Origin of the sequence: Sphingobacterium sp. UBA1498 (genome assembly GCF_002325125.1) — a bacterium.
Lineage (GTDB): Bacteria > Bacteroidota > Bacteroidia > Sphingobacteriales > Sphingobacteriaceae > Sphingobacterium.
Window position 1 is genome coordinate 1 of record NZ_DCRG01000016.1, and the last position, 98,440, is coordinate 98,440.

Consider the following 98,440-nt stretch of genomic DNA (forward strand, 5'->3'; position numbering starts at 1 on the left):
AACGAATTGAAGAGGTGATTTTGTTAAATCGAAATCTTCATCCGCTGGAGAGATAACAACTTTGATATCCGCGAATTTACCACGACCACCTGATTGTTTTTTGAATACTTCACGGTGCTCAGTAGTACCATTGATAGACTCTTTGTAAGATACTTGAGGAGCACCTTGGTTAACCTCAACTTTAAATTCACGTTTCAAACGGTCGATCAAGATCTCTAAGTGGAGCTCTCCCATACCAGAGATTACTGTTTGACCAGTTTCTTCATCAGTTTTTACAACGAATGTTGGATCCTCTTCAGCCAATTTACCAAGACCAATACCTAATCTATCAACGTCAGCCTGAGTTTTAGGCTCAATTGCCAAACCAATTACTGGCTCAGGGAAAGTCATAGACTCCAATACGATAGGAGCTTTTTCGTCACAAAGTGTATCACCAGTTTTGATGTCTTTGAAACCTACAACAGCGCCGATATCACCTGCCTCAATGAAAGGGATAGGGTTTTGTTTGTTCGCGTGCATCTGGAAGATACGAGAGATACGCTCTTTGTTTCCTGAACGTGTGTTCAATACATAAGAACCTGCATCTAACTTACCAGAATAAGCACGGATAAAACATAAACGACCTACAAATGGGTCAGTCGCGATTTTGAAACCTAAAGCAGCGAATGGTTCGTTTACAGATGGTTTACGTAATATTTCTTCGCCTGTATCAGGGTTAGTTCCTTTTACAGCCTCTACATCAAGAGGAGAAGGCAATAATTCCATCACCAAATCCAACATGGTTTGAACACCTTTGTTTTTGAAAGATGAACCACAAACCATAGGAACGATAGAGTTATCCAATACAGCAGCGCGTAACGCATTTAAGATCTCACGCTCAGTCAATGAATCTGGATCTTCGAAGAATTTCTCCATCAAAGTCTCATCATAACCAGCAACAGCTTCTAATAATTTCTCACGGTATTCGGCAACTTCTTCCACCATATCATCAGGAATAGGAACTTCAGTGAAAGTCATTCCTTTATCATGCTCATTCCAAACGATACCACGGTTGTTGATTAAGTCAACTACACCTTTAAAACTATCTTCCGCACCGATAGGCAATTGCAAAGCAACTGCATCAGAACCTAACATATCTTTAACTTGTTTTACAACTTTCAAGAAGTCAGCTCCTGAACGGTCCATTTTGTTAACGAAACCGATACGAGGTACTTTATAACCATCCGCTAAACGCCAGTTTGTTTCAGATTGAGGCTCAACACCATCAACAGCTGAGAACAAGAATACTAATCCGTCTAATACACGTAATGAACGGTTTACTTCAACCGTGAAATCCACGTGTCCTGGAGTATCGATTACGTTTACTTGGTATTTGCTACCACGGTAGTTCCAGAATACAGTTGTAGCAGCAGAAGTAATTGTGATACCACGCTCAGCTTCTTGCTCCATCCAGTCCATTGTTGAAGCACCTTCGTGAACTTCACCAATTTTGTGGTTTACACCTGAGTAATAAAGGATACGCTCAGTTGTTGTAGTTTTACCAGCATCGATGTGAGCAGCGATACCGATATTTCTAGTGAATTTTAAATCTCTTGCCATAATATTTTTAAGCAACTGGCCATACAAGGGCCTTATGTGTTTAAATGTAATGTTAAATAAGTACACCGACCTTGATAAAGGATTGTTCTTTTATCGGAGGTCGGTGTAATCATATTTTTTTGAATGTCTTCAAAATTAGAATCTGAAGTGTGAGAACGCTTTGTTAGCTTCCGCCATTTTGTGCGTATCTTCTTTCTTCTTAACAGCAGCACCTTCACCTTTAGAAGCTGAAATGATTTCTCCTGCTAATTTCTCGAACATTGTTTTTTCACCACGTTTNNACTTCAACAGCAGGCATAACGTTGTTTAAAGCTTTTTTCCAAGCTTCTAAACCGCTTTCTTGTGTTTTTTGTTCTACTAATTCTACTGCATCGTAAAAAATAGAATAAGCGATGGATTTTTTACCATCTACCATCATATTGTTTACGAAACGTGTTACCTGAACGTCGTTAAACTTTGGATCAGGTAAAATGATTCTCTTTTTCGGTTTTGATTTTCTCATTTTTCTTTCCTCCGTTTAATTATTTCTTTTTACCTTTTGCTGGAGCTGCAGCTGCTTGTCCTGGTTTAGGACGCTTAGTTCCGTATTTTGAACGACGTTGGTTACGACCTGCTACACCTGAAGTATCTAATGCACCACGGATGATGTGGTAACGCACACCTGGTAAATCCTTAACACGACCACCACGGATCAAAACGATCGAGTGCTCTTGTAAGTTGTGACCTTCTCCAGGGATGTAAGCGTTGACCTCTTTACCGTTTGTTAAACGTACACGAGCTACTTTACGCATTGCTGAGTTTGGTTTTTTAGGGGTAGTAGTATATACACGTGTACATACACCTCTTCGCTGTGGACATGAGTCCAACGCTGGTGACTTACTCTTATCAACCAGAGCTACTCTACCTTTTCTAACTAATTGTTGAATAGTAGGCATTTACCTGTTTTTGTTTATAAATTTTGTACCTAAATTATTTTAAGTTCGCAAAGATACTGATTCCCTTTTGAATATGAAATAGTTACTGTATAATAATTAGATTATTTTTTCGAAATAGGACCTCTAATTCGTCATTACGCTCTCCTATCCCTATGCGAACCTCTTTTGTCCTGAAATATAGACAGTCATATGCTAGTAATTGGTATATCCTGAATCAACAATAATTTTGGAATAATAGCTGCTGCGGATCTGTTTTCCCTTGGTATTACACTTAATAACAGTGTTTTGTCAAAAATTAGTTTTCTACTTGTTTCCAAGTATATTGCTAAGTCTGCATTTTTTTGCGTGCTGTTTGGCAAAGCATTTGATAAACACGGATAAAATTATTTAGTAAAAACAGATAAAGTATTCAAGTTATGAAAATGAAATTAATGTATGCGGTTGTATTGGCTTTGGTAACCTTCGCTTTTGTTGGATGTTCGAAAGATGATGATAATACTATACCATCAGAGAACAAAGGGGCTCTTAAAGTTACAGTTACAGCTCAAGGTTATACAGGAGAAGACGGAAGCACTATGTCTGCACAGGTAATTGGTTCAAATGGGCAAAACCCAACATTATGGAAAGTAAATGGTGTAGCAGGTACTTCTGGTCAGTCTATATATGACTTAAACAAAGAATATTTTGCAGGTGGCAAAACGGCTATATTCGAAAGTTCGTCGTCATATTTGGCTGCTACTGTTACTATTTCTGCTGCTGCTTATTCAAAACCATTCACATTGGTCTATAAAATTGAACAAGGTGGAAAAGTAATTGTCGATCAAACCAAAGAGATTCTACCAAACACTACACCTACAGTGCTTAGTTTTCAATATTAAATAAAAAAAGCCGCATCAAAACCATTGATGCGGCTTCTTTTATTAACTCAACAACGTAAAATCAATCTGCCTTTTATCCAGATCGACTTTCTTTACGCGGATCTGAACCTCATCACCCAACTGAAATTTCTTTTTCTTCCGTTGTCCAATGATTGCATAGTTTTTCTCGTCAAGCACGTAAAAGTCATCGGTAATATCACGCAAGCGCACCATACCTTCACATTTGTTCTCCTCAATCTCTACATACATACCCCATTCGGTCACGCCCGACACAATACCGGTATATTCAGTGCCAATCTGGTCCTGCAAATATTCCGCTTGTTTGTACTTGATTGATGCACGCTCGGCCTCAGCTGCCTTTTTCTCCATTTGCGAAGAATGTTCGGCCATCTTTTCATAATGCTCTGCATTAATCTTGGTGCCGCCATCCAGGTAGAACTGTAAAAGACGGTGTACCATCACATCCGGATAGCGGCGGATAGGAGAGGTGAAGTGTGTATAATAATCGAATGCCAATCCATAGTGGCTTGTTTTCTTCGTCGTATAGATTGCTTTGGCCATCGAGCGCACAGCCAATGAAGTCAGCATATTCTGCTCTTTGCTACCTTCGATCTTGGTCATTAGTGCATTCAAAGATTTTGCCGTTTCCTTATCTGTTTTGATGGTCAATTTATGGCCAAACCGCGCAGCAAATTGAGAGAAGGTAGTGAGTGTTTCTGGATTAGGTACATCGTGAAAACGGTAAACAAACGTAAGCTTGTTTTTTCCGCGCCCTTGTTTACCGATAAACTCAGCAACCTTACGATTGGCCAATAACATAAAATCTTCAATCAGTTTATGGGCATCTTTACGGACTTTGGTGTATACCCCCGTAGGTTTGCCATTTTCATCCAACGTGAATTTTACTTCTTCACTTTCAAAGGCTATTGCTCCATTTTTAAACTTCCGCTCCCGAAGGATATAAGCGAGTTCATTTAGTTTCAAAATCTCCTCGTTGAAATCACCCGATCTCGTCTCGATCACCTCCTGCGCCTCTTCATAGCTAAACCGTCTATCCGAGTGAATCACTGTGCGCCCAAACCATTGATCGTGTACATTAGCTTTCTCATCCAGTTCGAAAACAGCTGAAAAACACAGCTTATCTTCATGCGGACGTAAGGAACATACACCATTGGAAAGGCGCTCCGGAAGCATAGGAATAACACGGTCCACCAAATAAACCGATGTGCCGCGACTGAAGGCTTCTTTATCTAATTCTGTATCTGGCACCACAAAATGGGAAACATCAGCAATATGAACACCAATTTCATAATTGCCATTCTCCAGTTTCTGAAATGAAATTGCATCATCGAAATCTTTTGCATCTGCCGGGTCAATGGTAAAGGTCGTCACGCTTCTAAAGTCACGTCTTTTCGCAATTTCCTCGTTGCTTATTTCTTCCGAAATCTTATTGGCTTCAGCTTCCACTTTTTTCGGGAATTCCAATGGAAAACCAAAGTCGGCCAAAATCGCATTCATCTCGGTATTGTTTTCTCCTTTGGTTCCCAAAACGTGTTTTACTGTCCCCACAGGGTTTTTGCTTCCGCTCGGCCAGTCAATAATCGAAACCACTACTTTTTCTTTATCCTTAGCACCATTCAGGTTATCCAAGGGAATGAAGATGTCGTGCAACATCTTGCGATCGTCCGCAATGAAAAATGCAAAATTATTGGAGATACTGATGGTTCCCGTAAAATCGGTCTTGGCCCTTTGCAGGATTTCAACCACTTCACCTTCTTTTTTACGGCCGCCTTTTCGTTTTTCAAAAGTATGTACCTTAACGATATCGCCGTGTAGCGCCTGCCTCAGCTTACGTGGGGCAATATAAATGTCATTTTCAAATTCGTCATCAGGAATGACATAGGCAGAACCATCGGCGGTCATATCGACCTTCCCTGTGACATAAACTTTGAGTTGCTTCAAATTAAACTTGCCTCGCTCGACCTCAACAAAAAGTCCATTTCTAACATTATCATGTAAGATATCGGCAATAGCGACTTTGGAATCGTTATCCGTAAGGTTCAATTTTGAAGATACTTGTTTATAGTTGAGCGGTTTGTTATCTGATTTTTCGAAAATATCGACGATCAGTTGTGTCAAGACCTCTTTATATGGATTTTCTTTTCTTGTTTTCATCCAATTTTTTTCTTAATTATTATTTATTCAGTTGTATCGATCCTATACAGCCTTCGGCTTTCCGCTAACTGACTGCGCGGTAATGGATCGCGCAAAGCCAGTCCTTGGAACGCAGCATGAGAGTGTCGGATAGCAAGATCGATGTTACTACAAGGTACAAAAAAAACAGCAGTTGGCACGACAATAACGAGCTAAACGGAGCATCTTCCGATAGCTGATGTATAGACACTTGAACCGACAAATAGTTTTTGATTCGTATAGCCTGATTTATTTTTTGCAATGATTGCACACGCCAAGGGCATTAACCGCTATGGCTTCGAGACTAAAGCCTTCAGGGATAGATACCTTCGGTAAAGTCATATCTTCCAGACAGTACACAGAATTGCACACCCGGCAAATAAAATGTACGTGTTGGTCGTGGTGATCATGTTCTGAACAGTTTGTCGAGCACATGGCATAAGTGGCCGTACCATGTAGGTCAAAGATTTTATGGATAATCCCTTTCTCTTCAAAACTGGCCAGTACGCGGTATAATGTAACACGGTCAATATCCTTGCCCAGTAATTTTTCCAGCTCCGGCTGAGAAATCGCCGAATCTTTACGGGAGATAATTTCAAGTACCTTCAACCGTGGCTGGGTAACTTTTAAACTATTTCGTTTGAGAATTTCTGGATATACAGTGTTGGAATCTTCCATGGATTTTCTTCGTTAAGCCTTAGATCAGATACAAACTAAGAGAAATTTATGGTCATTTACAAGTTTTAAAAACTGTCTGACGAATTTATTCATCGCACTTTTGCCCTTTTACCCTTCCCTAGATGAAACAAAAATTAAATCTTTTTCACTAGTCAGCTGAAGCTTTGATAAGACAAAAATACGGAATCTGATGAAATAAAGAAAACCGATAAGTTTAAGATTCGTGTCATCTTACTTATCGGTTTTAACGCTATATGGAACTATAGATGCCTTATTTTCCTGCAGCTTTAGCGTGATCAGCTAAAAATGTTGCCAAACCGCTATCTGTCAATGGGTGTTTCAGTAGGGAAAGGATCGCCGACAATGGACCTGTCATCACATCAGCGCCAATTTTAGCACATCCTAGAATGTGCGCACTGTGACGTACAGAAGCCGCTAATATTTGCGTTGGATAGTTGTAGTTATCGTAGATCAAACGGATATCTTCAATCAGCGCCAATCCATCTGTAGAGATATCATCCAAACGACCAATGAAAGGAGATACATAGGTTGCACCAGCTTTAGCAGCCAATAACGCCTGACCCGCTGTGAACACTAATGTACAATTTGTTTTAATGCCTTTTTTGCTGAAATATTTAATTGCTTTTACGCCATCTTTGATCATAGGAACTTTAACAACAATCTTATTATCAAGAGCTGCCAACGCTTCTCCTTCTTTGATCATTTCCTCATAAGTAGTAGAAATAACTTCTGCACTTACGTCGCCATCAACGATCGCACAGATCGCTTTATAATGGTTGATTACGTTTTCATCACCGCTAATACCTTCTTTAGCCATTAAACTCGGATTGGTCGTTACACCGTCTAATACGCCTAAATCTTGAGCTTCTTTGATTTGTTCTAGGTTTGCTGTGTCAATAAAAAATTTCATTGTGTATTGTGTTGAATGATAATTATTTGATTATTCTATTGTTGAAAATAACAGTACAAAGTTATCGATTATATTCCACTATTGAAGCATCGATTTTCACCTATTGCATCATAATCTTTGCAAAAAAAGAATCTCTTCGGCTAATTTTTTGTTATACTTTATTATAGTATTATTTTTAACGTATGCAGGTTTTTCGTTCGCTCCATTATAGAAATTTTCGTTTACATGTTATTGGACAGGCAATTTCCCTGATGGGAACATGGATGCAGCGTATCGCTATTAGCTGGTTGGTCTATGAAATTACGGGCTCTGTATTCTGGCTTGGTTTTGTCCAGTTCATCTCTTTATTGCCTTCGCTCATCCTTTCGCCATTTATTGGGAGTTTTGTTGATAAGCACAAAAAGTATAAATTGGTTTTGATGACCCAAATTGGTCTCATGATTCAGGCGGGTATTTTGACTTTGGTGGTGTATCTGAAGTGGGAAAGTGTGTTATGGCTTTCCGCATTGGGACTTATACAAGGGATCATTAACTCCTTTGACGTTTTGGGACGACAGTCCCTTATGATGCATTTGATTGGAGATCGTAAAGATCTGCCGAATGCTATCGCCCTGAACTCAACGATTTTCAATGGCGCACGCATGGTGGGCCCTGCAATAGGGGGGATTTTATTAAGTACTTACGGCGAACTCGCCTGCTTTGCACTTAACTTTATTAGTTTTGTTCCTGTCATTATTACGCTATTGATGATGCGGGTCGACGAAACTCATGCTCAGCTTAGCAAGGGGAGCAATTGGGAAGGCTTGGTCGAAGGTTTTCGCTATCTCAAACGGTCACCACATATCTCTTCGCTGATTATCATCATGACCTTTTCCAGCCTGATTGTCATTCCCTACACGTCGTTGCTACCGGCCATAGCCAAAGAAATGTTTCACGGTGATGAACGCACCTTTTCCTGGTTTGAAAGTGCAGCCGGATTGGGAGCTATGATTGGTGCCTTTAATATGGCTCGTTTAAAATCTGGTACCAATTTGCGGTATCAGGTGATGGGAGCTGCCGCACTGATGGGGATGGCATTGTTGTTTCTGGCGCATTCCAGCATGCTTCAGATGGCACTCGTTTATGTCATGTTGGTGTCTTTTGCCATGATGATGCAAACGTCAAGTATCAATACCTATATTCAGACCCACGCCATACCGATTTATCGTGCCCGCGCGATCTCCTATTACGTGATGGCCTTTCAGGGGATTTTCCCGATCGGCACATTGATGATCGGTTCTCTGGCCAGCTATTGTGGCCTGAGAATAACATTATATGCGATGGGCGGGCTAGGTATTATGATAGCAGTCGTTTATTACGGTTATCTCCGATTCCACATCCAAAAACGTTTATTTAAGTTTTAGTTTTCGGGTGCGCAATTTTAGCGTGCGCTTGGCATAATCGATGACAGCACCATAGTCTGCAAAAATATCTCCACCCAATACGCCAATCACAGGATCTAGATGCATTTGTTCGTAGGCATAATTAATGGAACTTAAGTCCAATACCGCAGTATGTAGTTTGTTGATCTCCCATTCGCCAATTTTCAGGCTCGGAATTGCCAGGTTAAAGCTTTCCATTGAATTGGTACCAAGTCCTGTTGATAGTGTTTCAGATGGTTCAAGCTCCAATTGATCCTCTAAAAGATGGCCCAATTGTGTTTTATCAAATACAGTTTTAGAAGCACCTGTATCAATCACCATCTTGAATGAACGACTATAAATTTCTACATCAACCAAAATGTGTGTGCCTTGGCCTTGTAAATCCAATAATTGAAATGGTACTGTTGTCATACCTCCAAACATAGCCAAAAAATCCATCAAAAAAGAAACTTTCCGCCGCTGGAAGCTTAAAATTGAGCTTGATGCTGCATGGTGTATCTGCACTTTCCCGCTTTTCAACGTTTTCAGGTAGGGAAGCAGGTTTACTGCATGCAAAAACAATACACGAAAGATAATAGATTCTGAAGGAGAGGGGAGAGGGCAGAAAGAAATAGGCTGTTATTCGCGTACAACAGCCTATTGTTTTGTCGCCTATAAGGCTTTTATTTCTTTTAATACATTATTCATATTACGGACTGCTTCCGCACTTTTGCGGAATTTTTCTTCGTCCTCTTCATCCAGATGAAGTGGTACGATCCGATCCCATCCTTTTTTATTGATGATAACGGGTACGCCAAGCGTAATATCTTCTTGGCCAAATTCACCTTCCAAATAAACGGAAGCAGTAAATAATTTCCCTTGATCACGGACAATGCTTTCAACTACTGCAGCAGTTGCCGCACCCGGCGCATACCATGCGGATGTTCCGATTAGGCTGGTTAATGTAGCTCCTCCAACCATGGTTTTGTGGATTATTTCATTCTGCTCTTCCGCTGTAAGAAAATCCGTCACAGGAATACTGTTCCACGTGGAGTGCTTAATAAGCGGAATCATCGTCGTATCGCCATGACCACCAATGACTATCGCATTGAGATCCGCAGCCGAAGCATTCAGTTTATCACTTAATTGATATTTAAATCGGGCCGAATCCAAGGTTCCACCCATACCTATAATCCTATTCTTTGGTAAACAACTTGACTTTAGTGCCAAATAAGTCATGGTATCCATTGGATTGGAAACGATGACAATGATAATATCAGGAGAATGCTTCACTAAGTTCTCCACAACCGACTTGACAATATTCGCGTTTGTACCAATTAATTCTTCACGTGTCATTCCAGGTTTACGTGGAATGCCCGACGTAATCACAGCAACAGTAGAACCTGCAGTTGAAAGATAGTCATTCGTGACCCCTTTAATTTTTGATTCAAAACCCAATAAGGCTGCGGTTTGTGCCATATCTTGCGCTTTGCCTTCTGCAAAACCTTCTTTAATATCCAATAATACAATCTCCTCTGCGACATTCCGACGGATTAAATTGTCCGCTGTAGTAGCTCCTACAGCTCCAGCACCAACAATAGTTACTTTCATATGTACTTTATTTGTTTATTTATGCGCTAATTATCCGACTAAGTCCAGGTTGCCTTTGGCAGCTTTATGCCATATAGAATATCCAGCCTATCCTCATCAGTGCTTGTCTCTTAATGCTGCATGGATATTTCCTGAACATTTATGTGGATCAAAAAATAATGCTTGAATTTAATCAATTATTGTCAGTAAACCAATGCCGGCCGTGGGAATAACTCGTTTTTTGACATAATAATATGCCAGGAATTCGTCCTGAGCAAAGAATACCCGATAACATCGTTCCAAGTGTATGACCTAGGTAAGACGACCCGAAAAAACAACAGGCTTGAAATTCATTCAAGCCTGTTGTTACTAGTTCATAAGCCGGATCGGTCGCCTAGAACGGATAACCGATGGCTAAGTTGAACATCAGGTTGTCTTTACGCCATTTAGAACTTCCAAAGTCAATATCGCTAAATACCCAACGTTCTCCTTTTGGGAGATAGGGAATACGGAATGGTATGGACATGTCGGTACGGACGATCAGGAAGGTGAAGTCGAAACGTAATCCCGCTCCACCACCAACTGCTAATTCATTTAAAAAATCCTTACTAAATTTGCCGCCCGGCTTGTTCACATCCTCTCGCTGCAACCAGACGTTTCCCGCATCAATAAATGCTGCCCAATGCACAAACCCCGCTAATTTTGCTCTATATTCTGTATTTAGTTCCAATTTAATGTCACCGGTTTGATCCGCAAAGAAAAGTCCATTGCTTAGCTTTTCAGGGGCAACTGTTCCCGGACCAATAGCGCGCGCACCGAAAGCACGGATACTATTAGGCCCCCCCACATAATACTGTTTTAAATAGGGAAGGGAGCGGGAGTTGCCATAAGAATAACTCAAACCCAAACTTACCCGCGATGCAAGTTGTGAATTCTCCGATAACTTTAAATAATGTCGACCATCGCCACTGATCTTGATATATTGTGAAAAATAAGCATCAAACAATTTGAACGTTTTCCCTTTATTAAAATCTGCTCCTTTTATCAGTCCAAGTATGTTTCCCGACAGGTCCAAGTTGCCTTTGAAATAAAATGTATTTTTCAAATGTTGCTTCATGGTGTTTTGAAACGTAAAGTTGTAGTTTGGACCAATGGTAAACTGAGGGTCTATGGCATGTCGCAACGCAGGGATGGTATCCATTTGTTTTTGGTAGTTTTCCGAAATACCTTTAGGCTGAACATAAGTAATCTCCATTAAAGCGAGATCATGCTGTTTCTCTTCAGACTCTTGCCAGATATAGCCGTAATCCAACGCAATCGAATTTAGCGTATAAGCTTTGCGGCGATTTAAAAACTCATAGCGGCCTTTGATATAAGTCTTCGGAATAAAGCGCCTTGAGGGCGAAACTCTTCCAAAGGGAGACAATATGCGAGGAAAAGTCAAGGTCGCCTCCATACCGTAGCGGTAATAACTCGAATTAAGGTCGGCCGATCCTCCCGTCTGAGTTTCATATCCACCAAATACGTTAAAGCTCAGTTGCTCAGCACCTTTAAATGCATTTCGTAAAGTCCAGTTGACATTCACTTCAGTACCGTTGTATACCGAAGCCATTTTTCCTAAAAGCTCCACCCGAAGGGACTTTTTTGGTAATGGGGTCAAGTAATAGTAGACATCCAGTGCGTTGGGTACTTCTTTGCTGTCGACAAAATTGTTCTTTACAAATTTCCAGCTATTGAGGTTTACCAAATGACTGATGGTCTGATTGTGGGCATTACGGTTGTATATATCGCCCGGATGAAAGAAGATATGGTTCGCAATAACAGGCTTCCGGTAAAGATGCTGACGGTCTATAAAATAATAGCTGCTATCGTACAATTCTGCATTCCGTGTGGATCGCTGATAACCAGAGCTTGTTTCTGTATAGTTCGGAAAAATGTAAATTTTATTGATCTTGGATGGGATTTTCGCCTGCGCCGGTGTCTCTTTTTTAACTGTAACATACATATCCACCTTGTTATTCCGGTTCGAACTGTCTACCTGAACCAAGATGTAATCCGGGCTGAAATAATAATAACCTTTATTTTTTAGATCATTATCGATGCGGTCACGTTCGTTTAAGATAACATCTAAACTGTAGTTCTTTCCTACCTGGAGAAGACTTTGATCAGAACTCGAACGAATATCTTTCCCCAACTGACTGTTGCTGTCAACATCAAATTTAACAGACTGTATGCGGTAAATCAGGTTGGGCTTGGCGGTATAATTAATCGTTGCTTTTTTGTTTTCTACTAACGTATCGGATCTCACTTCCGCATTAAAGAAACCAAAATTTTCCAGACGATTGCGCAATAGATTTTCATTATATTCTCGATTAACATCCCGCAGCAACACGGGCTCTTCACCAATTTTTTTAAAGAATTTTTTTATGATGTTGTTCCCGGCTGAATCTCCAGCCATATTATTAAAATATAGCTTAAAAGGTACCCCCGCCAGTCGTTTATTCGGTTTGGGCATAAGGGCCTCTTCGAGGCGGGTTGATATCTTTTCCTTGTTTTCCTTAGAAATGGTGTCCGACTCGACGATGACATTCCCCTTCACATATAAGCTTTCTCCTTCTTTCAGATTTTTGGTTGACGAACAGGAGGCGATGAATGCAGCGAATGTTACTATTCCAACACTATACTTTAATCTAACCTGCATGATAACTCCTTTCCTCATCTTCATTTTTTATAGCTGTTGTTTTGATGGTATCTAAATTTGATTTTGGACCATTGCTTTTTGGTGATTTTTTGCTAGAGTCCAATTGCTGTTTACGTTTCTCTTGTTCTCTTTCCTCCATACGTTTTCTGTATGCTGGACTATGTAGCATCAAACTGTCACGGATGACCGTGCGCACGCTATCACGATAGATTGAGTCGGTTTCCATGCGCTCCACATCGAACCGTTTTCTGAAACCTTTGCTATTCGTATCATAGTACTCTTTGAGTTTTTTTGAACTCATCCAGATTTCCTTAAATCTGTTGTAATCCATATTGATGATAAATCCAATACCTGTTTCTACATATTGGCCTTGTAGTGTAACTTGATATTGATTCTTACGGTATACCCGCGCAAAATAACGACCGTCTTGTGAAAGCTGATAATCCAATTGGATATCTCCGGCAATATTATTGGCTGTCTCTCCAGGCCGTGTGTTTCCTTCCACTTCAAAATTAGAACCAATAGTAATTTTTAAACGATCATTTAAGAGCATTTTTGATACACCTATATTTAGATCCGTGCGAGTTTGTCCTGCTCCGGTAGCATAATCCTCTTCTGAAGTTAGATTAAAATCAAGTTCTACTCCTGTAATAAGTTCGGAAGCCAAGCGGTTCAATTGACCACTCAGGAAGGAACTGATACTATTTCTCACAATAGCTTCGGTACCACCGCCACCCGAAAGACTCTCAAATGGATTGGTCGACATAAAGCGCCCCAACACAATAAGTGAAAAGACCTGCTTGTTGAGTTCAGACGGATTTTCACGTAGCGTAGTCAATGCATTGTTCACCTTGCTGATTACATCTTGCGAAACAACCGAGTTGTTTTCGTCCAGGTCAATATCAAAATTCAGTTGCGGCTGGAACAATTTGTCTGTAATCTTTAGTAAGACATTGAACGGAATACGTTGCTTATACAAATTGGCATTTTCTGAACCGAGTTGCGTTGCAACAAGCTCTAAAGTCGGTGCTTTGGTCGTATATGCTGCCGTGATATTCAGCTGGGCATCCAATGGATCGCCATTCCAGGTAATGGTGCTTCCTTTTCGGAACGTAAAATCTTTCTTCACAGGGCCAAAACTAAATGAATAGCTTCCCTTGTCAACGGTAAACGTCCCAGACAAAGTTATTTTGCTACTGGCATCGATACCTGCGTTCAGCTCGGCTTCTCCCTGGATGTTCAGGGCATCCTGCGAACCGGCATCCAGCAGGATCTTAAATTTAGCATCCTTATCTGTTTGAAGGTTGAGGTCCACATCGATCCCCGTTAAACGGGTGACAGTCATGGAATCTAATTTGGCAAAAACATTTGCTCTTGTTGTATCCCTCTTATCAACAAATTCAACAACCCCTTTACGATCGGCCATTCCTGGATCATCGTTTGGCATGACAAAGGTGAAATCGGTATCATCTAACACTTTGATTGTACCGTCCACGATAGGTTTATCGAGATTTCCGCGAATGCGCAGATTCGAAGTAAGATACATTTTACCATAGAACATGTCATTATCGCTTTGTGTTGAATTGAGCACTTCAAAATTGTCCGTATTGACATTGAGATTAAAATCAAAATCAGTATACGTTGTCGTAGCTATGGATCCCGTCAGCTTAGCAATATTTCCCTTTTTGTCTTCTAATGCAAATTTGGGAAAAGTAATGCCTCTTTCATCCAAATGAATTGTTTCGTTTTTTGCTTTAAAGAGTGCATTCAGCATGGCAATATTAAATTGTGCATCTTTAAAATTAACATCGCCGTTAATGAGCGGTTTAGATGGTGATCCTGTTATTTTCAATTGGCCTTCAAGATTTCCTTTCGAATCTTTAAGATATCCGAGGCTAAATGCTTGCACGGTCTGCATCGAAAGCGGCGCAATATCTAAGGTAAAATCTAAGCTTGCTTCTCCCTGGGGGGGATTCACAAAATCACCATTTAAGACAACATTGTTGCCATTCTCACTAATACTAATATTGGCATTGTACGTGTTTTCTTTCTCATTATTAACCTTAATATTGACATTCCCAACGGTATCCTGTCCAATATAAAATTTATTGATAACAAGATCCGATACAAATACAGGGCTGCTCTCCAGGCGCGATATGGTCGCCTGACCATTAATTCCACCCCCGAGATCTACGGTTTCGCTTTCGAGCATTTTACTTAATGTCTCAATCCGGAAATTCTTGAATGCAATGTTTATCGGTGAATTGAGTACACTATCTTGTGAAGATATACTGAGCTCCTGTCCCTTATTGCTTAAGATAAATTCATTGGCCTGAATCCCTGTACGTCCAAATTTGAGCACATTGTTTGGATTTATTGTCCATTTGTCGTAATTCAGCATAAGGCCATCCTGCAGTAAACTGAAAACAAAGGCCCCATTATCAACACGCATATTTGCACCCAGATGATACTGCTCTTTCTCTTTCTTGTCTTTTATCCATAATCCAAAGTCTAAGTTGTTTTGAATGACTTTGCCACTGAATACCGTATTGACAAGTTCAATATTACTTATCTTGATCTTATTGATCAATGCGGAGTAATACAGTGTGCTATCCAGCGTATTGATGTCTAAAGTGACGTTATTGATTTCTGTACCATTATATATTATTTTGGGAGCATCCAACTTGGCGAGAATCGTTTTAGATTTACTGTTAAACATACCGTCCAAGGTGATGTCCGACATGGCTGTTAGTTCCGGTAAAAAATCCCTTATAAACTTCGTTCTGGTCAACTGAGCCGAAAACTCTATATTCTGTGGATCATATTTTGGTACTTCAACAGCTTTACCGGGTTGGTAGTATACCTGCAGAATGTCCTGTATGGCATTCTGCAATTCCAGAATTTTATATTTACCAACTAGATGAGCATTTAAAAAGTTTGATTTTAGAAGCAATAAATTACGGCTGGTATCGGCTTTTGCTATAAGCGAAATGCTGTCTAAAGAATAATATGCACCACTGTAAAAGATCGAGGAATTGGTAATATGTGCTTCACCGTTTAAAAAATTTGGATCCGCTGAACTAAACTTTCCAACGAGTTTACCCTGGTATTTGAACTCGTCATCCATTAACTTTAAATTCTTAAGATTGATGGTATCTACCTGAAGCTCGAAATCCACCTGTGGATATTTGGACTTCATATTCGCTGTTGCATTTAACGTCAATTGAATATTTGGATCAGGACTGACCACAGCCGCTTTGATATCTCCCTTGTCGGCGGTCAGGTTCATGTCGATATTCTGATACCGGTAACCCATGGCGTCCATTCGGTTTACTTTACCATCGAAGTTGGCTACAAGCTTCTTGGGGTCAGTACCATGGCCTTTAATCTTTCCTTCAAAAGAAAGAATGCCGAGGGTACTGTCCATTTTCATGATCTTACCAATGTCGAAATCACGAATACTGACAAAGGCATCATAGGTTGTATCGCGGCCGATCATGCCCACCTTACCATTAAACTTGGCCGTTCCCTTTTCTGTAACCAGCGAAAGATTGGTGTTAAAGGCTTTCATACCGCCTTTAAATGTTCCCGTAAGGCCAATCGTATTCGGTAGCTCAATACCGCTCGGAAGTATATTTTTAGAAATTAGTTTTTCGATATCCGAACGGCCTGTCGTCAATTTCTTTAAATTAAGATCCAGTGACATTTTATCCACTTCGGGGAGCCCCCTTAAACGTAGGCTCGCTATGACACGTGTATTGGACAGGGTTTGGAAATCAATTGCTGGAATATTCAGATCATTTACCTTACCCACAACACGTCCATCGATAGCAAATTTTTTGTCCATCAAGGGTTTCATCACCTGCATAGTATCCAAAAAAGGGGCAAAATAGTAAATGTCGCGCATATCGACTTGACTCTTTTTGATGTTTGCATTGACGTAGAGGAGTTCCGGTTTTTTTGCAACAATATCCAATGATGGATAGGTGACTTTTACGTAATCACGTAGGAGCGTACGTGGAGTTTCCGCATACAGATTTTTGATTTCAGCACCAGTATTTGTATACTTAAAATCTCCCTTTAATTGTTTGATCACAAAACCCGAACGATCAGAGGCTACCAGTTCGTTCAAAGATCCACTGATTGAATCGGCACTGTAGTAAAGATCACTTAAGCTGGTTTTCATACCCGGGATCTTAATGTTAAAATAATCAAAACCCTTCATCCGCGCCTGATTGTCATCGCGGTAAGCTAAACTTGTATTATTGATCTGAATATCTTTAGCCGATACAATCCAGTTTACTTTGGTCGTATCTACTGTAGGTTTAGCTATGCTGTTTGCTTTTTTTAGGACCTTTCCAAAGAGCACACTGTTGTCCGAACCGTCGAGGCTGATTGTTTGAATATCCACAACTTCTTTGTTGAGGTCGATCTTGTTAATGTCTGCGTGAAGATTTTTGACATAAAACTTGGTGTTCAAGAGGCTGGACTGATCTTCATAACGCACTAAGATATTGGTCAAGTCCGCGATCTGTATGCCAACATCGGGAAGCAATGTGGTTGTTTGAGCCGTTTCATCCGTAATGCCAAAGTCCTCAACAGAAGGCGCTGAGCCGTCAACCATCGGCCGCCATTGTTTGATGGTAGCACTCAGACCATCGATCTTCACTTTTGGAAGATTGAAAGCCATATTTTTTGTTAGATCAAACTTCTTAATGTTGGTATTTAGGCTGTTGAGATATACGTCAGCGCTGGTCCCAATTACATCATCGGCATAGACAATATGAAATTTATCAAATTTTACTTTATCGAGGTTGAATAGGAGTGCTGAACTGCTGTCGGCAGTTGGAGTGCTTTCTTTTTGCGATGCAAATGCTTTGACAATATAATCAAAGTTGAACGAACTGTCAGGTAATGTACGGCGAATTTTCGCGGTGATACCTTCTGCTTCTATACTTTGGATTTCAACCGTATTTTTTAGCAGTTTCAGCATATTGATATCCACAGCTATCGATTTTCCAGCAACCAATGTGTCCTTGCTTTGGTCCGCTAAATAGATGTCCTGTAAAACTAGTTTCTTAGGAAAATCGATATTGATGTAGCCGATTTTAACGGGCGTACCAATCTTGCCTTCAACATATTGAGTTACTTTTCCGGCAATATAATTCTGAACCGATGGTATTCGAATTAAAAATACAATTAGAATAGCAAGTGCAATTATTACTCCAATAATCCACAAAATTGTTTTGAAAGCAACTCGGGTAAATCTGTTCAACGTGTAATTTGATTTAAGTATCTATTAATAAAAATTAAAACGGGAAAAAGTTACATCAAATAATTGACCAAACCTGTATAGTCATATAAAGTTTTTTGTTTTTTAATTTTATGTTAATAAAAACATTAAATACCTATCAATTTGTCAAAAAATAGGTATTTAATAGGAATACATGCGCTATGCTGAACGAGCTCGTTTGTCTAACATTAAAGCAATTATTCAAGCAATTTTTTATATCTTCCCCAGTTTTCAAAAACTACCCATAGCCAGATAATGAAGAGTACAGCCCAAATAATTAATCCCTGCTGACTATAAAAAATCATGTTATGGGTAAAAATACCAATGAGGATCGGGAAGATGACCAATGCACCCAACGTTCTTGTCTTTGGAAAAATAAATAGTAAACCGCCAATGAGCTCGATAATTCCAACCAGTGGCATTAGCCATTTTATAGCGTTAAAAGCTTCAAATACCTTTTTCATGTCCATATCCATTGGTGGAGCTGGCATATAATGAAAAAGTTTATCCAGACCCGCGTTAATGAATAGCAAGGCAAATAGAATACAAAGTATATTTTTTAAGATTTTCATAGCAGGCAATCTGAGTTGATTAGTTTACTGTTATTGTGGTTGGTGGATCCGTACTGTTGTCTTCGTTGTCATTGTCTTCCTTTTGACTATTGCGTTCCACAGTAATGGTACACTCTGTAAGTAATGCTGCCACTGCTCCAATCGCTGCAAAAACAGGCGCTAAGATCAAGCCTATGGCCCCAACAGTCACTGGAAAGCTCATGATTTCCTTTCCATGTTTGTCAGAAATGCTAATTTTGTTCACGTTGCCCTCAGCAATAATTTCTTTGATTTTCTGCAAAAGGTTTTCACCGTTAATCTGAAATGTTTCTTTAAATCCCATAATCGTATAATTTAAGTTCGCTATTATAAAGTTATTCATTTTTTACAGAATTAGGATAAACTTTCCGGTATTGTTCCATTCGAAGTCAATTTTAAACTACACCAGACTCTCTCGCGAAACAACCATACCTTATTCATTAAGCGCTTTTTAGAAAATCCTTGAAATGAAATTTCCGATACTAAAAGGGGAATTGACGGGTGCATATCCTTAGTAAACCCTGGATACCTCCTCCAGTATTCACACGATCATTTGTCGTATATACTTCGGTACTTGTACGGTATTTCTTCGGTTACAACCGAAGAAGCACCGTACGAGTACCGAACAAGCACCGAACAAGCACCGAACAAGCACCGAACAAGCGCCGAAGAAAAGGCGAATTTGGTATTAATTTGTATTCGTATTAATGGAGCTTCGCTTTAGGCGGTAACACCTTAAAAAAGTATAATCTAACGGAGAATTCAAGAAGAATGTGGATGTTTCAATTGGGCGGTATGCAAAAAAAAGTCCCGTGCATTACACGGGACCTGATCAGCTGTATCGTTTAGGTGTTAACCTAATGTTATTAAACTTTCTTGCAGTATTTTAATCTTAGCTTCTGCGTCAGCTTTTTTGCTTTTCTCGTTTTCGACAATTTCAGGTTTTGCATTTTGTACAAATCGCTCATTGGAAAGCTTCTTGTCTACCGAAATTAGGAAACCCTTTAAGTATTCCAATTCTTTCTCAATGCGTTCACGCTCGGCATCCGCATCAACATTGTTTTCCAAAGTCACATAACATTCATCTTTGCCGGCAAGGAAACTGGCAGCACCTGCAATTTTCTCAGAGACAAAAGTCACGTCCTCCAAATTGGCAATCTTAGTGATGATAGCAATGTATTGTTTCAAGTTGATCTCAGATTGCTGATTGATCGCTAATGGCAACGCAATTTTAGGGGAGATACCTTTAGAATTACGGATATTACGAATCTCAGAAATGATCTGTTGTGCGACAGCGAAATCTTTAATAAGCTGCTCGTCAAAGGCATCTGCCGTCGGATAGGGAGCGACGATAATGCAATCTTTCTCCTCTTTTATTCCGAACAATTCGTCGTGCCATAATTCTTCCGTCAGGAAAGGCATGAAAGGGTGCACCAGCGTAAGTATACGTTGAAAAAATGATTTTACCGTGTCTAAGGTTTCGCCAGAAATCGGTGAGCCGTAAGCCGGTTTTACTAATTCAAGATACCAGGCGCAAAAGTCATCCCATACTAATTTATAGGTTGTCATCAGCGCATCTGATAAACGATAATGCTTAAAGTTTTCCTCGATATCGACCAAAGACTGATTTAATCTTGCCTCAAACCAGGCAGCCGCAATTTTATCGGACGCCGAAGCTGGTGCGGCGGTGATTTCCCAGCCTTTAACCAAGCGGAAAGCATTCCAGATTTTATTGGCAAAATTCCGTCCCTGTACACAGAGTTCAACATCGAAAGGTAGGTCATTACCCGCTGGAGCAGTTAATAACATCCCCATTCTCGTCGCATCGGCACCGTATTCGTTCATCAAATCAATCGGGTCAGGTGAGTTGCCCAGCGATTTGGACATTTTGCGGCCGAGTTTGTCCCGTACAATCCCAGTAAAATAAACATTTTCAAAAGGCAATTGTCCGCGGAATTCATATCCTGAAACGATCATACGTGCTACCCAGAAAAAGATGATATCGGGGGCAGTGACCAAATCTTGGGTTGGGTAATAATAATTTATTTCTGGATTTTCTGGTTCATTGATACCATTGAAGACTGAAATTGGCCATAACCACGCTGAGAACCACGTGTCAAGGACATCTTCGTCTTGACGGAGATCTTCTGCTTGAAGATTTGCATTGCCCGACTTTTCTTGCGCTAATACCAGTGCTTCTTCAACTGTTTGTGCAACCACAAAGTCTTCGTTGCCATCGCCATAGAAATATGCCGGTATTTGATGGCCCCACCACAATTGTCTTGAGATATTCCAGTCGGTCACATTCTCCATCCAATTGCGGTAAATATTTTTGAATTTTGTCGGATGAAATTTGATGGTATCATCCATGACATTATCCAAAGCCGGTTTCGCAAGGTCTTCCATTTTAAGGAACCACTGATTGGAGATTTTGGGCTCGATCACCGCACCGGTTCGCTCTGAAGTCCCCACATTATTGGTATAATTCTCAACTTTTTCCAATAACCCCTTTTCCTCAAGCTCTTTCTCAATTTCCTTCCGGACTTTAAAACGATCCATACCAGCATAGTGTAAGCCGTTGTCGTTCAGCTTTGCTTCGTCAGTGAAGATATCCAGAAACTCCAGATGGTGTTTTTTGCCGAGCGCATAGTCGTTTACATCGTGTGCTGGTGTAACTTTTAGACATCCGGTACCGAACTCCAAATCTACATATTCATCCTCAATGATGTTCACTTTTCTGCCTACGATCGGTACAATGACTTGCTTTCCTTTTAACCAGGTGTAGCGTTCGTCGTTGGGATTGATACAGACCGCTGTATCACCAAAAATTGTTTCGGGACGGGTCGTTGCAACAACAATATATTGATCAGTACCATCAACCTGATATTTCAGGTGATATAATTTACCATTTTTCTCTTTATAAATAACTTCTTCGTCGGAAATATTTGTTTTTGCTTCTGGATCCCAATTGACCATGCGGTAACCCCGATAAATCAATCCTTTGTTATACAGATCTACAAATACGCGGATAACAGATTGATACAACTCTGGGTCCATCGTAAAACGCGTGCGATCCCAGTCACAGGAAGCACCAAGTTTTTCCAATTGTTTCAGAATAATACCACCATATTTTTCTTTCCATTCCCAAGCATGCTTTAAGAAATCTTCGCGGGATAACGATCGTTTGTCAATTCCTTGTTCTTTCAACATAGCGACGACCTTGGCTTCAGTAGCAATGGAGGCGTGATCGGTCCCCGGTACCCAACAGGCGTTTTTCCCCTGCATACGTGCTCGGCGAATCAAAACATCTTGAATGGTATTATTTAGCATATGCCCCATGTGCAACACTCCAGTGACGTTTGGAGGAGGCATCACAATCGTGTAAGGTTCACGTTCGTCAGGGGTGGAACGGAAAAATCCGTTCGCTTTCCAATAGCTGTACCACTTTTCTTCAGCTTCTTTTGGATTATAAGTTTTCGCTATGCTCATTTTAAATTTTCTATTCAAACTTTTAAGGAACACAAAAGTAAGTATTTCTATGTTATTTTCCTTAGTTATCAGCTGATCTTGTGCTCAAACAAAAAGATGCTATCCATCACGTATCGGCAATTCATTCAAACACCATCCTGCTTTAGCAGAAGAGTTTGCTATTTACGCGGTATACTACCTCAGGGGTACTTTATAATTTTTTAATCTTTTATTCATATTACTAAGTAATTAGCCTGTATTTCATGTAAATTAATGTAAATTTGCCTGTTTTATTTTTACGCGAAAGAATGCAACGATTTGCTAAAGAGTTGAGAGCTTTAACACAGTATTTTCTATTCTGGTTAATTATCTGTTTTATAGATAGATTGATTTTTGTTACTGCTTTTTTTGAGAAAATTGGTTTTTCCAATATTACAGAGGTTTTCAGAATTTACTATCATGGCCTCAATCTGGATTTCTCTGCTGTTTCTTACATATGTGCACTACCCTTCCTTGTGTATTGTATATTAAGTTTTTTTCCAAAGCTCAAACCCAAAAGGCGGATCTTGGATGTCTATACCATTATTGTGCTGGTTTTATTTTTTGTGACAAGCTTTATCAATGTCAATATCTACCGGGAATGGGGCGACAAGATTTCCAAGCGTGCGATTGATTCTTTTTTGGCCTCACCTTCAGGAGCAGTAGCTTCGGCAGAAGCCACGCCGGTATTTCTTCCAATCGTCGGCATGGTGATCGGCATATTGTGTGGCTATTTTTTATACCGCTGGATGTTTAAAAAGGTATTCTTTTTCAATATCAAATCTCCGGTTGGTAATATCTTTAAACTGCTCGTCGGAATGTTTGTCCTTTTCACGTTTATTCGCGGCGGTTATGGGCGGGCAACATTAAACCCCAGTAAAGCTTATTATTCGGAAGATACATTTTATAATCATGCGGCAGTCAATACGCAATGGGCTTTTTTACGCGATTTCTTTGCTAAAAATACCAAACTGAAAAACCCATATAGTTACTATAGCGATCAGAAAGAGATCGCAGACAAACTACGGCCCGCCTTTCAGCATCAGCCCGATTCGGCGGTTCAGGTGCTTTCAACGACTCGTCCGAATGTGGTTTTTATTATGTTAGAAAGTTTTGTCGGAGACCTCATCCAGTCCCTCGGGGGGGAGAAGGGAATTACTCCACACATGGAAGAGTTGATCAAAGGGGGGATTTTGTTTGACCATATTTATTCTGCTGCTGATCGATCTGACAAAGGAATGGTTGCGATATTGAGTGGCTTTCCGGCGCAAGGCCCGGAAAGTATTATTAAATATATTGATAAACATGAAAATATGCCTGCAATTGGGCAAGAGCTTGATCATGCAGGTTACGAAACATCCTTTTACCACGGTGGACAAAGTGAGTTTTACAATTTTAAATCGTATATGCTGACACATGGGATAGCTAAGGTTGTGGACAATGCTAATTTTGGCTTGGATGCTGAACGTGCCTCGTGGGGGGTATATGACCATGTGGTTTTTAATCGGATGATCAACGACTTCAAAAAGGAAAAACAGCCTTTCTTTTCTACGATCTTTACCTTGGTCAATCACGAGCCATTCGATTTAAAAAACGGTTATAAATTTGGCAATGCTACCAATGCAGATAAGTTTAGAAGCACAGCATATTACACGGATTCAGTAGTGTATGACTTTATCTCAAAAGCCAAAAAAGAAGCTTGGTATAAGAATACTCTTTTTGTTATTGTAGCTGATCATGGACACCGCCTTCCTTCAGAAAAATGGGAGCTATTCCATCCTAATCGCTTTCATATTCCATTGATTTTTTTCGGAGATGTTATCAAGCCCGAGTTTCGGGGGAAAATTTTCAGCAGAATTGGCAATCAGACAGATTTGGCAGCAACGTTATTGACCCAATTGAAACTTCCAACCGAACGTTACCACTGGAGCCGGGATTTGTTTAATCCAACGACACCTCAAATTGCCTTTTATAATTCCAAAGATGCCTTTGGAGTGATTACTCCAGAACAAGCTGTTTCATTTGATAATGTGGGAAGGATAATCAACTATAGATCGAACAAGGAATATCCAGTGAGCAAAACAGATAGTTTGTTGAATATCGGTAAAGCGTATTATCAAGAGGTATATCGTGAATTTTTAAAATATTAGGACTATGAAATTAAAAGGAGTACTTGCACCGTATTTTGCTGTCGCAATTCGTTTTATCTTTCTTTTGGTCATTTATGCGTTGTTAAGATTGGGGTTTTATGGCATCAATGCCTCCTTATTTCCGCACGTCGATGCGGGTAAGCTCCTGGTGATGTTTGCCGGTGGTGTGCGTTTCGACATTGTAGCCCTGCTGTATTTAAATATTCTTTATATTGTGATGATGACTGTTCCGGGACCGTTTAAGGATAACCGGGTCTATCAGCAAGTCGCGAAATGGATCTTCGTTGTGGTCAATTCAATAGGAATAGCCTTGAACCTGATTGATTTTGCCTATTATCCCTTTACACTCAAAAGAACTACAGGTACAGTAATCGATCAATTTTCAAATGAATCAAACTTGATGAAACTGGCCTTTGATTTTTGTTTGGACTATTGGTATCTTATCGTACTATTGGCTCTTATCGTGTATGGCCTGATGAGATCCTATCAGCTTATTCAGCTGGAAAAGATCACGAAATATAACTGGAAGTCATTTTTGATCCAAGTACCTTTGTTTCTATTGACCGCCTTTCTTTTCATTGGTGGGGTACGTGGGGGCTGGGCCCATAGCACGCGTCCCATTACGTTAAGCAATGCCGGAGATTATGTAGAAACACCAGAAGAAATGAATATTGTACTGAACACACCATTCAGTATATTGAAAACATTAAAAGCTGTAAATCTGAAACCTGTTCATTATTATTCTGACCAAGAGCTTGAGCAGTTATACAATCCCATTCATATACCAAAAGCAGACCAGCCTTTTGCAAAGAAAAATGTCGTCGTTCTGATTTTGGAGAGTTTTGCAAAAGAACATTTTGGCGAATTGAATAAAGATATCCAAGGTGGAAAATACAAAGGTTATACGCCTTTTTTGGATTCATTGATCCGCCATGCTTACACTTTTACAGATACGTATGCCAATGGGCGTAAGTCAATTGATGCACTACCATCCGTGATTACCGGAATTCCTTCGATAGGTGAACCTTTTGTACTTTCCATATACTCGGGAAATGAAACCACGAGCTTAGCAAAGCTGTTGGGTAAGAAAGGGTATGAGACGGCCTTTTTCCACGGGGCACCTAATGGCAGTATGGGCTTTTCGGCTTATATGAAATTGGCAGGCATTCAGCATTATTTTGGTAAGAATGAATATAACAATGATGCGGACTTTGATGGCATATGGGGAATCTGGGATGAACCTTTTTTGCAATTTGTCGCAAACAAGATCAATACTTTTCATCAGCCATTTTTCGCCAGTTTCTTCTCATTATCCTCGCATCATCCGTTTAAAGTACCCGAAAAATATCAGGGGAAATTTCCAAAAGGACCTTTGCCAGTACAAGAGCCCATCGGATATACCGATAATGCGCTGCGCGAATTTTTTGCGACAGCATCTAAAATGCCCTGGTACAAGAACACCGTCTTCGTGATTTGTGCAGACCATGCTACTGTAAGCTACCTGCCAGAATATCAAACGGCAGCAGGGGGCTTCCAAATTCCTATTATATTTTATGCACCAGGCGATAACCTAGTTGGCAAAGCGGATAAACTGGTACAGCAAATAGATATTATGCCGACGATTTTAAATTATTTGCATTATGATGAACCTTATTTTGCCTTTGGTTCGGATGCCTTCAAACCGGGTAAGGACAATTTTGTGCTCAATAACAATGCAGGGAGCTATAACCTTTATTATAAAGATTATATGATGTCCTATGATGGACTGAAAGTGACATCATTTTATGACTTAAAGAAGGACCGCTTGATGAAACAGGATCTACTGAAACAGCATCCCGCCGTACTGGATACGATGGAGACCAAAATGAAAGCATTTATTCAACAGTATAACAACCGCATGATTGAAAATAAGCTAACCTACAAAAAGTAGGCTGTCGGTTTTCTAGGTGGAAAACCTTGATCGGATGCTTCTGTCTATAATCAATAGAACCAGGTCGTAAATGATGTAGATCAAGGGTAAGGTGAAGATGACTAGCAGTATAAAGCCCCGGGATTTCTCCTCAAATGAACCGTTGATCAGATAGTTGGCCAGACTGGACCAAAACCAGCAGAAGAAATAGAAGGAGCTTGGAATAATTAGGTTTCCAATAAGCAGTGCATAGCGGTATTTGCCACCTTTGTATTTTAGATAAATACATCGGATATGTAGGTATAACAAAAATAGCGATCCGATCAGCGCAAGCAGTTCCGGGTGTACCCAAAGAATTGCTTTTGCTAACGGGGAGGTCTTCAAGCCGACTTCTATATGGAAACTCTCTTTCTTTTCTACCTGATCAATGTCCCAGTGCATGATTGAATCCGTTTTTAATTTGGAGGTTCCCAAATCCTGTGCAAGGACTTCCATGTCACCGTTTAGGTGGAGATACAGGTCAATTGGGCCAAAGGAAGACCAGTATCTGGAAGGAAATAAGAGGTAGTCAATTTCGTATCTGGTTCGGATATCGCGCCGGTCATAGCCCATATAAGCGCTGTATTGAACCTGAATATTGTTTTCGCCTTTGTGTAGCTTAGCGGTAAAATAAAATGCATCATTCAGCGAGATGCGCTTCCATTCATCGCTGTCGTAGCTGATTTCATAATAGCCATCCTTTAAACGTAAAAAAGGGAACTTCGAATCGGGCTGATCCATCCTCTTTGCTTTAATTTCTTTCTGATTGACAATGACCCGGTCCAATCCATCCATATTTAGCGCGAGAAATACGAGCGGTAATTCGATCTCTTCTTCAGCATGGATATTATATACAATGCTGAAGTGACTACGATAGTCCGAATGATCATCAGTGCTGTCCAATAAAAGGCGGATGTCGATACGCTCATGGGTGACTTTTACCTTGCCGGCAGGGACGAGCTGTCCTGTTATGCTGTGCGGACTTCTTGGGTTTGCCATGTTGGCAAACAGTGTCGTTACAGTGAGTAATAGATATGCAGCTGTTATTAAAATTTTCATTTTGTTTGATAAGGTCTGCTTAATAATCAATTTCGCGTTTGTATAGGAGCTTTTATGTTATCAAGCCGGCTGTATATAGAGATATGCTTGATCTTTAACAAGATGAAAGTAAAAATTAAAAGGGAGAAATTAAAAAGGCGGTTTATATTCGGCTATCTCTGATTTATATTCGTTAAGTAGACCGTTTCTTTTTTGAAGGTTCTTTCTGGTCAATAAGATCAGACACTTTCAGAAAAAAAAGACCTATACCACAAAGGCATAGGTCTTTTTTATATTTCCAAACTTTATTGCGGTTTAAACACCCAACAATAAACGAGCTGGATCTTCTAATAATTGTTTTACACGTACCAAGAAGCTAACTGATTCACGACCATCAATGATGCGGTGGTCATAAGAAAGCGCGATATACATCATTGGACGGATCACCACCTGACCATTTTCAGCAATAGGACGTTGGATGATGTTGTGCATACCCAAGATTGCCGATTGTGGCGCGTTGATGATTGGCGTAGACATCATTGATCCGAATACACCACCATTGGTAATTGTAAATGTACCACCAGTCATTTCGTCGATCGTTAATTTGTTGTCACGTGCTTTACCTGCCAATGCGGCAATTGCTTTTTCGATCTGCTCCAATGACATGGCATCAGCGTTACGGATAACTGGAACTACCAATCCTTTAGGTGCAGAAACCGCGATTGAAACATCTGCGAAATCAGAATATACAATTTCGTTATCTTCAATACGTGCATTGACAGCAGGCCATTCAGCTAACGCAGTTGTTACTGCTTTTGTAAAGAATGACATAAAACCTAGACCGATACCAAATTTCTCTTTAAAAGTATCTTTATATTTGGCACGTAAATCCATGATCGGCTGCATATTGACTTCATTGAATGTTGTCAACATCGCTGTTTCGTTTTTAACGGCAACTAAGCGTTTTGCGATCGTTTTTCGTAAGGAAGATAATTTCTCACGACGTTCGTTTCTAGAACCCGCCACGGGAGCAACTGTCGCAGCTGGAGCCGCAGCAGGTTTTGCTGCTGGTGCTGCAGCTTTAGCAACGGGTTGAGCTTTTTCGGCATCTTCTTTTGTGATGCGACCTTCTTTCCCTGTTCCTTTTATTGTAGAAGGATCAATTCCTTTTTCTCTTAAGATTTTTGCAGCAGCAGGAGAAGCTGTACCAGCAGCATAGCTATCTGGATCTTCCTCTTTCGCGGCAGCCGCTGGAGCAGCAGTTGATGATGCCTCCTTAGCAGGTGCAGCAGCTGGAGCTGAATCGCCAGTAGGGGCAGCACCCTCTTCAATTGTACAAACAACAGCACCGATTTCTAAAGTATCACCTTCTTGTGCAATGATTCTTAAGATACCTGCTTTTTCAGCTGGTAATTCAAACGTTGCTTTGTCTGATTCCAGTTCGGCGATGTTTTCATCCATCTCCACATAATCGCCATCTTGTTTCAACCATTGTGATAAGGTTACCTCCGTGATTGATTCACCTACGGTTGGTACTTTAATTTCTAAGCTCATATATAATGTTCTTTATTGACAATTGCGTCCTATAGCTAGGACGCAATTGATTTTAAATTGTTTTTATTCGAATGATTTATTTAAGATTGCTGCCTGTTGAGCAACGTGTTGCTTCATATAACCTGTTGCTGTACTTCCACTTTCTTTGCGGGCAACAAAACCTGTAAATGCAATCTCAGTACCCATGAGTTTACGGCAATAATAAGACCAAGCCCCCATGTTTTCGTTTTCTTCCTGAACCCAGACAAACTCTTTTGCTTTTGTGTATTTTTTGCGGATTGCTTTCAATTGATCTGTAGGGATCGGAAACAATTGCTCGACACGAACGATAGCAACATCTTTGCGCTTATCCGCCTCTTGTTTTTCTAATAAGTCGTAGTACACTTTACCCGAACAGAACAATACGCGTTTAACATCTTTTGCTGAAACATTAACATCGTCGATTACCTCTTGGAAAACACCTTCTGTAAAGTCTTTTAAAGGCGACACCACTTTTGGATGACGCAACAATGATTTTGGTGTAAATACAATCAACGGTTTGCGGAACTCGCGTACCAGTTGACGACGCAACAAATGGAAGTAGTTTGCAGGTAAAGTACAGTTGGCTAAGATCATATTTTCATCTGCACACAGCTCCAAGAATCTTTCGATACGTGCTGAAGAGTGCTCAGGACCCTGACCTTCCATACCGTGAGGAAGCATCATAACCAATCCGTTGGAGCGTTTCCATTTCGTCTCTGCACTAGATAGATATTGATCCACAATAATTTGAGCACCATTATAAAAATCTCCGAATTGCGCTTCCCAAATGGTCAATGAATTGGGATTAGAGGATGCATAGCCATATTCAAAACCCAAAACAGCATACTCGGAAAGTAAGGAGTTATAGATGGAGAATTTATCGCCGCCTTTCACATGAGCTAAAGGAACATATTTTTCTTCTGAATCTTCAAGCGTTAATACGGCATGACGGTGTGAGAAGGTACCACGTTGCACATCTTGCCCCGAAATACGCACACGGTTACCTTGATCCAATAATGTCGCGTAAGCCATCAATTCACCCATTGCCCAATCGTATGAATCCGTATCGATCATTTTGGCACGGTCTTCAAATAAACGCGTAATCTTACGGAAGAATTTTTTGTCAGCAGGTAAGGTTGTAATTTCTTTTGCTAATTTCAAAAATAGATCCTTTGCAACTTTGGTTTTATCGGAGGTTGTTAATACTTCACCTTTTTTAGCAGGACGCAATCCTTCCCATGCCCCTTTAAACATCGGAATCTCTTCAGTCAATACCTCAACTGTTTTAGATTCCTCAAATTTAGTCTGTAGTGCAGCTTTAAATTCCTTCTCGATAGTTTTGGAATATGCTTCGTCAATACTTCCTTCGGTAATTAATTTTTTAGCATAAACTTCTTTCGGGTTGGGATGCTTATCGATAAGTTTGTACAACAATGGCTGCGTGAATTTTGGTTCATCGGCCTCATTATGTCCAAATCTTCTATAACATAATAGATCGATAAAGACGTCAGTTTTGTATTTCTGACGGTATTCTACAGCTAAATTGATGGCGTATACTACTGCTTCAGCATCATCACCGTTGACATGGAATACAGGTGAAGAAGTGATTTTTGCGACGTCGGTACAATATGTACCCGAACGGGCATCCTTATAGTTTGTTGTAAATCCGATCTGGTTGTTGATGACAATATGTACAGTACCACCAGTTTTGTAACCATCTAGTTTCGACATCTGGGTTACTTCATACACGACACCCTGGCCAGCAATTGCCGCATCACCATGGATGATGATCGGTGCGATTTTAGAAGAATCTCCTTCGTATTTAAAATCGATTTTCGAACGAACCATACCTTCTACGATTGGATCTACCGTTTCCAGATGTGAAGGGTTAGGAGCCAAACTTAGGTGGACAGATTTGCCATCGTTGGTTTTGACTTCAGAAGAGAAACCCAAGTGGTATTTTACGTCACCACCAAAGTTTACTTCGGGATCGTCGGCATAAGTCTTACCTTCAAATTCAGAAAATACTGACTTGTAAGATTTACCCATAATATTGGTCAATACATTGAGACGGCCACGGTGAGCCATACCGATAACAAATTCCTGAATACCGATTTCTGCTCCTTTTTCGATAACAGAATCTAGCGCAGGGATTAAACTTTCGGCACCTTCAAGCGAAAAACGTTTTTGACCTAAAAACTTAGTACCCAAAAAGTTTTCGAATACAACAGCATGGTTTAATTTGTTTAAGATTCTCTTTTTGGTATCTAAAGAGAATTTAGGCATGTTACGATCCGCTTCCATACGGTCCTGTAACCATTTAATTTTCTCTGGGTTACGGATATATTTGAATTCTGCACCAATGGAACGGCAGTAAGTATCCTCTACCAATTGACGGATGTCTTTTAATGTTGCTGGACCTAAGCCTACTTCAACACCGGCATTGAAAACGGTACTCATGTCTGCTTCAGCAAGACCAAACGTCTCCAATTCCTTGCCAGGATAGTATTTACGTCGCTCACGCACAGGATTTGTGTGTGTGAATAGGTGGCCACGATCGCGGTAGCCGTTAATCATGTTCAGCACGTTGATTTCTTTCAAAACGTGCTCAGGAGTAGCTTCACCTACTGAACTTGTTGTTCCACCAGCATTTTGACCGAAATCAAAACCTTCAAAGAATTTTTGCCATCCGAAATCTACCGATTGGGGATCTTGCTTGTACGATTGATATAAGCCATCGACATAAGCCGAATCAGCATTACTCAAATATGTCAGATTGTCCATTTACAATTAAAACTATGAAATTTGTCAAAGTTATGAATAAAAAAAGAGTTTCTAATACTGAAATTGAATAATTTAATCAATAAATCTATCCAATTCTTAACATTTTTAGCATGATTTTAAAGGGGATTCCGGCGTGCTAAAAAGACCTTTTCCCTCGGAATTATTTATTTCCGAAGAAGATTTATTTAACCATTATTTCATCCAGTTTTGGAAGTCCATTCGGGAAATGAATTTTGATCAATTTTTGCCAATCCAATGCCTTATTATCTTTTTCACTCGTCCCCACGCCAGCGACATGAGACCATTGTCCATATACGGTGGCAGGAGAATAGTCCAGCAGGTGCTCCTCATACCAGGAAGCTCCACGAAGCCAATTGACACCGTACTCATGCACCAAATAACTGGCGGCAATAAAGCGTGCCTGATAGGGAATGTAGCCCGTCTTCTGCAATTGAATCATCACACTGTTTACAAAATCATGCTCTGTACGGCCAGATTTCCATTTATCAAATCGTTCGTCATCGCCGTCTGTGGATGGAAAACCTTGCGGTGCACTAGTTGTAAAGCCCTGTGATTTAAAAAATATATTCGGATATTTTTTTAGCATAAACCTAAAATAATCACGCCAAAGAAGGATGTCAATAATCTTCTCAAAGCGTTTGTCCTTTCTGCCTTCACCCAATTTTTTGATATTTTGATATAAAAGGATAGGGGATAAGGCGCCTGAGGCAATAAAAGGACCGAGGATGAGCGGATCCTGATCCGTCTCTGGGTAGGTTGACAATAGCGCATGCATAATACTGAGTGCCGTGTCTTCGCCTCCGAGAATGTAAATGTCGTCGACAGATTTGATCTCCTCAGCTGAATAACCTAAGTCTTTCAGTGAGGGGATTTTGGTGTCCTCTAAATGGGGGGGCGTCAGGAAGTTGGTCGGTAATGGAATCGGTTGCCGGACTAAACTTTCCCGCTCAACTTTTTTCTTGAAAACAGAAAAACCATTGGGTATATCCTTGATCGGAAATGGAAGGTCTTCTTTGTGATAAAGGGTATGACCGATGAAATGCCGGAGATTTATTTTGCTGCTCCAAAGTCTACTTTCTACTTTTTCGGAAATGGAGGTCTCCCGAAGTGCTACTTCGCGGTGGTGATAAACTTCGTGAACTTGATACTTTTGTGCGATTCTAGGGATAATATCTTCAGGCTTTCCCACATAAGTCAACAAGTCGCTACCATGGCTTTTTAATTTTTCTTTTAAAGCCGTGACGGCTTCGATAACAAAGGCCGCTCGCAGAACACCAGTGTTCAAGTTGCCAAACTGATTTCGGTCGAAATATCGCGGGTCAAAACAATAAACGGGGATAATAAATGAACTTTTCTCAGAAGCTTGATAAAAAACCTCATTGTCATGAAGTCTTAAATCATTTCGAAACCAGATCATTGTAGCCCTTTTGTCCATAGAGGTGAAGATAAATACTTTTTAGTGCAGCCTATTTTCAGAAGATTTACAAATATATAAGGATATTGTGTTCTTGAAAGTATTAATTCATGAATTGACAAAAAAAGGACAATGACGGTCGCCACGAGGCTGGCTGAGTCTTTTTTATCGAAAAAAATAAAAATTAGTATTAAACTTATTTGACGTTTTTCTGTTCTAAAATCAGAGTAAACACAGCTTACTAACGGGGAAGGGTCATCTTTAATGTCCACTATAGTGAGAACGAATTATAAAATCGGGATGGTTTCATAGCCATAAAATAGAGCATTCGAATGAAAAAGGTTTTAATCAGCGGGCTAAATACCTATTTGGGACGACGGGCATCCTGTTATCTGCAATCCAGCGATTTTGATGTGACGGGATTAGTCCGCAATTTATCTCTATTTAATAGGATTGTGAAGGAAAAGGTTACGGCTAAGCTTTTTGAACTCGACCTCTTGCGGAAAGGCGAAGCTTTTGAGAATTTTGAAATCTCAGATCTTAATTTTGGAATTTATTTTACGCAAGTTCCTTCGCTGGATAATGATATACAGCTTCAGCTTGAATTGCTCGGTCTGCGCAATTTCGTGGAGCTTTGTAAGCGGGCAGGAAATAATCGTGTTATTTACGTCGCGCGGTTAATGGACGAACATTTCTTGGAGCCTGTGCGCAATCTTCTTGAAAATTTACGTGTACAATATACGATTGTGATTAAAAGCAGTGTGGTGGGAAAAGAGAGTGTACTGAACCGAATATTTGCTAAACTTGCGCGACGGCAAACTATATTTTATTGGAATTGGGTGGCTTCCCTAAAGTTTAGGCCACTTCCTCTGCTTGATGTATACCGTTGGCTGCGGGAAATGCCCTGGGAAAATAATTTTATATCTGAGGTCATCTACCTTGGCGGCAATGAGGAAATGACTTTTAGAGGCTTATTTTACCATTTTCTGAACTGCTCATCCGAACGTCCCAAAAAAGAGATCGGTGTGAATAAATTCTTTGCTAAACTTCTGTTAACAAGATTGAATGATATCAATAAAGAAGATATCGATGAGTTTAGAAGAGTGCTTTATTATGAAAAGAATGTCGATAATACTACTTGGCAGAAAATACAGGCATTTGAATTTACCCCTTTGAAAACCTATGTCTGCGTAGACACCTGATGTACCGTTCAGGGGGATATCGAAACAATAGTTTTTATAGCTGTTTTTTAGATAGGTGTTTTCGTATCTTATACCGGTTTTTATCCTGTATAATCAATAATTCTGTTAAATTTGTGGATTGACGTGGTGAAACAGATTTAATATATGGGATACAATAGTTTAGAAGCATGTGTTGCGGATCTTGAAAAGCATGGGCATTTGATCCGTATCAAAGAAGAGGTTGATCCTTATCTCGAAATGGCTGCAATTCATATGCGGGTATTTGATGTTGAGGGACCGGCCTTGTATTTTGAAAATATCAAAGGTACCACATTCCCTGCGGTGTCCAATTTGTTTGGTACGTTAGAACGTTCGAAATTTATGTTTCGCGATTCGCTGGATCACTTAAAGAAATTGGTGGACGTTAAAATGAATCCTGCTGCGGTGCTGAAAAACCCTTTCCAATATATTGGTTCGTCAATGACAGCTTTAGGGGCTCTACCCTGGAAAAGGAAATCGGGTGCTCCTATTCTTCATGGAAAGACATCCATTAGTAAACTTCCGCAGATTGTCAACTGGCCCATGGATGGTGGTGCTTTTGTGACTATGCCGCAAGTGTATACCGAAGATGTCAGCAAGCCTGGTATCATGCATGCTAATCTCGGAATGTACAGGATTCAGCTTTCTGGTAATGATTATCTACCGGATCAGGAAATTGGTTTGCATTATCAGTTGCATCGTGGCATAGGGATACATCAAACAAAGGCAAATGCACTGGGTAGACCTTTAAAGGTGAGTATTTTTGTCGGGGGACCTCCTGCACATCCTTTAGCTGCTGTAATGCCATTGCCGGAAGGACTTTCTGAGATGATTTTCGCGGGCGCATTGGGGAATAGAAGATTCCGTTATTTCTATGATGATGAAGGTTTTTGTATTTCGGCAGATGCTGACTTTGTAATTACAGGTACTGTTTATCCGAATGAAAATAAGCCAGAAGGTCCATTTGGTGACCATATTGGATATTATAGCCTGACCCATCCATTCCCATTGATGAAAGTGCACAATGTGTACCATAAGAAAAATCCGATTTGGTCTTTTACGGTTGTGGGGCGTCCACCGCAGGAAGATACCAGCTTTGGCGCTTTAATCCACGAAATTACGGGAGCAGCTATTCCACAGGAGATTTCAGGCCTTCATGCTGTTAATGCTGTGGATGCCGCTGGGGTACACCCCTTGCTTTTCGCCATAGGTTCTGAACGTTATACGCCTTACCAACGTGTGGATAGACCACAGGAAATTCTAACAATAGCGAATCAAATACTCGGGAAAAACCAGCTTAGTCTTGCTAAATATTTGTTTATTTCAGCGCATGAGGATAATCCGCAACTGGATATTTATGATATTCCAGCTTTTTTGGGGCATATTCTTGAGCGAATAGACCTGACCCGTGATGTTCACTTTCAAACCAATACGACAATTGATACTTTAGACTATTCTGGAGAAGGATTAAATGCGGGCTCAAAGGTCGTCTTTGCCGCTGCCGGATCGAAGAAAAGAACCCTCGGACGTGAATTGCCGTCTCACTTTGAACTGCCGCGGCCATTCAACCAGGCGAAATTTGTGATGCCCGGTGTGATAGCGATCGATGGTCAGGCATTCTCTAGTTATGACAATGAATTGAAGATTATGGAAGAATGGTGCCATGCTGCAGCAGGCAGTTTCTGGGAGGGGTTTCCGTTGGTTGTTTTATGCGATGATGCGAACTTTACCGCCGCTTCGGTCAATAACTTTGTTTGGACAACGTTTACCAAAAGTAATCCTGCATTTGATATTTACGGCATACACAGCTTTACGGATTTTAAACATTGGGGTTGTGAAGGTCCCTTGATTATTGATGCGCGAACAAAACCCCACCATGCTCCGGCTTTGATCAAAGACGAAGCAGTGGAAAAACGTGTTGATCAGCTTGGAGCAAGGGGAAAATCACTGCATGGAATTATTTAAGAACGCCTAATGCCTATTCATTTACAATAAAATTTACAAGGAGCAACCTTAAGATGAAGATAGAAGAATTATTGAATAAAGTAAAAGAAAATGAATTACCCTTTCAGGAAGTGCTGACGCATATTGCTGATCAGTATAGCTATACGCTCAGTGCATTTCAAAATGGGACGTTGAAAAATTCAAAAGAAGAAAATCAAGGGAGTGCAAAAGTGTTCTATTTCGCCAAGCTGAATAATCTGTCTCCCGAAGATACATTGTGTCTTTTTGCCGAACATTATCAGCATGTACTCGATGATCCAGCGGGAGATAGCCATCAGAATATTCGTCAATTTAGGACAAATGGTTGGGATGGGATCTCGTTTGAGCAAGAGGTATTGGTAAAGAAATAATAGCAATCTGAAGGGGGGGAAGCTCGAGATGAAATAGACGCTTCCTGTAGCGGCAGTTTCGATTGAGGTGCAAAGTCATAGAAAAAAGAAAGGGCGGTAAACTGTTGTTATCGCCCTTTTTCGCCAGATATATTGCTAACTGTTTGGCTTGCTTAAGGCTTACTTTCGCAATCTTCTTCTTTATTTCCACCAAAGTAAACCATCCAGCAAATGCCGAACTGGTCTTGAAAAGCGCTGTACAGTTCGGCGAAAAATGTTTCTCCGAGGGGCATTTCGACCAACTTTGCATCGGTAGTTAACGCATCATATAATGTCCTTGCCTCTGTCGTGCTTTCACACATGAGCATGACATAGCTGTTGTTTCCTTGAATATAGTGTTGTCCAAAAGCGGGGACAACATCAGCGCCCATCAGCATGCTATCTCCATTGATGGAAATTGCGGTATGACAGATTTTATTTTTTGCTTCGTCCGGAACTGGAGGCATTTGTGGATCAGCAGGAATATCTCCGTAGCGCATGTAACCTGGGTTCTTTGTGTTGAACACTTTTTCATAAAAATTGAAAGCTTCTTCGCAATTTCCGTTAAAATTTAAATAAGCGTGTAATTTTGCCATAATCTCTGATTTTGAATGTACATTACTTTTTTGGCTTCCTATATTCATCTTGCTATCCTATTGAAGCGATTACATGTAGCCAAGAAAGCTTTAGTAAAAATAACCTGAAACCTGCTTAAAAAACTTGCCTTAAGACAAGTTTGAAAAAAATAGCACGCTAATCAGGAAAAGGGCCAATTCCCTTGAGCAATTTCTTTGCGGATACGACTCAAAGAAGTATCAGTAATGCCCAGATAAGAGGCAATATGCTTGAGTGGTGCTTGCTGTATCAATAGGGGTTTTTCTTTCATGAGGTGAAGATAACGTGCCGTTGCCGGTTCGGTAATCATAGCGATAGCTCTATTTTTACTGTGAACAAGCTCTTTTGCCATCCAGGATCGGCCCCATTCCCTAAATCCAGGAATCTGATGAAAGAGTTCCTGAAAATCTTCGAATTTTATTTTCCAAAGACGGGTTTCCACGAGTGCCTGAATATTTTCAACCGTTGGACTGCGTTGAAAAAAGGAGGCCACTTCAATGACTATCTCCTTTTCAATGCAGAATCCGGTAGTTACTTCATTACCATTGAAATCATGTAAAAAAGAACGTGTGAGCCCGTGCTCAATCAGGTAGTAGGCATTTGAAACCTGCCCTTTGGTCAATATAAAGTCGCCCTTTTTGACGGTAATGGGCGCATGTTTTTCAATAATAGCAGTTAATTCCTCTGGTGTGAGCGCTAGCTCGCTGTAAAAGGTTCTGATTGGATCCATGTCCTGGTTATTTGATTATAAGCTCAATTTAATCATTAATGTCCATACCAAGTGCAGATCTGTTGTGTGATTATTTTAAACAAACAAGTGTTTCATTGATAATTTTGTTTGTTTTGAAAACTATTTTTAATAAAAATATAATAAAAATTAAAAATTATTATGAATTTAGTTTTTAATTGTTTTACTTTGTGTCAATAACATAATGTAAAAACGAAATCTTTAAAAAGTTCATAATATGTGTGGAATTATTGGCGCTTTTGAATTAAAGCAACCTGCAAGCTCATTGAGATCTCAAGTATTGGAAATGTCAAAACGTATTCGTCACCGTGGTCCTGACTGGTCGGGTATCTTCACTGGCGAAAAAGCTTTGTTGGCACACGAGCGATTAGCTATCGTTGATCCTAAATCGGGAAGTCAACCTTTGTACAGTCCAGATGGTCAAGTTGTACTGGCAGTTAATGGCGAGATCTATAACCACCATGAATTAAGAAATAGTCTTCCCGATTATGAATTTTCGACACAAAGTGATTCTGAGGTTGTGTTGGCTTTATACTTAGCCAAAGGGCCTTCATTTGTTGACGAATTGAATGGTATTTTTAGTTTTGCACTTTATGATTCGCGTGACGATTCCTTTTTTGTTGCTCGTGACCATATGGGGATTATTCCCTTATATTATGGTAAAGATAAAGAGGGGCAGTTGTTTGTTGCATCGGAATTAAAATCACTGGAAGGTTTCTGTGAGACGATCGAACAGTTTCCTCCGGGACATTACTTGTATAGTAAAACCGGAACAGTTCCGCAGCGCTGGTACGAACGCGATTGGGAAAGTTATGATACAGTAAAAGATAACGAAACTGATATCGCTGTTTTGCGCAAAGGATTGGAAGATGCGGTGCATCGTCAGTTAATGTCAGATGTGCCCTATGGTGTATTGCTTTCTGGAGGTTTGGATTCATCTGTTATTGCTGCTGTAACGAAGAAGTTTGCGTCTAAACGTATTGAGAGTGACGATCAGGAAGATGCTTGGTATCCTCAATTGCATTCATTTGCGGTAGGTTTGAAAGGTGCCCCAGATTTAATTGCGGCAAAAAAAGCTGCTGATCATATTGGCACGATACATCACGAAATTAATTTTACGATCCAGGAGGGGTTGGATGCTATCCGTGATGTAATCTATCACTTGGAAACGTATGACGTTACAACAGTCCGTGCTTCGACACCAATGTATCTATTGGCGCGTGTAATCAAATCGATGGGAATTAAAATGGTATTGTCAGGCGAAGGTTCGGATGAACTTTTTGGTGGGTATCTCTATTTTCATAAAGCACCCAATGCACAGGAATTTCACGAGGAAACTGTACGCAAGCTAAAAAAACTTTATCTATATGATTGTCTTCGCGCAAATAAATCACTCGCGGCTTGGGGGGTTGAGGGACGTGTGCCTTTCTTGGACAAAGAATTCATGGATATTGCCATGCGCATCAACCCTTCCGATAAAATGATCCGTGATGGAAGAATGGAAAAATGGGTGGTACGTAAAGCTTTTGAAGACTATCTGCCCGAGAGCATCGCTTGGCGCCAGAAAGAGCAATTTTCTGATGGTGTAGGCTACAGCTGGATCGATACATTGAAAGAGCAGGCTGAAAGTAAAGTTTCTGATCAGGAATTTGCCGAGGCTTCGACGCGCTTCCCGATAAACACACCGAAAAATAAAGAAGAGTTTTTATATCGGACAATTTTCGAATCACATTTTCCGTCAACAGCAGCAGCACAAACTGTTCCTTCAGTAAAATCTGTTGCATGTAGTACGCCCGAAGCGTTGGCATGGGATGCTTCTTTCCAGAACCTGAACGACCCTTCGGGTAGAGCGGTGGCTTCTGTGCACCAAGAGAGCTACGAAAAATCCAAAGTGGAAGCCGTGTAACTAATCAACCTTCATATCTATATTTTTAGTAAAGCCTGGAAAGTATCTTTTCAGGCTTTTTTTATTCTTTCTTTTGTCATTTCCGAGCCAAATAGAAAGATATCATTGAGCTGCTTGAAAATAATGTGTGTTTTTAAATATTCTTTAGTAATTTTCGGAAACACCAATGAGCGGAAGCTTTGGTTTTTCAAATTAATTACAGTTAACCAGAGTGCTTTCTTTTTTGGAAGATCCGATTGGAGCTAATGGAATGTACGCGAAGTGCATCACGCTTGCGGTGTCTGCTTGTCAACGGATAATTATAAAGTAACTAATAATAACATATGAAAATAGATGCAACGATACCACTCGGAATAAAATCTTTGGGATTAGCACTTCTTTTATGGAGTACTCCTCGGGTTTTTGCTCAGCAAAAGGAAGCGATGGTTTCGTCGATTGTACAGGAAGCAAATGCAAATTCGCAATTGGAAAAGTATGCATTTGAGCTGATCGACATGATTGGTCCTCGCCTTGTTGGGAGTCCGCAAATGCAACAGGCGCACGACTGGGTTGTTAGAAATTATAATTCGCTTGGAGCGCAGGCCCGTAATGAGCCTTATGGCGAATGGCGTTCTTGGGAGCGGGGCACCTCGCAAGTGACGATGACCTATCCGCGCGTAAAGTCTTTGGAAGGTACACAATTGGCTTTCAGTCCGATGACAAAGGGGAAAGGTGTCGAGGCGGAGGTGGTGACTATGCCTTTGTTTCAGTCCCAGTCCGACTTTCAGTCGTGGCTTAGAACAGTCAAAGGGAAAATTGTGCTTATTGGCATGAATCCACTGTCGGGACGTTCAGATGCCAACTGGAAGGAATCTGCTACTGCTCAAGGTTACGAAAAATACCAAACCTTAAAAAACGATCAGCTAAAAATGTGGGAGCGCAGTATGGTCTACACGGGAAGCACTCGTCGGACATTGCCTTTAGTATTGGAAGAAGCCGGTGCAGTTGGTGTCATAGATTCTTACTGGACAGAGTTGCCGGGTATCACGCGTATTTTTGATGCAAAGTCTAAACAGATTCCCGTATTTAATGTGGGATTGGAAGATTATGGTCTGTTACACCGCATGGCAGAACATGGCGTCAAACCTCGGGTGTTGCTTCAGGGAAATTCAAAAGAACTTGGAATATCAAAAACCTATAATAGTATCGCCGAGATCAAAGGTAAAGAAAAGCCCGATGAATATGTTGTACTGTCGGCACATTTAGATTCTTGGGACGGGGCCTCTGGCGCGACAGATAATGCTACCGGTGTGATTACCATGATGGAGGCCGTCCGTATTTTAAGGAAGGTTTATCCGGATAATAAAAGAACAATTTTGGTCGGGAACTGGGGGAGTGAAGAGCAGGGGCTGAACGGTTCTTCCGCATTTGTCGAGGACCATCCTGAGCTTGCAAAAAATATACAGGTGGTGTGGAACCAGGATAATGGAACCGGTCGAATCGTTCGTATCGGGGGCAGTGGTTTTGAAAAATCCTACGAATACATTAGTCGCTGGCTGCACTATCTACCTGAAGATTTTCGCAATGAAATTCAAACGAGTTTTCCCGGTATGCCAGGGACCGGCGGAAGTGATCACTCTTCTTTTGTTCAAAAAGGAATTCCGGCGTTTGGACTTTCCTCGACTTCTTGGGACTATGGTAAAGTGACCTGGCATACCAACCGTGATACTTACGATAAGATAGTATTTGATGAGGTGAAGCAAAATGCCATTATTGTTGCAATTTTGACTTACTTGGCCTGTGAAGAGCCGACATTGGTTGCACGCGACAAAATCACATTACCTATCGATAAAGATGGTAAGCCAGCAGCATGGCCAATGAATCTTCAGTCGAAAAGAACAAGCGGCAATTAGCTATGAAACAACTCATCTTAGTTTATCTATTTCTCGTATGCGGTCTTTTTTCTTTTGGACAGACTTCATTTGTCAATTTAGAAAACTACAGGACCGAGTGGCTGATCCTTCGCGAAAATGATCGATCTTTGGTGGGTATTCGAAGTTTCACATCGAATGCTGTAAAATATTACCTCACGGTAGATCCTACTACACTGCAAACGCGTGTAGTAGGCGGTCGATCGGTAAGCGTGCGCTATACTGATGCGAATCAGGTTAATAAAAGTTTAAAGGGTTCTGTATATGAAAGCTGTTTTTCCTTCGTTAGGAAAACGGAGAATAACTTACAGGATGCTGGTCTGAATTTTAGCCTTCCTAAAGAAGCGGGTATTAATTTGACAATCGATTTATGCCCTTCACATAAGCCCTTGGATAAAACTATTTTTGAAGATCTTCTATTGGCGTTTAAGGGTGTCGATGGTACTTTGCCATTGGCTGTTTCTGTTTCGGGTAAATGGATGCTGAATCATGGGGCTGATCTGGAATGGCTGAAGTCGCTGGCAGGAAAAGGTATCAAGATTACCTGGATCAATCATACGTATGACCATGTCTTTAACAATCATCCACTGTCGTCCAATTTTCTGCTTTCTAAAAATACGGATCTAAGATTTGAAGTGTTGGAAAATGAAAAATTGATGCTGAAGAATGGCCTTATGCCTTCGGTGTTTTTCCGTTGTCCGGGCTTAGTTTCAGATCGCCGAATTATTGAACACCTGATATCTTATGGTCTCCTTGCCGTTGGATCGGATGCCTGGCTGGCTAAGGGGCAACAGGCGAAGAATGGAAGTATTGTCCTGATTCACGGTAACGGAAACGAGGAGCTTGGGGTACATGACTTTATCAAATTACTCCAGACAGAATCGCAGGCAATAAAAACGAAGCATTGGACATTGTATAGTTTGTCTGAAGGCTTAGATCAAAATGAGCACTAGCCATTAAATAGCTTATTTTTTACGATCGTTTTACCTTGACGGAGTAAAATAGCATGATAAAAGCTGGGTATATCATTTGACCAGTTTTTAAGTATTAGGATGATTGCAACAATCTCCAGGCGGGTTATTAATCCTATCCAGATTGTTAATTGGAATAGGATGGTGGATTGGCCGCGGAGTAGCAATTCGATTAAAAATGCGAATAAAAAAAGTGTCCAGACCTTGGCTCCGATAGAGTGTGTTGCGATTTCTTTTTTGAACTTGATGAAGCTAATGATGTAGGTTAATGCTTCTGATCCGATCAGGGTCAAGATCAATGCGGCATTATCTTTAAAAAAATCGGGATTGCTCAGGTAGGCTGCCAGGCAGATACAGCAGAAAAATAACAGGTCCACACTTGAATCCCAGCGTCTTAACAAGGCGGTAGCGACGCCCAATCTTCGGGCAATGATACCGTCAAAAATATCACTCAATAATCCGATGATTAGGAAAGAAATAGCATACCAGTTGAAATGATCAATCTGGAGCCAGTACAAGAGGATAAGCAACGGTCCTAGAATAAGGCGAAGTAATATCAGGATAAATGGAATGTGTCTTTTCGATAGCAATGTTTACTTGGTTAAAGCAGTCTGTCTAAAGATAGTTATTGTTCGTTAAAATACAAAAAGGCCAATCAGTTGATTAGCCTTTTTGTTGTATTAAAAATCGTGACTCTTCTTGGCTTTTTTTAACTAAGAAGGGTTTTTAAGATGTTGATTAAAATAGTCAGCAATTTTTTCGTACATATGGATACGGTCTTTCCCCATCACATTGTGTTCGTGCGTAGGGTATAGAAAATAATCTACTTGCTTACCGGCTTTAATGCAGGCTTCTAAAAACTCCATGCTATTTTGCTGTACAACAACAGGGTCTTGTGCACCGTGAATAATCAATAGTCTTCCTTTCAGCTGATCGGCTTTATTGAGCAGTGATGTTAATTTATAGCCTTCTGGATTTTCCTTTGGAGTGTCCATGTAACGCTCTCCATACATCACTTCATAAAATTTCCAGTCGATGACTGGACCTCCTGCTACTGCAGCCTTGAAGATCTCGTTGTGGTGCAGCATGAAGGAAGTGGTCATGAATCCACCGAAGCTCCAGCCAAAAATACCCATCCGTTGTTGGTCAACAAAAGATTTTGATTTAAGGAATTCAATTCCTTTCATTTGATCGGCCATTTCATTTTGGCCGAGGTTGCGATGGGTAGCGGTGTAAAAATCCCGACCTCTGTAATTGGTGCCGCGATTGTCCATCGTGAAGACAATGTAACCTTGCTGGGCCATATACATGTCGAAGTAACCTGCTCCGCCTAACCATTTGTTAGACACCAACTGTGAGTGTGATCCGCCATATAAATAGTACATGACCGGGTATTTCTTGGCAGGGTCAAAATCGTTGGGATAAATGATACGTCCTGTCAACGGGTATTTTCCATCTGCAGAAGTTAACTGTACAAATTCGATTTTAGGATCATTTATTTTCCCGGTAAAAGGATTTTCAGCATTGACTAAGGTCGTTTCTTTAGCAGATTTGATGTTCTTGATCTGAACTTTATTAGGTGTTTTTAAATTGCTGTATTGATCGTAAATATATTTGCCGTCGTCACTTAAGGCAGCATGGTGCATACCAGATTCATGTGTTAACTGAATCGTCTTACCCGATTTTAGATCAACTTCGAATAACTGGCGATCCAAACCATTATTGGTTACGCCGGTATAACTTACTTTGTTGCCATCGGCCGAGAAATCGAGTAATGTTTCCATGACGATGTCTTTGTAGCCTAACTTTTTAATTAAATTACCGTTGGTATTGTATAAGTAAAGCTGATTGTAACCATCCTTGTCAGATTGATAAAGAAATTGATCTGGTTTGTTTGGTAAAAATGTTAATGGGTTTTCAGGTTCAACCCAGGTTGTTGCAGTTTCTTCAAATAATGTTTTGACCAAGGAACCGTTTTCAGCATTGTATTTGTTGACTTTAAGGTCATTTTGTCCGCGGTTAAGGAGTCCGACATAGATGTATTTTCCAGAAGGATCCCAGGTAACCATGGTTAGATACTGCTCTGAATGCTCACCGGTTTGAAGTGTCACTTTTTGTCCAGTGGTGATATTGTAAACCACCAAAGATACTTCTTCTGATTTTTGCCCTGCCATTGGGTATTTTATCCACTTGATGTCCGCAATTCTGGAGCTCCATTGTGGTAAAGGATAATTGGCTACCATAGTTTCATCTTTACGGTAGTAAAGTAGTTTGTCATTCTGATTGTTCCACCACATTCCTTTCTTGATACCAAATTCCTGACGGTGTGTGTAATCGCTTCCATTGACAATCCCTTTATTGCTGTCATCTGTTACAGCAGTAATTTTGCCATTCTTGTCAATAACTTCAATGTTGTTTTCGACTAAGTAAGCGATTTTAGAAAAGTCCGAACTTACTTCACGATTCGCACCTTTGTTGTCATTGCCGATAAAGCTTTCAATAGTTTTTGATTGAATGTTGTAAGTTACGGAGTACGTTTTATCTTTTCCTTCAACCTGAAGTAAGAGCGAATTTCCGTCATGCCATTTATATTCAAAAGGAAACATCCGAAGACTGAATGAGTCATTTGGAATAGCCGCCTTTAAAGCGGTTTCAAGGTCCGTTTTAGATGCCAGAGTTGTCTCACTCCAATTGTTTGTTGAGCTTTTCGATAATAGATTTTGGTATGATTTATCGAGATAGGAGATGGTGCTGGATTTTGGGATCCACGACGCACCAACGATCGATGTCGGTGCATAGGTGCGGGGACCAAAGACTGTTTCTTCTAAATTGAGGTTGCGTTGTGCAAAGCTGCCTAAGGAGCTTGCCAACAAGAAGAATAGCGCAATTCTTTTCATTAAACTGTAATATTTTGTGAAAGTTTATTCTCAACGGCATACGTGAACCCGTTCCGACGGTTATTTTGCGTTTTGCTCTACTCACTTCGAACGAAGAGGTCTGCTGCGGGCAAAAAAATAATGCAGAAAGAACGTATTATATTCCGTTTTATTTTAACATTTATAGGGCTAAAATTAGGGAAATAGCCCTATAAAACCTAATACAGAATTGTTGCTTTCGTAACTAAAATTGCTTGCTGCAAACCTCTACTTCTTGCTGGTTTGCTACAATTTACGTAACCATATGTTTCGGAATTGAACCAGATCACCATGATCCTGTAGCATGATCGGGCCTGGACCGTGGCTTACTTGTTTGGGCAGCCCTATATACTCTGTAGTACCCTCGATTTGGGTATTGTTTTGCACTAATACCCCATTATGTAGCACGGTTACAGTTCCTTTACAGATTAATATTCCATCTTTACTGAATTGGGGGGCTTTGTAAATAATATCATACACATGCCATTTGTCTGGCGCAATTACCTGTGCCAGTGGTGGACGCTGCTTGTAAAGACTGCCTGCTCCACCGTTCACATAAGTCGGATTGTTGTTGTTGTCCAGTACCTGAATCTCATATAGCCCTTGTAAAAAAATTCCACTATTGCCTCTTCCTTGACCCTCACCTTTGATAACTTCGGGGCTTTTCCATTCCACATGCAGTTGGAAATCGGTGAAATGTTCGTTTGTTTCAATGGCTCCAGCTCCGGGTTTTACTTCGAGTACATTATTATTCACCGTCCAGTTGGCTTGCCCTTTTTCACCTTTCCATTTACTGAGATCCTTGCCGTTAAAAAGGACAATGGCATCGCTCGGTATGCCATGATCGATTGTTATGGTTGGAGGGACAGGACTGTAATATTCCGTGTCAGTGGGTTTCATATTGGTCTGGGCATGTAGCCCTGTCGCGCCAAATAAGAGTGTTAATGCTATCGCTGAGGATAAAAAAGAGTTCATCTGTTGGGTTTTTGGTAATGGTTAAATATACAAATAATCCCTTTTGTATGGAACAATTTCCTTAGGTTTGTACATGGCAACCATTTTACAGACAGTATCACTAAAAGAAGCACGATTCTATGCACCGATAGGTTATTATGAAGAAGAACAGGTGTTAGGTAACGAATTTTTTGTCTCTATTGACGTATGTTTTCCATTTCTGAATTTGGAGACGGAGAATTTGAAAAATACGCTCAATTACGAGGAACTTTACCAAATTACCGCCAGCGTAATGCGACCTAAACGCAAATTGCTTGAATCTGCTGCGTCAGAAATATTGGATCAGATTCGAAATAGGGTATCCCATGCTGTAACGATCGAAGTCGTCATACGAAAATCAAATCCTCCCTTCGGCGGCGATCTTGCCTGCTCACAAGTCAGTCTTAACTATTTCAAGGATTAAAACCAAACTGGATCAGCCGTATGTCGCCTGAAAGATTTAGTTTTAGCAACCGTTATTTGAATGTCTTAAAAGTATACTATGAATATTTTTGATCTGGTCATTGCTGATAAAGAAAAGATCGCTTTGGAAGCGGTTTTCTTACAGGAAGAAAGTCGTCAGAAGCTTTTGCAGCTCATTAAAGAGCATCGTTATATCAAAGAGCTTGCACAATATGGTCTGCCGGTCAGCAATAAGATTTTACTGCATGGTTATTCTGGCTGTGGAAAAACCACAACGGCCAAAGCCCTGGCAACGGCGCTCGACAAACCCATTTATGTGTTGAATTTAAGCAATCTTATTTCGTCTCGTATTGGGGAGACTTCGCAACACTTGAAACAGGTCTTCGACAAAGCGGGGCGCGAAAAGGCCGTTTTGTTTTTAGACGAATTCGACCAGATTGGCAAGGCACGGATTAGTGAAGAAAAGGATGTGGGTGAAATGCGCCGCCTTGTAACTTCCATTATCCAGCTGATCGATTATTTTCCTGCTGAAGCGGTATTGGTTGCTGCTACGAATCATCCCGAGATTTTGGACACCGCCATCATTCGACGTTTTCAGCTTCGTCTGGCGTTTGAGTTACCGACCAACGGACAGTTAGATGCCTATTATGAAAATCTGTTTATGCCTTTTCCACAGTATGCTGAAGTCGTTCCTCGGCGCTATGGGATTTCTTATGCAGAGGCCAAAGATTATATTTACGATGCCGTCAAATCCTTGTTGATTGCTGCGCTAGAAAATCATGAAATTTAACGTTTTTTTTGAATACCTGTGTCGCTGTGCTTTTCTGTGTGAATGGGGAGCCTAAACCGTCATATCGTGTCTTAATGTAGACAAAATGACATTTATTTTTATTGATAAGTGTCATTTTGTCTCTAAACTAGCTGTGGTACGCAAATTGAATAATTCCTCTCAAATAGTTAGAACAAAAAAGCTTAATAATAAAACAAAAAATTAGGAGGACAAAAAAATGGCATTAATTAAATTCCCATCAAAAAGTTTAAATACTGACGCTGTAAATCCGTTTGTAAACACTGTATTTGATAATTTATTCAATGATAATTTTATTTCAGATCGTTTGGTATCTCGTGTCCCGGCGGTAAATATATCAGAAACCGAGAAATCTTTCAAAGTTGAAATGGCTGCGCCCGGATTGGATAAGTCTGATTTTAAGATCAATGTAGACAAAAATCTGATTACAATTTCGGCAGAGAAAAAGGAGGAAACTGTCAGTGAAGAAAAATTATACAGTAAAAAAGAATTCAATTATTCATCGTTCTCGCGCTCGTTTACTTTGCCGGATACGGTAGACTACAGCAGTATTGAGGCTGCGTATGAAGGAGGGATATTGATTTTGACTGTGGGCAAGAAAGAGGATGCAATTATCGCTAAGCGTTTAATTGAAGTGAAGTAATTGAGAAGAGTTGTACAGCATATCCGCTTTTGAGATGACCGAAAGAACGAGAGAAGAAGAATAAAGGAAAATAGTTTTTAGGTTTAGTTTATGTTTTAATCCCTTGGAACCTGATTTGTGTTCCAAGGGATTTTTTCTTTTGTATCAGTTTGCTGGTATTTTTACTATAGATTATTCTGTTTCCTCATATTTTTCAGCTCGAGGAATTTTGGCGAGAAAGGGCTCTAGTTCTGCTGGTAATTTTGTTAATTTCCGTTTTTGAAGGTCTAACCATGCTCCATCGACATGAACTGTGCAGCAGCGGGTTCCGTCAGAACGAAATACCTGATGCATAAATGAAAACCGGCTATTGTTTTTGTTGTATTTCGTCAATTCCACTCTGACTTGTACATATTCGTCCAGATGGATTTCTTTAAAATATAGGAGTTCTTCTCTGAATAGTATAGGGCCGATATGATATTCGGCAAATTTATCGAGAGAAAATCCCATCTTGTGCAGCATATTACTGCGGGCCTGTGCACAAATATCAGCGTAAGCAGAATGGCGCATATGTCTATTTGCATCGATCTGCGCCCAAATGATCTGACCTTCATAAAATATATTTTCCATAATCTCTAGCGATAAGTCTCTTTTTTAATAACAATTTACATATTTTTAAATAAAGCTGTAACATTTTGCATGTTTGCTATACTTATTACCTAAACTAAATTTAATAAAAAGTCGCTAGGTGAACCCATCGGAAATAGAATTTCTTAGATTAATTGATGAGAATAAAGGTATTCTCGTTAAGGTGAGCCGTATGTATATGGATGATCACGATGGGCGGCAGGACCTGTATCAGGAAATCGTATATCAATTGTGGAAATCCTACGGAACATTTAAGCGGGAGAGTAAATTTTCGACATGGATGTATCGTGTTGCTCTTAATACGGCCATGGTATTCTTAAAAAAGGAAAAGAAGCATCAGATTTACGATGCGTTGGACGAACGGCATGACGCTGCGGATGAAGGTTATGACGCTGATAAAGACGAGCAATTAAAAGTTTTCTATCAGGCAGTACAGGAACTCAATGCAATTGAAAAAGCGCTGATCTTTTTGTTTTTAGAGGGCCAAAGTCATCGGGAAATTGCAGAGAATTTGGGTATATCGGAGGTGAATGCCCGGGTGAAATTGAACCGCACAAAAGAGCGAATTCAACAGATCATTAAAAAATATAACTATGAATTTTGATGAGTTAAAGAAATCTTGGCAGGAACAGCCGACAGATGAAGATTTGCAGAATCCAAATCTCAAGTACTACAAGGAGGTGGGCAATATTATGGGCAAGCTGCGCAAGAACATCAAGCGCGAGTTTATTTCATGGTTGTGTTGTATGTGTTTTCTATTTTTGGTGCCTATATTACCCATTTATAAGATCGAAGGTTATGCAGCATTTGCCTATTATTTTTTTATCGTACAGATATCGTTATCGAGTCTTCTATATTACCGGAGGTTTTTTTACTTGGTAAAAAGTACAAAGCAGATCGAACTGTTAGCCTCTAAAGAACATTTGCTCAAAACGTATTACGATTTAAAGTATGCCGTTGAGACGTATCGTATTGCAGCCTATGTGATGATTCCACAAGCATTGTTTCTTTATCTGATCATGATCGCCCAGAACCGAACGAGTGTATGGTTTGATCGATTATATCACTTCAAGGAGACTTTTGCAGCGGATCCTAATTTTATTGTTTGGATGATCCTCTCGGCAATTGTGTCTATTGTTTTGGTTGTTGGTGTGACGGAAATTATGATTCGTTGCTATTATAGTCGTTACCTCATTCAGATCAAAGAGAAGCTGGATCAATTGGAGACGGAATAAAGACTGTCGGAGCTAAAACAGGTAAGGTTTTTGTTTGGTGTATTGGTAATAGTATTTTAAATCTATATGAAATATCAACGTCGTTTCACAGCTGGCTGTGTTTTTTGGGCATGGATATTTCGTATATTGTTATCGAAATCCAAGGTCCGTTATGTTTAATCCGACAAAGAAGTTACAGCGTAGTTCCCAGATCTTAAGTATATTGGCCAAATATGGTTTTAAAGACGCAATCGCTCGGTTGCCATGGAAAGGGTCTAGAGCGTCGGTAGATCATTCCATTGACGTTGATACAGTCAGTGTATATGCCCGTATACGTATGGCGCTTGAGGAGTTAGGTCCGGCTTTTATCAAGCTTGGACAATCTGCTTCGACTCGGGAGGGGCTGCTGCCGAAAGATTTGGTAGATGAACTTAAACGCCTGGAGGATAATGTTCCGCCTTTTGAAGTGGACATTAAATCTTATCTCGCAGAAGAACTGGCGTTGGATATTGACGCGTATTTTCAGGAGATTGTGGCCGAGCCGTTTGCTGCAGCTTCTATCGCTCAGGTGTACAGAGCAACCTTAATAGATGGTACCCAAACGGTGTTAAAGGTGCGACGCCCGGGTATCGATGAGATGATGCGCAGTGATCTGGCACTCATGCGTGATATTGCCAAAATCCTGACCATGTACAATGATGTACTGGAAAACCTTAATCTATCTTTGATTGTCGAATCTTTCTCCATGACTTTGCAGGAGGAGATGTCTTTGGCGATTGAACGACACAATATTGAGCGGTTCGCTAAAAATTTTAAGGGAAATAAAGATATAAAGGTGCCCAGGGTTTACCCCGAACTATCGTCTGATCGCGTGCTTTGCATGGAGTATCTGGATGGTTTTAAAGTTACGGATGTGGCAGAAATCAAGCGGCGGGGAATGGACGTTCAATCGCTTGTTAAGAATGGGATCAATTTGTATCTCGAACAGGTAATTATCCATGGATTCTTCCATGGCGATCCGCATCCAGGAAATATGATGGTAATGCCAGATGGGCGGATTGCCTTTTTGGATTTTGGAAATATGGGTAAATTATTGGGTATAGACCGTAGGCTGCTGGAAGAGTTTATTCAATCGGCAATATCGGAGGATGCTGTCCGGCTTGCTGACGTGATTGAAGATGTAGCTGTCGTTAGTCATATACCAGACCGCAATCAGTTTGAGCGCTCGCTTTATGAGATTTTCGATATGATCGATAATGTATCACTTGGTGATCTTAGCTTAGATTTATTGTTCAATAAATTATGGAAAATTATTGGCGACAATCGCCTGTATTTTCCGGAGTATATTTATCAGTTGATGCGGGGCATCTCCTTGATGGAGGGGATAGGCCGTCAATTATATCCTGATCTCAACATTATGGAAAGTATTAAACCTTTTGCGCGACGGATTATGATGGAAAGGCTCTCTCCGCAGGCAATGTTCAAAAAAGGAAAATATAAAGTGGAGTCGTTTGTTCGTGATGTGGAGAAACTACCGGAAGATATGCGTGCGCTAGTACGCTTATTCCGGACAGGAAATTTTACCCTCAACCATCGTTTGATCAGCGCCCGATCTTTCAATACGATCCTAAGAAAAGGGGTCAATCGTATCGTCATTGGCATTATGTTTATGTCGCTCAATTTGCTGGGCGGAATGATCATCGTGGCTCGAGTTGAACCGAAATGGTGGGGAATCCCCGTTTTTGCCTGGATATGCTTAGGTTCGGCTTGGGTTTTTGCAGTCTATTTATTTATTGCCATGATTCGGGCAAAGGACAATGATTAGTCGAATCGAATATAGCGTTTTAGTGAAGAGGACTAGTTAGGCATGTTTCTACAGAATAAGATAGGAAATAACAATATGGAAATTAATCTAAATGGGAAAAAGGCTTTGATTGGAGCGAGTTCAACGGGTATAGGTGCCGGGATTGCTCGAGTGCTTGCCTCTTGTGGCGTATCGGTAACTTTAGCCTCCCGAAATGAGCAAAAGCTACAGCATGCCTGTGAAAGTCTAGACAGGTCTAAAGGGCAGGTACATCAATATTTACTCGTGAATTACAACGATCACGAAGCCTATAAAAAACAGATAGCACATTATTTTGAGTCGAATAACGTCGATATTTTAATCAACAATTCGAATGGGCCCCAAGCAGGAACCATAGCACAAAAGCATCTTGCTGATTATCAGGATGCTTTTGAACTCTTGTTTCAAAATCACTGCTACACGACCGGATGTGCGTTGCCCTATATGCAAGCTAACGGATATGGTCGTATTATTAATGTTTCTTCTTCTACGGTAAAGGAGCCGGTTTCTAACTTGGTATTATCCAATACCATCCGTACGGCATTGGTTAGTTGGAGTAAATCGTTGGCGGAGGATGTTGCCAAAGATGGTGTGACAGTAAACAGCATCTTGACAGGATTATTTGATACTGACCGCATACAGTCGCTAACCAATCTGGATGCACAGCGTTTGGGCATATCCTATGATGACGCGCTGCAAATACGCTTAAAACAGGTTCCGGCACAACGTTTGGGTAAACCGGAGGAATATGGCTATCTTGTCGCTTTCCTTTGCTCAACTTACGCAAGCTATCTTACCGGTGCCAATATTCCGCTGGATGGCGGTCTGCTAAAAGGTCTGTAAAAAATGATGGCTATCTGATATCAAATCGGATAGCCACCAAGTTTGTGTGATTTATTATTTTCCAATTAATTTAACACCAATTCGGTGTTTACAATGATGTCAACATCCGAAGCAACAGCTTCTACACCCGAAGGTAGTTTATCGTTGTATTTTAATCCAAAATCGTGGCGGTTAATTGTTGTTTTGGCCGTGAAGCCTGCACGTGTTTTGCCCCAAGGATCAGTAATGATTCCTCCATTTTGAGTGACCTCGAAAGTTACCTTTTTCGTTACGTCACGGATTGTTAGATCCGCTACCATTACATATTTTCCTTTTACTTTTGCATTTTTAAAACTAACAGACTTCAAGGTCATTTTAGGGAATTTTTCTGCAGCAAAGAAATCGTCAGTTTTCAAGTGGTTGTCTCGGGCAGCGACACGTGTATCGATACTGTTGACATCAATAGAAAAATTGATTTTGGCATTGTTAAAACTTGTACCTGTTGCTGTTTCAACTGTACCTTCTACTTTTGTAAATTCACCATCAACAAAGCTGATACCTAAGTGTTTTACATCAAATCTTGCATTTGTATGCGCTGGGTCTGCAGACCATTTTACTTGTGCTACAGCAACATTAATCATTAATACTGCTCCTGCCAAAACTTGGAAAAATCTATTCATCTTGTTTTCTTTTTATTTAGATAACTGAAATATGTTCAAATTGTTTGTTTGAACAAACTTCTGCAAAGTTGGTATAAACTTGTAAAGAAAAAATTGATGTAGGTCAAGAATTTCGATTCGGCTTTAATAGCTGCCTTTTTAGGCGACTAAGAAACTCTTGTGTGACGCCGAGATAGGAAGCTAATTGCATATTTGAAATCCTAGGGTAGATTTTGGGATACCTCTTGATAAAATCAAGATATCTCTCCTGAGCAGTAAATCCGATACTCGAAATGATACGATGTTGGGATGCGATCTGTGCACGCTGTGCCATTATCCTCGAAAGTTTTTCAAAGATTGGATGATCTTTGTAGAGTTTGTCTTTATCTTTTTTTGACAGGGTAAGCACGACAGCGTTTTCTAGCGCCTGGATGTTTTGTAGTGCCGGCTCCTGATAGTTGAAGCTCGCAATATCACCAATCCACCAATCTTCAATCGCAAATTGTAGGATATGTTCTATCCCGTCGGCAGTGATATAGAATGATTTAAATAGACCGCTCACCACATATGCTTCATGATGGCAAACTTCACCGGCGCGTAGAAAATAGTCTTTTTTCTTTATTTTTTTGACTTGATAACGTGAAACGATGTCATTCAGCTCGTCCTCTGTGACATCAATACGTTGTTTTACAAATTCCCTAAATTGTTCCATTTGGCTGTAAAATACAAAATTTTGTAAAGCTAATTTAACATGCGCTAAGATTCCTGTCAATAGCCAATTCAGATTAGGCGTACGATTACACTGAGATTAGCTTCATGCTCGAATAAAATTTTTGTTAAGATCTACATTTCTGTGTAATATTTATCATGTTAGCCCCTTAATTTAGCTAGTTTCATCATTAATTGGTATATTCTATAGAAATTGAAATATTTTGATTACTAAACTAGCACTGTGTCGCATGAAGTTTGTCGCTCCCAACACGCTCGAAAATGATAATGTCTTATTAAGGATCATGGAACCATCGGATTTCGATGCGCTATATCAAGTTGCCAAGGATCCACTGATCTGGGAACAGCATCCCAATAAAGACCGTTGGAAAGAAGATGTTTTCCGCCAATTTTTTGAGTCTGCTTTAGCAAGCAAATCGGCTTATTTAATCTATGACAAGAAGAATGCTGCATGTATTGGCAGTACACGATACTATGGGCTTGACGAGGTTGGAAGATCAATTTTTGTTGGATTTACGTTTTATGCGCGCGCTTATTGGGGGGTGGGCATTAATCCTTTAGTCAAAGAGATGATGTTTGACTTTGCATTCAATTTTGTAGACAGCATTTTTATGCATGTTGGTGCGGAGAATTATCGCTCACAGAAGGCCGTGGAACGCTTGGGGGCACTTAAAGTCGCCGAGCGGATGGTGAGTTTTGTAAATGAACCTGAGAGGAAGAATTTTGAATATATGCTGGAGAAATCTTCTTGGCTGCGCGCCAAGAGATAAGGTGATTATTATCCCTTGACGCCGCTAAGTATGCTCCCTATAATGACTGCTAATACGATCAATGTAATGATGATATAAAGCTTGTCCTTTTCGATTACAAATCCAAATAGTGAACCAATTACCCGTACAATAGGAGTGCAAATCAGTAAAAGGACTCCAAGCTGTATGACTTGGGGGACATTTCGGCTTAATGCGCCAGTAATGATCCCAGTAATTGTAGTGTTGGCGTTTTCCTCACCGACAAAATCGCTGTAATTTGGTACAGTTTCCTGTCCATGAACAATCAGGTAGAGGATGCCGCCGAGGACGAGAATGGAAGAAGCGATGACAACTCCTGTTCGTAAAATTTGTCCGACGAGTAGCGAGATATCTTTGTCTCCCCAATAATGTTTGGAAAATACGTGTTTCATTTTGATTATTTATTTTCCTTCTTCGTATCGATGAAGGTTCTTACACAATTAATTATGCCATTGCGTAACGTATGTTTTTTAAAATTTATGTTGGAATCCATTGAAAATCATCTCTAAGGCCACGAATGTTATGGCGACAGCGAAAATGATCCGTAAAGTCTTTGGATTCATACGTTTTAGGAGCTTAGATCCTGTAATGGCACCACCTAATACCCCTAAAATTACCGGAAATGCAATACCTGGATCCATATAGCCTCTTTGCAGATACACGACAGCAGAAGCTGCTGCGGTAACACCGATCATAAAGTTACTCGTTGTTGTACTGACTTTAAATGGAATTTTCATCATGCTATCCATTGCAAGTACTTTAAGGGATCCGGAACCAATCCCCAATAAACCGGAGATAACACCCGCCACACCCATCAATGAAAAGCCTCCCACAATATTGGTTAGCTTGTAGGGAATTAATTTTCCCTCCACTGGATACGTACTGTTTAGCTTTAGTTTTTCAGCTAAAGGGGAACCTCCAGCGTGTGCGTGCTCATTTTTTTTACGCACAGTCATGGCTGCCGAGAAGATTAGTACAAAACCAAAGATTATGGCGATGGTATTCGTCGGCATATAAATAGCGATAACAGCTCCAATGACCGCCCCAATAGTGGTAGCGATTTCTAAAAACATACCTAGCCGGATATTGGTAATGCCTTCCTTGACATAAGCTGTTGCGGCACCGGAAGAAGTGGCTATGGAAGCAAGCAATGCTGCTCCAATGGCATAACGAATATCAACATGAAAAAAGAGTGTCAATAAAGGTATCACAACGACCCCTCCGCCTAAGCCTGTCAGCGATCCTAATAGCCCTGCTACAAACGCACCTAGGAGAAGGATGATTGTAAACGTGAGAATAGTCATAAATATATTATTTGTTTTGATCCTTACAACACAAATTGTTTTAAGGAAGGTAATTTGTTTCAAAATTAAGGGCTTTTTATCGCTTTTTAAACATAAAAGCCGCAAGAGATACAATTGTTACATCGATACTGCCTCAGCAATTGGCATGTGTTGTGGCCTTGTCGCTTAGTGTAGTATCGATGGCGCTCATTGATCGAAGTAAATTCTATACAAGCTATAGACAACACTATTCGGCTATTGTTTGCTGTATCTTTTCTTTTCTATTGAAGATATCATAGATGATCGGAAAAACCAGCAAGGTCAATATAGTTGCTGAGATTAATCCGCCAATGATCACGATTGCCAGCGGTTTTTGTGATTCCGAACCGATACCGGTAGATAGTGCAGCTGGTAAGAGTCCTATAGAAGCCATCAATGCTGTCATAACCACAGGTCTTGTTCGCGATTTTACACCTTTATAGATCGATTGGTCATTCGGTAGTCCATCTTTCTTATTCTGATGGAATTCTGAAATCAGGATTACTCCATTCTGGATACAAATACCAAATAATGCAATCATTCCTACGCCTGCCGATATCCCAAAATTCATACCTGTAACGTGCAAAGCTATAATTCCACCAATCAGAGCAAAGGGAACGTTGGCTAATACGAGCAGAGAGTCTTTGATATTACCAAACAGAATGAACAGTAAGAAGAAGATAACGACCAGACTGATCGGAACCACCTGAGCTAAACGGTGTGTAGCACGTTGCTGATTTTCAAATTGCCCAGTCCAGCCAATGGAATACCCTTCAGGCAGCTTTATTTTACTGACTTTTTGCTGTGCTTCGGCAATGGTGCTTCCTAAGTCACGGTCACGGGTGGAAAATTTGATGCCGATATAGCGTTTGATGTTGTCGCGATAGATAAAAGCAGCACCATTATCTTTTTCAATGGTGGCAATACTTTTAAGTGGAATTAATGTGCCATCACCACAGGGAACCATCAGCTGCGCAATATCTTTTTCTGTTTTCCGGTATTCGGGAGCGTAGCGCAGACGAATATTGAACTTACGTTCGCCATCGTACAAGATGGAGGCTGTTTTTCCTCCGAAGGCCATTTCGAGTACCGCCTGTGCATCGGCGGGCAGAACGTTAAACGCTGCCATACGTGTTCGATCCAATACCACGCTCACTTCGGGCTGGCCAATATTGAGAATAATACCTGGCTCTTTAATTCCTTGTATACCTTTTACTTGTGCATAAACTTCTTTTGCAAGACGGTCTAGAGTCGTTAAGTCGTCGCCAAAAATCTTAATTCCGTTTTCAGCTTTGAAACCAGCAACTGCCTCAGCAACATTATCCGAAATAGGTTGTGAATAGTTGTAGGTAATACCTTGATATTGTTTGAGTTTGTGATCCATCTCATCAATCAGCTGATCCATTGTGATTTTGCGCGTCCATTCTTCTTTGGGTTTTAGCGCTACGGCAAACTGAACAAAACCAAACCCGTTAGGATCTGTACCATCGTTGCTCCGTCCAGTTTGGGAGAGCACACCAGTGACCTCAGGGAAGGTTTCCAACGTACTTTTTAATAGTTTGGTTGTTTTAACCGATTCACGTAAAGAAGTACTCATAGGCATCTCAGCAGTAACCCAAAGGGATCCTTCGTTTAATGTTGGTAAAAATTCTGTTCCTAAAAATTTTGCAGAAAACAAGACTACCGCCAATAAAGTAATTGCGAGGATCATGCTCAGACGTTTGTTTCTAAAGGTGAAACCAAATCCTTTAGCAACGACCCTATTCCAGAATTCCACAAAGGGATTGTGGCGCTCGCGCACATTTTTATTGAGCAGAATATGTGATAAAGCAGGAACGAGCGTTAAGGTAAAAAGCAGCGCTCCCAATAAGGCAAAACCTAGGGTAAAGGCTAGTGGCGCAAACATCTTTCCTTCAACTTTCTGGAAGGAGAATATAGGAATCAATGAGGTAATGATAATCAGTTTGGAAAAAAAGATGGCTTTACCCAATCCCGTTCCTGTCTGTTTGATCCAGCCTGCTTTGGCCATCTTGTTGAATTTTTCCATGCCAAGTTTGTGTGCCTTATGATCCAGCATGACAAATATCCCTTCCACCATAACCACGGCACCGTCGATAATAATACCGAAGTCTACCGCGCCTAAAGAAAGCAGGTTGGCACTCATGCCGGCCAGTTTAAGGCATAGAAAGGCAAAAAGTAAGGCGAGAGGTATGATTATGGAAACGATAACCGTGGTGCGCCAGTCTGCCATAAAGAGCAGTACCATCAAGGTGACAAGCACAATACCTTCGATCAAGTTATGCATAACGGTATGTGTTGTAAAATCCATGAGGTTGTCACGGTCATAGAAAGTTTGCATCTTGACGTCTTTGGGGAGGATTTTGTTGTTAAGCTCATCTATTTTCGCTTTTACAGCAGTCAATACCTCTCTTGGATTTTCACCTTTGCGCATTACGATGGTTCCTGCTACTACATCATCATTCTTACCAAAACCGGCTTGGCCGACGCGAGGCATCGCGCTTTCTTTCACTTCAGCCACATTCTTGACGAATACAGGATTTCCCTTTTGATTTATTACGGTGATGTTTTCGATATCATTGATTGAGTTGACTAGACCAATACCTCGTACAACGTAGGATTGACCGCTTTTTTCGATAACATCTCCACCCACATTCAGGTTACTTTTGCTCACGGCATCAAATACCTGTAAAGGTGTCAGGTTAAATTTGTCGAGCTTTATGGGGTCTGTACTGATTTCGTAAACCAAATCTTGTCCGCCAAAAACATTGATATCGGCTACACCGGGGACACCCCGCAGCGCCCGGTCAATAACCCATGTCTGTAAAGTAAGAAGGTCGCGTGAATTGCGTTGATCGCTGTGTAATGTATAGCGGAAAATTTCTCCAGTAGGACCGTAAGGGGGCTGTACATCCGGATCGACATCGTCTGGTAGGCTCACGGATCGCAGGAGGTTATTGACTTGGTTGCGGGCAAAAGTATCGTCGACACCATCATCAAAGATGATTTTGACAATGGAGAGGCCAAACATGGTCGTGCTACGTATACTCGTTTTCTTTTGTACCGGGCTCATGCCCAATTCAATCGGTGTAGTCACAAAACGTTCGACTTCCTCTGCACTCCGACCATTCCATTGGGTAATGATGGTTATCTGTGTATTGGTAACATCCGGAAATGCCTCAATGGGCATACTTTTAAAACTGATAAAACCAGAAATAGCCAAGATAGCCACCCAAATAAAGGTAAAGGCTTTATTTTTTATGGAAAAGGCAATGATATTCTTAATGAATTTGTTCATTCGTGTAAATGCTAAGGCAGATTAATTATTCAGTGCTCTATAGATCAAAAGTTTATTGTTTACAACAACTTTCTCTCCTTCCTGTAGTCCCGTAGACATATAGGTTGTTTCTTCGTTTTGCTTTATCGGCAGGATTTCACGAATCTTGATGTCATTTGGAGATTTGTAAACCAATACGAAATATTTGTTTTGATCAAAAATGACTGCGTCCGAAGGAACAGCTAGCGCCTGGGTGTTGGATCGATGTGCTACTTTAATGGTGGCCTTACTTTCTGGAATAAGTAGTCCATCTTTATTGTCGAGTACCACACGGGCCTGCATAGCATTGGTCTGTGGGTCGATAATCTTAAAAATTTTGTCGATACTACCTTGAAATTTTTTGTCCGGGTAACTCAGCGTTGACACCACGGCAGGCATGCCCATACTAATCTTTTCAATATCTGTTTCGTTGACATTCAGGATGGCCCATACATCTTTTGTATTGGCCACATCGAAGATGTTGTCGCTTCGGTCACTCCGCAGTTGCATATCCTTGTTGATATTTTTTTGTACGATGTATCCATCGATTGGCGATACCACCGAATATATATTGCCGCGTCGGACATTATAGATCTGACTGACTGCTTCAGAGCGGCGGAGCTGCTCTTTGGCTTTCGTTAACTGTCCTTTTGCTTCCAGCATGTCCTTATCTGTACTCAGTTTACCTGTATACATGTCTTCCGCTACACGGTAGTTTTTTTCGGCAAGCAATACATCTGTTTTGGCATCCGAAAGATCTTTCTGTATGCCCGCAACTTCTGTACTTCTGATTGTGGCCAATACCTGACCTTTGTGTACATAATCGCCCAAGGACGCATTCACGGATACCACATTACCGCCAACGAGAGGGAAGATATCGATGTAATTGTTCTGATCAGCAGATATTTTACCAAAGAAATTGAGTTCTTCGCTCACATTTTCTTTTTTAACCGTTGCAAAACTGGTCGATTTTAGCATCGTCTCACTCATTTCGAAACCTTTGCCAACGGCTGTATTATCCGTTTCTTTATGATTTTTGCAAGAGTAGAGTAGCACTACAGCCACTGTGGCTATGAGAAGTTGTTTATTTGACATGAGTTGAGTTGAATATAGATGTTTGCGCCAGGTAGTTTAATTGTTCGGCATTGAGAATAATTTCCTTTTTCATATCATATAGCTTCAGCATGGATATGCGGTAGCTATCCATAAAATCAGTGAATTCCACGAGGGAGATGTTACCTTTTCTGAAATTGTTAAATACGCCATCATAGACCACTGCAATGTCGTGGAGGTCGTCAGGTGTAATGGTAAAATACTGATTGTATTGGTTTTCCCAGGACAGGTAATTGGAACGGATCTGTGATTCGAGCTGCTGCCGTTGGACTTCAATATTTTTCTTTGCTTCTTCTTCGGCGTATTTTGCTTTGATTACATTTCCTTTATTTTGTTTCCATAGCGGGAGTGGAATTGCTGCCGTTAAGTTAATTTCATTGCGAAAAGCACCTGAATTTTGACTATAGGCAAGCCCAAGATTGATGTCAGGCGTATTTAACGATTGTTGCCATGTTGTAAATAACTGTGCGCTTTCCGAGGTTTTTAATGCAAATTGATAATCAGCATTGTTTTCCAACGCCAATTGGAAGATTTTTTCCAAAGGCATTGTTGGTTTTATGGCAAGTTCCTGATCTGCTTCTTGATCGGTTAGGTTCGGTAGTACGTCTTCCTGACTGGAGATGAGTACACGTAATTGTTGTTGTAAGTTAATGCTATTGTTGATCGCAGTTGTTTTTTCATTATTGAGATCGATAGCCATTGTTTGAAGGCGAACTTGATCTTTTAATGAAATGTTTCCTTTCTTACCTTGTTCTTTGTATGCCGTTAGTAGACTATTTAGATAGTCAAGCTGAATTTTGATATCTGCCAATTTATGCTGTTCAAAGTAAAGGGAATAGAAAGTTGTACGGAGTTGTGCGCGAAGACTGGCCAGCAGTTGACTGAATTGTAGTTTGGCAAGTTCGACATTCGATTTGGCGAATTCTACTTGATTTTTCTTTTTTCCACCGAGATAGATCAATTGGGATATACTGGCTTCTTTAGAAGGACCCGCGTGGAATACCTTTTTATTCTGTGGATCATAGGCGTTAACATTCATTTCCAGCTTTGGCAGCTCCCATATTTTAGCTTGTATGACGTCTGCCTCGGCCTGACTGATGTCATATTGTTGGGCAAGTAGAGAAAGATTGCTCTGTACAAATGCTGCTTCGCATTCTCGAAGCGTCATTTGTTGTCCGGCGATATCGCCTTGCTTTTTTATAAGTGTACTTTCATCCATACGCACATAATCTGTTCGCGGCGGTCTCTGCTGGGCAAATGCTATACCATTGAAAAGCAATAAAAATAAGAGAGGTGTCTTTGTCATTTGTTTCAAAACTGATGAAACAAAATAACTGGTCGAAAATTAAAGACGCCTTAAGAAATGCTTAAAAAAAGCTTAAAAAGGAAGTTTCTATCGATACTGTTTTTACTCGGGAGCTTGTAATTTAAATAGTAACACGAAGGTATGCTTGCCATGCTTTTTATTGGCTTGGTATTCAATTGTCGCATGATGCGATTGCACGATGCGCTGAACAATGCGCAGCCCCAATCCAGATCCTGTTGTCTCACTAGCATTTTCTCCGCGGCTGAATGCATCAAAAATTCGCTTTTGGTCGCTGGTACTCAAGGCGGGCCCCGTATTACTAACAAGCACTTTTAGTTCTTGTGCTGATTCTATCAATGTGACTTTTACCTCCCTGTTGTCTGAATAGAGCGCAGCATTCTTAAATAAATTTACAAAAGCGATTTCAATCAATTGAGCGGAACAAAAAATGCTGAGTTTGGGGTCTTCAGTTCCGCTAATTGAAAAATCCAGTTGAAGGTCGGGGAATACTTTGGCTACTTTTTCATAGGCCATAAATATAATTTCATCGATTCGCTCTTCTTTATACGTCATTTTTAAACGTTCCGAATCAAATTTTGAAAGAAGCATCAGCGAATCTGTGACTTCTGAGAGGTGCAATGTTTCTTTGGATATGTTGCGTAATACCTGCCTCACCTCTTCACTTAACTGGTTCTGATGGTACAGGTTTTCAAGTTGAAAAGACATTCGTGCAAGTGGTGTTCGTAATTCGTGGGAAGCGCTGGAATTAAATTCTTTCTGCGATTCGAAAGCAGTAGAAAGTCGTAATAACATCGTGTTAAATGCTCGGGTTAGTACAGTAATTTCGTCGGTATTTCCTGTGTACTCAACAGGTTTAGTGAGTCTGCTGGCATTAATCTGCGTAATATTGTCTTTTAATTTATCGAGCGGGACCAACAGCCGTTGGATCAGATTATAGCTGAATACCCACACTAAAGCCGCACTCAGGATAAATAGTATCGTGAGGACAAGCGCTAGATGGTCCATTTTTTCATTTCCGGAATAATCCTGTGCTTTTACGATAATATAGTAGGGGGATCCATTAATGCGATAATATTTGGCAAATGTCTCATATTGGTCTTGGTTGTAGAAGATCTGCTTTTCATGATCGAGCCGATTAACAATTGACGCGCTCCAGGTAACGGTTTGGTCCTTGACAGTGCTAAAGACCAATTGTTTGTTTTTGTCGAGAATGATAACATCTTCGTAGAATAAACCATCTTCATCGTCGTGAAAGTAATTTTTATAGGACTGTCTATTGAAATAGGGGTTGCTGGCGATGTAATGAGATATATTATCCAATTTATCGATCAGCCGCTGGCGGAATTGATCTTTACGAAAGTCGAAACTAGCATAATAGATAATTAACATTGCTACTCCAAAAAGGACGGAAAATGCGATGCTGAAACTAATGGCTATTTTCTTCTTCAAATTCATTTGTCTGCCGATAGAAAATAGCCAAATCCAGGTCGTGTATGGATAAGTTTATTCGGATGATTCTTATCAATTTTCTTGCGTAAAAAGTTGATGTATACTTCTATTGTATTCTGTGTTGTCTGAAATTGATTCTGCCACACTTCTTCGGAAATATGCTGCTTTGATAACGTTCGGCCCTTTGCCTGTGCTAAGATAAGTAACAGCTGAAATTCCTTTTGAGTGAGATTAATCTCTTCATTGGCACGTAGTACGCGAGCTTCATCTGGATAAATAACCAGATCATCTATGATTAAGGTTTTTGTATCACTGCTGTCACTGTGTTGTTGCCTGCGTAACAGGGAATAGATTCGCATTAAAAGTTCATCTAAAACGAATGGTTTGACCAGGTAATCGTCGGCTGCCCGAAGAAACGCTTCTTTCTTGTCGTCTATATCATCATAAGCTGAAAGGATAATAATTGGTGTAAAAGCATCATGGCGTCTTATTTTTTTACAGATTTCCAAGCCATTGATTTTTGGAACGTTAATATCCAATAGAAAAAAACCATATTTCTTTTGGTGCGTTTTGGCCAAAAATTCAATTCCATCAAAGGCTTGATCGCAGGAAAAGCCTTGGTTTAATAAAAACGATCGAATCTCCTTCGAGAGTACCTTGTCGTCTTCGAGTAGCAAAATATCTACCATACGTCCATCTATTGTCTTTCGTAAAAATAAACAAATTTTTGCCATCCTATCAAAAAGATATTTCATGATACCTCCATTTAGTAACATAAGAATTACACGAAGAAATATGAAAGGAAAGGAAATCTAAGTAGATTCAATTCGAAATTATAAATAAGTATTATGGAAAGCAGAAGAGAGTTCCTGAGAAAAACTTTGCTATTTTCGGGAGCAGCAGGTATTGCCAGTTTTATGCCTCGTTCAATCCAAAGAGCCTTTGCGATAGATCCTGAGATGGGAAGTACTTTTTTGGATGCCGAGCATATCGTTATCCTTATGCAGGAAAATCGGTCTTTCGATCATACGCTTGGGACGCTTTCAGGAGTTCGTGGTTTCAATGATCCACGGTCAATCCGCTTACCGAACGGTTTGCCCGTATGGTATCAAACGGATAAGAATGGAAAGATCTATGCACCCTTTCGATTAAATCTAACAGAGAGTAAAGTAACTTGGATGGGTTCTCTTCCGCACAGTAGGGCGAGCCAAGTGGATGCCTTTAACCACGGACGCTACGATCAGTGGCTGTTGTCCAAGCAGTCGGGCAATAAGGAATATGCGACTATGCCGTTAACATTGGGGTATTTTACTCGTGAGGATCTACCTTTTCATTATGCTTTGGCGGATGCATTTACCGTGTGTGATCAGAATTTCTGTTCAGGCATGACAAGCACCACGCCGAACCGTTCCTTTTTTTGGACGGGGAAGATTACAGAAATGAAAGATGGCTTGCAAAAGGCAAATATTAGGAACGACGATTTTGCGTACGGTAAAATGACTTGGGAAACTTTCCCGGAATTGCTTGAGAAGGATGGAATTACCTGGCGTTTTTATCAAAATGAGACAAGTTGTGGCGGAGGATTTGCTGGGAAAGAAAGGGCATGGTTGTCAAATTTCGGATGTAATTTACTAGAGTTCTTTCAGGCTTATCACGTTAAATTTAAGGAAAGCTATATCAGAAATCTGGAAAAACAGGTGCGTGATTTACCCGTGCAGATTTCGAACTTGGAAGAAAAGTCTGCTGGCTCTGAGGAACAAGCCGAAAAAATCCGTGCTGATATCCGAAAAAAAAGCGAGGTATTGGAGCGAGCTGAGAAGGAACTCAAAGCATATAATCCGGACAATTATAAAGCGTTAGGTGATTTTGCTAAATCATTGAATGAAAGAGCTTTTACGGTAAACAAGGGCGACAATAATTACAGGTCGCTTGATACCTTGCATTTTAAGTGGAAAGGAAAAAAGGGTACGCTGGAAGTTCCGAAAGGGGACGTTCTTTATCAATTCAGGAAGGATGTTGATACCGGTAGATTGCCAGCCGTATCCTGGCTGGCTGGTCCGCAAAATTTTTCGGATCATCCGAGTGCTCCCTGGTACGGAGCTTGGTATGTATCCGAAGTTTTGGAAATTTTAACGAAAAAACCTGAAATCTGGAAAAAAACAATTTTTATCATTACTTATGATGAAAACGATGGTTATTATGATCACGTAAAGCCATTTGTTGTTCCTGATTTGACTAAAAAAGACACCGGGGCATGCTCTGCTGGTATTGATACGGAGGTGGAAATGGTACGTTTAGAAAATGAGCTGAAGCAGGGGATTGCTAAAAAGCAAGCGCGTGAAGGAGCTGTGGGCTTAGGTTTTCGTGTGCCCATGTATATTGTTTCGCCCTGGTCGCGGGGAGGTAAGGTGTGTTCTCAGGTATTTGATCATACATCTACTTTGCAGTTTTTGGAATACTTTTTCAATAAAAAGCTGAACAAGAATATGCATTTGGAAAACATCAGTGCATGGCGTCGAACGATCTGTGGTAATTTGACTGCAGCCTTTACACCTTTTACAGAGCAAAAAGAACAGATCACTTTCCTAGACCGCAATCAGCACATTGAAACGATCTATAAGGCACAATTTAAGGATAATCCGCGAGCTTTTGTGGCAGTCAATGATCGTGAACTTGCGAAGAGAAAGGTCTGGATCCCAGAATTTGACCGTATACAGGAGCGTGGGATTCGTAAATCCTTAAATTTGCCTTATGCGCATGAAGCAGTTGGCTATGTGGAAGATGGACAGTTTTGTCTCGTGATGACTGTAGACAACAAGCTGTTTGGAAAAAGAACTGCAGGCACGGCTTTCAATGTGTATAGCCCGCTGGCCTATCGTGATGACCAAGGACAAAGCGAAACCTATCGTAACTGGAATTTTGCGGTGAAGGCCGGTGATCGTTTGGAATACCAATGGGACCTAGCAAAGTTTGAAGGAGATCGTTATGCTTTCGAACTGCATGGACCAAATGGTTTTTATCGTAAATTTTCCGGGGAGAAGGGGACAGCAGCAATACAAGCCGCGGTAGCTCCGGAGCTTAAGGCCCTGACACAGGTAGCTACAGGAAAATTACAGCTGAAACTAAAAAACAATAGTGACCAGCGCGTAACAATAGCTGTTGAAACCCTCAACTATAAAAAATATGCCACAACAAAAGAAATCGCCCCGGCCGAGGAAGTTATATTGATCCTGGATATTGAAAAACAAGGTAATTGGTATGATATTGCTATAAAGCTTAATGGAGACAATAATCCAATTATTCAGCTCGCCGGGCGCTTGGAAACAGGGACAGAAAGTACAACTGATCCCTTATTAGCATAAATTATTCTTTCTTCTGCTGCTTAGCGATGTTGCGGAGAACTGTATGTTTGGGTCTTGACCATTTGGGTCTTTCTCCAAGATCGTGATAAATTGCCATTTCTTTTGCGATGGTTTCGGGCTGATTTTTTTTCTCAAACGGCTGCTGTGTAACCAGACCTAATGCTTTAAATAGGTCGAGGTCTTCGTTGCCGTCGGGATTGGGTGTGGTGAGTAGTTTATCGCCCGAGAAAATCGAATTGGCTCCTGCGAAAAAGCACAAAGCTTGTCCCTCCTTACTCATATAGGTGCGCCCTGCCGATAGGCGGACTTGGGTTTTGGGCAATAAAATGCGCGCCGTAGCAACCATTCGTACCATTTCCCAGATGGATGCGGTTTCCATTGCCTCCATTGGTGTACCCATTACAGGCACTAATGCATTGATCGGCACCGATTCGGGCTGCGGAATGAGTGACGCCAGCGTAATCAACATTTTGGCACGATCTGCAATAGTTTCGCCCATTCCAATGATGCCGCCACTACAGACTGTGATATTTGTTTTGCGGACATTTTCGATCGTTTTTAAGCGATCATCGTAACTTCTGGTCGAGATAATTTCTTGATAGTAATCGGAAGAAGAATCGAGATTGTGGTTGTAGGCATACAATCCAGCTTCAGACAAACGTTGTGCCTGGTTTTCGGTCAACATTCCGAGCGTACAACAGACTTCCATGTCAAGTTTGTTTAGGGTACGAACCATATCAAGTACACGGTCAAACTCATGACCATCCTTCACATTGCGCCAGGCGGCTCCCATGCAGATCCGTGAACTGCCACGAGCCTTGGCAGCCAAGGCTTGCTCTTTGACCTGATCAACGCTCATCAAGCTCTCTGCCTTAACATGTGTATGGTAACGTGCGGCTTGGGGACAGTAAGCGCAGTCTTCGGGACATCCACCTGTTTTTATTGAAATCAATGTGGATACCTGCACTTTATTGGGGTCATGATATTTTCTATGTGTTTTTGCAGCTTCATATAGAAGCTCCATCAACGGTTTGTTGTATAGCGCGACAACTTCTTCTTGCGTCCATTTTCGTTTTGATTCCATGTTATCCATAAGTTTTGTTATAAAATCGGGTCTAATTCCTTTAGTCATGTTGCGACATCCTATTTAAAGATGTTTTTTTATCTTGGTTACAAAGATTATAGATTAAATTTTAACTTTGATCGTCCGAAATAAACATAATGAGTAGTCCGGTTGGTATAGCTTTTCATTCTATTATTAAGATTGACCGTCGCAAGGATGACGCTGTCTATCTACAGATCGTGTATCAGTTTATCAATGCAGTTAAACGGAATCTTTTAGAGGATGGAGATTTGTTGCCTGGAAGCCGAAAGATTGCAGATGAATTGAAAGTGCACCGAAAAACTATCGTAGCCGCATTTGCTGAATTGCAGGAGCAGGGCTGGGTGGACATTGTACCCAATCGAGGTACTTTTGTGAAAAATCCCGAACGTATCGACGCTTCGACATCGACCATGGGTGCCTTTAGGCAGCCACCTAGTTTTGCACCTTATTCTTTCCGAAGGGAGCTGATATTGGATATGCCTAAGTTAGAAGCTTCAGAGAAGTATTATTTTACGGATGGCACACCAGATTACAGTATTATTAGTGCTGAGGAACTGGTACGTTTTTACGCATCAATGGTTAAACGCAAAAAGAAAAGTGATGACTTTCCAACCACTACGGAGGGGAATCTGTTTTTTAGGGATCAGTTAAGTTATTATTTGAACTTGACTAGGGGATTTCATCTTTCCCGGAACTTCTTGTTGCCAATTGCCAGCCGTGAGCAAATCTTTTCCATTTTATCCCGATTATTAATTCGGCGTGACGACGTTGTGCTGGTGGAGAATTTAAGTTATTTTCTTCCCAATATGATACTTAGTCAAGCAGGAGCCAAACTGAAAACCGTTCCGGTAGATGCGGATGGTATGATTATAGGTAGGATCGGCGATCAATTTAAGCCCGGCGAGATCAGATGTGTTTATCTCAACTCCAGATGTCAGTATCCAACGACGGTTAACCTTTCCGAAAAACGGAAAATTCAATTGTTACAACTGGCCGAGCAGTACGATTTTATCATTATTGAGGATGATGTAGATTTCGAGTCATCCTTTTTTAAAACAAAAGGGGAATCGCTTTTTCGGAAAAATGCAGGCAACCGGGTGATTTATACCGGTGCTTTCGGAAGTTTCTTTGCTCCAGGTTTCCAAATGAATTTTTTGATCGCGCCTCAGGATCTGCTAGATGAAGGTAAAAAATATCTGAATATCTTCGGGAAGCCGAATTTTATGATTGAGAAAACATTGGGTGAAATTATCCATCAGGGTGATATCTTTCGTTATCAGCGTAAATTTCAGAAAGTTATTGCAGAGCGCAAAGAGTTGTTTGGAGTGTTGTTGCGGCGTTATTTTGAAGATGAAGTTACTTTCACAGTTCCAGAGGCTGGACTGGCTTTTTGGGTACAGTTCAAATCTGTTTTTTCTTTGACTGTATTACAAGAAAAGGCGCGAGGCAGGGGATTATTAATTCCAAGCAATTGTCTATATCAAAATAGGATGGTTACTGCATTGCGATTGGGTTTTGCTCATTTAGACGAGCAGCGTATGTCGGATGCAATTTATTTGTTAAGGTCGGCCTATGGTGACTTGATGGACACTAACTCATGAAATTTACAAAACATGTGTGCAGCCAATGTTTACTTTTGATGGCCTTTTAGCTGGTATACTCCAGTCTGGATAAGCACGAAATTCGCGTTTGCTTATTCGGCAGTCATTTTGAGGATGTAAAGAAAAAGCCCAGCAAAGAATGTCTGGGCTTTGAGATTATATAAGGGGAATAATACTTGCTTAAAAAGTGAAGACCTAGTCTTCATCGGTGATAATATCATCACCATCCAATTCGAAGCCTTCTCCAAGGAAGGTACGTTCTAGTTCGAATAAATCTGAATCTTTAATCATTTTATTTTATTTTGATATTCAAATTTATCACCCTTATTTAAGCTTATCATCAATATAAAATGAAGTTTTTGTTAAGGGTTATTATATTTTTTTGAGTACGACATCCAATTTTTCTGCCTGGATAATTCTGCTGAAAAACTCTTTTAAATCAAAGTATTCTTCAGGCATAAACAGAGGTTTGTTTAATTGGGTAGCAGATTCGATCACTAAAACATCGGGGGCCGCATTGTTGATTTTGAAGATATATCTTGCCGCGCGTTCTGGAAGAGCCATACTGATGTTTTTTAACTTATCTGCTATGGAGTAGGAATACCCTTTTGGCAGTTTTATTTCCATATAACTTTCTTCTTGGATTAAAGAACCAAAGTCAATTGGGTAATTTCTCTCTGTTAGATTGAAAGGATTTTTAGACATTTTGGTATCAATATAAGGATTGAATAGAAGTTGATCATTTTGCAAGGTTGCAAAATTTTTAATCTCAATTTCAAACTCCTCAGTTAATGGTTTATCAAGTGACTCCCGATTAGATACTTTAAAACTGTTGATTTTGATGCGATTGTTTTCTTCGTCTATTTTTTCATAGAATTCTTCTTCAGAATTGCTTCCTTGAAGACGCTCTCGCATTTTGGACGCACCATAACCATTCCGTGATGTTATCCATTTTCCTTTTAGTTCACCATTTTCAGATAGTTCGCCGTAGAAAAAGTTGCTGTAGGTGGAAGGAAGGTTTGCATCGAGTTTTACCCAGTCGGATTCACCTTCAAGGGGAATCGATCTTCCATGGTAGTTGACACATTTCATCGGAATATTTCCGAACATTTCATAGGGAGAGGTGGCATCCAGCAGGTAGTAATTTTCACCTATTTTTACTTGTGCAATCACATGGTTGAACTCCGATATTGCGGGGGCATAAAGTCCGGCATATCCATTGTCGCGCGTAGATAAGATCACAGGATTGGCCTCTATTTTCGCGTATCGTAAAGCATTGACAAGTCCGAGGTTGATATCCGCACTATTGCCTGTTCTCTTTTCAATGGCTTCTTTAATGTTTTTTGCATAAATTGAATGTTGATTGTTCCATTTTATTTGTTTTTGAAAATAGGAATACAATCGTGCCGCTTTTTCTAGGTCATCTTGTGCATTTTGTAATATAGGGTCGATAAAATCTTTCAATGCACCTTTTCGCTTTACCTGCCCACCAAAGCTTTCACTTTGTACCAGTTTATCTCTGACATTTTCCCAAGTGAGCGAGAAGTCTTTTGTTGTTCCCATTGGAACACTGTATCGGCCGAGTTCGAAGAAAATAATTGATCTAAAGTTTTTGGAAGAAGTCATATAATCTTCGGCATGGAAAGCTGGGATATTTTCCATGGTATAGATGGTTTTACTTCCTAAGATTTCCCCAACTTCAGAATATAGACCTGTATTGTAATTTTCTACTTTTCTGTTACTGACGGCCAGCCCACCTTTTAGATTGGCTTTGTAATGACAGATTTCGGGAATGCGAGTAACGTATTGACTATAAAGTTTCGGAAGGTCTTCCTGAAATTCCCAAGAATTTAGGTTAAAGATGAATGGAGACTCCGTACGATAGCGGTATTCAATAATTGTACCTTCTTGAACCTGTGGAATAGCTGCTTTCGTTATTGCATAGTTTTCTGAGGAGTTTTCGTAAAATATATTTGCTTTGGTCATCTCTGTTTCTACAATTTTGTCACCAACAAGATGATAGGATGATCCCTTGATGTCCATAAGAACTTCCCGTTCATTTCCACTTTTGTATAATGGAATGCTGAAGTTTGCATAATTATAGGCTTCCTTGTTTAAGATTTTAATGCGTACATGTTTGAAAAACTCAACAACTAGACCCTTATTCTTGTTGTAGTTGACTTCTGCAGAGCCATATTCACGTAAGACAAAGGCATTTGCGGCCGTGTCTATTTTGTCCATAGTAATGGCAAAATCCTCCTTTTTTATTTTACCGAATGAAAAATCTTGTGCTTGTACGTATAAACAGCTAAGCACGAGCAGGCCAGTTAAAAAACTTTTCATAAAAAATGACTGTATGGTTAATAATTATAGCGCTAAAGTAGGAAATAATTTTAAATCAAAATCACTTTGTTGATTAATTTGGTGTAAAAATTAATGCATTGATCAGTTTAGACTGTTTTTGTGTTTAGGAAATAAGTTCTACGTATTTACATCGTGAATTCGAAGGTTAATGTAACATATCGGTAATCTTCTCCATTCCATTTGGGACCTGAGAGTATAATTTCCTTGGCTTTGGCATCAAGGTACTCGTTTGCACTTTGGAGAATACTGATATTCGTTGGAAATCCACCCTTATCAATATAGAAGCTTATGCGTACGGTGCCTTCATAACGGCTTTTGGCTGTTTTTTTCTTGATATAATTGTTGAATGATCTCCAGCCCCATACGGGTTCAGCACTTTTTGATTTGCGTGAAGACATCGTGGTGACGACAACTTCATCCAGCGAATTGCTGGAGGGCTGCAATCTGATTGTGGTATTTTTACTGCGGCGCATATTCACTGCGACGGTATTGTAACCTAGGGCCACGATGTCGACGAGTGAATCCACCGAGCTTGGTTGGATGGTCGCCTGTCCCTGCGCATCAGTGTTGGTTGCCAATTTACTATTGGGTTGAATGATGGTGACCCCTGAAAGAGGTAAGCCCGTTTCTTTGTCGCGAACGGTGAGTTGAAGGGGTATACCGCCTTGTTGTACTGACGAAATCCCCGCAGCTTTGCCAGCAAGTGTACTGTTTAAACTTGAGTTTCCTCGCATCATCATCGTTTGAGAGGCCTCTTTTTTCTTTGCTATGGGTGTATAGCTAATCACGGTCGCACTGTCTTGAGGTCTTAATCCAAATACAGGGCGATCACTATTAAGACGTCCTTCCATTTCTTCCAGTGATTTTACACGTAGGGAGGGTTCGCGCGATAAAATCGTGACCTCCTCTTGTGGATGTTGTTCACGAAAACGGGGGCTGTTGTTATCTGCCAATTGTGGCGAACGATCTTGCGGTTCGATATTTGACTTGATATCATCTGTGGCCGTGGTAGAATCCTCTCCCATAACCGTTGTTTTTGGCTTATCCTGAGTAACGTTTACGTCAGCAGTACGTTTTGTCTCAGATCTATTTTTTTCCTGCTGCCAGAAAAGTACAAGACATACCCCCAAAACGATTACTGTAGAAGCGGCGATGGCTAGTCTTTTCCAGTCCAATATTTTAATTTTAGCAACCTTATCCCTTTTTGCACGTTGGCTAATCTGCTGATTGATTGCTGCAATTACGGTTTTATTTTGATCCATCTCTATACCCATCAGCATATCCGCCAACATGGGGTCACGCTGTGCCTCACGCTCAAGCGCGTACATCTCCGTAGGAGATAGTTCACCGTTGACGTATTTCTTTAAGTATGCTATGTCGTAATTACTGTTGCTCATTCCAAGCCTCCATGCAATTTTTTAAATTCCGTTTCCCATTTTGGATATAACTCTTTACTTCATTCAAGCTATAACCGGTAGATTCACTGATCTCTTTGTAACATTTTTCCTCTAAAAAGAAAAGTCTGACCGACTGTTGCTGTTTTTCTGGCAATTTGTCCAGACAGCCTTCCATGGCCGTTAACTGCTCTTCTTTTTCATCATATTGTTCATACTGATGCAGGTCTCCCGGAAATTTCACAAATTCATCCAAAGAAACTTGAGATTTGTTTTTTTGAGACCTCAAATACATCAGACAATGGTTTTTGCTTAATACATAGAGCCATCTTTGAAAATCTTTGATTTCCTGCTTGTTGACTTTATATATTAATTCCTCAAAGATATTCATGACCGCATCTTTACTCAATTCGGAATCTTGGAGATACCTTAAGCAAACATAATATACCATTTCGGTATGTCGCTGGTATAGATCGCCCAATACCTGGAGATCCATAGACTCCTGATAGCGCAACAAGAGCTCATGGTCTTGTGGTGTATCTATTTTTGACGACTTGAATGCGGACATTATATAGTCTAAAAGTATTTTTTTTTTCTGGTTTATGGAAATTTAATATTTCGTGCATCCCTTGGCAAAAAAATGAATGCTATGAGAACAATACTTTTTGTGATAGGCTTGTTGCTATCCTTCGGTGGGTACGCCAAGCAGGGATATGAAGTCAGCGGTAAGGTGGTCGATGCATATACAGGAATTGCTCTTGCCGGGGTGCAGGTAAGCAATGCCGTAACCAAAGAGCAGCGTCTGACGGATGATAAAGGAAATTATCGCATCCAGGTCCAGGATGGTAAAAATACCTTGATTTTTAGTTATATCGGATATCTCGAGCAACGGATCGCGGTCAACCATCGGTCAAAGGTTGATGTGGCCTTGGTGCAGCAAAACAATACACTCGATGAAGTTGTGGTGACCGGATATGAGCGCAAAGTGAAGCGCCAGACGGCACCGATGATGCATGTTAATTCAGCTTTGTCGGGACAAGTGTCAAGTTTGTATATCAGAGGGACGGCATACATGCCTAATCAAAACCAGGAATCTTATCGGAAGGTAAAGGAAAATAAGTTTATCAATCCGCTTAAAGAACCTTTATCAACGTTTGCAGCGGATGTTGATGCCGCCTCTTATAGTAATGTACGTCGTTTTATCAATTCGGGAAGTTTGCCTGAAAAAGATGCGGTACGCGTTGAAGAGATGATCAATTATTTTCAGTATGAGGTATCTGGTCCTAATAATGGTGAGCCCGTAAATATTGTCACTGAATTGACGAAGGCACCCTGGAATACTGCGCATCAACTTATGCGTGTAACGTTAAAAGCAAAAGATATGCCTACGGCAAAGCTTAAAGCTTCCAATCTGGTGTTTTTGATTGATGTTTCTGGATCGATGATGGGGCCGGGGCGTCTGCCCTTAGTAAAAGCTTCGTTGAAGATGTTGGTTGATCAGCTTCGTGATATAGACCATGTGGCTATTGTGACTTATGCCGGATCGGCAGGGGTAAAATTGGAAAGTACGCCTGGAGACGAAAAGATGAAAATAAAATCGGCTATTGAAGAGCTGGAAGCAGGCGGAAGTACTGCTGGTGCAGCGGGAATTAAGAAGGCTTACGAAATTGCCAAGCAGCAATTTATCAAAGGTGGAAACAACCGGATTATTTTGGCCAGTGACGGTGATTTTAATGTTGGAGACCACAGTGACGAATCGATGGAAGAATTGATTGCGAAAGAAAGTAAATCAGGCATTTTCCTTACGGTATTTGGTTATGGCATGGGGAATCTTAAGGATAGTAAGATGGAAATCCTTACGGACAAAGGTCATGGAAATTACGCTTATATCGATAATATTTCGGAAGCACGAAAGGCGATGGTGACCGAATTTGGCGGAACGTTGTTTACTGTTGCTAAAGATGTAAAGATTCAGGTCGAATTCAATCCAAGGTACGTGCAAGCCTATCGCTTGGTAGGGTACGAAAATCGTATGCTGGAGGCCGAGGATTTCAATAATGATCAAAAGATGGGCGGTGATATGGGCGTAGGCCACATGGTGACAGCCTTGTATGAAATTGTACCTGTCGGTGTTGAGTCGGGAATGGTCGGAACGGTAGATCCATTAAAATATCAGCAGCATGCAAGTCCGGCAACTGGAAGGAGAAATGCTGAACTGGCAACAGTTAAATTTCGGTATAAGGAGCCTGAAGGGGAGAAAAGTAAGTTGCAGCAAAAGGTGGTAGGAACTGCGGTAACGGAGTTGAACAATGTGAGTGAAGATTTACGTTTTGCAACTGCGGTAGCGGAACTTGGTTTACTACTTCGTGATTCTGATTTTAAGCAAAAGGCCGATTTTGACCAGCTGATCGTGCGTGCAAAAGCTTCCAAAGGAAAAGATGAGGAAGGTTATCGTGCTGAATTTATCCGTATGGCTGAAAATGCGCGGGACTTGTCGAGATCGAAGGAATAATTAGGATAAGCTTATCCAAAAGTATTTTCAGCAGCGACAACCGAAAGTCTGCTGCTGAAAATTGTTTAGTTTTGAGGATTATAGGCAAAAAAGTGAATAAAATCTATATTTTTAAGCCATAAATAAAAGGAACGTATTTTGCTCCTGCGATTGGTGCTACATGCTATTCTGCTCGGGTGATGAATGGGGTGGATTGTTTTGGTGAATAGAGGTAATTTGTCAAGGAATCGGCCCGGCTGTCGATGGTGAGGCAAATACGAGAATAAAAAATAATAGATAAATGAAAAATTTCTTCTTGTGCTTTCTTTTGGCGATTGGTATTGTAATACCTACAATAGCCCAAAATGCGGGTTTGAATAAACAGCAAACGATGGCCTATATTAACAAGCTGTATAAAGTTGCTTATCATTATAAGGATACAAAAATTGATACGGTGACGGTAGATGGGAAAGTGCTGACAGTCTTTCTTTCCAGTGGCCAGCATTTTCGAAGTGATATTGCGAAATCAGATGTACTTGTCATTGCCAGGGTAAAATCAGGTCATCAAATTCGATTCAAGTCGTCGCCAAGCACGGATGAAATTTTGTGGGCTATCCAAACAGAAGATGATGCCAAGCGTCTGAAAAATGCGCTGGAGCATCTGATTAAAATTGTAAAAACGGAGAAAAAGACAGATCCTTTCAGTAGTTAAGTACTTTAGAAGTGTTCTGGTCTGATGAATACTAGAATGTTCGGCAAGTTATGCGCTTGCCGAACTGAATAGAGAAAGTAGTAGGGCTTGTACATGGATATGTGTTGAGGATTGCTGAGGGGGTAACCAAATGCCTACTAGATATAAAGACGATTGGCTTCATGGCCGAAATTGATGTGGCTGTTGAAACCATTGATTGTAAATTACATCGTTAATACGAACGTAAGGTGTTTACATAAATTCAGTATTAAAATGGTGTTATCTTATTGTAATTAAGTGATATAGTTTATAATGCTTAGATTTCACAATAAAAGCAGACCCGATGAAAGATCTGCTTGAATTGATATGTATTAGAAGTTGGCTGCTACGTTAAATAAGTATTAAGGTCAATAGTGGAATTAGGGCGACCATAGAAAACATCACTGTAGTACGCTTTTGCAGATATAAACTTATAGATAAGATCAATTCGCTGTTTTCGCAGCTTTCTATTTTGCCACCATTAAATAGCGAAGAGGGCTTGATTTCTACAACTTTTCCTAGCTCATCTTCAATTTGCCATGCGGTCATCCACCTATTTTTAGGGCTCCATGTGTATTTTTTATTGATCAGGCTAATGGTAGCTTTACTCTTCCAGGAATTGTATTCAATATCACCGATCAGCTCATTGTTTTGATTTCGAATCTCTGTGTATGGATTAAAAAGCCCTTTATTTATGAAGCGATACTTGTCTTTATGGATAGAAACATGCGCATCTAGATTCCAATCAATAGATTCCAGGCTACCGATCACAGCATCATTACAATAGAGGGTAGACTTTGTTCCGAATAAATTATTTTTCCAGTTATAAATTGATTTCTTTTCCATGACTGTGTATGCTTATATGTTGATTTTAATTTATTAGTAGCCGATCAGCTCATTATGTTACAGCGTGTGGAAATATTTTTTGCGGAAGTCTTTTGTGGAAGCATTCATAAGGCTTAGTATAGGAGAAGTACACGAAAAAATCCCTATTTTTACCAAAAAAATCACATCGAATTGACACATCAGGAAAAGTCGAGCCAGATTAGGAGAGAAATAAATCAGTCTTATCAGGAGCTTAAAGGAATATACCCCATATTAAAACGCCAGAACAGCATTGGGCTGCTGATATTTGCTATCGCAATCCTAGCGATTCTGCTTGTATCGATGGGGTGGTACCGCGCAGTTGTACCGACTTGGTTAATGATTGTTAGCAATGCATTTTTTATGGGCGTATTGCACGAGATAGAGCATGATCTAATCCACTGGCTATATTTTAAAAAACAAAGAGGTATTCATCATTTTATGCTTTTTAGTGTTTGGATTTTGAGGCCACTGACTGTCAATCCTTGGATTCGCAGAACTTTGCACCATCATCACCATAAATTTTCAGGTACGTTGCACGATGTTGAAGAGCGTAGTGTGACAAATGGTGAACGTTGGTCAATTAAACGTCTGTTGACAACACCTGATGTTGTATTGGGAGGACTCTTTCGCCTTTATCGGATGTTTAGCGATATGGATGAGGAAGTAAAAAATGGAAATCTAAAATTGGAGACTTCTTCAAAACTAAAAAGAATTATGTTTTTGAGCATTGTTCCCGTAACGATTTTTGCACATGTGGTTTTATATTTCTATTTCGCAGATTTGCTAATGGTCTGGTTGAATACATTGTTCAGGTTAGATTTGAGTTTTCCACAGTATGTTGATAACATGTTAATAAGTTTTCATGGGTTAATTTATGTTATTCTTTTACCAAACTTATTACGTCAATTTTGTTTACATTTTATTACATCAAATATGCATTACTTTGGTGATGTTGAGGCGGGCAATGTCATGGAGCAGACACAGGTACTGACAGTGTGGTGGACGTTTCCGATGCAATTATTCTGTTTCTTTTTCGGCTGGACCCACAGCATTCATCATTTTGTTGTTAACGAAACCTTTTACGTACGGCATATTGGACGTAATGCAGCTCAGGATATCTTACGTCGGTATGGAGTTCGTTTTAATGATTTGGGGACATTTAGGAGGGCAAACCGTTTTCGTGAACTTTCCAACAAAGAAATTTAGTGCTTTCCTCTAATTCTTTTTACGGTAGGTTTTAAAATTTCCATGTTGTCGGTAAACAAGTGCTCCCTCTTCGCAATAGTTCGATAAGTAAACAGAAAACTTGTTGCTCTCATTCTTATCAACACCCAATTGAATCAATACATCAGAAACACGTCTTTCTGTGTCAAAAAAATCGGAATGATACACGAGATTATCTAATTTTTTGCTCAGAGTGATTCGCTCTCGCGCCTCTGGAGGTAGCGAATATGGCGATTTGAATACAATGTCGTGCTGAAAAAAGAGTGCTGGTTGAATTTCGAGACTGCGGCATAGGGTTAAAAAATTTGTGAACGTTAGGTCTTTACCCTTTTCAATACCATTAAGTGTTCCTGTTGAAATGCCCGTTATATGGGATAGATCGCGCAATGAGTAATATAAATCATTTCGTTTTGCTCTAAAGCGTAACCCAATTGTTTCAAGTAATACTTTGTCTTCGTCCGTCATATAACGAATTGAATGACAATTTGCGCAAAATATCGTTTATTTTTTTGATTAAAAATTTGTATTTGGTTTATTTTAATGTTATGTTTGTTACAATAGCCTTTTATAAGTGGGAAAGAGATTTATTTTAGCGTAATCGAAGAATGTGTAATAGCAGAAATTCTTTAAATTAATAAACGGACCTTACATCACCTTCCCCATATTAACGAGTATGGTACATTGTTACCTTATCGCTAGGGGATAGAAAAACTAATCATATAAAAGAAACTATCGGTTTATCCTCGTCGTCTCCTGCGGGTGCGTTGTGGTGCTTTAAGATAGTTGTCTAGCATTTAATCACGATGGCCAATTGTTGGTCCAGCCAACTGGGTATCTACCGTGTATGAAAAAAACAATTTCCCAGCTTCGGTTTCAAGGAATCCGTCAAATTCTGTCGAAGCTGTGGAAGTTGTATAGTAGTGGAAGTTGTTTATTATTTTCCACTCATAAAATAATATATGATATAAAATACGATCAATAGGCATACCGCGATAATAAGTGTGCGCTTGATGTTTTTGCCGGCTGGTAAATCATCCTTTTCTTCTACGGCCACTTCTGGTAGTTTCTCCTCCTGTTTGTGGTCGCTATTTTCGGGCGTATTATACTTATTTTCCATAATTAAAAATGTTAATTTACATAACTAGAACAGTGCTGAGCGATAAATTGTTGGGGTTGGCTTATAATTTTAATTGGATAATAACTTCTTTATGAGAGGCTATTTTGCATTTGAAACAAATAAAGGCGATAAAACATTGTGTTTTTTTGCAGTATTTACATACATTGCAGGTACATTGAACACAACACCCTAAATAATCTCTGAGCACTGCTTTTACAGATGATTGTGCGTTAAATGAAGTCTATAAAAAATAATTGAGCACTAAATGAAAAGAAGAAATCTTATTGGAACATTGGTAGCTGGATGTATGATGTTGGCTATTACTCCAACATTTGCGCAACAAAAAGCTGCAAAAAAGGAAATCGGTCTACAGTTATACTCTGTACGTGAAGAAATTGGGAAGAACCCAAATTTCGACCAGATTCTGCAAAAAATCGCTGCATTAGGCTATACTGGAGTGGAAGCTGCGGGATATAAAGATGGCAAATTATATAATTTGAGTCCACAGGAGTTTAAAGCAAAAGTGGAAAAGGCGGGAATGAAGGTGATTTCATCACACGCTACGAAGACTTTGTCAGAAAAAGAGCTATCGTCTGGAGACTTTAGCGAATCTTTAAAATGGTGGGATGAGTGTATCGCTACGCACAAAGCTGCGGGGATGAAATACATTGTTACGCCTTGGATGGAGGTCCCTAAAACACTTAAAGATCTGGAAACACAATGTCGCTATCTGGATGCGGTGGGTGCTAAATGCCGCCAGCAGGGAATTGTATATGGATATCACAACCACTCACACGAATTTAAAAAAGTGGAAGATAAAGTGATGTACGATTATATGATAGAGCATACAAATCCCGAGCATGTATTTTTCGAAATGGACGTATATTGGGCAGTAATGGGGGAGGTTAGTCCTGTGGATTATTTCAATAAATATGCGGGTAGATTTAAAGCATTACATATTAAAGATCATCGTGAAATTGGTCAAAGCGGTATGGTGGGGTTTGATGCTATTTTTAACAATTCAAAAGCGGCAGGATTACAATATATCTTTGTTGAGTTAGAAGAAACTCGTAATGATATTTACACTGGTCTACAGCAAAGTATCGATTATTTGAAAAAAGCTCCTTTTGTTAAGGCAAGCTATTTAAAATAGGAAATGTCGGGAGAAAATTGACGCTGTTTCGACAATAATCCGTTTGATAGATTTATTATTTTTCGGTAACTTGAGAATAATAAAAAGGGATTTTTTATTCAATTAAATTGGATTATATGAAACGGATTATTGTTGCTACAGATTACGCTGAGGAGGCAGAGCATGCCTTAAAATTTATTATGGAAGTCTTTGCTGGAAAAGAGTATGAACTCATTTTATTTTCCCTTCAAAATCCTTCCATTCATGCGATGAACGCTCGGCTTTCTCCCGATTCTATGTTTAAAATATTTGAACATCAAAGTAAGATTCTACAACATAAGGCAGATGCTATTACCGCTGAGAGCGGTGTTTTGGCTATTCCATATCTTGCTGCAGGTCTATTTTACGATCAGATGACCAAATGTATCGAAGAGACGGGGGCCGATTTGTTAGTGATGGGTATGGCTAAACGTTCTTTTGATCAGGATATGCTTGGTAATACAACGACTGCAGCTATCAGCAAATTAAAAATACCGATCCTTTCTATTCCGCTCGGCGCAAAATTTACAGGGCTTCAGCATATTCTTTTTGCTTGTGATGTCGTTCGTGGTGTGCAAAAGGAAATTTTAGAAAAAGTGAAGGATTTTGCGAGTGATTTTGGGGCAGTACTGGAGGTACTCAATATTCGTAAGACCGTTGAGCAGCTGAATGAGGAAAAAGGAAAAGAGACACGGGAAACCATCAACGATGTGATGGGAATTGTAAGTTATTATTATAAAAATGTAACTTCCAATGAGGTGGTAAAAGCCATTCGTGACGAAGTTAAAGAAAGCAATACAGACCTGCTGGTTATGATTCCTTATAAGTATGGTTTTTGGAGTTCATTGACCCATCGAAGTAAGACTCGTATGATGGCGTCGGGGTTGGATATTCCATTACTGACGATTTCGATTTAATCTTTTTAACACCATTGTCCCTGCAGAACTAAGTTCAAAGGGCCTTATTTTAGTTTAGTATGTTATAGAATTGGCAATATTTTGTCCCAAATCTGCTGGTAAACTCTATTATCTCGAATAATTCCCTTATCCAGATCATAATAATTTGGTGATTCAAAACTACCTCCCCTACGACGTTCTATTAGAAATATATTGAGGACAATCTTTGAACCGCCCCCTTTCAACGGGGTTATCAAAAAATTTGTAATTATTTTTTCACCTTCTTTATTGCTAAGCAGCTTCTTGTTTTCAAAGTACGCACTGGTCTGAACGAATCCAGAGGATCGATCCAGTTGTGAAATAAAATGCCCGCCATCTTGAAACGCTTGTATGATTTTGGTATACGCCGAATCGCTTGCGATTGGGACAGTTTTTGTACGTTCAGGGTTTTGGGCCAACAGAGAGCTGGAAAGGAAGAATACTTGAGCGATCGCCAGCAGAGCGAATTGGATTAAGCGTTTCATATGAAATCTTTATTGTTTAAGCTATAATTTAGCCATTTATTTTAAATAATAGCTGTTAATAGTATAACCTTAGTTTATTTAATTCTTATTCCTAGTATCTTTAGGCTTCGCTCTTCCTGATCGAGCGTTGCAATATTGGGTAAATTAGCCCATTCCTCGAATCCCATTTTTTCAAACAACGCGATGCTGGCAAGATTGTGCGCGAAGATAAATCCCAACAGGGTATGTACGCCTAAACCTGGGGCTTTATCCATGCAGTGCTGGAGAATCTGTTTACCTAGACCCCGGCCTCTTTGCTGTTCGTCCAAATAGATGCTGATTTCTACTGTGGCATCATAAGCCGGACGACCATAGAACGATTGGAAACTGACCCATCCAAGGAGTTGATTATTTTGATCTTCCACCATCCATAATGGTCTTTTTGAAGCGTTGTGTTCGTCAAACCATTTTTGTCTACTCGCAACAGATACAGGTTCTGTATCTGCTGTGACCATACGAGAGGCAATTGTTGAATTGTATATTTCTACGATGTATGGTAAATCCTGTTGTTCGGCGTTGCGAAATTTTAATTGATGCATGGATTTTACTGTTTAATTGCTATTCACTGTTGTTTTTTGCTCTAATGTCCAAGTTAGAAAGTCAGTCATGATGTCGTCCCAATGCGGTTTTTTGTAATCGGGTCTACCATCATTCTGAACTTCAAAATAATTATGCTCCAGATTGTAATATCGTTTTATCGTCAGGTTGTTTTTGTGATTTCTTATAAAATATAGTGGTACTAGATCATTTAATTCAGCTACAATGTCTTCTGTGCCGAAGACCAGATAGATTGGGTATTCAAATCCCAATAGCTCATCAATAGCAGGTTGTGAAAATGACTTCCAGGAGCGCAAATTGGGATTGTTTTTTAATTTTTCAGGGGTGTTGGCATCTTTATAAAACGCATAGGTTTGTTCAATTTTTTGAGAGGCTTGTTGCCAGGTAATTTTTCCATTTTGGACATCGCGCTTTGCTTGCCGTATATCTTGGTCTATACGTCCAAACAAATTTGTGCCCGATAAACCCAGTTTGCTGACTTTTTTATATTTATTGGCTAGTTTGGCGGCTACATGTCCACCTTGGGAATGTCCAAATATTGTTAATTGCGAATTATCTACCCAAGGTTGTTTGCTCAGGTAATCTAATACGGAAACTGCTCGATTCACATAATTATATAGATAATCTGCTTCTTGATAAGCTCTACTAGGGATATTTTTATCTTTAGAGTCGCCATAATACCAATAGGAATCATTAAGCTGCGATTCGTCCACAATAACAGGGGTCTCTGGCATGGAAATAACGACGAGATGGTACGACTTAATTATATCCTGGTAGTTAAAGTTGGTTAGTCCACCCCCAAAAAGACTTAAACCTTCTTTTTTATAATTAAAGTATAGTGGTATGGGCAAGGAGCCCTGACAAAACAAAAATAGAGGCTTTTTGCTTTTTGGAGCTGGATCAATGACTAAAAAATCAATTTTACTGTTTGGAGTTTCAAGTGTAAAAACAGTTGACTCATTGTTGATAACGCTTGTTTTCTGTCCGAAGGCAGCCTGTGACATTAATAATGAACAGATAAAAAAAATGAATTTCATGAAGATCAGCTATCTAGTATACTTGTTATTGCCAAACTTATATAAATTGAATTTTATATCCAATAGCATAATATTCATTTAGGAGTGATTTGCATGTAAATAGAATCTCTCGGAAAGGGGCTGGAGAAGACGTCTTTGTTGTTATATGTGACCACTGGCTCTAATTTTATTTTTGCATGCGGTGATATTGTATCATCTCATTGAATTTTTGGTTTAGCTGTTATAATCTCTTTGATCTTATATCGGCCCTATATCACTTATCATCGGTGGTAAAATCGGATTTGAATTATCCAATAGTTAGGTTATCTTGCTTATAATGCATTTTATCTAGGTCAAAATACAGTTCGTCGAGATTTTTTCTAGATAATCTCTGATATAAATACTTTTGGCCAATATTAACTTTTATCATTCTAAATGAAGAAGCTATTTATTTTATTTTTGGGCGGTCTTTTCCTAGTCTCATGTAAGAATCAAGGAATCGAAGCTGATGCATTAAACAGGGACGAGTATTACATACCATTGGGTGAAAGTATTAAAGTCGCAGATTCTCTGCATTATTTTATTTTAGGAGATGCTAATAAAAAGGCGTCTACTAAATCCAAGATTGGAAATACCAATGCCACTTTAAAAAAGGAAATTCTATCGGAAAATGGGACGCCATTAATGCGTGTTTTTAATTACGGGAAGGGGGGATTTATCATTTTGGCTGCAGATCGTCGGGCTAATCCGGTATTAGCATATTCCGATGAGACAAACTTTCCCTCCGATACTATACCAGCCGCAACGGAAGCATGGTTATATGAAAATAAACTTCAGATAGAAGAGTTAAAATCATGCACAAGAGAAAATGTGAATGGAGAAAACCTTTTGAAAAAGGGGAATTATGTCAAGCTTTTAGGAGGGGAAGTTCCAACAGTTAATGTAAAAAGAGCATCTATTGAAAAAGTCGCTGGATTTTTCCCTCCGGCAGGAGGATGTGAACCAACGGGATTTGAAAAAGGTCCACTTTTGCAGACAACTTGGAATCAATCTGGCGGCTATAACAATTTAATGCCTGATATGTCTTGTACCCCTTACTCTTGTAATGGAAAAGCGTATACAGGCTGTGTAGCTACAGCAATGTCCCAGGTGATGAGATATCATCAATATCCTGCTTCATATAATTATAGTATTATGCCAAATGCAGTTTCAAGTTATTTAGATGTTTCATCAGGAGCTAATGAAATCTCTAAGTTAATGAGAGACGTAGCCAATTCTGTAGATTCACAACCGGATTGTGATGGCACAGGTGCTGCTTCTAATCTAAATGATATTCTATACGCCTTAGAAAATACTTTCGGCTATTCAGTCACAGCGACAGCAACTGACTTTAATTATAATACCGTAAAAAGTGAAATTCAAGCCAATCGTCCAGTAATCTTAAGTGGATATAAGGATAAAAGTGGATTTATTTTTCATACATTTAAAGGAGGCCATGTCTGGGTAGCAGATGGTGTTCGTGGTGGTACAAGCTGTGGTGAGCAAAATCCTGATGGTACATGGACAGGTGGTGCTTCCTTCCTTCCTGTACTTTCATATGAACTGGGGTTGGGGAGGTTCAAACAATGGATGGTTTGGGTTCGCTAGTGCTGATGCAGGCGGAGGTTATAATTTCCAATATAAAAGAGGTATGGTTTATTCAATTAAAAAATAACGACAATATGTACAAATTAGGATTACTATTGATACTATTTACTTTATTTTCTTGTGAAAAGAAGGAGGAAAAATGTTGTATGAATGTTGAGAGCCAAGTATTATTAAACTTGACTAACGAAGATAGTAACAATATTTTTGAGTTAAACGAAGGGGCAAAAGGGCTCAATGATCTGGATTTATATTATGTTGATAAATCAGGCAATCGGGAAATTCAAAACCATTCTAATCTTGATATCCCCAAAAATATGCAAATTATCGATTGGGAAGTGCTTAAACAGAAAATATTAAAAGTCTTTGGAAATCTTACACCTCAAAGTGATGGTTATGCTGAAAGTATATTAGTGGTAAAGGGATACTTGGAAGTTTCAATAAAATTAAAAATAGAAAGCACTGATTCCTATAAAGGTTATTCACAATTATTGGTGAATGGAAAGGAGATTTCAAAAGGTCAACTTGGACGTCCTATTTCTGTTAAATTAACTCCGTTGTCGGAATAGGACTTCCCAAAATTAAATTTCATAGTTAGGGTTTTAGGTAAACCACCATTAGTTTATTTAATGGTGGTTTTTTATTTTTTGTAGAATAATGCCATTTTATAACCTTAATTAGTTTACTGTCTTCTGTACCAAAGAGCAGAAAAATGAAACTATGGATTGTCATACGTGTTTTTACACCAAAACACAATAAAGTAATATACAAGCAATATCAAAAAGGTAAACAGAATTTATTTACAAATCCGCTATACGACATTAAAGCATAAACATACTCGTTTCCAATTTCTATCAAACTAGCTAAGTTGACTGAATACGGGAAACAATAAAATAAATCGTCTTTCATAGTTAGGTATTATAATGAGCCGCCATTAGTTTATTTAATGGTGGCTTTTTTTATTATATAATGTATAATTGAGTTTTTAACCTTTTTAATAATTTAATAAATATGTATGTGCTAAAAAATGATATCGTGTAGATCGAGTGTTTCGTATGGGTCAAAATTGAATTGGTCGAGATAATTTATTTTTTTGGAAAATATGATATAGCTTTTCAGAAGTTTAGCCAAATACAAAACTACATGAAAAGAAATTTGACCAAAATCCTAGCTTTTTTGCTTACGTTGATTTTCAACGTTTCTTCAATTTTTGCTCAAGGAGTTGAAGAAAATACCGATATGAGGAACTTCCTCAATAATATGTTTTCTACTCTAGATAAAACTAAAGTACCAGACGGACTATTAAGAGACTTTTCATTCGAACTTGTTGATTTGGATAAGTATTCAGGTACTCTTTTAAATAAGGATAATTTTATAGATAGGCCAACTTATGAAATGTTCCTTCGTACTATAAAATCAGCTTCAGTTTCTTCCGCTCCATTTGGAGATGTTGAAACTATCATGTTAAATCAAGGTAACGCTGGAACAAATACTACCGTTTCGTTAAGTGCCGCTGCATACCGCTATTCCTTTATAAAGGCAAATGCAAAAAATGATCAATTGATAAATTATGCAAATGGTAAGGTTTCCGATAATGTTAAAAATGGTGTTTGGCAAAATCCTTATTCCAGTGGATATGCTTTGGGTTTTGCTCCACATGATAGTATTTTTAATGCTGAATCTCTTACATATAAACTGAATTCAAATGTGTGGTTTTCAAATTTATCCTATTCAAAGATTGAGATTGATCCAGGTGATGGTGGAGGTTATAGGCAAATTACTTTAGGAGGAAGCCTAACTGCGAATTATCCATCATCGGGTAGAAAAGAGGTGAAAATGAGAGTTACACTCACAGGTGGAAATCAATTGCTATCACATTCTAATATCCAGGTACTTTTACCAACAGCTGCGGCTAGCGCATTTGGTATTGGTTCAACATATTCTTATGCCACTACAAAAGTTGGTGCCGCATATAATGGAGTAAGTACATCGGCGGAAGTGTACACAATTTGTCGAGTTAATAATATAATAAAGAAACCACTTATTGTCGTGGAAGGATTTGATCCCCGTGTTCTTAGTGTTTTAGTAGAAAAGGACCCAGATACCAAATTGAAGGGTAAAGGGGTCGTAAGCGTTGAAAGTTTTATGAAAGTACTTAAACGCACTTATGAAGGTGATCGTATTCTAGATGAATATGATATAGTTTATGTTGATTTTGTAAATAGTGATGAATACATTCAAGCCAATGCAAATACACTTAAGGAGGTAATACTTTGGGTTAATCAACAAAAACAACAGAATAATAGCTCCGAACCTAATATTGTTATGGGACAAAGTATGGGTGGGCTAATTGCACGGTACGCCCTGAAAAAAATGGAGCTAGCTAATATTGCTCATAAGACCTCTATATATGTTAGCCATGATGCACCACATCTTGGAGCAAATGTCCCTTTGGGAGTTCTTTATGGTGTATATGCCATCAATTCGTTCTTAGATAATAAATCAATCATAAATGCAATTACAAACCAACTTGACGCGAACGACTATATACAAATGGTGAAACGTGTTATGCATAGCAATGCTGCGCGACAAATGTTAGTAAACTATATTGACTTTGGAGGAAATTTAAATAATACTGACCATAATAATTGGCAACAAGAATTGGCGTCACTTGGTTTTCCAAATGGAGATGCTAATGGATCTTTTAGAATGCTTTCTATTGTTAATGGTAGTTATGTGAGTAATTCCATAAATCCATATTTTGTTGATGCGAATGTAAATGCTAATTCTCCCTTGCTAGACTTCACTCCTGGACTCAATGGGATTGTCCTTGGGGTTTTATTGCAAGATATATGGGCTGGTTTATTGACAATTCTTCCCGGTAAAACAACTTTACAAGTTAAAATGCAAATGCTTCCCGGTATATCTGTCGGTACTAAAATTTCTGATTTTCAGATTAAATACGTTAAAAAATTTCTTTGGACTGTACCAATTACCCGGACAATTTTCTCTTTTCAAAGAAATATGCCAAGCGGATTACTTTTTGATACCTATCCAAGTTCAGTATATTCAATTAACAACCAAGCAAATTTGGGACAAGGTTCCGGTTCTGCGATAACTCCGATTCTATTAAAGTATGGATATGATGTGAAAATTGCACCTAATATTCCCTTCCTTCCAGCTTCTAGTGCTCTCGCTGTGGGATTTGGCACTCAACCCCTAACTGCAGCAATGTTTACTACTAAACCAGTAAGTACAAATACCCCGTTTGGTGGGAATGTTTTTTATAATGATATGGTTTCCAATGGTCATATTGACTTTGGAATGGAAGAAGCAAGATGGTTATTAGCCCAGTTAAGATATTCAATTGCAGGACCGAGATTGGGAAAAACAGGATCTCAATATTCTGTAATTAATCCTGGGACTGCAAGCATTACATGGAGTACCTCAAATTCAAGTATTGCTACTATTAATTCGTCTGGTGTTCTTACGGTTACAGGCAAGGGAATAATTGATATTACCGCTAATGTGAATGGTACACAACTTACCACTCGAGTTGCTGTTGGAACCCCTCGCTTTGTGCTAGCGGATGTGGTTCGAAAACCTGGTTTTTATACAATAAAAGCAAACTGTATTGATACAGAGCCGGGGTATGCCGATTTTATCATGGAGAATAAAAATATTGTTGTTTATCAATGGGGTGTTAAGAATGAAGATGGCCCTATAGAATGGTTTGATTCGCAGTCTCCAGAAGTTAAACTTGGTACTACGGAAGATAATGATAATACCACCATCTATTTAAAAGTGAGGGATGCAAATGGAAATGAGAGCGCTCCTGTTTTTGTTCGAATTACCGGTTATGATGTGTGGAATCTTCTGTTTAACAGTTGGATAGTAAATAATAAAGGGGAAGTTTTTACTTCAACAGGAATCAAGGTGACGTATAATAATGCCACAATGGCAATTATTAGAAGGAATGCAACTGGAGAGTATGCTAATGCTAGGTGGAATCCATTAGCAGCCGTAATTGTCAACGATGAAGGAAGTCAAAGAGGTATCCTTTGGTCACCTAATGGATATATCAAAGATATTTTACCTCCCGAAGAACTCGAAAGGATAAAAGCATTTCCGAATAACCAAGTGCTGGTTTATAGGTTGATGTTGCTAAATTATCAGGAACAGATTATTCAAAAAACGCCATTTACGGTTGTTTATAAAGAGAATTACCCGAATTAACTTATTAAAAATGAGACTATACAATATGTTTTTTAAATCTATATTGGTGTTGATGAGTTTATTGACTATCGCATGTAAAAAAGAGAAACAACAAGAGGAATTGAGTTCTTCAACATTCAAATGTGAAGTTAACGGTGTTCGATATATGGATAAAACGCCAATCTTTTCGCCGCCAGGAGCTGCACGTTTTCCTTGGTTTGGTTACTATTACCTAAATGACCGTGAAAATTATAAATATTTAATCTTTCAAACTTTCCCTAAACTGGAGAATGCAAATTCGGATGTGGCGGCTAAGTATTACAATTTAGAGATCTATTGCCCTTTGGATACTGAGTTACAGGTAAACAAGGAATATCTATTTGAGGCTATTCCTGGTGAAGATTACCTTATGCCTGTCAATTATGAGATAAAGTATAGAGATAAACAAAAAGCATATTCTATTATTTCGGCAAATGGTGATTTAAATAATAATTGCTTTGGAACAGGGAAAATGGTCATTAAATCTATTGATATGGACAAAATGGAAGTTAGAGGCATACTGGAACTTATAATTCCTTCACCCATTGTATCGGAAAACAAAAAGTTGCTAACGATTAAAGGTGAATTCCTAACGACACTTAACAAAAATCATTGATATGAAAAGTTTACGAAAAATCAAAACGTATTTGTTTTTAGCATTCTTGTTGGGACTTGTTACCATCGGATGTAGGAAAGATATTAAATCTATCGAAATGGAGAAAACACAGTCACGTGCCGAAGTAAGGCAGGACAGTTTGGAAACTCTTTATAAAATGCAGTCTAATGCAGATCTGATGTTATCAGATCGAATTATCTTAAAGAATTCAGTATATGTTCTGGATATGTCTGAGAAGGAAGCAAGCGAACTTCACATTTCTCCAGAACTATATCATAAATATGTGGAAGCAGTGAAGGGTATGAACTATTTAAATGATAATAATTCAACTGACAAAGTCAAATAATTAATCAAATCAAATCAATGAAAACTACCAATTATTTAAAGTTAATGTCATTGGCGTTGCTGTTCGTCTCCTGCCAGAAAAATGACATCTCAGATTCACAAACTTCTGACCAAGAGAAAAAAGCGGCATCTTATTCTGTCCTCTATACAGATCAGCAGTTGATAAACTGGAAAGAGACAGGGAATCCATTTTTGGAGAGCGAACATAAAAATTCTAAAACTACACTCATTGATAAGAATATTCCATCTCAGGGCGGTGTGTTTGAACCAATTCCAATTGGGACTAAAGCTTTTGGGGTTCATCCTTATCAGAATCGTTTCTGGTCTATGATCAGGTTAAAGGTTGGACTTACACTAGTTACACAGGCTGATTATGAGTTAAAACAAAATCTCACTGATGCTATATCCCAAATTCAGGCAGAAACCAATATCAGGTTCTATAATTCCCTTTATGATTTAGACGAAGATCCAGTTTATCATTTCAAATATCCTAATGTGCATATAAGCAAAGCCACCGGGAATAAAAAAGGATCTTCTTATATTGGTCTTCAGGGAGGAGAACAAAATATTTATTTACCTGAGGGTTCTACTGTTGCGTTTATTAAAAGAGCTTTAGTTAATGTTGCTGGTATGTATAATGAACAACAGAGAAATGATCGTGATACTTACGTAAACATTAATACGAATAACGTTCACCCGGATAACAGATATCATTTTGATAAAATTACTACCAATTACTATTCAATTGGATCGTTTGATTTTAATTCTATTACTTTAGCAGGATCAACAGAGTTCTCTAATAATGGCAGTAATAGTATCTGGAAAAAAGATGGCTCTACTATAAATATTAATCAAACTCTATCAAATACGGATAGAGCTTTTATAAACTATTTCTATCTTCCTTACATTGCTAGAACAGACAATTATAGACAGTTAGACGACGTGGTGTATGATGGAAATAATGTCCAGCTTACTCCGACCCAAAGACAGCAATTACAAGATTATCTCAATAATTATGCACCTTATCCAGGTGATGCTTATATTATTACTCAGCAACCTTTTTAATAAAATTGAACAAAGTTCCTCTCTGTCAATGGGAGGAACTTTGTATTTCAAGGTATACCTCAAATAGTAATTATATCACTTTTTATTCTTAATGAATTTTAAGCCAAAATTTTTAAACGTATTCGGCATAGCTGGAATATTGTTTTTTATTTCTTGTCAAAAAGAAAACGTTTCTCCTAATTTAGAAAAAGTTTGGAAACAAAATATTAGAACAATCGCTGATGCAAAGAGCATTGCACTTCAATATTATACTGGAGGTGCAAAGTCTAAGGCAAGTACAAAATCCAATACGGAAGGTAAACCGACGATTAATGAGGTACAGGTTCTGACATCAGATATGCTGAATTCTTCTGGTCTATCTTATGCTAAAACCAAGAGTAGTTCCAGTGGAGATACATTATTATATTATGTTGATTTTTCCGATGAAAAGGGAGGTATGATTGTATCGAGAAATACAAAGTGTGAACCGGTACTTACTATTTTTGATGAAGGGGACTTTTCATTCCAAAATGTTCTGCAAAATACGGATACAAACTTGGGAGCACTTTCATTTATATTGTCAGCAGTAGACTATAATAATTCTCCGCAATCTTTTAGTATTGATCAACCGGAAATGCCAGATGACGGTAGTGGAGGTGGGGGTGGCGGTGGATATGTCCCTGTTACGTTAGTTGATGAAGTTCTTCCTAAGGTACGGGTAGAATGGAGCCAATCTCAAGATCCGTTCAATAGATATACACCAAGTAATTATCCTGCCGGATGTGTAGCTATAGCTGTAGCACAAGCTTTCACTGTAACTAGGCATGTTGGTTCCTTTAATGGTGTAGTTCTGAATTATAATGATCTGATTCAATTTCGGGATTTTACATTCAGAAATTTATTTCCAAGTCAAGCAGATATTGCTGGCCAGTTTGTGAGGCAAATCGGGGCTGCTGTCGGTATGGATTATGATGCTTCCGGTAGTGGGGCTAAAACATCTGATGGAGTAAAATTATTCAGTAACTTTGGTTTGATGAACGTCAATACTAACAAAGCCAATATCAGAAGCACGCTAAAAAATTATTCAAATGGGATTATCATTATTAGCTCAAGGACTAAAAAGCCGTTTCTAGGAATTCCAAGAGGTGACGGACATGCATATATCGCTGATGGGTACCGATTATATTCGAATGGATCTGATCTTATTCACGTCAATTATGGCTGGGGCCCCGGTAACGGTAATCTAAATGGTTATTATCTTACTGTTCTTTCATCACCGCATTTTACAGCTGATGCGCCAAGTAGCTTTCCCCATGATTGGGAATTCTATTGCATTTATAAATAAATATTAAAAAATGAAAAACATTTCGATTCTATCCTGTTTATTTATCATGGTCACTTTTGTTCTAGCAATAATTTCTTGTGACGATAAAGTAGGATATGCCGATGCCCCTAATTTTAGTTCTGGACCTTTCATTGTAAAGAAGGAAGGACTTGATTCAACATTTGTATCAAAAAATAATGTTGAATGGCAATTCTTGGATCTAACAATTGATGGGAAACAATTATTATTAAATGACAAGTCCATAGAAACGGATACTAAAAAGTCTCCGGCCGGTGTCGATAATATTTACCTTATTAAGGGCGAGTGGTTTTCGATGGAAAAATTAGATAATAAAAGAATTCAGATTTCTATTGGGAGCAATGAAAAGAATGAATTAAGAACTTTGGATTTTACAATCCATAATGGCAATGGTTTTCGTAAAATTTCCATTAAACAAGAGGCTAAATAATTTAAATTAAGGAGTCGAACTAGATCGGCTCCTTTTTAATGCGATTAAACATGAGATTTATACTAAGTTCTATAATATTAGTGTTTCTTTTCTTTTCGTGTAAAAAAGATGATCCTGTTGAACCTCCAAAAATTAAATACGATCATACGATTATTGTCGTCATGGAAGCTAACAATAATTTAAGACAATACGCGCTTGATAATATTAATGATATGGAAATAGCAGCTAATTCGTTTAAAAACGCTGCCGTTTTAGTTTATCTCCGTTCAAATAATGATGAAGCGATTCTTCTTCGAGTGAAATTTGATGAGGACTTAAAAGTAATAGCTAGTGATACGATAAAGAAGTATACCATTTCAAGTAGTAGTCCACAACAATTGAATATGGCAATCAATGATAGCAAGGAATTTTTCCCTGCAGAAAGCTATGGTTTAATTTTGTGGTCTCATGCGACCTCATGGGCACCACCTATTTCAAAACGGATAGAAACACGTTCCTTTGGAGAAGATCAAGGAAAACAGATGGATATTATTGATTTGAAAAATTCAATTCCATCAGGATTCGAATACATTATATTTGACGCGTGCAACATGGCAAGTATAGAAGTTCTTTGGGAATTTAAGGAAAAGACGAAATATATTATTGCATCTCCAACAGAAGTATTAGCAAGTGGCTTTCCTTATAGAAAAGTATTACCTTATCTTGCCTCTAAGGAGCCTGATTTAATAAATGTTGCAAATCAGTATTTTGAACATTATAGTTCTTATACAGGTCAAATGCAATCTGCATCTGTTACATTGCTTAACACAGCAGAACTTTCTAAACTTTCAAGTTTATGTGCTGATCTATATTTAAAAAATAAGTCGGTTGGTATACCAATTAGGGTTAATGTCCAAAGATTAGATTACACAGCGGATTTTCCAGTGCCTGCATTTGATTTTGTAAATTATCTGGAGGTAAATTTTCCTCTTTCGGAGCTTGATCCTATTAAAAAGCAGATGGAGAAAACGATTATTTATAAGAACGCTACAGATCAATTTTTAGGAAAGCCAATTAAGGCTTTTTCTGGGTTCACCTGTTTTATTCCAGAATCTGAGGATTTTTATTTAAACTATTATCGTACCCTTAATTGGTATAAAGATAGTGGTACTAATGTGTTATTTTAGCTCTTTAGATCTTCTCTTTGGTGGATGACCTTTTAAGAGAAGATCTAAATACAATTTATAACGTAAAAGTTCCTTTCAAAGATGTTCTACCTCCATTTTCATTTGGGATGGTGAATTCTATTATTCCAGAACCTTTAGCATTGCTTGGGTTGCCTCCATCATCAAAATGTGTGAACATGATGTAACCTGTCCCATAATAATAGATTTTATCATTATCAGAGTATCGAATAAATGCATTGTCCCAATCTTCAAAATATCTGTTTCCCTTTTCAATTTGGATTCTTTCTTTTCCAGGATTTGGCTTTATCTCATATTTCTTGTTTAAAACAACTCCTCCGTTTACGGGACAATAGATGGTAATATCAAATCCTTTGGGATTTTCACCTTTTGTATATGGAGAGGCAGATAATGTGAAGTTTTCCTTATACTGCTGATACGAATCAGTTGGTGGGGGATTGTAAGTTAGAAATGGGCTATTAGGTGCTCCAGGTGTTAGAATTATATGTCTTGCATCTCCATAAGTAATCCCATCTTTCTGTATTTCCAGTTTATTTGAACTAGGTAAGAGATTACCGTTTTTGTCGCAAGAATATAGTCCAATGGAAATGATTGTTAAAAATAATATTATCGTCCTCATAATTATAATGTTTTGATTGTCAGTTATACGGTTTGAACCTACATAATGCTACAGTTATTAATTATTTGATTATTTATTAGTTTTTATGAATGACTTTGTATGGCAAAAAGTATTTATTGTGGATTATTTTGTCGAGGATTTTCCTAAGGTTATATGGGTCAAAATCAAGTTGGTCGAGAAAATTTTGTGGATCGTAAATGTTTCAATATTATTATTCTGTAAAAGTATTTTGATAATCGCTTATCAATTTGGAACTTCTAAGAAGTTTTCGATGAAATTCTGGGTGAAATATCTAGGTATTAAATGTCTGATTATTTTTTAACCTTAATAAACACTATTATGATTAGGAAAACACTTAATTTGAAAACTCTATCATTATTGATGATAGCTTTACTTTTGTCTTGCAGTAAGGACAAGATAGCTGACCAACCGAAACATATTCAAGAAATAGCGAAAAAGGCTAAAGGTGAATTTATTACCCTAGAGTCTGGGGCAACGGTTGAAAAACGTGGTGAGAATTATTTTATAGAAGGTGACATCTTACTGACACCTAGTCAATTTGAATTGATAAAAACGAATAATTCTTTTGAAGCGGTTGCCAAAGAAGATTTGGATCAACCTTATCAAAACGCGTCACCGGCATCTTCGGGTAGATTATTTAAAACTAATCCCAATACCAAAAGTGTTGGTGTTCACCCAAATGAAAATAGAATGTGGGCTATGGTAAGATATACTGTAAATTCCAATGTCAGCGCTGGAGCAAGGTTAGCCATTAGTGCCGCCATTCAACACATTGAATCAACAACAAATATAAGGTTTTACAATGCAACAGGCCAGCCGACTTATGATTCTCAATGGGGATTTTATTATCCCTACATCGAATTCTTTCATGGTACTTCCACTAATCCTAGTGCTTGGAATGCAGAAGGAAATTGGTCGACTGTTGGGAGATGGGATGCCGTTAAGAATCCAGCGACACAGGGTCGGGGAGATGCTGGTCAATGGTTAAGCCTGCAGCAGGATGAATCAATGGGACCTTTTTTGCCTCCTTTTTCAGTTCCGATGGGTGTTGTGGCACACGAAATTATGCATGCTATTGGTTTATACCACGAGCATACTAGACCTAATCGCGACAATACCATTACTGTTCATCCTGATAGATGTAGGTTAACGGGTAATGATTATAAAACGAATTTTGATAAGCGAACAGGGAATTATTTTATGTTTGGAAGTAGTGTTGATCTAAATTCAATTATGATGTATGGTATGACCGATTTCGCTAAAGATGCTAATTTTCCTGTGATTACATTAAATGCAGGGGGGACTTATCCTGTTAATAGAACTGCGCTATCAGATTTGGATAGGTCGTATGCTAACTATTTCTATTTACCATATATAGCTAGATCAGATGTTTATAGAGAATTGGCTCCAACTGTTTATAAATCTGATAATACTGTAATGACTGCTCAAGAAAGATCGAGTTTGCAAGCATATTTGAACAATGGCAATCCTAATCCACCAAATTGTTGTAGGTTAACAAATAATCATACAAATTTATAATAAAAGAAACCCGTATTTTCCATACGGGTTTCTTTTTATCTTTTGTATTTGATACTTACCACAGGATCACTTTTTCCATTCCGAATAATCATTTCGGAGTTATTCAGAATTTCACAATTCAAGGAAACATAAGAGTTTTCCTGTCCTTTATCGTTTGGTATTTTTAAAAATAGTGAATCCTTCTTTTTAATAAATCCTTTGTATATTGAAGATGGAGTATTTATCTCAATATTTGCATTTATGCCATTATATTCATAAGCTCCAAACATAGTATCTGCATCTACTTTATAATCAGTATAAAGACGAAGAATATTGCCATTTGGAAGTTCTTTCCAATCTTCATTTCCCTTTTTTATTGCAGTTTCTTTCCATGTATATTGGTTACTATACATTGGAGGGTCTATAATAGGAGGCTCAATTTCATTTTCTTTACAAGATTCGTTAAAAATAAAAAATACTGATAAAAGAAGTAATTTAAATGAATTTCTCATATTTTTATTCGTTTGATTAGTAATTATTTAAACGATTATTGTCTAAATAATGCTACACCTAGAGGCATTCTCTGTGTTTGGTAAATCTTTGATCGAGTAAAAAACTACTTTGATATAGTTCAACTCTGAGTTCGTCGAGAATATTTTCGATTGTTTTTAATAAAATATATACTTACTGCGATAACTGAACCTTTAAAAATCAAAATGAAACCAAATAGAATTGACCTCTTCCCAAAAAACTGGAGTATTTAAAAGTAGGGAATTCGGACTTGAATTACTAATTTTAAAAGGGAGGAAAAACGATGAAAAAATCAAAGTTTAAAGAAGCACAGATCGCCTTTGCGATCAAACAGTCCGAGACAGGTGTCTATTTCGGTGATACTGGTCCAGTGATTTCGGTGATATTGGGCCAATTATTTCGCTAGTCATTGGGTCACTTTCCGATTACAATAATA

At 39.4% G+C, this 98,440-nt stretch carries 79 protein-coding genes and 1 pseudogene; 36 read left to right on the forward strand and 44 right to left on the reverse strand.

Going from position 1 to position 98,440, the window contains the following annotated elements; all coding sequences use genetic code 11:
- From fusA to rpsL, 3 genes and pseudogenes are all read right to left on the reverse strand, one after another.
- A partial coding sequence (fusA, locus tag B3139_RS09250) for an elongation factor G (protein ID WP_293882167.1) occupies positions 1-1,599 on the reverse strand: 1,599 nt, incomplete at its 3' end.
- A gap of 135 nt (positions 1,600-1,734) precedes the next feature.
- Positions 1,735-2,101: pseudogene (locus B3139_RS09255) on the reverse strand (30S ribosomal protein S7).
- A 19-nt stretch (positions 2,102-2,120) separates the two neighbouring features.
- The gene (rpsL, locus tag B3139_RS09260; protein WP_002993550.1) at positions 2,121-2,534 is read right to left on the reverse strand and encodes a 30S ribosomal protein S12; all 414 of its coding nucleotides are present in this window, start codon (positions 2,532-2,534) and stop codon (positions 2,121-2,123) included.
- A 416-nt stretch (positions 2,535-2,950) separates the two neighbouring features.
- Between rpsL and B3139_RS09265 the strand changes: the two genes are divergently transcribed.
- Positions 2,951-3,412, forward strand: a complete 462-nt coding sequence (locus B3139_RS09265; RefSeq protein WP_293882203.1) for a hypothetical protein — start codon at positions 2,951-2,953, stop codon at positions 3,410-3,412.
- Positions 3,413-3,454: 42 nt separating this feature from the next.
- On the opposite strand, the gene rnr is transcribed toward B3139_RS09265, so the two are convergent.
- From rnr to fsa, 3 genes are all read right to left on the reverse strand, one after another.
- Positions 3,455-5,587: a ribonuclease R gene (gene rnr / locus B3139_RS09270; RefSeq protein WP_293882205.1), complete on the reverse strand. Its 2,133-nt coding sequence runs from the start codon at positions 5,585-5,587 to the stop codon at positions 3,455-3,457.
- 267 nt (positions 5,588-5,854) lie between these two features.
- Positions 5,855-6,283, reverse strand: coding sequence for a Fur family transcriptional regulator (locus tag B3139_RS09275; RefSeq protein WP_209581612.1), 429 nt, complete (start codon positions 6,281-6,283; stop codon positions 5,855-5,857).
- 271 nt (positions 6,284-6,554) lie between these two features.
- Positions 6,555-7,214: a fructose-6-phosphate aldolase gene (gene fsa / locus B3139_RS09280; RefSeq protein WP_209581614.1), complete on the reverse strand. Its 660-nt coding sequence runs from the start codon at positions 7,212-7,214 to the stop codon at positions 6,555-6,557.
- Between the two features lie 182 nt (positions 7,215-7,396).
- Between fsa and B3139_RS09285 the strand changes: the two genes are divergently transcribed.
- Positions 7,397-8,617, forward strand: a complete 1,221-nt coding sequence (locus B3139_RS09285; RefSeq protein WP_293882211.1) for an MFS transporter — start codon at positions 7,397-7,399, stop codon at positions 8,615-8,617.
- Here the strand turns inward: B3139_RS09285 and B3139_RS09290 are convergent.
- The 7 genes from B3139_RS09290 to B3139_RS09320 all read right to left on the reverse strand — a co-directional run bounded on the left by B3139_RS09290 (position 8,603) and on the right by B3139_RS09320 (position 22,277).
- Entirely contained in the window at positions 8,603-9,139 is a 537-nt protein-coding gene (locus tag B3139_RS09290) for an aspartyl protease family protein (protein ID WP_293882213.1), read from the reverse strand. The genes B3139_RS09285 and B3139_RS09290 overlap by 15 nt on opposite strands.
- Before the next feature lie 147 nt (positions 9,140-9,286).
- On the reverse strand, positions 9,287-10,225 hold the full coding sequence (locus B3139_RS09295) for a malate dehydrogenase (protein ID WP_293882215.1): 939 nt from the start codon (positions 10,223-10,225) through the stop codon (positions 9,287-9,289).
- 373 nt (positions 10,226-10,598) lie between these two features.
- Complete coding sequence (locus B3139_RS09300; protein ID WP_293882217.1) at positions 10,599-12,923, reverse strand: BamA/TamA family outer membrane protein; 2,325 nt, start codon at positions 12,921-12,923, stop codon at positions 10,599-10,601.
- The gene (locus B3139_RS09305) at positions 12,895-18,180 is read right to left on the reverse strand and encodes a translocation/assembly module TamB domain-containing protein (RefSeq protein WP_293882219.1); all 5,286 of its coding nucleotides are present in this window, start codon (positions 18,178-18,180) and stop codon (positions 12,895-12,897) included. The genes B3139_RS09300 and B3139_RS09305 overlap by 29 nt, the downstream gene beginning before the upstream one ends.
- Before the next feature lie 215 nt (positions 18,181-18,395).
- Complete coding sequence (locus B3139_RS09310) at positions 18,396-18,770, reverse strand: MauE/DoxX family redox-associated membrane protein (RefSeq protein WP_293882221.1); 375 nt, start codon at positions 18,768-18,770, stop codon at positions 18,396-18,398.
- Between the two features lie 19 nt (positions 18,771-18,789).
- Positions 18,790-19,131: a DUF4342 domain-containing protein gene (locus B3139_RS09315; protein ID WP_293882223.1), complete on the reverse strand. Its 342-nt coding sequence runs from the start codon at positions 19,129-19,131 to the stop codon at positions 18,790-18,792.
- 509 nt (positions 19,132-19,640) lie between these two features.
- Complete coding sequence (locus B3139_RS09320; RefSeq protein ID WP_293882225.1) at positions 19,641-22,277, reverse strand: valine--tRNA ligase; 2,637 nt, start codon at positions 22,275-22,277, stop codon at positions 19,641-19,643.
- 287 nt (positions 22,278-22,564) lie between these two features.
- Between B3139_RS09320 and B3139_RS09325 the strand changes: the two genes are divergently transcribed.
- A complete protein-coding gene (locus tag B3139_RS09325; protein ID WP_293882227.1) occupies positions 22,565-24,445 on the forward strand; it encodes an LTA synthase family protein in 1,881 nt (626 codons plus the stop codon).
- A 4-nt stretch (positions 24,446-24,449) separates the two neighbouring features.
- Positions 24,450-26,375, forward strand: a complete 1,926-nt coding sequence (locus B3139_RS09330; protein WP_293882229.1) for an LTA synthase family protein — start codon at positions 24,450-24,452, stop codon at positions 26,373-26,375.
- A gap of 12 nt (positions 26,376-26,387) precedes the next feature.
- Here the strand turns inward: B3139_RS09330 and B3139_RS09335 are convergent, their stop codons facing one another.
- The 4 genes from B3139_RS09335 to B3139_RS09350 form a co-directional block, all read right to left on the reverse strand.
- Complete coding sequence (locus B3139_RS09335; protein WP_293882231.1) at positions 26,388-27,452, reverse strand: hypothetical protein; 1,065 nt, start codon at positions 27,450-27,452, stop codon at positions 26,388-26,390.
- 294 nt (positions 27,453-27,746) lie between these two features.
- A complete protein-coding gene (odhB, locus tag B3139_RS09340) occupies positions 27,747-28,985 on the reverse strand; it encodes a 2-oxoglutarate dehydrogenase complex dihydrolipoyllysine-residue succinyltransferase (protein WP_293882233.1) in 1,239 nt (412 codons plus the stop codon).
- 63 nt (positions 28,986-29,048) lie between these two features.
- Positions 29,049-31,790 carry a 2-oxoglutarate dehydrogenase E1 component gene (locus B3139_RS09345; RefSeq protein ID WP_293882235.1) on the reverse strand — a complete coding sequence of 914 codons (2,742 nt, stop codon included), beginning with the start codon at positions 31,788-31,790 and terminating at the stop codon, positions 29,049-29,051.
- A 181-nt stretch (positions 31,791-31,971) separates the two neighbouring features.
- Complete coding sequence (locus B3139_RS09350; protein ID WP_293882237.1) at positions 31,972-33,228, reverse strand: deoxyribodipyrimidine photo-lyase; 1,257 nt, start codon at positions 33,226-33,228, stop codon at positions 31,972-31,974.
- A gap of 329 nt (positions 33,229-33,557) precedes the next feature.
- On the opposite strand from B3139_RS09350, the gene B3139_RS09355 reads away from it, so the two are divergent.
- The 3 genes from B3139_RS09355 to B3139_RS09365 all read left to right on the forward strand — a co-directional run bounded on the left by B3139_RS09355 (position 33,558) and on the right by B3139_RS09365 (position 36,799).
- Positions 33,558-34,427: a hypothetical protein gene (locus B3139_RS09355; RefSeq protein ID WP_293882239.1), complete on the forward strand. Its 870-nt coding sequence runs from the start codon at positions 33,558-33,560 to the stop codon at positions 34,425-34,427.
- A 144-nt stretch (positions 34,428-34,571) separates the two neighbouring features.
- Entirely contained in the window at positions 34,572-36,410 is a 1,839-nt protein-coding gene (locus tag B3139_RS09360) for a UbiD family decarboxylase (protein WP_293882241.1), read from the forward strand.
- 53 nt (positions 36,411-36,463) lie between these two features.
- The gene (locus tag B3139_RS09365; protein ID WP_293882243.1) at positions 36,464-36,799 is read left to right on the forward strand and encodes a HopJ type III effector protein; all 336 of its coding nucleotides are present in this window, start codon (positions 36,464-36,466) and stop codon (positions 36,797-36,799) included.
- A 152-nt stretch (positions 36,800-36,951) separates the two neighbouring features.
- On the opposite strand, the gene B3139_RS09370 is transcribed toward B3139_RS09365, so the two are convergent.
- A complete protein-coding gene (locus B3139_RS09370; protein WP_293882245.1) occupies positions 36,952-37,413 on the reverse strand; it encodes a VOC family protein in 462 nt (153 codons plus the stop codon).
- A 161-nt stretch (positions 37,414-37,574) separates the two neighbouring features.
- Entirely contained in the window at positions 37,575-38,162 is a 588-nt protein-coding gene (locus tag B3139_RS09375) for a Crp/Fnr family transcriptional regulator (protein WP_293882247.1), read from the reverse strand.
- Between the two features lie 235 nt (positions 38,163-38,397).
- Between B3139_RS09375 and asnB the strand changes: the two genes are divergently transcribed.
- The 3 genes from asnB to B3139_RS09390 all read left to right on the forward strand — a co-directional run bounded on the left by asnB (position 38,398) and on the right by B3139_RS09390 (position 42,949).
- Positions 38,398-40,086 (forward strand): asparagine synthase B, encoded by a 1,689-nt coding sequence (gene asnB / locus B3139_RS09380; RefSeq protein ID WP_293882249.1) that lies wholly within the window; start codon positions 38,398-38,400, stop codon positions 40,084-40,086.
- 323 nt (positions 40,087-40,409) lie between these two features.
- Positions 40,410-41,978 carry a M20/M25/M40 family metallo-hydrolase gene (locus tag B3139_RS09385; RefSeq protein WP_293882251.1) on the forward strand — a complete coding sequence of 523 codons (1,569 nt, stop codon included), beginning with the start codon at positions 40,410-40,412 and terminating at the stop codon, positions 41,976-41,978.
- A gap of 2 nt (positions 41,979-41,980) precedes the next feature.
- Positions 41,981-42,949, forward strand: coding sequence for a polysaccharide deacetylase (locus B3139_RS09390; RefSeq protein WP_293882253.1), 969 nt, complete (start codon positions 41,981-41,983; stop codon positions 42,947-42,949).
- On the opposite strand, the gene B3139_RS09395 is transcribed toward B3139_RS09390, so the two are convergent.
- The 3 genes from B3139_RS09395 to B3139_RS09405 all read right to left on the reverse strand — a co-directional run bounded on the left by B3139_RS09395 (position 42,946) and on the right by B3139_RS09405 (position 46,857).
- On the reverse strand, positions 42,946-43,557 hold the full coding sequence (locus tag B3139_RS09395; protein WP_293882255.1) for a CDP-alcohol phosphatidyltransferase family protein: 612 nt from the start codon (positions 43,555-43,557) through the stop codon (positions 42,946-42,948). The genes B3139_RS09390 and B3139_RS09395 overlap by 4 nt on opposite strands.
- A gap of 123 nt (positions 43,558-43,680) precedes the next feature.
- Positions 43,681-45,864, reverse strand: coding sequence for a S9 family peptidase (locus B3139_RS09400; protein WP_293882257.1), 2,184 nt, complete (start codon positions 45,862-45,864; stop codon positions 43,681-43,683).
- A gap of 264 nt (positions 45,865-46,128) precedes the next feature.
- Entirely contained in the window at positions 46,129-46,857 is a 729-nt protein-coding gene (locus B3139_RS09405; protein WP_209578955.1) for a 3-keto-disaccharide hydrolase, read from the reverse strand.
- 73 nt (positions 46,858-46,930) lie between these two features.
- Here B3139_RS09405 and B3139_RS09410 point away from each other — a divergent pair, with 73 nt between their 5' ends.
- From B3139_RS09410 to B3139_RS09420, 3 genes are all read left to right on the forward strand, one after another.
- Positions 46,931-47,299, forward strand: coding sequence for a dihydroneopterin aldolase (locus B3139_RS09410; RefSeq protein ID WP_293882260.1), 369 nt, complete (start codon positions 46,931-46,933; stop codon positions 47,297-47,299).
- Positions 47,300-47,377: 78 nt separating this feature from the next.
- Positions 47,378-48,088, forward strand: coding sequence for an AAA family ATPase (locus B3139_RS09415; protein WP_293882262.1), 711 nt, complete (start codon positions 47,378-47,380; stop codon positions 48,086-48,088).
- A 217-nt stretch (positions 48,089-48,305) separates the two neighbouring features.
- Positions 48,306-48,749 carry an Hsp20/alpha crystallin family protein gene (locus B3139_RS09420; protein WP_293882264.1) on the forward strand — a complete coding sequence of 148 codons (444 nt, stop codon included), beginning with the start codon at positions 48,306-48,308 and terminating at the stop codon, positions 48,747-48,749.
- A gap of 171 nt (positions 48,750-48,920) precedes the next feature.
- Here B3139_RS09420 and B3139_RS09425 read toward each other — a convergent pair whose 3' ends face one another.
- On the reverse strand, positions 48,921-49,358 hold the full coding sequence (locus B3139_RS09425; RefSeq protein WP_293882266.1) for an acyl-CoA thioesterase: 438 nt from the start codon (positions 49,356-49,358) through the stop codon (positions 48,921-48,923).
- Between the two features lie 118 nt (positions 49,359-49,476).
- Here B3139_RS09425 and B3139_RS09430 point away from each other — a divergent pair, with 118 nt between their 5' ends.
- From B3139_RS09430 to B3139_RS09445, 4 genes are all read left to right on the forward strand, one after another.
- Entirely contained in the window at positions 49,477-49,980 is a 504-nt protein-coding gene (locus B3139_RS09430) for an RNA polymerase sigma factor (RefSeq protein WP_293882268.1), read from the forward strand.
- Entirely contained in the window at positions 49,970-50,611 is a 642-nt protein-coding gene (locus B3139_RS09435) for a hypothetical protein (RefSeq protein WP_293882270.1), read from the forward strand. The genes B3139_RS09430 and B3139_RS09435 overlap by 11 nt, the downstream gene beginning before the upstream one ends.
- A gap of 151 nt (positions 50,612-50,762) precedes the next feature.
- Positions 50,763-52,415 (forward strand): ABC1 kinase family protein, encoded by a 1,653-nt coding sequence (locus B3139_RS09440; RefSeq protein ID WP_293882272.1) that lies wholly within the window; start codon positions 50,763-50,765, stop codon positions 52,413-52,415.
- Positions 52,416-52,490: 75 nt separating this feature from the next.
- Positions 52,491-53,276, forward strand: coding sequence for an SDR family oxidoreductase (locus B3139_RS09445; RefSeq protein ID WP_209578947.1), 786 nt, complete (start codon positions 52,491-52,493; stop codon positions 53,274-53,276).
- A gap of 65 nt (positions 53,277-53,341) precedes the next feature.
- On the opposite strand, the gene B3139_RS09450 is transcribed toward B3139_RS09445, so the two are convergent.
- On the reverse strand, positions 53,342-53,935 hold the full coding sequence (locus B3139_RS09450) for a YceI family protein (RefSeq protein WP_293882275.1): 594 nt from the start codon (positions 53,933-53,935) through the stop codon (positions 53,342-53,344).
- A gap of 103 nt (positions 53,936-54,038) precedes the next feature.
- Entirely contained in the window at positions 54,039-54,626 is a 588-nt protein-coding gene (locus tag B3139_RS09455; protein WP_209578945.1) for a Crp/Fnr family transcriptional regulator, read from the reverse strand.
- A gap of 247 nt (positions 54,627-54,873) precedes the next feature.
- On the opposite strand from B3139_RS09455, the gene B3139_RS09460 reads away from it, so the two are divergent.
- The gene (locus tag B3139_RS09460) at positions 54,874-55,413 is read left to right on the forward strand and encodes a GNAT family N-acetyltransferase (RefSeq protein WP_293882278.1); all 540 of its coding nucleotides are present in this window, start codon (positions 54,874-54,876) and stop codon (positions 55,411-55,413) included.
- A gap of 8 nt (positions 55,414-55,421) precedes the next feature.
- On the opposite strand, the gene B3139_RS09465 is transcribed toward B3139_RS09460, so the two are convergent.
- The 7 genes from B3139_RS09465 to B3139_RS09495 form a co-directional block, all read right to left on the reverse strand.
- Positions 55,422-55,823, reverse strand: a complete 402-nt coding sequence (locus tag B3139_RS09465; RefSeq protein ID WP_293882280.1) for a DUF1634 domain-containing protein — start codon at positions 55,821-55,823, stop codon at positions 55,422-55,424.
- Between the two features lie 78 nt (positions 55,824-55,901).
- Complete coding sequence (locus B3139_RS09470) at positions 55,902-56,735, reverse strand: sulfite exporter TauE/SafE family protein (RefSeq protein WP_209578942.1); 834 nt, start codon at positions 56,733-56,735, stop codon at positions 55,902-55,904.
- A gap of 226 nt (positions 56,736-56,961) precedes the next feature.
- On the reverse strand, positions 56,962-60,069 hold the full coding sequence (locus B3139_RS09475) for an efflux RND transporter permease subunit (protein ID WP_293882284.1): 3,108 nt from the start codon (positions 60,067-60,069) through the stop codon (positions 56,962-56,964).
- Between the two features lie 21 nt (positions 60,070-60,090).
- On the reverse strand, positions 60,091-61,182 hold the full coding sequence (locus tag B3139_RS09480; protein ID WP_293882285.1) for an efflux RND transporter periplasmic adaptor subunit: 1,092 nt from the start codon (positions 61,180-61,182) through the stop codon (positions 60,091-60,093).
- Positions 61,172-62,506: a TolC family protein gene (locus B3139_RS09485; RefSeq protein ID WP_293882287.1), complete on the reverse strand. Its 1,335-nt coding sequence runs from the start codon at positions 62,504-62,506 to the stop codon at positions 61,172-61,174. Before B3139_RS09485 ends, B3139_RS09480 begins: the two co-directional genes overlap by 11 nt.
- Before the next feature lie 102 nt (positions 62,507-62,608).
- Positions 62,609-63,982, reverse strand: a complete 1,374-nt coding sequence (locus tag B3139_RS09490; RefSeq protein WP_293882289.1) for a HAMP domain-containing sensor histidine kinase — start codon at positions 63,980-63,982, stop codon at positions 62,609-62,611.
- On the reverse strand, positions 63,979-64,710 hold the full coding sequence (locus B3139_RS09495; protein WP_293882291.1) for a response regulator transcription factor: 732 nt from the start codon (positions 64,708-64,710) through the stop codon (positions 63,979-63,981). The genes B3139_RS09490 and B3139_RS09495 overlap by 4 nt, the downstream gene beginning before the upstream one ends.
- 114 nt (positions 64,711-64,824) lie before the next feature.
- Here B3139_RS09495 and B3139_RS09500 point away from each other — a divergent pair, with 114 nt between their 5' ends.
- Positions 64,825-67,338, forward strand: a complete 2,514-nt coding sequence (locus B3139_RS09500; RefSeq protein WP_293882293.1) for a phosphocholine-specific phospholipase C — start codon at positions 64,825-64,827, stop codon at positions 67,336-67,338.
- A 1-nt stretch (position 67,339) separates the two neighbouring features.
- On the opposite strand, the gene bioB is transcribed toward B3139_RS09500, so the two are convergent.
- Positions 67,340-68,431, reverse strand: coding sequence for a biotin synthase BioB (gene bioB, locus B3139_RS09505; RefSeq protein WP_293882350.1), 1,092 nt, complete (start codon positions 68,429-68,431; stop codon positions 67,340-67,342).
- Between the two features lie 128 nt (positions 68,432-68,559).
- On the opposite strand from bioB, the gene B3139_RS09510 reads away from it, so the two are divergent.
- The gene (locus tag B3139_RS09510; RefSeq protein WP_293882295.1) at positions 68,560-70,044 is read left to right on the forward strand and encodes a PLP-dependent aminotransferase family protein; all 1,485 of its coding nucleotides are present in this window, start codon (positions 68,560-68,562) and stop codon (positions 70,042-70,044) included.
- 372 nt (positions 70,045-70,416) lie between these two features.
- Here B3139_RS09510 and B3139_RS09515 read toward each other — a convergent pair whose 3' ends face one another.
- The 3 genes from B3139_RS09515 to B3139_RS09525 form a co-directional block, all read right to left on the reverse strand.
- A complete protein-coding gene (locus tag B3139_RS09515; RefSeq protein WP_293882297.1) occupies positions 70,417-72,387 on the reverse strand; it encodes a transglutaminase domain-containing protein in 1,971 nt (656 codons plus the stop codon).
- Between the two features lie 146 nt (positions 72,388-72,533).
- On the reverse strand, positions 72,534-73,805 hold the full coding sequence (locus B3139_RS09520) for a TonB family protein (protein ID WP_293882299.1): 1,272 nt from the start codon (positions 73,803-73,805) through the stop codon (positions 72,534-72,536).
- Positions 73,792-74,370 carry an RNA polymerase sigma factor gene (locus B3139_RS09525; protein ID WP_293882301.1) on the reverse strand — a complete coding sequence of 193 codons (579 nt, stop codon included), beginning with the start codon at positions 74,368-74,370 and terminating at the stop codon, positions 73,792-73,794. Before B3139_RS09525 ends, B3139_RS09520 begins: the two co-directional genes overlap by 14 nt.
- 81 nt (positions 74,371-74,451) lie before the next feature.
- Here B3139_RS09525 and B3139_RS09530 point away from each other — a divergent pair, with 81 nt between their 5' ends.
- Together B3139_RS09530 and B3139_RS09535 are read left to right on the forward strand one after the other, a co-directional pair.
- A complete protein-coding gene (locus B3139_RS09530; RefSeq protein WP_293882303.1) occupies positions 74,452-76,314 on the forward strand; it encodes a vWA domain-containing protein in 1,863 nt (620 codons plus the stop codon).
- 280 nt (positions 76,315-76,594) lie between these two features.
- A complete protein-coding gene (locus B3139_RS09535; protein ID WP_293882305.1) occupies positions 76,595-77,005 on the forward strand; it encodes a hypothetical protein in 411 nt (136 codons plus the stop codon).
- Between the two features lie 369 nt (positions 77,006-77,374).
- Here the strand turns inward: B3139_RS09535 and B3139_RS09540 are convergent, their stop codons facing one another.
- Positions 77,375-77,869, reverse strand: a complete 495-nt coding sequence (locus B3139_RS09540; RefSeq protein ID WP_293882307.1) for a hypothetical protein — start codon at positions 77,867-77,869, stop codon at positions 77,375-77,377.
- A gap of 171 nt (positions 77,870-78,040) precedes the next feature.
- Here B3139_RS09540 and B3139_RS09545 point away from each other — a divergent pair, with 171 nt between their 5' ends.
- Positions 78,041-79,096, forward strand: a complete 1,056-nt coding sequence (locus B3139_RS09545; protein WP_293882309.1) for a fatty acid desaturase — start codon at positions 78,041-78,043, stop codon at positions 79,094-79,096.
- Positions 79,097-79,105: 9 nt separating this feature from the next.
- Here B3139_RS09545 and B3139_RS09550 read toward each other — a convergent pair whose 3' ends face one another.
- Positions 79,106-79,579: a helix-turn-helix domain-containing protein gene (locus B3139_RS09550; RefSeq protein ID WP_293882311.1), complete on the reverse strand. Its 474-nt coding sequence runs from the start codon at positions 79,577-79,579 to the stop codon at positions 79,106-79,108.
- Positions 79,580-80,048: 469 nt separating this feature from the next.
- Entirely contained in the window at positions 80,049-80,231 is a 183-nt protein-coding gene (locus tag B3139_RS09555; RefSeq protein WP_293882313.1) for a hypothetical protein, read from the reverse strand.
- 265 nt (positions 80,232-80,496) lie between these two features.
- Here B3139_RS09555 and B3139_RS09560 point away from each other — a divergent pair, with 265 nt between their 5' ends.
- Positions 80,497-81,384, forward strand: coding sequence for a sugar phosphate isomerase/epimerase family protein (locus B3139_RS09560; RefSeq protein WP_293882315.1), 888 nt, complete (start codon positions 80,497-80,499; stop codon positions 81,382-81,384).
- 116 nt (positions 81,385-81,500) lie between these two features.
- On the forward strand, positions 81,501-82,319 hold the full coding sequence (locus B3139_RS09565; protein WP_293882317.1) for a universal stress protein: 819 nt from the start codon (positions 81,501-81,503) through the stop codon (positions 82,317-82,319).
- A gap of 62 nt (positions 82,320-82,381) precedes the next feature.
- Here B3139_RS09565 and B3139_RS09570 read toward each other — a convergent pair whose 3' ends face one another.
- The 3 genes from B3139_RS09570 to B3139_RS09580 all read right to left on the reverse strand — a co-directional run bounded on the left by B3139_RS09570 (position 82,382) and on the right by B3139_RS09580 (position 84,456).
- The gene (locus B3139_RS09570; protein ID WP_293882319.1) at positions 82,382-82,822 is read right to left on the reverse strand and encodes a hypothetical protein; all 441 of its coding nucleotides are present in this window, start codon (positions 82,820-82,822) and stop codon (positions 82,382-82,384) included.
- Between the two features lie 74 nt (positions 82,823-82,896).
- A complete protein-coding gene (locus B3139_RS09575) occupies positions 82,897-83,400 on the reverse strand; it encodes a GNAT family N-acetyltransferase (protein ID WP_293882321.1) in 504 nt (167 codons plus the stop codon).
- A gap of 12 nt (positions 83,401-83,412) precedes the next feature.
- Complete coding sequence (locus tag B3139_RS09580; RefSeq protein ID WP_293882323.1) at positions 83,413-84,456, reverse strand: alpha/beta hydrolase; 1,044 nt, start codon at positions 84,454-84,456, stop codon at positions 83,413-83,415.
- Between the two features lie 414 nt (positions 84,457-84,870).
- Between B3139_RS09580 and B3139_RS09585 the strand changes: the two genes are divergently transcribed.
- The 9 genes from B3139_RS09585 to B3139_RS09625 all read left to right on the forward strand — a co-directional run bounded on the left by B3139_RS09585 (position 84,871) and on the right by B3139_RS09625 (position 95,297).
- Entirely contained in the window at positions 84,871-86,082 is a 1,212-nt protein-coding gene (locus B3139_RS09585; RefSeq protein ID WP_293882325.1) for a C10 family peptidase, read from the forward strand.
- Positions 86,061-86,648: a hypothetical protein gene (locus B3139_RS09590; protein WP_293882326.1), complete on the forward strand. Its 588-nt coding sequence runs from the start codon at positions 86,061-86,063 to the stop codon at positions 86,646-86,648. Before B3139_RS09585 ends, B3139_RS09590 begins: the two co-directional genes overlap by 22 nt.
- A 574-nt stretch (positions 86,649-87,222) precedes the next feature.
- Positions 87,223-90,315, forward strand: coding sequence for a hypothetical protein (locus tag B3139_RS09595; RefSeq protein WP_293882328.1), 3,093 nt, complete (start codon positions 87,223-87,225; stop codon positions 90,313-90,315).
- 10 nt (positions 90,316-90,325) lie between these two features.
- Entirely contained in the window at positions 90,326-90,949 is a 624-nt protein-coding gene (locus tag B3139_RS09600; RefSeq protein WP_293882330.1) for a hypothetical protein, read from the forward strand.
- Position 90,950: 1 nt separating this feature from the next.
- Positions 90,951-91,295: a hypothetical protein gene (locus B3139_RS09605; protein ID WP_293882332.1), complete on the forward strand. Its 345-nt coding sequence runs from the start codon at positions 90,951-90,953 to the stop codon at positions 91,293-91,295.
- A gap of 17 nt (positions 91,296-91,312) precedes the next feature.
- Positions 91,313-92,359: a M12 family metallopeptidase gene (locus B3139_RS09610; protein WP_293882334.1), complete on the forward strand. Its 1,047-nt coding sequence runs from the start codon at positions 91,313-91,315 to the stop codon at positions 92,357-92,359.
- 91 nt (positions 92,360-92,450) lie between these two features.
- Complete coding sequence (locus B3139_RS09615) at positions 92,451-93,683, forward strand: C10 family peptidase (protein ID WP_293882336.1); 1,233 nt, start codon at positions 92,451-92,453, stop codon at positions 93,681-93,683.
- 10 nt (positions 93,684-93,693) lie between these two features.
- Positions 93,694-94,131 (forward strand): hypothetical protein, encoded by a 438-nt coding sequence (locus B3139_RS09620; protein ID WP_293882338.1) that lies wholly within the window; start codon positions 93,694-93,696, stop codon positions 94,129-94,131.
- Between the two features lie 50 nt (positions 94,132-94,181).
- Positions 94,182-95,297: a clostripain-related cysteine peptidase gene (locus B3139_RS09625; protein WP_293882340.1), complete on the forward strand. Its 1,116-nt coding sequence runs from the start codon at positions 94,182-94,184 to the stop codon at positions 95,295-95,297.
- A gap of 55 nt (positions 95,298-95,352) precedes the next feature.
- Here the strand turns inward: B3139_RS09625 and B3139_RS09630 are convergent, their stop codons facing one another.
- Complete coding sequence (locus B3139_RS09630; protein WP_293882342.1) at positions 95,353-95,934, reverse strand: hypothetical protein; 582 nt, start codon at positions 95,932-95,934, stop codon at positions 95,353-95,355.
- A gap of 339 nt (positions 95,935-96,273) precedes the next feature.
- Here B3139_RS09630 and B3139_RS09635 point away from each other — a divergent pair, with 339 nt between their 5' ends.
- Positions 96,274-97,494: a M12 family metallopeptidase gene (locus B3139_RS09635; RefSeq protein ID WP_293882344.1), complete on the forward strand. Its 1,221-nt coding sequence runs from the start codon at positions 96,274-96,276 to the stop codon at positions 97,492-97,494.
- Between the two features lie 35 nt (positions 97,495-97,529).
- On the opposite strand, the gene B3139_RS09640 is transcribed toward B3139_RS09635, so the two are convergent.
- The gene (locus B3139_RS09640; protein WP_293882346.1) at positions 97,530-97,985 is read right to left on the reverse strand and encodes a hypothetical protein; all 456 of its coding nucleotides are present in this window, start codon (positions 97,983-97,985) and stop codon (positions 97,530-97,532) included.
- A 302-nt stretch (positions 97,986-98,287) separates the two neighbouring features.
- Here B3139_RS09640 and B3139_RS09645 point away from each other — a divergent pair, with 302 nt between their 5' ends.
- On the forward strand, positions 98,288-98,410 hold the full coding sequence (locus B3139_RS09645; protein ID WP_293882348.1) for a hypothetical protein: 123 nt from the start codon (positions 98,288-98,290) through the stop codon (positions 98,408-98,410).
- Positions 98,411-98,440 lie beyond the last annotated feature (30 nt).

Coding starts and splice junctions, on each gene's coding strand:
- B3139_RS09375 (WP_293882247.1), bottom strand. CDS start 38,162: ATGGATCCAATCAGAACCTTTTACAGCGAGCTAGCGCTCACACCAGAG.
- B3139_RS09550 (WP_293882311.1), bottom strand. CDS start 79,579: ATGACGGACGAAGACAAAGTATTACTTGAAACAATTGGGTTACGCTTT.
- B3139_RS09475 (WP_293882284.1), bottom strand. CDS start 60,069: ATGAACAAATTCATTAAGAATATCATTGCCTTTTCCATAAAAAATAAA.
- B3139_RS09555 (WP_293882313.1), bottom strand. CDS start 80,231: ATGGAAAATAAGTATAATACGCCCGAAAATAGCGACCACAAACAGGAG.
- asnB (WP_293882249.1), top strand. CDS start 38,398: ATGTGTGGAATTATTGGCGCTTTTGAATTAAAGCAACCTGCAAGCTCA.
- B3139_RS09480 (WP_293882285.1), bottom strand. CDS start 61,182: ATGTCAAATAAACAACTTCTCATAGCCACAGTGGCTGTAGTGCTACTC.
- B3139_RS09285 (WP_293882211.1), top strand. CDS start 7,397: ATGCAGGTTTTTCGTTCGCTCCATTATAGAAATTTTCGTTTACATGTT.
- B3139_RS09370 (WP_293882245.1), bottom strand. CDS start 37,413: ATGGCAAAATTACACGCTTATTTAAATTTTAACGGAAATTGCGAAGAA.
- B3139_RS09265 (WP_293882203.1), top strand. CDS start 2,951: ATGAAAATGAAATTAATGTATGCGGTTGTATTGGCTTTGGTAACCTTC.
- B3139_RS09635 (WP_293882344.1), top strand. CDS start 96,274: ATGATTAGGAAAACACTTAATTTGAAAACTCTATCATTATTGATGATA.
- B3139_RS09455 (WP_209578945.1), bottom strand. CDS start 54,626: ATGGAACAATTTAGGGAATTTGTAAAACAACGTATTGATGTCACAGAG.
- B3139_RS09390 (WP_293882253.1), top strand. CDS start 41,981: ATGAAACAACTCATCTTAGTTTATCTATTTCTCGTATGCGGTCTTTTT.
- B3139_RS09355 (WP_293882239.1), top strand. CDS start 33,558: ATGAAAAAGGTTTTAATCAGCGGGCTAAATACCTATTTGGGACGACGG.
- B3139_RS09315 (WP_293882223.1), bottom strand. CDS start 19,131: ATGAATAACTTTATAATAGCGAACTTAAATTATACGATTATGGGATTT.
- B3139_RS09495 (WP_293882291.1), bottom strand. CDS start 64,710: ATGGCAAAAATTTGTTTATTTTTACGAAAGACAATAGATGGACGTATG.
- B3139_RS09485 (WP_293882287.1), bottom strand. CDS start 62,506: ATGACAAAGACACCTCTCTTATTTTTATTGCTTTTCAATGGTATAGCA.
- B3139_RS09300 (WP_293882217.1), bottom strand. CDS start 12,923: ATGAGGAAAGGAGTTATCATGCAGGTTAGATTAAAGTATAGTGTTGGA.
- B3139_RS09435 (WP_293882270.1), top strand. CDS start 49,970: ATGAATTTTGATGAGTTAAAGAAATCTTGGCAGGAACAGCCGACAGAT.
- B3139_RS09515 (WP_293882297.1), bottom strand. CDS start 72,387: ATGAAAAGTTTTTTAACTGGCCTGCTCGTGCTTAGCTGTTTATACGTA.
- B3139_RS09420 (WP_293882264.1), top strand. CDS start 48,306: ATGGCATTAATTAAATTCCCATCAAAAAGTTTAAATACTGACGCTGTA.
- B3139_RS09415 (WP_293882262.1), top strand. CDS start 47,378: ATGAATATTTTTGATCTGGTCATTGCTGATAAAGAAAAGATCGCTTTG.
- B3139_RS09620 (WP_293882338.1), top strand. CDS start 93,694: ATGAAAAACATTTCGATTCTATCCTGTTTATTTATCATGGTCACTTTT.
- rnr (WP_293882205.1), bottom strand. CDS start 5,587: ATGAAAACAAGAAAAGAAAATCCATATAAAGAGGTCTTGACACAACTG.
- B3139_RS09320 (WP_293882225.1), bottom strand. CDS start 22,277: ATGAGCATAGCGAAAACTTATAATCCAAAAGAAGCTGAAGAAAAGTGG.
- B3139_RS09405 (WP_209578955.1), bottom strand. CDS start 46,857: ATGAACTCTTTTTTATCCTCAGCGATAGCATTAACACTCTTATTTGGC.
- B3139_RS09295 (WP_293882215.1), bottom strand. CDS start 10,225: ATGAAAGTAACTATTGTTGGTGCTGGAGCTGTAGGAGCTACTACAGCG.
- B3139_RS09385 (WP_293882251.1), top strand. CDS start 40,410: ATGAAAATAGATGCAACGATACCACTCGGAATAAAATCTTTGGGATTA.
- B3139_RS09400 (WP_293882257.1), bottom strand. CDS start 45,864: ATGAAAAGAATTGCGCTATTCTTCTTGTTGGCAAGCTCCTTAGGCAGC.
- B3139_RS09585 (WP_293882325.1), top strand. CDS start 84,871: ATGAAGAAGCTATTTATTTTATTTTTGGGCGGTCTTTTCCTAGTCTCA.
- B3139_RS09410 (WP_293882260.1), top strand. CDS start 46,931: ATGGCAACCATTTTACAGACAGTATCACTAAAAGAAGCACGATTCTAT.
- B3139_RS09350 (WP_293882237.1), bottom strand. CDS start 33,228: ATGATCTGGTTTCGAAATGATTTAAGACTTCATGACAATGAGGTTTTT.
- B3139_RS09275 (WP_209581612.1), bottom strand. CDS start 6,283: ATGGAAGATTCCAACACTGTATATCCAGAAATTCTCAAACGAAATAGT.
- B3139_RS09445 (WP_209578947.1), top strand. CDS start 52,491: ATGGAAATTAATCTAAATGGGAAAAAGGCTTTGATTGGAGCGAGTTCA.
- B3139_RS09570 (WP_293882319.1), bottom strand. CDS start 82,822: ATGAAACGCTTAATCCAATTCGCTCTGCTGGCGATCGCTCAAGTATTC.
- B3139_RS09640 (WP_293882346.1), bottom strand. CDS start 97,985: ATGAGAAATTCATTTAAATTACTTCTTTTATCAGTATTTTTTATTTTT.
- B3139_RS09605 (WP_293882332.1), top strand. CDS start 90,951: ATGAAAAGTTTACGAAAAATCAAAACGTATTTGTTTTTAGCATTCTTG.
- B3139_RS09460 (WP_293882278.1), top strand. CDS start 54,874: ATGAAGTTTGTCGCTCCCAACACGCTCGAAAATGATAATGTCTTATTA.
- B3139_RS09325 (WP_293882227.1), top strand. CDS start 22,565: ATGCAACGATTTGCTAAAGAGTTGAGAGCTTTAACACAGTATTTTCTA.
- B3139_RS09540 (WP_293882307.1), bottom strand. CDS start 77,869: ATGGAAAAGAAATCAATTTATAACTGGAAAAATAATTTATTCGGAACA.
- B3139_RS09565 (WP_293882317.1), top strand. CDS start 81,501: ATGAAACGGATTATTGTTGCTACAGATTACGCTGAGGAGGCAGAGCAT.
- B3139_RS09625 (WP_293882340.1), top strand. CDS start 94,182: ATGAGATTTATACTAAGTTCTATAATATTAGTGTTTCTTTTCTTTTCG.
- B3139_RS09490 (WP_293882289.1), bottom strand. CDS start 63,982: ATGAATTTGAAGAAGAAAATAGCCATTAGTTTCAGCATCGCATTTTCC.
- B3139_RS09575 (WP_293882321.1), bottom strand. CDS start 83,400: ATGCATCAATTAAAATTTCGCAACGCCGAACAACAGGATTTACCATAC.
- B3139_RS09530 (WP_293882303.1), top strand. CDS start 74,452: ATGAGAACAATACTTTTTGTGATAGGCTTGTTGCTATCCTTCGGTGGG.
- B3139_RS09335 (WP_293882231.1), bottom strand. CDS start 27,452: ATGAAAATTTTAATAACAGCTGCATATCTATTACTCACTGTAACGACA.
- B3139_RS09595 (WP_293882328.1), top strand. CDS start 87,223: ATGAAAAGAAATTTGACCAAAATCCTAGCTTTTTTGCTTACGTTGATT.
- B3139_RS09440 (WP_293882272.1), top strand. CDS start 50,763: ATGTTTAATCCGACAAAGAAGTTACAGCGTAGTTCCCAGATCTTAAGT.
- B3139_RS09525 (WP_293882301.1), bottom strand. CDS start 74,370: ATGTCCGCATTCAAGTCGTCAAAAATAGATACACCACAAGACCATGAG.
- rpsL (WP_002993550.1), bottom strand. CDS start 2,534: ATGCCTACTATTCAACAATTAGTTAGAAAAGGTAGAGTAGCTCTGGTT.
- B3139_RS09470 (WP_209578942.1), bottom strand. CDS start 56,735: ATGACTATTCTCACGTTTACAATCATCCTTCTCCTAGGTGCGTTTGTA.
- B3139_RS09465 (WP_293882280.1), bottom strand. CDS start 55,823: ATGAAACACGTATTTTCCAAACATTATTGGGGAGACAAAGATATCTCG.
- B3139_RS09615 (WP_293882336.1), top strand. CDS start 92,451: ATGAATTTTAAGCCAAAATTTTTAAACGTATTCGGCATAGCTGGAATA.
- B3139_RS09590 (WP_293882326.1), top strand. CDS start 86,061: ATGGATGGTTTGGGTTCGCTAGTGCTGATGCAGGCGGAGGTTATAATT.
- B3139_RS09580 (WP_293882323.1), bottom strand. CDS start 84,456: ATGAAATTCATTTTTTTTATCTGTTCATTATTAATGTCACAGGCTGCC.
- B3139_RS09520 (WP_293882299.1), bottom strand. CDS start 73,805: ATGAGCAACAGTAATTACGACATAGCATACTTAAAGAAATACGTCAAC.
- B3139_RS09600 (WP_293882330.1), top strand. CDS start 90,326: ATGAGACTATACAATATGTTTTTTAAATCTATATTGGTGTTGATGAGT.
- B3139_RS09345 (WP_293882235.1), bottom strand. CDS start 31,790: ATGGACAATCTGACATATTTGAGTAATGCTGATTCGGCTTATGTCGAT.
- B3139_RS09630 (WP_293882342.1), bottom strand. CDS start 95,934: ATGAGGACGATAATATTATTTTTAACAATCATTTCCATTGGACTATAT.
- B3139_RS09645 (WP_293882348.1), top strand. CDS start 98,288: ATGAAAAAATCAAAGTTTAAAGAAGCACAGATCGCCTTTGCGATCAAA.
- B3139_RS09365 (WP_293882243.1), top strand. CDS start 36,464: ATGAAGATAGAAGAATTATTGAATAAAGTAAAAGAAAATGAATTACCC.
- fsa (WP_209581614.1), bottom strand. CDS start 7,214: ATGAAATTTTTTATTGACACAGCAAACCTAGAACAAATCAAAGAAGCT.
- B3139_RS09535 (WP_293882305.1), top strand. CDS start 76,595: ATGAAAAATTTCTTCTTGTGCTTTCTTTTGGCGATTGGTATTGTAATA.
- B3139_RS09500 (WP_293882293.1), top strand. CDS start 64,825: ATGGAAAGCAGAAGAGAGTTCCTGAGAAAAACTTTGCTATTTTCGGGA.
- B3139_RS09610 (WP_293882334.1), top strand. CDS start 91,313: ATGAAAACTACCAATTATTTAAAGTTAATGTCATTGGCGTTGCTGTTC.
- B3139_RS09560 (WP_293882315.1), top strand. CDS start 80,497: ATGAAAAGAAGAAATCTTATTGGAACATTGGTAGCTGGATGTATGATG.
- B3139_RS09425 (WP_293882266.1), bottom strand. CDS start 49,358: ATGGAAAATATATTTTATGAAGGTCAGATCATTTGGGCGCAGATCGAT.
- odhB (WP_293882233.1), bottom strand. CDS start 28,985: ATGAGCTTAGAAATTAAAGTACCAACCGTAGGTGAATCAATCACGGAG.
- B3139_RS09510 (WP_293882295.1), top strand. CDS start 68,560: ATGAGTAGTCCGGTTGGTATAGCTTTTCATTCTATTATTAAGATTGAC.
- B3139_RS09360 (WP_293882241.1), top strand. CDS start 34,572: ATGGGATACAATAGTTTAGAAGCATGTGTTGCGGATCTTGAAAAGCAT.
- bioB (WP_293882350.1), bottom strand. CDS start 68,431: ATGGATAACATGGAATCAAAACGAAAATGGACGCAAGAAGAAGTTGTC.
- B3139_RS09330 (WP_293882229.1), top strand. CDS start 24,450: ATGAAATTAAAAGGAGTACTTGCACCGTATTTTGCTGTCGCAATTCGT.
- B3139_RS09310 (WP_293882221.1), bottom strand. CDS start 18,770: ATGAAAATCTTAAAAAATATACTTTGTATTCTATTTGCCTTGCTATTC.
- B3139_RS09450 (WP_293882275.1), bottom strand. CDS start 53,935: ATGAATAGATTTTTCCAAGTTTTGGCAGGAGCAGTATTAATGATTAAT.